Annotated in this window: 101 protein-coding genes and 2 pseudogenes (1 of these 103 only partly in view); 55 read left to right on the top strand and 48 right to left on the bottom strand. The window is 64.8% G+C overall.

Going from position 1 to position 113856, the window contains the following annotated elements; genetic code table 11:
* The 3 genes from EPO55_RS20720 to irrA form a co-directional block, all read right to left on the bottom strand.
* Nucleotides 1-862, bottom strand: partial view of a heterodisulfide reductase-related iron-sulfur binding cluster gene (locus EPO55_RS20720; RefSeq protein WP_296339132.1) — the 5' portion only. It extends 497 nt beyond the left edge of the window; the window shows 862 of its 1359 coding nt (coding positions 1-862); the start codon lies at nt 860-862; the stop codon falls past the left edge of the window.
* Between the two features lie 83 nt (nt 863-945).
* Complete coding sequence (locus tag EPO55_RS20715; RefSeq protein WP_296339131.1) at nt 946-1365, bottom strand: rubrerythrin family protein; 420 nt, start codon at nt 1363-1365, stop codon at nt 946-948.
* Between the two features lie 124 nt (nt 1366-1489).
* Nucleotides 1490-1897 (bottom strand): iron response transcriptional regulator IrrA, encoded by a 408-nt coding sequence (gene irrA / locus EPO55_RS20710; RefSeq protein ID WP_296339129.1) that lies wholly within the window; start codon nt 1895-1897, stop codon nt 1490-1492.
* Nucleotides 1898-2032: 135 nt separating this feature from the next.
* On the opposite strand from irrA, the gene fabA reads away from it, so the two are divergent.
* The 4 genes from fabA to EPO55_RS20690 all read left to right on the top strand — a co-directional run bounded on the left by fabA (nt 2033) and on the right by EPO55_RS20690 (nt 6152).
* A complete protein-coding gene (fabA, locus tag EPO55_RS20705) occupies nt 2033-2563 on the top strand; it encodes a 3-hydroxyacyl-[acyl-carrier-protein] dehydratase FabA (protein ID WP_296339195.1) in 531 nt (176 codons plus the stop codon).
* A gap of 1 nt (nt 2564) precedes the next feature.
* Entirely contained in the window at nt 2565-3803 is a 1239-nt protein-coding gene (gene fabB / locus EPO55_RS20700; protein ID WP_296339128.1) for a beta-ketoacyl-ACP synthase I, read from the top strand.
* A gap of 93 nt (nt 3804-3896) precedes the next feature.
* Complete coding sequence (locus EPO55_RS20695; protein ID WP_296339193.1) at nt 3897-4688, top strand: SDR family oxidoreductase; 792 nt, start codon at nt 3897-3899, stop codon at nt 4686-4688.
* A gap of 570 nt (nt 4689-5258) precedes the next feature.
* Nucleotides 5259-6152 (top strand): alpha/beta hydrolase, encoded by an 894-nt coding sequence (locus EPO55_RS20690; protein WP_296339126.1) that lies wholly within the window; start codon nt 5259-5261, stop codon nt 6150-6152.
* Nucleotides 6153-6281: 129 nt separating this feature from the next.
* Here the strand turns inward: EPO55_RS20690 and EPO55_RS20685 are convergent, their stop codons facing one another.
* The 6 genes from EPO55_RS20685 to truB form a co-directional block, all read right to left on the bottom strand.
* A complete protein-coding gene (locus tag EPO55_RS20685; RefSeq protein WP_296339125.1) occupies nt 6282-6923 on the bottom strand; it encodes a protocatechuate 3,4-dioxygenase in 642 nt (213 codons plus the stop codon).
* A 107-nt stretch (nt 6924-7030) separates the two neighbouring features.
* Nucleotides 7031-7384, bottom strand: coding sequence for a hypothetical protein (locus tag EPO55_RS20680; RefSeq protein WP_296339124.1), 354 nt, complete (start codon nt 7382-7384; stop codon nt 7031-7033).
* The gene (locus tag EPO55_RS20675) at nt 7381-7668 is read right to left on the bottom strand and encodes a DUF6516 family protein (protein WP_296339123.1); all 288 of its coding nucleotides are present in this window, start codon (nt 7666-7668) and stop codon (nt 7381-7383) included. Before EPO55_RS20675 ends, EPO55_RS20680 begins: the two co-directional genes overlap by 4 nt.
* A gap of 129 nt (nt 7669-7797) precedes the next feature.
* On the bottom strand, nt 7798-9933 hold the full coding sequence (gene pnp / locus EPO55_RS20670) for a polyribonucleotide nucleotidyltransferase (protein WP_296339122.1): 2136 nt from the start codon (nt 9931-9933) through the stop codon (nt 7798-7800).
* A 202-nt stretch (nt 9934-10135) separates the two neighbouring features.
* Nucleotides 10136-10405: a 30S ribosomal protein S15 gene (gene rpsO / locus EPO55_RS20665; protein ID WP_296339121.1), complete on the bottom strand. Its 270-nt coding sequence runs from the start codon at nt 10403-10405 to the stop codon at nt 10136-10138.
* Between the two features lie 16 nt (nt 10406-10421).
* Nucleotides 10422-11327: a tRNA pseudouridine(55) synthase TruB gene (gene truB, locus EPO55_RS20660; RefSeq protein WP_296339119.1), complete on the bottom strand. Its 906-nt coding sequence runs from the start codon at nt 11325-11327 to the stop codon at nt 10422-10424.
* A 230-nt stretch (nt 11328-11557) separates the two neighbouring features.
* Here truB and EPO55_RS20655 point away from each other — a divergent pair, with 230 nt between their 5' ends.
* Nucleotides 11558-13777, top strand: coding sequence for a fused MFS/spermidine synthase (locus EPO55_RS20655; protein WP_296339118.1), 2220 nt, complete (start codon nt 11558-11560; stop codon nt 13775-13777).
* Here EPO55_RS20655 and rbfA read toward each other — a convergent pair.
* The 5 genes from rbfA to rimP form a co-directional block, all read right to left on the bottom strand.
* Nucleotides 13764-14171, bottom strand: coding sequence for a 30S ribosome-binding factor RbfA (gene rbfA, locus EPO55_RS20650; protein WP_296339116.1), 408 nt, complete (start codon nt 14169-14171; stop codon nt 13764-13766). The genes EPO55_RS20655 and rbfA overlap by 14 nt on opposite strands.
* Before the next feature lie 139 nt (nt 14172-14310).
* On the bottom strand, nt 14311-17037 hold the full coding sequence (infB, locus tag EPO55_RS20645) for a translation initiation factor IF-2 (RefSeq protein WP_296339114.1): 2727 nt from the start codon (nt 17035-17037) through the stop codon (nt 14311-14313).
* A 32-nt stretch (nt 17038-17069) separates the two neighbouring features.
* The gene (locus EPO55_RS20640) at nt 17070-17681 is read right to left on the bottom strand and encodes an RNA-binding protein (RefSeq protein ID WP_296339113.1); all 612 of its coding nucleotides are present in this window, start codon (nt 17679-17681) and stop codon (nt 17070-17072) included.
* Between the two features lie 34 nt (nt 17682-17715).
* Nucleotides 17716-19254 (bottom strand): transcription termination factor NusA, encoded by a 1539-nt coding sequence (gene nusA / locus EPO55_RS20635; RefSeq protein WP_296339111.1) that lies wholly within the window; start codon nt 19252-19254, stop codon nt 17716-17718.
* 40 nt (nt 19255-19294) lie between these two features.
* Nucleotides 19295-19870: a ribosome maturation factor RimP gene (gene rimP, locus EPO55_RS20630; RefSeq protein ID WP_296339110.1), complete on the bottom strand. Its 576-nt coding sequence runs from the start codon at nt 19868-19870 to the stop codon at nt 19295-19297.
* Nucleotides 19871-19989: 119 nt separating this feature from the next.
* Here rimP and EPO55_RS20625 point away from each other — a divergent pair, with 119 nt between their 5' ends.
* The gene (locus EPO55_RS20625) at nt 19990-21219 is read left to right on the top strand and encodes an MFS transporter (protein WP_296339109.1); all 1230 of its coding nucleotides are present in this window, start codon (nt 19990-19992) and stop codon (nt 21217-21219) included.
* Here EPO55_RS20625 and trmB read toward each other — a convergent pair.
* Both trmB and EPO55_RS20615 read right to left on the bottom strand, forming a co-directional pair.
* Nucleotides 21206-21898: a tRNA (guanosine(46)-N7)-methyltransferase TrmB gene (gene trmB / locus EPO55_RS20620; protein ID WP_296339108.1), complete on the bottom strand. Its 693-nt coding sequence runs from the start codon at nt 21896-21898 to the stop codon at nt 21206-21208. The genes EPO55_RS20625 and trmB overlap by 14 nt on opposite strands.
* Nucleotides 21895-23439, bottom strand: coding sequence for an acetolactate synthase large subunit (locus EPO55_RS20615; RefSeq protein WP_296339107.1), 1545 nt, complete (start codon nt 23437-23439; stop codon nt 21895-21897). The genes trmB and EPO55_RS20615 overlap by 4 nt, the downstream gene beginning before the upstream one ends.
* Nucleotides 23440-23625: 186 nt before the next feature.
* Here EPO55_RS20615 and EPO55_RS20610 point away from each other — a divergent pair, with 186 nt between their 5' ends.
* Together EPO55_RS20610 and EPO55_RS20605 are read left to right on the top strand one after the other, a co-directional pair.
* Nucleotides 23626-24129, top strand: coding sequence for a hypothetical protein (locus tag EPO55_RS20610; RefSeq protein ID WP_296339106.1), 504 nt, complete (start codon nt 23626-23628; stop codon nt 24127-24129).
* Between the two features lie 140 nt (nt 24130-24269).
* Nucleotides 24270-24557 (top strand): hypothetical protein, encoded by a 288-nt coding sequence (locus EPO55_RS20605; protein WP_296339105.1) that lies wholly within the window; start codon nt 24270-24272, stop codon nt 24555-24557.
* A 19-nt stretch (nt 24558-24576) separates the two neighbouring features.
* On the opposite strand, the gene EPO55_RS20600 is transcribed toward EPO55_RS20605, so the two are convergent.
* The gene (locus EPO55_RS20600; protein WP_296339103.1) at nt 24577-25770 is read right to left on the bottom strand and encodes a M20 aminoacylase family protein; all 1194 of its coding nucleotides are present in this window, start codon (nt 25768-25770) and stop codon (nt 24577-24579) included.
* A 546-nt stretch (nt 25771-26316) separates the two neighbouring features.
* On the opposite strand from EPO55_RS20600, the gene hisA reads away from it, so the two are divergent.
* The 7 genes from hisA (at nt 26317) to EPO55_RS20565 (ending at nt 32395) form a co-directional block, all read left to right on the top strand.
* Entirely contained in the window at nt 26317-27045 is a 729-nt protein-coding gene (hisA, locus tag EPO55_RS20595) for a 1-(5-phosphoribosyl)-5-[(5-phosphoribosylamino)methylideneamino]imidazole-4-carboxamide isomerase (RefSeq protein WP_296339101.1), read from the top strand.
* The gene (gene hisF, locus EPO55_RS20590) at nt 27045-27818 is read left to right on the top strand and encodes an imidazole glycerol phosphate synthase subunit HisF (protein ID WP_296339100.1); all 774 of its coding nucleotides are present in this window, start codon (nt 27045-27047) and stop codon (nt 27816-27818) included. Before hisA ends, hisF begins: the two co-directional genes overlap by 1 nt.
* Before the next feature lie 105 nt (nt 27819-27923).
* A complete protein-coding gene (locus tag EPO55_RS20585) occupies nt 27924-28310 on the top strand; it encodes a phosphoribosyl-ATP diphosphatase (RefSeq protein WP_296339099.1) in 387 nt (128 codons plus the stop codon).
* Between the two features lie 97 nt (nt 28311-28407).
* On the top strand, nt 28408-28794 hold the full coding sequence (locus EPO55_RS20580) for a histidine triad nucleotide-binding protein (RefSeq protein WP_296339098.1): 387 nt from the start codon (nt 28408-28410) through the stop codon (nt 28792-28794).
* The gene (locus tag EPO55_RS20575; protein ID WP_296339096.1) at nt 28791-29846 is read left to right on the top strand and encodes an alpha/beta fold hydrolase; all 1056 of its coding nucleotides are present in this window, start codon (nt 28791-28793) and stop codon (nt 29844-29846) included. Before EPO55_RS20580 ends, EPO55_RS20575 begins: the two co-directional genes overlap by 4 nt.
* 50 nt (nt 29847-29896) lie before the next feature.
* A complete protein-coding gene (locus EPO55_RS20570) occupies nt 29897-30763 on the top strand; it encodes a TauD/TfdA family dioxygenase (protein WP_296339093.1) in 867 nt (288 codons plus the stop codon).
* Between the two features lie 39 nt (nt 30764-30802).
* Nucleotides 30803-32395, top strand: coding sequence for an FAD-binding oxidoreductase (locus tag EPO55_RS20565; RefSeq protein ID WP_296339091.1), 1593 nt, complete (start codon nt 30803-30805; stop codon nt 32393-32395).
* 19 nt (nt 32396-32414) lie between these two features.
* On the opposite strand, the gene dctP is transcribed toward EPO55_RS20565, so the two are convergent.
* From dctP to EPO55_RS20550, 3 genes are all read right to left on the bottom strand, one after another.
* Entirely contained in the window at nt 32415-33506 is a 1092-nt protein-coding gene (gene dctP / locus EPO55_RS20560) for a TRAP transporter substrate-binding protein DctP (protein ID WP_296339090.1), read from the bottom strand.
* A gap of 82 nt (nt 33507-33588) precedes the next feature.
* On the bottom strand, nt 33589-34371 hold the full coding sequence (locus EPO55_RS20555) for an SDR family oxidoreductase (RefSeq protein WP_296339089.1): 783 nt from the start codon (nt 34369-34371) through the stop codon (nt 33589-33591).
* Nucleotides 34372-34380: 9 nt separating this feature from the next.
* Nucleotides 34381-35406: a LacI family DNA-binding transcriptional regulator gene (locus tag EPO55_RS20550; protein WP_296339087.1), complete on the bottom strand. Its 1026-nt coding sequence runs from the start codon at nt 35404-35406 to the stop codon at nt 34381-34383.
* Nucleotides 35407-35523: 117 nt separating this feature from the next.
* Between EPO55_RS20550 and EPO55_RS20545 the strand changes: the two genes are divergently transcribed.
* On the top strand, nt 35524-36423 hold the full coding sequence (locus EPO55_RS20545) for an NAD(P)-dependent oxidoreductase (protein ID WP_296339086.1): 900 nt from the start codon (nt 35524-35526) through the stop codon (nt 36421-36423).
* Nucleotides 36424-36454: 31 nt separating this feature from the next.
* Here the strand turns inward: EPO55_RS20545 and EPO55_RS20540 are convergent.
* Nucleotides 36455-37030 (bottom strand): annotated as a pseudogene (locus tag EPO55_RS20540) (ATP-binding protein); the annotation flags it as partial.
* Nucleotides 37031-37044: 14 nt separating this feature from the next.
* Between EPO55_RS20540 and EPO55_RS20535 the strand changes: the two are divergent.
* The 7 genes from EPO55_RS20535 to EPO55_RS20505 all read left to right on the top strand — a co-directional run bounded on the left by EPO55_RS20535 (nt 37045) and on the right by EPO55_RS20505 (nt 49209).
* The gene (locus EPO55_RS20535) at nt 37045-37497 is read left to right on the top strand and encodes a helix-turn-helix transcriptional regulator (protein WP_296339084.1); all 453 of its coding nucleotides are present in this window, start codon (nt 37045-37047) and stop codon (nt 37495-37497) included.
* 84 nt (nt 37498-37581) lie between these two features.
* Entirely contained in the window at nt 37582-38472 is an 891-nt protein-coding gene (locus EPO55_RS20530; RefSeq protein ID WP_296339083.1) for a DNA-processing protein DprA, read from the top strand.
* A complete protein-coding gene (locus EPO55_RS20525; RefSeq protein ID WP_296339082.1) occupies nt 38465-39130 on the top strand; it encodes a hypothetical protein in 666 nt (221 codons plus the stop codon). The genes EPO55_RS20530 and EPO55_RS20525 overlap by 8 nt, the downstream gene beginning before the upstream one ends.
* A 146-nt stretch (nt 39131-39276) precedes the next feature.
* Nucleotides 39277-39837, top strand: coding sequence for a hypothetical protein (locus EPO55_RS20520; RefSeq protein ID WP_296339081.1), 561 nt, complete (start codon nt 39277-39279; stop codon nt 39835-39837).
* Between the two features lie 879 nt (nt 39838-40716).
* The gene (locus EPO55_RS20515) at nt 40717-45894 is read left to right on the top strand and encodes a hypothetical protein (protein ID WP_296339080.1); all 5178 of its coding nucleotides are present in this window, start codon (nt 40717-40719) and stop codon (nt 45892-45894) included.
* 1041 nt (nt 45895-46935) lie between these two features.
* On the top strand, nt 46936-48525 hold the full coding sequence (locus tag EPO55_RS20510; protein ID WP_363719488.1) for a DUF4407 domain-containing protein: 1590 nt from the start codon (nt 46936-46938) through the stop codon (nt 48523-48525).
* A 27-nt stretch (nt 48526-48552) separates the two neighbouring features.
* Nucleotides 48553-49209 (top strand): hypothetical protein, encoded by a 657-nt coding sequence (locus EPO55_RS20505; protein ID WP_296339079.1) that lies wholly within the window; start codon nt 48553-48555, stop codon nt 49207-49209.
* Nucleotides 49210-50665: 1456 nt separating this feature from the next.
* On the opposite strand, the gene EPO55_RS20500 is transcribed toward EPO55_RS20505, so the two are convergent.
* Nucleotides 50666-50947, bottom strand: coding sequence for a helix-turn-helix transcriptional regulator (locus EPO55_RS20500; protein ID WP_296339077.1), 282 nt, complete (start codon nt 50945-50947; stop codon nt 50666-50668).
* Between the two features lie 163 nt (nt 50948-51110).
* On the opposite strand from EPO55_RS20500, the gene EPO55_RS20495 reads away from it, so the two are divergent.
* Genes EPO55_RS20495 through EPO55_RS20485 form a run of 3 tightly spaced genes read left to right on the top strand, consistent with a single transcriptional unit; the run spans nt 51111 to nt 52515 of the window.
* The gene (locus EPO55_RS20495; RefSeq protein WP_296339076.1) at nt 51111-51686 is read left to right on the top strand and encodes a hypothetical protein; all 576 of its coding nucleotides are present in this window, start codon (nt 51111-51113) and stop codon (nt 51684-51686) included.
* 59 nt (nt 51687-51745) lie between these two features.
* Nucleotides 51746-52045, top strand: coding sequence for a hypothetical protein (locus tag EPO55_RS20490; protein WP_296339075.1), 300 nt, complete (start codon nt 51746-51748; stop codon nt 52043-52045).
* An 8-nt stretch (nt 52046-52053) separates the two neighbouring features.
* Nucleotides 52054-52515, top strand: coding sequence for a hypothetical protein (locus EPO55_RS20485; RefSeq protein ID WP_296339074.1), 462 nt, complete (start codon nt 52054-52056; stop codon nt 52513-52515).
* 225 nt (nt 52516-52740) lie between these two features.
* Here the strand turns inward: EPO55_RS20485 and EPO55_RS20480 are convergent, their stop codons facing one another.
* Together EPO55_RS20480 and EPO55_RS20475 are read right to left on the bottom strand one after the other, a co-directional pair.
* Nucleotides 52741-55509 carry a type IV secretory system conjugative DNA transfer family protein gene (locus tag EPO55_RS20480; RefSeq protein ID WP_296339073.1) on the bottom strand — a complete coding sequence of 923 codons (2769 nt, stop codon included), beginning with the start codon at nt 55507-55509 and terminating at the stop codon, nt 52741-52743.
* A gap of 2 nt (nt 55510-55511) precedes the next feature.
* Nucleotides 55512-55892 carry a hypothetical protein gene (locus tag EPO55_RS20475; RefSeq protein ID WP_296339072.1) on the bottom strand — a complete coding sequence of 127 codons (381 nt, stop codon included), beginning with the start codon at nt 55890-55892 and terminating at the stop codon, nt 55512-55514.
* Nucleotides 55893-56090: 198 nt separating this feature from the next.
* On the opposite strand from EPO55_RS20475, the gene EPO55_RS20470 reads away from it, so the two are divergent.
* Entirely contained in the window at nt 56091-56831 is a 741-nt protein-coding gene (locus EPO55_RS20470) for a hypothetical protein (protein WP_296339071.1), read from the top strand.
* Here EPO55_RS20470 and EPO55_RS20465 read toward each other — a convergent pair.
* Together EPO55_RS20465 and EPO55_RS20460 are read right to left on the bottom strand one after the other, a co-directional pair.
* Complete coding sequence (locus tag EPO55_RS20465) at nt 56828-58006, bottom strand: type IV secretion system DNA-binding domain-containing protein (RefSeq protein ID WP_296339069.1); 1179 nt, start codon at nt 58004-58006, stop codon at nt 56828-56830. The genes EPO55_RS20470 and EPO55_RS20465 overlap by 4 nt on opposite strands.
* Nucleotides 58007-58075: 69 nt before the next feature.
* Nucleotides 58076-58513: a hypothetical protein gene (locus EPO55_RS20460; protein ID WP_296339067.1), complete on the bottom strand. Its 438-nt coding sequence runs from the start codon at nt 58511-58513 to the stop codon at nt 58076-58078.
* A 266-nt stretch (nt 58514-58779) separates the two neighbouring features.
* Here EPO55_RS20460 and EPO55_RS20455 point away from each other — a divergent pair, with 266 nt between their 5' ends.
* Nucleotides 58780-60489, top strand: coding sequence for a ParB/RepB/Spo0J family partition protein (locus EPO55_RS20455; protein WP_296339066.1), 1710 nt, complete (start codon nt 58780-58782; stop codon nt 60487-60489).
* A gap of 64 nt (nt 60490-60553) precedes the next feature.
* Here the strand turns inward: EPO55_RS20455 and EPO55_RS20450 are convergent, their stop codons facing one another.
* Nucleotides 60554-61480: a WYL domain-containing protein gene (locus EPO55_RS20450; protein WP_296339065.1), complete on the bottom strand. Its 927-nt coding sequence runs from the start codon at nt 61478-61480 to the stop codon at nt 60554-60556.
* A gap of 130 nt (nt 61481-61610) precedes the next feature.
* On the opposite strand from EPO55_RS20450, the gene EPO55_RS20445 reads away from it, so the two are divergent.
* The 6 genes from EPO55_RS20445 (at nt 61611) to EPO55_RS20420 (ending at nt 68054) form a co-directional block, all read left to right on the top strand.
* Nucleotides 61611-62798: a metallohydrolase gene (locus tag EPO55_RS20445; protein ID WP_296339063.1), complete on the top strand. Its 1188-nt coding sequence runs from the start codon at nt 61611-61613 to the stop codon at nt 62796-62798.
* Nucleotides 62791-64566: a ThiF family adenylyltransferase gene (locus EPO55_RS20440; protein WP_296339062.1), complete on the top strand. Its 1776-nt coding sequence runs from the start codon at nt 62791-62793 to the stop codon at nt 64564-64566. The genes EPO55_RS20445 and EPO55_RS20440 overlap by 8 nt, the downstream gene beginning before the upstream one ends.
* The gene (locus EPO55_RS20435; protein ID WP_296339061.1) at nt 64563-65120 is read left to right on the top strand and encodes a Mov34/MPN/PAD-1 family protein; all 558 of its coding nucleotides are present in this window, start codon (nt 64563-64565) and stop codon (nt 65118-65120) included. Before EPO55_RS20440 ends, EPO55_RS20435 begins: the two co-directional genes overlap by 4 nt.
* A complete protein-coding gene (locus EPO55_RS20430) occupies nt 65117-65827 on the top strand; it encodes a hypothetical protein (RefSeq protein WP_296339060.1) in 711 nt (236 codons plus the stop codon). Before EPO55_RS20435 ends, EPO55_RS20430 begins: the two co-directional genes overlap by 4 nt.
* On the top strand, nt 65824-66639 hold the full coding sequence (locus tag EPO55_RS20425; RefSeq protein WP_296339059.1) for a hypothetical protein: 816 nt from the start codon (nt 65824-65826) through the stop codon (nt 66637-66639). Before EPO55_RS20430 ends, EPO55_RS20425 begins: the two co-directional genes overlap by 4 nt.
* An 842-nt stretch (nt 66640-67481) precedes the next feature.
* Entirely contained in the window at nt 67482-68054 is a 573-nt protein-coding gene (locus tag EPO55_RS20420) for a hypothetical protein (protein WP_296339058.1), read from the top strand.
* 48 nt (nt 68055-68102) lie between these two features.
* Here EPO55_RS20420 and EPO55_RS20415 read toward each other — a convergent pair whose 3' ends face one another.
* Nucleotides 68103-69785, bottom strand: a complete 1683-nt coding sequence (locus EPO55_RS20415) for a recombinase family protein (RefSeq protein ID WP_296339057.1) — start codon at nt 69783-69785, stop codon at nt 68103-68105.
* Nucleotides 69782-70003 (bottom strand): hypothetical protein, encoded by a 222-nt coding sequence (locus tag EPO55_RS20410; RefSeq protein WP_296339056.1) that lies wholly within the window; start codon nt 70001-70003, stop codon nt 69782-69784. Before EPO55_RS20410 ends, EPO55_RS20415 begins: the two co-directional genes overlap by 4 nt.
* Before the next feature lie 109 nt (nt 70004-70112).
* Here EPO55_RS20410 and EPO55_RS20405 point away from each other — a divergent pair, with 109 nt between their 5' ends.
* From EPO55_RS20405 to EPO55_RS20390, 4 genes are all read left to right on the top strand, one after another.
* Entirely contained in the window at nt 70113-71420 is a 1308-nt protein-coding gene (locus tag EPO55_RS20405; protein WP_296339053.1) for a hypothetical protein, read from the top strand.
* Between the two features lie 253 nt (nt 71421-71673).
* On the top strand, nt 71674-72027 hold the full coding sequence (locus EPO55_RS20400; RefSeq protein ID WP_296339051.1) for a hypothetical protein: 354 nt from the start codon (nt 71674-71676) through the stop codon (nt 72025-72027).
* Nucleotides 72024-72545 (top strand): hypothetical protein, encoded by a 522-nt coding sequence (locus EPO55_RS20395; RefSeq protein ID WP_296339050.1) that lies wholly within the window; start codon nt 72024-72026, stop codon nt 72543-72545. Before EPO55_RS20400 ends, EPO55_RS20395 begins: the two co-directional genes overlap by 4 nt.
* A 59-nt stretch (nt 72546-72604) precedes the next feature.
* Nucleotides 72605-73489 carry a zincin-like metallopeptidase domain-containing protein gene (locus EPO55_RS20390; RefSeq protein ID WP_296339049.1) on the top strand — a complete coding sequence of 295 codons (885 nt, stop codon included), beginning with the start codon at nt 72605-72607 and terminating at the stop codon, nt 73487-73489.
* A 38-nt stretch (nt 73490-73527) separates the two neighbouring features.
* Here EPO55_RS20390 and EPO55_RS20385 read toward each other — a convergent pair whose 3' ends face one another.
* A complete protein-coding gene (locus tag EPO55_RS20385) occupies nt 73528-73857 on the bottom strand; it encodes a hypothetical protein (RefSeq protein ID WP_296339048.1) in 330 nt (109 codons plus the stop codon).
* Between the two features lie 94 nt (nt 73858-73951).
* Between EPO55_RS20385 and EPO55_RS20380 the strand changes: the two genes are divergently transcribed.
* On the top strand, nt 73952-75541 hold the full coding sequence (locus EPO55_RS20380) for a recombinase family protein (protein ID WP_363719480.1): 1590 nt from the start codon (nt 73952-73954) through the stop codon (nt 75539-75541).
* On the opposite strand, the pseudogene EPO55_RS20375 reads toward EPO55_RS20380, so the two are convergent.
* Nucleotides 75498-76553, bottom strand: a pseudogene (locus EPO55_RS20375) (YifB family Mg chelatase-like AAA ATPase); the annotation flags it as partial. The gene EPO55_RS20380 and the pseudogene EPO55_RS20375 sit on opposite strands and share 44 nt — an antisense overlap.
* 105 nt (nt 76554-76658) lie before the next feature.
* Between EPO55_RS20375 and EPO55_RS20370 the strand changes: the two are divergent.
* Nucleotides 76659-77627 carry a tripartite tricarboxylate transporter substrate binding protein gene (locus EPO55_RS20370; protein WP_296339046.1) on the top strand — a complete coding sequence of 323 codons (969 nt, stop codon included), beginning with the start codon at nt 76659-76661 and terminating at the stop codon, nt 77625-77627.
* Nucleotides 77624-78874, top strand: coding sequence for a flavin-dependent oxidoreductase (locus tag EPO55_RS20365; RefSeq protein ID WP_296339044.1), 1251 nt, complete (start codon nt 77624-77626; stop codon nt 78872-78874). Before EPO55_RS20370 ends, EPO55_RS20365 begins: the two co-directional genes overlap by 4 nt.
* 3 nt (nt 78875-78877) lie before the next feature.
* Here EPO55_RS20365 and EPO55_RS20360 read toward each other — a convergent pair whose 3' ends face one another.
* From EPO55_RS20360 to EPO55_RS20330, 7 genes are all read right to left on the bottom strand, one after another.
* A complete protein-coding gene (locus tag EPO55_RS20360) occupies nt 78878-79888 on the bottom strand; it encodes an ABC transporter ATP-binding protein (RefSeq protein WP_296339043.1) in 1011 nt (336 codons plus the stop codon).
* Entirely contained in the window at nt 79869-80852 is a 984-nt protein-coding gene (locus EPO55_RS20355; RefSeq protein WP_296339191.1) for an ABC transporter ATP-binding protein, read from the bottom strand. The genes EPO55_RS20360 and EPO55_RS20355 overlap by 20 nt, the downstream gene beginning before the upstream one ends.
* A gap of 31 nt (nt 80853-80883) precedes the next feature.
* A complete protein-coding gene (locus EPO55_RS20350; RefSeq protein ID WP_296339042.1) occupies nt 80884-82584 on the bottom strand; it encodes an ABC transporter substrate-binding protein in 1701 nt (566 codons plus the stop codon).
* 14 nt (nt 82585-82598) lie between these two features.
* Nucleotides 82599-83495 (bottom strand): ABC transporter permease, encoded by an 897-nt coding sequence (locus EPO55_RS20345; RefSeq protein ID WP_296339041.1) that lies wholly within the window; start codon nt 83493-83495, stop codon nt 82599-82601.
* The gene (locus tag EPO55_RS20340; RefSeq protein ID WP_296339040.1) at nt 83495-84451 is read right to left on the bottom strand and encodes an ABC transporter permease; all 957 of its coding nucleotides are present in this window, start codon (nt 84449-84451) and stop codon (nt 83495-83497) included. Before EPO55_RS20340 ends, EPO55_RS20345 begins: the two co-directional genes overlap by 1 nt.
* Nucleotides 84452-84634: 183 nt before the next feature.
* A complete protein-coding gene (locus EPO55_RS20335; protein WP_296339039.1) occupies nt 84635-85867 on the bottom strand; it encodes an LLM class flavin-dependent oxidoreductase in 1233 nt (410 codons plus the stop codon).
* 89 nt (nt 85868-85956) lie between these two features.
* Nucleotides 85957-87114, bottom strand: a complete 1158-nt coding sequence (locus EPO55_RS20330; RefSeq protein WP_296339038.1) for a hypothetical protein — start codon at nt 87112-87114, stop codon at nt 85957-85959.
* A 60-nt stretch (nt 87115-87174) separates the two neighbouring features.
* Between EPO55_RS20330 and EPO55_RS20325 the strand changes: the two genes are divergently transcribed.
* Complete coding sequence (locus EPO55_RS20325; protein WP_296339035.1) at nt 87175-88386, top strand: CoA transferase; 1212 nt, start codon at nt 87175-87177, stop codon at nt 88384-88386.
* 327 nt (nt 88387-88713) lie between these two features.
* On the opposite strand, the gene EPO55_RS20320 is transcribed toward EPO55_RS20325, so the two are convergent.
* From EPO55_RS20320 to argC (EPO55_RS20305), 4 genes are all read right to left on the bottom strand, one after another.
* Nucleotides 88714-88848 carry a hypothetical protein gene (locus tag EPO55_RS20320; RefSeq protein ID WP_296339034.1) on the bottom strand — a complete coding sequence of 45 codons (135 nt, stop codon included), beginning with the start codon at nt 88846-88848 and terminating at the stop codon, nt 88714-88716.
* Between the two features lie 108 nt (nt 88849-88956).
* Complete coding sequence (gene argC, locus EPO55_RS20315; RefSeq protein ID WP_296339033.1) at nt 88957-89934, bottom strand: N-acetyl-gamma-glutamyl-phosphate reductase; 978 nt, start codon at nt 89932-89934, stop codon at nt 88957-88959.
* Between the two features lie 8 nt (nt 89935-89942).
* Nucleotides 89943-90401, bottom strand: coding sequence for a GNAT family N-acetyltransferase (locus EPO55_RS20310; RefSeq protein ID WP_296339032.1), 459 nt, complete (start codon nt 90399-90401; stop codon nt 89943-89945).
* Nucleotides 90402-90403: 2 nt separating this feature from the next.
* The gene (gene argC / locus EPO55_RS20305) at nt 90404-91363 is read right to left on the bottom strand and encodes an N-acetyl-gamma-glutamyl-phosphate reductase (RefSeq protein ID WP_296339031.1); all 960 of its coding nucleotides are present in this window, start codon (nt 91361-91363) and stop codon (nt 90404-90406) included.
* Nucleotides 91364-91665: 302 nt separating this feature from the next.
* On the opposite strand from argC (EPO55_RS20305), the gene EPO55_RS20300 reads away from it, so the two are divergent.
* Nucleotides 91666-92163: an L-2-amino-thiazoline-4-carboxylic acid hydrolase gene (locus EPO55_RS20300; RefSeq protein ID WP_296339030.1), complete on the top strand. Its 498-nt coding sequence runs from the start codon at nt 91666-91668 to the stop codon at nt 92161-92163.
* A 110-nt stretch (nt 92164-92273) separates the two neighbouring features.
* Here EPO55_RS20300 and EPO55_RS20295 read toward each other — a convergent pair whose 3' ends face one another.
* Entirely contained in the window at nt 92274-93659 is a 1386-nt protein-coding gene (locus tag EPO55_RS20295; protein ID WP_296339029.1) for an alpha/beta fold hydrolase, read from the bottom strand.
* Between the two features lie 94 nt (nt 93660-93753).
* Between EPO55_RS20295 and EPO55_RS20290 the strand changes: the two genes are divergently transcribed.
* The 4 genes from EPO55_RS20290 to EPO55_RS20275 all read left to right on the top strand — a co-directional run bounded on the left by EPO55_RS20290 (nt 93754) and on the right by EPO55_RS20275 (nt 98822).
* Complete coding sequence (locus EPO55_RS20290) at nt 93754-94233, top strand: methylated-DNA--[protein]-cysteine S-methyltransferase (RefSeq protein WP_296339028.1); 480 nt, start codon at nt 93754-93756, stop codon at nt 94231-94233.
* 46 nt (nt 94234-94279) lie between these two features.
* Nucleotides 94280-96292, top strand: a complete 2013-nt coding sequence (locus tag EPO55_RS20285; RefSeq protein ID WP_296339027.1) for a uroporphyrinogen-III synthase — start codon at nt 94280-94282, stop codon at nt 96290-96292.
* Nucleotides 96293-96298: 6 nt separating this feature from the next.
* The gene (locus EPO55_RS20280) at nt 96299-97654 is read left to right on the top strand and encodes a heme biosynthesis HemY N-terminal domain-containing protein (protein WP_296339025.1); all 1356 of its coding nucleotides are present in this window, start codon (nt 96299-96301) and stop codon (nt 97652-97654) included.
* Nucleotides 97655-97805: 151 nt separating this feature from the next.
* Entirely contained in the window at nt 97806-98822 is a 1017-nt protein-coding gene (locus EPO55_RS20275; protein ID WP_296339023.1) for a methionine synthase, read from the top strand.
* Here the strand turns inward: EPO55_RS20275 and mutS are convergent.
* Complete coding sequence (gene mutS / locus EPO55_RS20270) at nt 98819-101497, bottom strand: DNA mismatch repair protein MutS (RefSeq protein WP_296339022.1); 2679 nt, start codon at nt 101495-101497, stop codon at nt 98819-98821. The genes EPO55_RS20275 and mutS overlap by 4 nt on opposite strands.
* A 109-nt stretch (nt 101498-101606) precedes the next feature.
* On the opposite strand from mutS, the gene EPO55_RS20265 reads away from it, so the two are divergent.
* From EPO55_RS20265 to EPO55_RS20255, 3 genes are read left to right on the top strand one after another with little or no spacing between them, the layout of a single operon-like run.
* Entirely contained in the window at nt 101607-103910 is a 2304-nt protein-coding gene (locus EPO55_RS20265) for an NADP-dependent malic enzyme (protein ID WP_296339021.1), read from the top strand.
* A complete protein-coding gene (locus EPO55_RS20260) occupies nt 103910-105628 on the top strand; it encodes an amidohydrolase family protein (protein WP_296339020.1) in 1719 nt (572 codons plus the stop codon). The genes EPO55_RS20265 and EPO55_RS20260 overlap by 1 nt, the downstream gene beginning before the upstream one ends.
* 24 nt (nt 105629-105652) lie before the next feature.
* Nucleotides 105653-106531: an amidohydrolase family protein gene (locus EPO55_RS20255; RefSeq protein ID WP_296339018.1), complete on the top strand. Its 879-nt coding sequence runs from the start codon at nt 105653-105655 to the stop codon at nt 106529-106531.
* A gap of 7 nt (nt 106532-106538) precedes the next feature.
* Here EPO55_RS20255 and panE read toward each other — a convergent pair whose 3' ends face one another.
* From panE to EPO55_RS20240, 3 genes are read right to left on the bottom strand one after another with little or no spacing between them, the layout of a single operon-like run.
* Entirely contained in the window at nt 106539-107486 is a 948-nt protein-coding gene (panE, locus tag EPO55_RS20250; protein WP_296339017.1) for a 2-dehydropantoate 2-reductase, read from the bottom strand.
* Nucleotides 107483-108415 (bottom strand): ketopantoate reductase family protein, encoded by a 933-nt coding sequence (locus tag EPO55_RS20245; RefSeq protein ID WP_296339016.1) that lies wholly within the window; start codon nt 108413-108415, stop codon nt 107483-107485. The genes panE and EPO55_RS20245 overlap by 4 nt, the downstream gene beginning before the upstream one ends.
* Nucleotides 108412-109101: a pyrimidine 5'-nucleotidase gene (locus EPO55_RS20240; RefSeq protein ID WP_296339015.1), complete on the bottom strand. Its 690-nt coding sequence runs from the start codon at nt 109099-109101 to the stop codon at nt 108412-108414. The genes EPO55_RS20245 and EPO55_RS20240 overlap by 4 nt, the downstream gene beginning before the upstream one ends.
* 59 nt (nt 109102-109160) lie before the next feature.
* Here EPO55_RS20240 and rmuC point away from each other — a divergent pair, with 59 nt between their 5' ends.
* Both rmuC and EPO55_RS20230 read left to right on the top strand, forming a co-directional pair.
* The gene (gene rmuC, locus EPO55_RS20235) at nt 109161-110210 is read left to right on the top strand and encodes a DNA recombination protein RmuC (protein ID WP_296339014.1); all 1050 of its coding nucleotides are present in this window, start codon (nt 109161-109163) and stop codon (nt 110208-110210) included.
* A 14-nt stretch (nt 110211-110224) separates the two neighbouring features.
* The gene (locus EPO55_RS20230; RefSeq protein WP_296339013.1) at nt 110225-110605 is read left to right on the top strand and encodes a nuclear transport factor 2 family protein; all 381 of its coding nucleotides are present in this window, start codon (nt 110225-110227) and stop codon (nt 110603-110605) included.
* Between the two features lie 4 nt (nt 110606-110609).
* Here the strand turns inward: EPO55_RS20230 and htpX are convergent, their stop codons facing one another.
* Entirely contained in the window at nt 110610-111548 is a 939-nt protein-coding gene (gene htpX / locus EPO55_RS20225; RefSeq protein WP_296339189.1) for a zinc metalloprotease HtpX, read from the bottom strand.
* Nucleotides 111549-111607: 59 nt separating this feature from the next.
* Between htpX and EPO55_RS20220 the strand changes: the two genes are divergently transcribed.
* From EPO55_RS20220 to EPO55_RS20210, 3 genes are all read left to right on the top strand, one after another.
* Entirely contained in the window at nt 111608-111775 is a 168-nt protein-coding gene (locus tag EPO55_RS20220) for a succinate dehydrogenase assembly factor 4 (protein WP_296339011.1), read from the top strand.
* The gene (locus tag EPO55_RS20215) at nt 111775-113103 is read left to right on the top strand and encodes an FAD-binding oxidoreductase (protein WP_296339010.1); all 1329 of its coding nucleotides are present in this window, start codon (nt 111775-111777) and stop codon (nt 113101-113103) included. Before EPO55_RS20220 ends, EPO55_RS20215 begins: the two co-directional genes overlap by 1 nt.
* A partial coding sequence (locus tag EPO55_RS20210) for a pyridoxal-phosphate dependent enzyme (protein WP_296339009.1) occupies nt 113103-113856 on the top strand: 754 nt, incomplete at its 3' end. The genes EPO55_RS20215 and EPO55_RS20210, both read left to right, overlap by 1 nt.

The following is a 113856-nucleotide window of genomic DNA, read 5'->3' as shown; positions in this document are numbered from 1 at the left end:
ACTTCAGCATCAGGGCGCAGGAGGGCGTGAGCGCGATCACGTCGTAGCCCTTGTCGACCCAGGGCAGCAGCGCCGCCGACACCGTCTTCGCCGCCGTCGCCGTGCCTTCGAGATCGCCCAGTTCGAACTTGGGCATGCCGCAGCAGGCGGGATGGACGACTTCGGTCTCGACGCCGTTCCTGGCCAGCACCGCGCGCGCCGCGGCACCGATGGCGGTGTTGTTGAAATTCACGAAGCAGGTGGCGTAGAGCACGGCCTTGCGCTTGCCGAAGGCCGGCGCCGCCTCGTTCAGCACCACGCCCTCGCGCGCCGCCCTGATCTCGAAAGTCTCGCCGGCATAGCGCGGCAGGCGGGCGCCGTGATGGATGCCGGCGATCCGCTCCATCGCCGGGCGCGTGAGCGTGTTGTGCTCATCGGTGGTCCAGTTGGCGAGGCCGGAAACGAAGGTGCCGAGCCGGCCGGTCCTGTCCGTGGCGGCAAGCTGGCGATCGATGAAATCGACGCCCTTCTTGCGCGCCTGCACCGCGCGATGGCGCAGCATGAGATGGGGGAAGTCGAGCGCCCACTCGTGCGGCGGCACATAGGGGCACTTGGTCATGAAGCACATGTCGCAGAGCGTGCAGGCTTCCTCGACCTGGGCGTAGTCTTCCTTCTTCACGCCGTCGAGTTCACCGGTCGGACCGTTGTCGATCAGGTCGAACAGCCGCGGAAAGGAGTCGCAGAGATTGAAGCAGCGACGGCAGCCGTGGCAGATGTCGAAGGTACGCTCCATCTCCTTCTCGAGCGCAGCCTCATCCCAGAACCAGGGGTTCTGCCAATCGAGGGCGTGACGGACCGGGGCTTCGAGGCTGCCTTCGCGCATATCGGATTCGCTTGGTTGCGAGCAAAAGAAGGTGGGAAGCAAAAGGGGACCCTCGCGGGTCCCCTTCCTTGAGCCCGAAGGGCTCAGGCCATCGTGTCGAGCGCTTTCTGGAAGCGGCCGGCGTGGCTCTTCTCTGCCTTCGCCAGCGTCTCGAACCAGTCGGCGATTTCCGCCATGCCCTCTTCGCGCGCGGTGCGGGCCATGCCCGGGTACATGTCGGTGTACTCGTGCGTCTCGCCGGCGATCGCCGCCTTCAGGTTCGACGTGGTGGCGCCGATCGGCAGCCCGGTGGCCGGATCGCCCACTGCCTCGAGGAACTCGAGGTGGCCGTGGGCATGGCCGGTTTCGCCTTCGGCCGTCGAACGGAAGACGGCGGCGACATCGTTGTAGCCTTCGACGTCGGCCTTCTGGGCGAAGTAGAGATACCGGCGGTTGGCCTGGCTCTCACCGGCGAAGGCGGCCTTCAGATTGTCTTCGGTCTTGGATCCCTTGAGATTTGCCATGGTGCTTCTCCCGCTTTGACCGGCCCATCCGCCGATCCACATTCAGGATTTAGGACGCGTCCGCGAGACCGTCAAGAAGTTTAGAACAATTCTAAATACTGCAAGTGATTCGCAGCGAAACGGGTTAGCGGCGCACCCGCACGATGACATCGACCCGCGACAGGCGGGTTCCCTTGGGGGGCGTCGGCAGACCCGCGATCGTCACCTTGTCGGAAGGAAAATCGTGCAGCTCGCCGTCCGGCTCGATGAAGAAATGATGGTGATGGCCGATGTTGGTATCGAAATATGACCGGCCGGGCGCCACCACGACCTCGCGCAGCAGGCCGGCGTCGCGGAACTGGTTGAGCGCGTTGTAGACCGTGGCCAGGGAGACCGGCATCCGGGTCGCCTTGACCTCGACATGCAGACCTTCCGCCGTGACATGGCGATGGCCGCTCTCGAACAACAGGCGCGCCAACGCCACCCGCTGCCGGGTCGGGCGCAGGCCGGCCGCGCGCAGGCGGGCAGGAAAGTCGGGGCTGTTGCCGTTCATGGTCGGACCCATATGTAAGCAGTGAATAGAGACAAGAAAAGGGCCAGATCGCCCAATTCGCCGGGTTTGCACCCGGCGTCGGGCATCCCTATTCTGCGGCTCATTCCTGAATTGGACGGTCGTGGGCGGTGAATGGTGAGCGAGAAGAAGCACAGCTATACGTTTGAGGACCTGATCGAGTGCGCCAAGGGGCACCTGTTCGGGCCCGGAAACGCGCAGCTCCCGCTGCCGCCGATGTTGATGTTGGATCGTATCGTGAGGATCGCCGATACCGGCGGCAATTTCGGCAAGGGCGAGATCGTGGCCGAGTTCGACATCAAGCCCGACCTCTGGTTCTTCGACTGCCATTTCAAGGGCGATCCGGTGATGCCGGGCTGCCTGCCGCTCGATGCCCTATGGCAGATGCTGGGCTTTTTCCTCGGCTGGATGAAGGCGCCGGGCCGCGGCCGGGCCCTGGGTGTCGGCGAGGTCAAGTTCACCGGCATGATCGTGCCGACCGTGAAAAAGCTCACCTACCATGTGCATCTCCGGCGCGTGATCCTGCGCAAGCTCGTGCTGGGTATTGCCGATGGTTTCGTCCAGGCCGACGGCAAGCAGATCTACGAGGTCACCGGCCTGAAGGTCGGCCTCTTCCAGGACGCAGCGCCCGCCGCGGCCGCAGGCTGACATGAAACGTGTCGTCGTCACCGGCCTCGGCATCGTCTCTCCGATCGGCAACAATGCCGCCGAAGTGACGCAATCCCTGAAGGACGGCAAGTCGGGCATCGAATTCGTCCCGCAGTACAAGGAACTCGGCTTCCGCAGCCAGGTCGCCGGCACGCTGAAGCTCAAGGTCGAGGATCTGGTCGATCGCCGCCTCATGCGCTTCATGGGCGACGGCGCGGCCTATGCCTGGCTCGCCATGAAGGAAGCGATCGCCGACGCCGGCCTCTCGGTGAGCGAAATCTCCAATGAACGCACCGGCGTCATTGCCGGCTCGGGCGGTCCGACGACCGGCGCCATCGTGCAGGCCGCCATCACGGCCCGGGAGAAGGGGCCCAAGCGCGTCGGCCCGTTCCAGGTGCCGCGCGCCATGTGCAGCACCGTCTCGGCCAACCTGGCGACCGCCTACAAGATCAAGGGCCTGAGCTACTCCATCAGTTCGGCCTGCTCGACCTCGGCGCACTGCATCGGCAACGCCGTCGAATCCATCCAGCTCGGCAAGGCCGACCGCATGTTCGCCGGCGGCGGTGAGGAACTCGACTGGACCTTGTCCGTTCTGTTCGACGCCATGGGCGCCATGTCGTCCAAGTACAACGACACGCCCACACGGGCGAGCCGGGCCTACGACAAGGACCGCGACGGATTCGTCATCGCCGGCGGCGGCGGCATCGTCGTCCTCGAGGAACTGGAAGTCGCCAGGGCGCGCGGCGCCAAGATCTATGCCGAGGTGATCGGCTATGGCGCCACTTCCGACGGCGCCGACATGGTGGCGCCGTCCGGTGAGGGCGCGATCCGCTGCATGAAGCTCGCCCTGGACGGTTTTCCGGGTGGCGCGCGCGGCAACCGGCCGGTCGACTACATCAACACCCACGGCACCTCGACGCCCGTGGGCGATCTCACCGAACTGGATGCCATCCGCGCCGCCTTCGACGGCAGGAAGCTGCCCACCGTCAGCTCGACCAAGTCGCTGACCGGCCACAGCCAGGGCGCCACGGGGGCGCATGAGGCGATCTATTCGCTGCTGATGTTGAAGAACGACTTCATCTGCGCCTCGGCCAATATCGAGAACGCCGATCCCGGCGTCGGCGACTATCCGATCGCGCGCCAGCGGATCGACAAGGCGGGGCTCGAAATCGTCCTGTCGAACAGTTTCGGCTTCGGCGGCACCAACGCCTGCCTGATGTTCGCGCGCTACGAAAACTGAGGGGGACAGATGCCCGACGACCGTCGTCCCCTCTCCGCGGCGTCCGACCATGCCGTCTCCAAGGCGGTCGCCCTGCCATCCGTGCCCAAGCTGATGGCCGGTAAGCGCGGCCTGGTCATGGGCGTGGCCAACGAACGCTCGATCGCCTGGGGCATCGCCCAGGCGCTGCACCACGCCGGCGCGGAACTGGCCTTCACCTACCAGGGTGGCGCCTTCGGCAAGCGCGTCCTGCCGATGGTCGAGAAGATCGGGGCGAAAATCGTCGAGGAAGCCGATGTCGAAAACGAGGAGAGCCTCGACCGGCTGTTCGCCCGCCTGAAGAAGGACTGGGGCCGGCTCGACTTCGTGGTCCACGCCATTGCCTTCTCCGACAAGGAAGAGCTGAAGGGCCGCTACGTCGACACGAGCAAGGCCAACTTCCAGCGCAGCCTCACCATCTCCTGTTTCTCGTTCACCGACATCGCGCGGCGCGCCCTGCCGCTGATGACCGAAGGCGGCAGCCTGATCACCCTCACCTACGAAGGCGCGGTCCGGGTCATGCCGTCCTACAACGTCATGGGCATCGCCAAGGCCGCCCTCGAGGCCAGTGTCCGCTATCTCGCGGCCGACCTCGGCCCGCAGGGCGTGCGCGTGAACGCCCTCTCGGCCGGGCCGATGCGGACCCTCGCCGGCGCCGTGATCGGCAGCGCCCGCTATGTCTATCGCGTGTCGCGCGAAGCCTCGCCGCTTCGCCGCAACATCGAGCTCACCGACGTGGGCGGCGCCGCGCTCTACTTGCTGTCGGACCTGAGCGCCGGCGTGACCGGCACCGTCCACTACGTCGATGCCGGCTACCACGCCGTCGGCATGCCGCCGCAGGGCTCGGGCGAGCCGAACGGCGAGTAAATTCGCCTCAAGTCGGGCCCAAGTTCCACGACAGAATTTCAGCTCTCCGCGCGCCGGAAAGCCAATAACGGCGGGCTTTCAGCCCGCTTACCGGGCCCACCTGAATTGAGGGAGTGTTGGGCCCGAAGTTGGGCCCGACTCCGGGATAAGCCTTATTCCACGGGCTTTTCTCGCGTTTCGCGAAGTCTTTGGTCGCACTGCCCCGGCGCACCCTGTGCCCAGGATGTCGTTAAGTGTCTGTTCCCACGGCGTTATCTGGCGTGGCGTTGAGACGGGGTCGTTGTTGGGACTGTCCACGGGTCAGGACCCGCGGCGGCTGCACCAGGCCATGAGGCGAACCCGCGGCCCCTCTTGCGGACTCCAGGGGGCGCGGGCAGGTCGTGCCGGAAAGGAAAAAGGCCGGCGCAGTCCAAGCGCCAGCCTATCGAATTTGTTAGCATAAACTTGTTGAACCTGCAATTCACATCGGCGTGATCCAATGCATGCAGTGCATGCATCCGGCGTCGACTCTGGCGCGGCCCCGTGACAGCGTAATCGCCTGCAGGCGTCGAACAGCCAGGGGAGATCAAGATGGATGGAGCGACTTCGGCTCGGCGTGAGGCGTCCGCCGACAATCCCCCCACCTACAATCCCGACGCCCGGTACGATCTCATCGTCAGCGACGTGGAGCTCCGGCGCAATGCCGCCGGCCGCATGCTGATGGCGCGCATCTACCAGCCGCAGGGAACAGGCCCCTTCCCGACCGTTCTCGACCTGCACGGCGGGGCGTGGACCCGGAAGGACCGCCTGGCCGAAGAGCCGATGGATCGCGCGCTGGCATCGAGCGGGCTGCTGGTCGTCGCCGTCGACCTCACGCTTGCCTCCGAAGCGCCCTATCCGGCCTGCGTGCAGGACGCCAACCATGCCGTGCGGTGGCTGAAAGCGAACGCCGCGCGCTGGAACGGCGACGTCTCAAAGCTCGGCGTCTACGGCTCCTCGAGCGGCGGCCATGTCGCCGAGCTCTTGGCCATGCGCCCGCACGATCCGCGCTACAGCGCCCTCCCCGTCGCGGGCGCACCGGACATCGATGCGACTGTTTCGTGGGTCGCGATGCGCTCGCCGCCCAGCAACACCATCGCGCGCTTCGAGAACGCGGAGCGCCGCAAGAACGAGACCATGATCCAGAGCAACAGGACCTTCTTCTCGCCGTGGGAAAGCATCCACGAAGGCAACCCCCAGGAGATCCTCGACCGCGGCGAAAAGGTCGCGCTGGTGCCGTTCCTCATCATGCAGGGCGCCCTCGACGACAACGTCCTGCCGGCGATGCAGGAAAAATTCGCCGAAACTTATAGGGCGGCGGGCGGTGCGTGCGACTATCGCCTGTTCGCCGACTCGACCCACGAATGGGTGGCCGTCCCCGGCCCGCAGACCGACAAGGCGCAGGCAACGGTCAGGGAATTCATCGCGCGGCAGTTGAAGGGCTGATCGGAACTGATCTCCTCCCCCGTCTCGGGGGAGGTGGCCGAAGGCCGGAGGGGGTCATGAACCCCATCGCCCTCGTAAGACGAGGGCACTTCCCCTTTGCGGACTCCGCAAAGGGGAAGAGAGGCCACCTCAGCCGATCACGATATCCATCTCGGTTGCGAGTGCGCCCGCTTCGAGGCCGGGCGCCGGCGCGAGCTTCATCTCGATGCGCTCACGCTGACCGGGCTGACGCACGGCGCTGCGGAACACGCCGTCGCGCTCGTTCTGCGGATCACCCGCGACATAGAACTGGCTGGTGAGCAGGCGGCCGTCGGCAGTCGTCGCCTTGAGATGGATGTGCGGTGTGCGGCCGGGATAGGCGACCGGCTTCAGGGTACGGAAGCTGTAGCGGCCCTCGGCGTCGACGATCATGCGGCCGTAGCCCTGGAACGCCTGATCGCGGCGGTCGCGGCCGGACTGGCGTGGATGGTCGTAGATGCCCCGTGCGTCGCACTGCCAGATCTCGACAAGGGCACCGGACCGCACGCGGCCGTCGATGCCGATCACGCGGCCCTGAAGATGCAGCACCTCACCCATCGCGCGCGCCGCCTGGCCGCGCACCTGCACGAGGTCGTTGTCCGTGTCGGCCGGAAGGCCGGCCGGATAGAAGGGCCCTTCGGTCTGCGCCGGCGTCGGCACGAGGCCGGCGGCGAAGGCGGCAGACAGGGGGATCAGGCCGACGCCGGCACCGGCCAGCATCAGGCGGCGGGAGAGGATGGAGGGCTTCATCATCCTCGGCAGTCTACAAACAAAAACGGCGGCCAGATGGCCGCCGCTTCCGTTATCGTTCGGCAACTTACTCGCCGGCCGGCGCCGACGACGTTACCGCGCCAGCCGTTCTAAGCTGCTGCAGCCAGCTCAAAATCGACGTGAATGCGTGCAAACGGGCAGACGACACCGCCTTCCTCGCGCTCGAAAAGGCCGAGCTCCGTGAGGACGGAGACGTCTTCGTGGACGCGCTTCACGTCCCGCTCCACGCGCCGCGCCAGCTCCCTGATCGACAGGACACCCTTGCCCTGCAGCATGCGAATGAGCGCCCAGCGCCGTTCCGTCAGCTTCCCGAAGAAGACGGCCGGAGTCTCGAAGGCGAGCTCTTCGCCCTGGTAGGACTTCGCCTGCGCCTTGCGGGCCGCCGCCCGGAGACCGCTCCGCCAATCCGGCATCAATCGAATGGTCAGCGTCCTCTTCCTCATCTTCGCCTCCTTATGGCGTCGACCTCGGCGATGAAGTCCTCGATCATCGTCTCCACCGTGGAGAAGGCATAGGCGCTCTCCCGGCCCCTGATGTGCTTGTGGTCGCCCTTGCCGCGCTCGTTGTCGAACCCGACGACCCGCTTACCGTCGACGATGTAGACCGCCCGATACTTGTAGAAGTGCCGGCTCGGATCCACCGGGCTCGGCACCCGCCAGACCACGAACTCGATGATGTCGCCTTCAGCAGTGACTTCCTTGAACCGGGTGACGAGCATCGCGGTCATGCTGATGGCGAGAATGCCAACACCTCCGGGTGTTGTCAATCAGGCCAACGCTCGGCGACGCGCGCGGCCCCGAAGACCCAAACAAAAACGGCGGCCCCGAGGCCGCCGTTTCCGTATCGGATGGGGCGATTACTCGCCGGCCGGCGCGGCCTCGACCTGCTTCGCCGAGATGTCCTCGCCGGTGGCCTGGTCGACCGCCTTCATGCTGAGGCGCACCTTGCCGCGATCGTCGACGCCCAGGACCTTGACCTTGACCTGGTCGCCTTCCTTGACGACGTCGCCCACCTTGGCGACGCGGCGCGGCGCCAGCTCGGAGATGTGCACGAGGCCGTCGCGCGATCCCAGGAAGTTCACGAAGGCGCCGAACTCGACGCACTTCACGACCTTGCCGGTGTAGATCACGCCGATTTCCGGCTCGGCCACGATGCCCTTGATCCAGTCGATGGCCTTCTGGCCGGCAGCGGCGTCGACCGCCGCGACCTTGATGGTGCCGTCGTCCTCGATGTCGATCTTGGTGCCGGTCTGCTCGGTGATCTCGCGGATCACCTTGCCGCCGGTGCCGATCACTTCACGGATCTTGTCCTTGGGGATCGTGAACTGGGTGATGCGCGGCGCGGTCGCGGCAACGCCCTCGCGGGCGCCGACAAGCCCCTTGGACATCTCGCCCAGGATGTGGATGCGGCCGTCCTTCGCCTGGCCGAGGGCCACCTTCATGATCTCCTCGGTGATCGAGGTGATCTTGATGTCCATCTGCAGCGCGGTGATGCCGTTGGTGGTGCCGGCAACCTTGAAGTCCATGTCGCCGAGGTGATCCTCGTCGCCCAGGATGTCGGTGAGCACGGCGAAGCGCTCGCCTTCCTTGATCAGGCCCATGGCGATGCCGGCCACCGGCCGCTCCATCGGCACGCCGCCGTCCATCAGCGCCAGCGAACCGCCGCAGACCGACGCCATCGACGAGGAGCCGTTCGACTCGGTGATCTCCGACACGACACGCACCGTGTAGGGGAACTTGTCCTTGCCCGGCATCATCGGACGCAGCGCGCGCCAGGCGAGCTTGCCGTGGCCGATCTCGCGACGGCCGGGCGAACCCATGCGGCGGACTTCGCCAACGGAGTACGGAGGGAAGTTGTAGTGCAGCATGAAGTGCTCGCGGTACTCGCCCTCGAGCGCGTCGATGATCTGCTCGTCCTGGCCGGTGCCGAGCGTGACCACGACCAGCGCCTGGGTCTCGCCGCGGGTGAACAGCGCCGAACCGTGGGCGCGCGGCAGGATGCCGACCTCGGCGATGATCGGGCGGACCGTCTTGGTGTCGCGGCCGTCGATGCGCTTGCCGGTGTCGAGCACGGCATTGCGAACCACGTCGGCCTCGAGATTGCCGAACTGCTCGCCGAAGGCCGCCAGGGCGGCGTCATCGCCTTCGAACAGCTTCTTGGCTTCGGCCTTGACGGCGCGGACGTTGGTCTGCCGCAGCTGCTTGGCGGTCTCGCCATAGGCCGTGGCGAGCTTGCCGCGGGTCTCGGCCTGGAGCTTGGCGGCCACGGTCTTGGACGCTTCCGACGGATCGGTGAGCGGCAGCGGCTCCTTGGCGCAATGCTCGGCGAGCTGGATGATGGCGTCGATCACCGGCTGGAAGGAGCGATGGCCCTCCATGACGGCGCTCAGCATCACGTCCTCGGACAATTCCTTGGCCTGGGACTCGACCATCAGCACGCCTTCCTTGGTGCCGGCGACCACGAGGTCGAGGGCACTGGCGGCGACCTGGTCGCGGGTCGGATTGACGACGAACTTGCCGTCGAGGTAGCCGACGCGGGCGGCGCCGATCGGGCCCATGAACGGCACGCCCGAGATGGTGAGGGCGGCCGACGTGGCCACCATGGCGACAATGTCGGGATCGTTCTCGAGATCGTGCGCGAGCACGGTGACGACGACCAGCGTCTCGTTGCGATAGGTCTCGTGGAACAGCGGCCGGATCGGACGGTCGATCAGGCGCGAGGTCAGCACTTCCTTCTCGCTCGGCCGGCCTTCACGCTTGAAGAAGCCGCCCGGGATCTTGCCCGCGGCGAAGGTCTTCTCCTGGTAGTTCACGGTCAGCGGGAAGAAGTCGAGGCCGGGCTTCGGCTGCTTCTCGAAGACGACGGCGGCCAGCACCGTGGTGCCGCCGTAGGTGGCCATGACGGCGCCATCAGCCTGGCGCGCGACCTTGCCGGTCTCAAGGATCAGCTTGCGGCCGGCCCAATCGATCTCTTTACGGAAAACTTCAAACATCTCATTCATCCTTTCCATCACGGTCGTCCGCCCCCGTTTGGCGACGACCGCCCACCGGCGCCCTTGCGCCGGCAGGACCGGGTCAGGCGTTTGCTCTCGCCCCTGCCTTCCCGGTTACTGCGATGTCGCGTCAGCCGGCCGAATTCACGGGGACCGGACGACGCGACGCGAAAAGGCCCTGTCTGTCAGACAGGGCCGGAAATTAACGACGCAGACCCAGACGCTCGATCAACGTGTCGTAGCGCTTGCTGTCCTTGGCCTTGAGATAGTCGAGCAGACGGCGGCGCTGGCCGACCATCTTCAGCAGGCCGCGGCGCGAATGGTGGTCCTTCGCGTGGCCCTTGAAATGCTCGGTGAGGTTGGAAATGCGCTCGCTCAGGATGGCGACCTGGACTTCCGGCGAACCGGTGTCCGTATCGGCCTGGGCATACGACTTGATCAGCTCCGCTTTGCGGACGGCTGTAATCGACATCGGTTGTCTCCATGACTTAAAGGTTGAAAACGCGCACCGGCTGGAGCGAGGCGCCGTCCGAACGGACAAGCGCCACCAGCTTTTCACCCGACTCGGCGCGAAGCAGTGCGCCGGAGGGAGGTGCGTCCCGGGTCAAGAAGACCGGCTGGCCGTGGCGCAGCTGGTCGGCTTGGGTTTCCGTCAGGGCCAGCGCCGGGATGTCGTCCAGCGCGGTCACAACGGGAACCAGGGCCCCGAAGAGCGCGGGAATATGCCCGAGGGCCTCCAGCTTGGGAAGCGAAATGGCCTGCTCTTCCCGGAACGGACCGGCGGCCGTCCGACGCAGCGCCGACAGGTGTCCGACGGTCCCCAGGGCGACCGCCAGATCGCGGCCCAGGGACCGGATGTAGGTGCCTTTGCCGCACTCGACCACCAAATCTGCATGGTCCCTGTCCGGCCGGGCCAGGAATTCCAGACGGTCGATGCGGACGCGGCGCCTCTTCATTTCCACGACTTCGCCCGCCCGCGCGAGATCGTAGGCCCGCTGGCCGTCGATCTTGAGCGCCGAATAGGCCGGGGGCACCTGGTCGATCTCGCCCACGAAGGCGCCCAGGGCGCCGCGGATCGCCTCGTCGGTCGGCCGGACCTCGCTCGTGGCCGTGACCTCGCCCTCGGCGTCCTCGGTCGAGCGGGCCTCGCCGAACCGAAGGGTGAATCGATATTCCTTGCGGCCATCCATCACGAACGGGACGGTCTTGGTCGCTTCGCCCAGAGCGATCGGCAGGACGCCGCTGGCCAGCGGATCGAGGGTGCCGCCGTGACCGGCCTTCTGGGCGCCGAACAGGCGGCGCACGCGACTGACTGCCGGCGTCGAGCCCAGCCCGACCGGCTTGTCGAGCACGACCCAGCCGTCGATCTTCTCGCCCTTCTTCCTGCGCGCCATTTCCAAACGACCAACGAGCGTGTTGCCCACCCTTCGAGACGGCTGCTGCGCAGCCTCCTCAGGGTGAGGACTTCGTGTTTCCAAACCGGAACCTCATCCTGAGGAGCGGCCGCAGGCCGCGTCTCGATCGGGCGGGGTAACCCCCGCCCTTTGATGGGCAACCCGATGAGGGCTCCGTTTAGGCCGACAAATCGTTGGGCGCCAGCCGTGGCTTCAGGCAGGCTGCCATCATGATATCGGGGCTGCAGTCGGATCGCGTCCGGCAATCCGCACTTTTCGGGCTGTTCTTCCTCTCGGGCGCCGCCGCCCTGATCTACCAGACCGCTTGGCATCGCCTGCTCGGCCTGTTCGCCGGCGCCGACACGATCGCCGCCGCCCTGGTGGTCGGTGCGTTCCTTCTGGGACTCGGCATCGGCAGCCTGGCCGCCGGTCTCTACGCCGACCGGCTGTCGCGACGGACGTCGCTGATCGCCTTCGCGCTCTGCGAGGTCGGCATCGCCGTCTTCGCGGTACTCAGTCCCTGGCTCTATTACGACGTCATCTATCTAAAATTCCTGCCGCTTGCTTCCTCGCGCGGCGTCATCTTCGCCGTCGTCTTCGCCGGGCTGCTGTGGCCGACCTTCCTGATGGGCTGCTCGCTGCCCTTCCTCTCCAAGGCGGTGGTGAGCCAGATCGCGGGCTCGGCAAAGCTGATCGGCTGGCTCTACGGCCTCAATACGCTGGGCGCCGGCATCGGCGCCTTCACAGGCGGCTGGTACCTGATCGGCACGTTCGGATTCGACAAGGCGATCTACGTCGGCGCGGCCCTCAACCTCGTCGTTGCGGCCGGCGGCCTGCTGCTGGCGCGCGGCCTCGACATGGCTGACGCCACGCCAAGGCCGAAAGCGGTGGCTCCCCCCGATTCGACCGATGGGGTCGTCTGGCGCTGGTCGCTGCTGGTGTTCATCAGCGGCTTTCTCATCGTGGCGTTGCAGATCGTCTGGTATCGCCTGATCGGCGTCCTGCTGCAGTCCAACGGCTACAGTTTTTCGCTGGTCCTGGCCGTTTTCCTCCTGGGCGATGCGGCGGGGCTCCTGGTCGGCGCGCGGATGATCGATCGCATCGCCGATCCAAGGCGGTTCTTCTTCCTGATGCAGGGCGTGGCGACGACGCTGGCGCTCTGCGGCGCCTGGTTCGTCTATCTCGCCATCGGCGCCGACATCCTGCCCTCGACCTTCGTCGACCGCGATATCGTGACCGACGAAGCCGCCGACATCGCGTTGATCGCCCTGCTGTTGGCCGTCGTCGTTCTGCCGGCCTCGTTCATCATGGGGTTCTCCTTTCCGGTGGTGCAGAAGGCGGTGCAACGCGACATCGACCGGCTGGGCAGCCGCGTCGGGCTGGTGCAGCTCGCCAACATCGTCGGCAACAGCATGGGCAGCCTGGTCGCCGGCCTGCTGCTGCTCGACCTCGTGGGCACGGCCGGCACGCTGAAGCTGCTGGTGGCGATCGGACTCGCCTTCGCGGTGCTGCAACTCTTCGGCGCGCGATCGACACGCTGGGCCTACGTCCCCGCCGCGCTGCTGACGGCGGGCCTGGTGCTGTTTCCCGGCGGCGAATCGTTCTGGCGCCGCCTGCACGGGCTCACGGTCGAAAAGGCCATCGTCGCCGAAGACAAGACCGGCCTCAGCCTGCTGAAACTGGACGACGCCCAGAGCGGCAAGCTCTACATCCAGGGCCACTCGCAGAGCCGCCTGCCCTTCGACACCGTGCACACTTTCCTCGGCGCCATCGGACCGCTGGTACATGGGGCGCCGAAGCGCGTGCTGGTGATCGGCTCGGGCACCGGCGGCACACCCTACGCCGCCGGCCTGCACCCGGGCACGGAGCGCGTGCGGGTGATCGAGATCGTGGCCCCGGTGATCGCCACCTTGCGCGACTATGTCGGCCAGGGCGGGAAATCAGGTGTCGAAAGCCTCTTCGCCAATCCCAAGTTCGAGGTCGTCATCGCCGACGGACGTCACGCGCTCGCCCTCGATACGACGCGCTACGACGTGATCGAGGCCGATGCCATTTTGCCGAAGTCGGCGCTTTCGGGCCTGCTCAATTCCCAGGAATTCTTCCGCCAGGTGCGGGCGAAGCTGGCGCCGGGCGGCCTCTACGTCCAATGGGCGCCGACGCAGCGTTCGATCGAGACGTTCCGCTCGGTCTTCCCCTACGTCACGATGGTGCACCCGGCGCTGATCGGCAGCGACCGGCCGATCCCCTACGACCGCGCCAAGATCCTGGAACTGCTGCAGCGTCCCGACATCGACCTGCACCTGGCGGTAGCGCGGGTCGACCGCGGCGATCTCCGGAAATGGTTCGAGGAGAAGAAGATCGAAGTGCTGAACAAGGGCAAGGCCGTGCCGGCGGCATCGCCCAACACCGATTTCTTCCCGCGCGACGAGTACTACCTCAATCGTCCTTAAGGTCGCGGGCGACGTCGGGCCGGCGCAGCAGGGCATCGATGCGCTCGGCTTCGTCGAAGGTACGGTCGAGTTCGAAGCGGATTTCCGGCGCACTGCGCAGGCCCGCGCTCTCGCTCACCCGGGCGCGAAACCAGGGGGCTGCCCGGCGAAGCGCGGCCAGCAACCGTTCCTCGTCCTTGCCGCCCAGCGGCACGACGAAGGCGGTGGCGTTGCGCAGGTCGGGACTGACATTGACCGACGTCACCGTGATCGAGGCATCGCGCAGGTCGTGGTCGTGCATGTTGCCGCGCTCGAGCAGCTGGGCGATCAGATGGCGCAGTTCCTCGCCCACCCGGAGCTGACGCTGCCCGGGGGCACGGTTCTTTTCACGTTCGGATGAGCGACGCCGCGGCATGGCGTGTTCCTTTCCACTGCTCTCCTCCCCCGTCTCGGGGGAGGTGGCCCGCAGGGCCGGAGGGGGTCATGACCCCTCCGTCACCGTAAGACGGTGACACCTCCCCTTCGCGGAGTCCGCGAAGGGGAGGAAAGCATCGTTACAGCGACGGCTTAACTTCCTCGATGTCGAAGCATTCGATCACGTCGCCGACCTTCATGTCTTCGTAGTTCTCGAACGCCATGCCGCACTCGAAGCCGTGCTGGACCTCGCGGACCTCGTCCTTGAAGCGGCGCAGTGTCTTCAGCGTGCCCTCGTGGATGACCACGTTGTCGCGCAGCAGACGGACCTTGGCGCCACGCTTGACCATGCCGTCGGTGACCATGCAGCCGGCGACGTTGCCGGCCTTGGTGATCTTGAATACTTCGCGGATCTGCGCGTTGCCGATCAGGGTTTCCTTGTAGGTCGGGTCGAGCAGGCCGAGCATCAGGGCCTGCATGTCCTCGGTCACCTTGTAGATGATCGAGTAGTATCGGATGTCGATCTTGTCGCGCTTGGCGATCTCGCGCGCCTGCGGATTGGCACGCACGTTGAAGCCGATGAGCAACGCGCCCGACGCCTTGGCGAGCGTGATGTCGGCCTCGCTGATGCCGCCGACGCCGCTGTAGACGACGCGGGCCGCCACCTTCTCCGTGGAAAGCCGCGAGATCGCGCCCGCCAGTGCCTCGGCAGAACCCTGCACGTCGGCCTTGATCAGGACCGGCAGGTCCTTGGCGGTACCCTCGCGGATGCCCTTCATCATTTCTTCCAGCGTGCCGCGGCCGCCCGCGACCTTGGCAAGCTGGTTCTGGCGATCGCGCCGCACGCGGAAGTCGGCGATCTCGCGCGCGCGCGCCTCGCTCTCGACCACGTGGAACTCGTCGCCCGCCTGCGGCGTGCCGTCGAGACCCAGGATCTCGACCGGAACCGAGGGCGCGGCGCTCTGCACGCCGACGCCGTGATCGTCGACCAGGCGGCGCACGCGGCCCCACACGGCGCCGGCGACGAGAACGTCGCCGACCTTGAGCGTGCCGCGCTGGACCAGCACCGTCGCCACCGAGCCGCGGCCCGGATCGAGCTTGGCTTCGACCACGACACCGTCGGCCATCCGGCTGGGATTGGCCTTGAGCTCGAGGACTTCGGCCTGCAGGAGGATCGCTTCCTCGAGCTTGTCGAGGTTCATCTTCTTGGTCGCCGAGACCTCGATCGCCTGGACGTCGCCGCCCAGCGCCTCGACCTGGATTTCCTCACGCAGCAGTTCGTTCTGAACGCGGGTCGCATCCGCACCCTGCTTGTCCATCTTGTTGATGGCAACGATGAGCGGCACACCCGCCGCCTTGGCGTGAGCGATCGCTTCCTTGGTCTGCGGCATGACGCCGTCGTCGCCGGCCACCACCAGCACGACGATATCCGTCACCTTGGCGCCGCGGGCACGCATGGCGGTGAACGCCTCGTGGCCCGGCGTGTCGAGGAAGGTGATCTTCTGGCCCGAGGCCAGGGTCACCTGGTAGGCGCCGATGTGCTGGGTGATGCCGCCGGCCTCGTGCGCCGCCACGTCAGTGGCGCGCAAGGCGTCGAGCAGCGAGGTCTTGCCGTGATCGACGTGGCCCATGATCGTGACCACGGGCGGGCGCGGCTCGAGCGTCTCGTCGGCGTCGACGGTCTCGGCGAGGCCGGTCTCGACGTCGCCTTCGGCCACGCGCTTGAACTTGTGGCCCATCTCCGTCACCACCAGCTCGGCGGTGTCGGCGTCGATCGCCTGGTTGATGGTGGCCATCACGCCCATGCGCATCAGCGTCTTGATGACGTCGGCGCCGCGTTCGGTCATGCGGGCGGCGAGATCCTGCACCGTGATGGTCTCGGGAATCGTGACCTCGCGGTAGACCTTCTGCTGGCCGTCGTCGGCATTCTGCTGGCGGCGCTCGCGCTCCAGCCGGCGCCGCATCTGCGCCGCCGAGCGGCTGCGGAAGTCGTTCTCGCCCTCGACCGCGCGGCCGACGTCGATCTTGTCGGAGCGGCGCTTCGGCGCTTCACGGCGGGCACCCGGCGGCTGCGGCAGGCGCTTGTTGATGACGGGCCGCAGCGGCGGACGGCGCAGCAACGTCGATTCGGTCGCCTGCGTCGTTCCCGGCGCGCCGGGAGGGCGGCGGATGGCGGGAGCGGCGGGTGCGGCCGCACTTTGGGCGCCCGACTCGATCTCCTGGGCCTGGCGCGCGATCGTCGCCTGCGGCGAGGCGGTGGCCGCCTGGTCGAGGCGCTTCTGCACCAGGGCATCGGCCTTGCGCTTGATCTCGTCCTCGGTCTTCTTGCGCACTTCTTCTTCGGCCAGGCGCTTGCGGTGCTCCTCGTCCGACTTCTTGCGCGCCTCGTCCTCGATGGCGCGGCGGGCGGCGTCGACGGCCGCACGCTGGCGGGCGATCTCGGCATCCTTGTTGGCGTCGACCAGGGCGCGCGTGCGCGCTTCCTTTTCTTCCTCGGTGAGGGTCTTCAGCACGATGCCGCGGCCGCCGGGGCCTTGGCCGGCCGGGCGCGGCGCCGAGGCCGGGCGCGCCGGGGCGGCGGGCGCCGCGGCAGCGCTGCCACCCAGCTTCAGGGTGCGGCCGGTCGGCGCCGCAGGCTTGGGCGCTTCGGGCGCGGGCGCGGGCGCCGCGGCGACCGCGGCCGGAGCCGCAGCACCCGGGGGCCGTTTGACCGCCTTCTTGACCTCGACCGTCACCGCGCGCGTCCGCCCGTGCGAGAATTTCTGCCGCACCTGGGTCGCGTCCGCCTTGGCCGCGGCGCCGCTACGCGCCGTGGTCGAGAGGGTCAGTGGCTTGGTGGCCTTGGTCTCTTCTTTTTGTTCCGTCATGTCGCGTGTTGTCCTTGGTCCGCTCCGGCCCGTCAACCGGCGCTATTCAGTCGATAGCCGCGCCACCGCGCGGCACCGACCGCAATTCGTTGAATGAACTCGCCGCCCGCATCATCACGGGCAACCGCCACATAGACCGCCTGCTCGCGGCCAAAGAGGCCGCCCAGCGACGTCGCATCGCCCAACCGTGCCAGCGGCAGGCCGGTGGCAACGAGCTTGCCCAGCCCGTCGCCGTCGGCCTCGTCGGCCACGACCAGCAGCCCGACGCGGCGCTGGGCGATCATCTGTTCCACCTTCACGAAGCCTGCCACGGCCCGGCCGGCCCGACGCGCCCGGCCGAGATCGGCCAGCGGCCTCTCCAGCAGGAGCCGTTCGACCCGCTCCGCCAGATCGGCCGGCGCCTTCACGGCGGCCCGCGCGGCCTTGGAGAACAGGCTCTTTTCCACGGCGCGTTCGAGCGCCGCCCGCTCCGCCCGGACCCACAGGCCGCGACCCGGCAGCCGCCGCGCCAGATCGGGCACGACCTCGCCATCCGGCCCGACGACGAAGCGGATCATCCGCTCCGGCGTTCCTTCCGTGCCGGTCGCGATGCAGGTGCGCATCGGTCCCGGCGCGGCAGGCACCGTGAGGTCAGATTGGGTCATGGTGACGGCAGGCATCAAGGTCGGCAGTCTCCGTTCAGGCCTTGGCCGCTTCGGCGGCCGGGGCGGCCTCGTCGGCGAACCAGTGCTCGCGCGCCTTCATGATGATGGCGTTGGCAGTATCGTTGTCCATGGCGCTCTCGCCCACGATCTCGCGCAGCTCGTCGGAGGCGAGGTCGGCGAGATCGTCGAGCGTCTTCACGCCCTTGTCGCCCAGCGCCACGATCATCGCGAGGTTCAGGCCCTCGACCGCCTGCACTTCTTCGCTCACGCCCAGCTCGGCGAGGCGCGAAGCGAGCTCGGCATCGCGCTTCTCGATGAACTCGCGGGCGCGGCGCTGCAGCTCGGTGGCGATCTCCTCGTCGAAGCCCTCGACGGTGGCGAGATCCTCGACGGCGGTCTCGGACACGTCCTCGACCGAACCATAGCCCTCGGCGACCAGCAGGTGGGCGATCACGTCGTCGACATCGAGCGCCAGCTTGAACAGCTCGGTGCGCTCGCGGGTTTCCTTCTGGCGGCGCTCGCTCTCCTCGGTCTCCGTCATGATGTCGATTTCCCAGCCGGTGAGCTGGGAGGCGAGCTTGACGTTCTGGCCGCGGCGGCCGATCGCGAGGCTGAGCTGGTCGTCGGGCACGACGACCTCGGTCTTGTTCTTTTCCTCGTCCATCAGCACCTTGCTGACCTCGGCCGGCGCCAGTGCGTTGACGATGAAATTCGCGGTGTCCTGCGACCACGGAATGATGTCGACCTTCTCGCCCTGCAGTTCCTGCACCACCGCCTGGACGCGGCTGCCGCGCATGCCGACGCAGGCGCCGATCGGGTCGATCGAGCTGTCGTGGCTCAGCACCGCGATCTTGGCGCGGCTGCCGGGATCGCGGGCCACGGCCTTGATCTCGATGATGTTGTCGTAGATTTCCGGCACTTCCTGCATGAACAGCTTGGCCATGAACTGCGGATGGCTGCGCGACAGGAAGATCTGCGGGCCGCGCGGCTCCTCGCGCACGTCGAAGATGTAGGCACGGACGCGGTCGTTTACGCGCAAGGATTCGCGCGGGATCGTCTCGTCGCGGCGGATCACGCCTTCGGCGCGCTGCAGATCGATGGTGATGTTGCCGTAGTCGACGCGCTTGACCACGCCCGACACGATCTCGCCGATGCGGTCCTTGAATTCCTCGTACTGGCGCTTGCGCTCGCTCTCGCGCATCCGCTGGGTGATGACCTGCTTGGCGGTCTGGGCGGCGACGCGACCGAAGTCGATCGGCGGCAGTTCGTCGGTCAGGAAATCACCGACCTGTGCTTCCGGATTGCGGCGCTGCGCCTCGACGAGCGGGACCTGGGTGTTCTCGTTCTCGATCGGGTCGGCAACCTGCATGTAGCGCAGCAGCTTGATCTCGCCGGTCTTGCGGTCGATCTCGGCACGGATGTCGTGCTCCAGCCCGTACTTGGCGCGACCGGACTTCTGGATGGCCTGCTCCATCGCCTCGAGCACTTCCTCGCGCTCGATGCCCTTTTCGCGGGCGACCATGTCAGCCACCTGCAGCATCTCCAGGCGCGGGATATCGGCGGTCGTTGCCATGTCTCAGTTCCTCTTGTTCTACCGTGTTCGTTCGTATCGTTCAGTGAGCCTGCCCGGTGCCCTGATGGGCCAGGCGGTGTTCCTCGATCAGCGCGTCGGTCATCTCGAGCTTGGCCCGCGAGACCGCCGACAGCGGCACGCCGGTCTCCTGGCCATCCTCGAGACGGAGCTTCACGATGCCGTCCTCCAGGCCCAGCAGCGTGCCCTTGAAGCGGCGACGGCCCTCGACCGGCTCGGCGGTCTCGAGGCGGGCCATGTGGCCCGTCCAGCGCGCATAGTCCTTGGCCCGGGTGAGCGGTCGGTCGATGCCGGGCGAACTCACCTCCAGCGTGTAGGCGCTGGTGATCGGGTCCTCGACGTCCAGCACCGCAGATAGGGCGCGTGAGACGTTGGCGCAATCCTCGACATCCATCGGCCGCCCATCGGCCGGCTCGATCATGACCTGCAGTGTGCCGCCACGACTCAAGTGGACGCGAACCAGCTCGTAGCCCATGCCGACGATGGTCGGGGCGACGATGTCTTCGATTCGACGCAGCAGGTCGGTCACGAGGGCGATGCTTCTCGACGTTAGGGTGGCGGGGTTTCGGCAAATGAAAAGAGCGGGTTTTTGGCCCACTCTTTTTGTTTGGCTCGTCCCGCGAACCCGATGAGGATGGCGCGGATATAGGCGCAGTACCGCCAACTGGCAAGCTTTTCCGGCAGTTTCGCTGGTCTTTCGGCCCGCAGGAGGGTGAATTGGGGGCTGAAGACGAGAGGCGGCGCGGTCTCTACCACGGCTGGTGGGTGGTCTTTTGCACCTTTGCCGTGGCCCTCTACGGGTGGGGGCTCGGCTTCTATGGCCTCAGCCTATATCTGGCGGCTCTGACCAAGACCCACGGCTGGTCGCCGGCCACCATCTCCGCCGGCATCACCTTCTATTATATCGTCGGCGCCTTCCTGGTGATGCAGGTGGGCGACGTCATCCAGAAAAGAGGCGCGCGGATCGTCGTCCTGGCCGGCGTCGGGCTGATGGGCCTGGGCGTGCTGGGCCTCACGATCATCGACCGGCCCTGGCAGCTCTACCTCGCCTTCCTGGTGATGATCCCGGGCTGGGCCGCCATGGGGGGTGCCGCGATCAACACCATCGTCGCCCAATGGTTCCACCGCCGCCGCGGCCTGGCCGCCAGCCTGGCGCTAAACGGCGCGACCTGCGGCGGGCTGCTGTTCGCGCCGGCCTTCGCCTGGGCGATCGACACGCTGGGCTTCACCAGGGCCTGTATCGCCGCGGTCGCCGTCGTGCTGGCCACTCTGTGGCCGCTGGCGGCTTTCGCGCTCCGCCCGCGCCGGCCCGACGAGCACGATGCCGGCGACGAGCCCACGACGTCGGTCGAGCCGGCCGGTACACTGATGAGCCGCGCCCAGCTTCTCCGCCAGCCGCGCTATCTCACGATGGTCGGCGCCTTTTCGCTGGGTCTCCTGGCGCAGATCAGCTTCATCGCCCACCAGGCGGCGTTCCTCGTGCCCACGCTCGGCCTGAAGGAGGCCGGCTGGGTCGTCAGCGTCACCGCTCTATCGGCCCTGATCGGGCGCTTCTCGGTCGGCCTGGTGATCGACCACGTCGACCGACGCGGCGCCACCTCGGCCAATCTCGCCATCCAGATCGCGGGCATGATCGTGCTGCTTCAGACCTCGTCGGTATCCGGCCTTTACCTCGGCTGCATCCTGTTCGGCTTCGGGGTCGGCAATCTGATCACGCTCCCCGGCCTGATCGTGCAGCAGGAATTCCCGCGCCGCGATTTCGCCCGCGCCGTCAGCCTGAACGTCGCCATCACCCAGCTCGTCGCCGCTACGGGACCGTCGATCCTGGGCGTGCTGCACGAACTGTCCGGCGACTACCGCACCTCGCTGATCGCCTGCCTGGTGCTGCAGGTCGCCGCCGCCCTGCTGGTGCTGATCCGACCCGGCCGCAAGCCTATCGACGCCTGAAGCGCAGGAACGCCGGTTTGTGACCGGCCAGCATCTTCTGTTCGTAGCGCGTCGGCGGCCAGTCGTCGGGCCGGCCACGCCAGTCGGCCGGCCGCTCGGCCAGCCAATCGAAGGCCGGATGGGTGCAGGCATGCTCCACCATCCAGGCCAGGTAGCCCGGATCGTCGGTGGCGAGGCGCAGCTCCGCGCCCGGGATCATCAGGCGGGCCAGCACGTCGAGATTGGCGCGCTGCACGAAGCGCCGCTTGTGGTGGCGCGACTTCGGCCAGGGATCGGGAAAGAGCACGAAGGCGCGCGACAGCGAAGCGTCGGGCAGCGCCTTCATCACCAGCATCGCGTCGTCGGTGAACAGGCGAATGTTGTGCACGCCCTCGCGCTCGACATGAGCGAGGCATTTGGCGACGCCGTTGATATAGGGCTCGCAGCCGATCAAGCCGACCTTCGGATGTTCCTTCGCCTGCCAGACGAGATGCTCGCCCGCGCCGAAACCGACCTCGAGCCACACGCCATCGGCCGGCAGCGCGCCGCCAAAAAGTCCCGCCAGATCGATCTTTTCCGGCTCCGGTGGCACGACGATCGTAAGGCGCGGCAACAGCGTCGCGAGCAGCGATTGCTGCCCGTCGCGCAGTTTCTTGCCGCGGCGCCGACCGTAGAGGGTGCGCTCGCGGAGTTCGCTCACATGATCACGTCGATGAGGTACGGACCCTTTTGCGACATGGCGTAGGTGAGCTGCTTGGTGAGCTCTTCCAGGTTGGTCGCCTTGCCGGCAGGCACGCCCATGCCCTTCGCGAGATCGGTGAACTGAAGCGTCGGCCGATCGAGTGTCAGCATGTCGATGGCGCGCGGGCCGGGATTGGCCGCGCCGACATCGGCGAGCTGGCTGTAGAGGATGTTGTAGGAGCGATTCGAGAAGATCATCACGCAGACGTCGAGATTCTCGCGTGCCATCGTCCACAACGACTGGATCGTGTACATCGCCGAGCCGTCGCCGATCATGCAGATGACCTTGCGGTCGGGACAGGCGACCGCTGCACCGACGGCGACCGGTCCGCCGAAGCCGATCGAGCCACCCATGTTGTTCAGCCAGTCGTGCGGCGGCGCGCCGGCGCTGAAGGGAAAGAAGCCGCGGCCCGTCGTCACCGATTCGTCGACCACGATGGCGCCTTCCGGCATGGTGGCGCCCAGCGCCTGGCCGAGACCGTCGAGCGTGAACTTGCCGGTCGGACGATCGGGACGGCTGGGCTGGGCGATGCCTGCCGCCTTTTCATTGAGCGCGCCCAATTCGGCGGCCAGCGCCTCGAGCGAGGCGATGGGATCGCCTTCGACCGGGCAGAGCGTGCTGATCGTGCAATCGTCCGGCGAGAGCACGGACGGCTTGCCGGGATAGGCGAAGAAGGCGAACGGCGCCTTGGCGCCGCACAGCACCATCTGCTTGGTGCCCTTGAGCTGGGCCTGGGCGTTCTCGATCACGAAATGCAGCCGCAGCACCGGCACGCGGCCGACGCCGCGCTCGATGCGCGCCGTGCCGCCAGCACCCTGGACCTTGCAGCCGGTCTTGGCGGCGATCTTGCCCGCGAGTTCCAGTCCGCGCGCACGGAGGGCGCGCCCGCCGATGAACAGCATCGCGCCCGGCATCTTGAGCGCCTTGGCGGCGGCCACCACGGTATCGCTGGTGGGCTTGTCTGGTGCCGGCGTCGCCGGCGTCTCGGCCATGCCGTCGGCTTCGCCCCAGGCGGTGTCGGCCGGAAGAATGAGCGTGGCGATCTGGCCCGGCGCCACGCGCGCCGCCTGGATCGCGAGCGCGCCGTCGCCCGCCACCGTCTTCGACGTGGGCGAGGTCTTCACCCAATGCGAAAACGGCCGGGCGATGCCTTCGATGTCGGCGGTGAGTGGCGTGTCGTACTTGATGTGATAGAGCGCGTGCTCGCCCACGATATTGACGACGCCCGACCCTGCCTTCTTGGCGTTGTGCAGGTTGGCCGCCGCGTTGGCGAGACCGGGCCCGAGATGGAGAAGCGTCGAGGCCGGCTTGTCGGTCATGCGGTAGTAGCCGTCGGCGGCACCGCTGCACACGCCCTCGAACAGGCCGAGCACGCAGCGCATGCCTTCCACTCGGTCCAAGGCGCCGACGAAATGCATCTCGGATGTGCCGGGATTGGCGAAACAGACCTCCACGCCACCCTTCACCAGGGTCCGTACCAGACTCTCCGCACCGTTCATCGACCGCCCCCGAATACTGGAATGTGGGCCGCACCGTAGGCTGTTGACCGGAGCCAAGCCATTGCGATTCCTTGCGAATTCCAGGATGCGGGCGCGCCGGAAGCATACTGGGCAACGTTCTCTCTTTATTCTCAATGATTTATTCAGTATACTTAAACTAATATTTCAGAACGAAAGACATTTCCCATGAGCCCTTCGGTCCCCTCCGATAGCTCGACCATCGATACGACGTTCCTCGTCGGGCCTGATCTGGTCGAGTTCGATCGCCACGACCTTCCCATCTACGCCACGCTCGACTCGCGCTGGGCCGATGCCGGCCTCGACGCCCCTTCGTATGGCGCCGCGCTCGACCGGCTGTTCGGCGAACCCGGCGCTGTCTTCATGAGCGGCCCGATCGGCGCCGCGGAACGGGCCGCCGCCCTCGCCGCGACGGCGATGCCGGCCGAGGATCCGCTGGTCGCCCTGGGCGGCCTGTCCGACGGGCTGATCCTGCCCGCCGCCGAACCGTCGGCCTGGGCCGGCTCGCTCGAGGACGGCCACGTCCTCGCCATGCCGTCGGGTGCCCAGCAGGCACCGGAGATCGTGACGATCTTCGACCTCGGCATCGACTGCTTCGCCGCGGTGCATCTGAATGACGGCGGCACTTGGGATACCGCCGGCGACGCCTGGGCCTTCGACTACACCGCCTGAGTGAACCCCAACCGCTGAAGCGGCAATCCGGTTGATGCCGCTCTGCGCGCTCCTGCGGCGGCGGGTGCGTATCGACCGCCGGCCAAAAGGCGTAAGGGTATTCTCCGGTCCACAGTGGGTCGCAGACACAGGGAGGTCGCATGACCTACAGGCTTTGGTGGACCGTGGGTTACGTCTGCACCTCCGAAAAGGAGTTTCTGGCCGCCAAGCACCGCCTGCTGCCCGCGTCCTACGAGATGCTGGACGATGCGCTCCGCCGGGCCCGCCAGGTCGGCCAGGCTGGCGGCGTCGCCTGGTTGATCGAAGGCGACGACCGGACCCGGCTCAGCCGGGCCGCGATCGAGAAGACGATCGAAAAGCGCGGCAGCGAACTCGCGGTTGAGCCGGCCGGCCGCTCGAGCGAGCGGCCGTTCGACCATCGCGCCTGAGAACGAGCGCGCCTGAGACTTAGGCCGCGTCGCCCAGCTCGAGCTGGACCAGGTTCATCCAGTAGGCCGCGCCCGTCGTCAGGATCTTGTCGTTGAAGTCGTAGAGCGGCGAATGGACGTTGTGGCAGCCGCCCTCCACCGTGCCGCCGTTGCCGATCATGATGTAGGCGCCCGGCTTCTTCTCCAGCATGAAGGCAAAATCCTCGGCGCCGGCGATCGGCTGCGTGTTGGGCTCGACATTCTCGCGCCCGACCGTTGCCGCCGCGGCCTCGACCGCAATCGAGGTCTGCTCCACCGCGTTGATCAGCGCCGGATAGCGACGATGATACTTGCTCACCGCTTCGCAGCCGCCGGCCTGCGCAATGCCCGCCGCGACCTCGGCCAGACGGCGCTCCAGCAACGAACGTACGGCCGGAGAGAAGCTGCGCGCCGTGCCGCGGATCAGCACCTCCGACGGGATGACGTTGGGCGAGCCCGCCGTGCCCGCCGCGATGTGGCCGACGCTCAGCACCGCGGCCTGGCTGGATGAGACGTTGCGGCCGATGATGCCCTGCACCGCCACGATGAACTGTGCCGCGACGAAGGTCGGATCGGTGCCGCGATCGGGCATGGCGCCATGGCCGCCGGTGCCCTTGAAGGTGACCTCCCAGCTGTCGGACGACGCGAGCATCGCGCCGGGGCGGATGGCGAAGTGGCCGACCGGAAAGCCCGGCATGTTGTGCATGCCGTAGACGACGTCGCAGGGGAACTTGTCGAACAGGCCTTCCTCGATCATCACCCGGGCGCCGCCCAGCCCCTCTTCGGCGGGCTGGAAGATGAAGTGCACCGTGCCGGCGAAGTCGGGTGACGCCGCGAGCCGCCTGGCCGCGCCCAGCAGCATCGTGGTGTGACCGTCATGGCCGCAGGCATGCATCTTGTTGGGCACCGACGAGGCGTAGTCGAAATCGTTCTTCTCCTGCAGGTGCAGCGCGTCCATGTCGGCGCGCAGCCCGATCGTCTTCTGCCCCGGCCGGTTGCCCTTGAGCGTGCCGACAACGCCGGTGGTGGCGAGCCCGCGATGGATTTTTATGCCCCAGGACGTGAGCTTGTCGGCCACGATCTGCGAGGTCCGCTCCTCCTCGAAGGCCGTCTCGGGATGGCGATGGATGTCGCGGCGGATGGCGGTGAGGTCGGCCAGATCGGCGGCCAGGAGATCGGGGGTGTAGCGGGTCATGGCCGGAGACTAGCGGCGGGCGATCCAAAAAGAAAACGGGCCAAAAAGAAAACGGCGAAGCCGGTTGCCCGACTTCGCCGCTTCATACGTCCCTGAAAGAACGCTCGTCACGTTCCTCCGCGGGGCGCGGTCCGCCGTGGCCCCGGAGGGACCGCGACGGGCTAGTGAAATTGCGAGATTCCCGCTCGCCACCACCATCCTCGGGTGCAGACCGTCCATGCGCATGGACTTCCCACAACGAATCCCCGGCTGCTTTTTCCTGCCAGCGCTCTCCCTCGCGAAGGGCGCGCATCGTCCCGTCGGACGAGTTCGCAGGGCACTCCGAGAACCCTTCAGCGGCTTTCGCCACCGCGAGGAACCTCTCGGCTCCTCTCCGCGTGATGCGACCACCACGCTTCGTGAGAAGAACTTTCCGCCTTGGCGCGCAAGCCCGCAAGCGCGGTTTAATTGGCTTTCCGGTGGATTGGCTGGAAAACGAGGATTGAATCGCCGGCACCACAAGGGAGAGTAGCGCAAGACCCGTCGACGCGCTAAACCCCCGCCGCGATGATTCTTTTTCCCGCCATCGATCTGAAGGACGGCAAGTGCGTTCGCCTGCTGCGCGGCGACATGGCACGGGCCACGGTGTTCAACGACAGCCCGGCCGCCCAGGCCAAGGCCTTCGCCCAGGCCGGCTGCGAATGGCTGCATCTCGTCGATCTCAACGGCGCCGTGGAAGGCCATCCGGTGAACCGCGCGGCGGTGGTCGAGATCCTGAAGGAGATCAAGGTACCGGCCCAGCTCGGCGGCGGCATCCGCACCATCGAGAGCATCGCCCAGTGGTTCGACGCCGGCGTCAGCCGCGTCATCCTGGGCACCGTCGCGGTCAAGGAACCGGGCCTGGTGAAGGCCGCCTGCAAGCAGTGGCCGGGCAAGGTCGCGGTCGGCATCGATGCCCGCGAGGGCATGGTCGCGGTCGATGGCTGGACCAAGCAGAGCACGGTGCGCGCCCTCGACCTGGCGCTGCGCTTCGAGGACGCCGGGGTCGCTGCCATCATCTACACCGACATCGACCGCGACGGCGCCATGGGCGGCGTCAATGTCGATGCCACGGTGACGCTCGCCCAGCATCTCACCACGCCGGTGATCGCCTCGGGCGGCGTCAGCTCGCTCGACGACCTGCGCGAACTGAGGCCCGCCGAGGAACACGGCATCGTGGGCGCCATCGTCGGCCGCGCGCTCTACGACGGGCGCGTGACCGTGCCCGACGCCATCCGCGTGCTCAGGGGCGAGTGATGCTGAAGGTCCGCATCATTCCCTGCCTCGACGTGAAGGATGGGCGAGTCGTGAAGGGCGTGCAGTTCGAGTCCCTGCGCGATGCCGGTGATCCGGTCGAGCAGGCGAGAATCTACGACGCCGCCGGCGCCGACGAGCTCACCTTCCTCGATATCACGGCCAGCCACGAGAACCGCGACACCATCCTCGACGTCGTCGGCCGCACGGCGGAACAGTGCTTCATGCCGCTCACCGTGGGTGGCGGTGTGCGTACCATCGAGGACATCCGCCGCCTGCTGCTGGCCGGCGCCGACAAGGTGGGGATCAACTCCGCTGCCGTGACGCGGCCGGAGTTCGTCAAGGAAGCCGCCGAGAAGTACGGCGACCAGTGCATCGTGGTGTCGATCGACTCCCGGCAGAGCGCTCCCGGCAAATGGGAAGTCTTCACCCATGGCGGGCGCAAGGGCACGGGCCTCGACACGCTGGACTGGGCGCGTCGCATGGCACAGTCGGGCGCGGGCGAGCTGCTGATCACCTCGATGGACCGCGACGGCACCAAGTCGGGTTTCGACCTGGAACTGACGCGCGCGGTGTCCGATGCCGTGCCGGTGCCGGTGGTGGCCTCGGGCGGCGTCGGCACGCTCGACCACCTGGTCGATGGCGTGACCCGCGGCGGCGCCTCGGCGGTGCTGGCCGCCTCGATCTTCCATTTCGGCGAGTTCACCATCGCCCAGGCCAAGGAACATCTCGCCCGCGCCGGCGTGCCGGTACGACAAATCTCGCGCGCGGCGTGAAATTGGCGTAAAATAGCCATCGACAATAGATAAAGGGGCGCCCGCACAAGAGGCGCCAGGATCGCGTGTTCCGCCCTTCCCCGGGCGGCGGAGTTTCCCCCCTCGATGGCCAAAGACAAAAAAGCCAAGAAGAAGGCGTCGAAGAAAAGACGCCAGGATGATGTCGCGAGTGTCGACGAGCATGTGCTCGATCGGCTCTATGTCGTGATCGACAGCCGCAAGGGCGCCGACCCCGACACCTCCTACACCGCCCGCCTGTTCAGCCGCGGCCGCGCCCAGATTGCCAAGAAGCTGGGCGAGGAGGCCGTCGAAGCGCTGATCGAGGGCATCAAGGGCGACCGGCCGAAGCTGGTCGCCGAAAGCGCCGACCTGCTCTATCACCTGCTGACCCTGTGGGCCGCGACCAGCGTGAAACCCAAGGCGGTGTGGACCGAGCTCGCCCGCCGCGAAGGCCTGTCGGGCATCGCCGAGAAGGCAAGCCGCAAGAGATAGCGACGGCAACGGCCGCCCTCTTGATCCCCTCCCCCGCTTAGGCGGGGGAGGAGAAGACATCTTCGGCTATGCTTCGTACGCATTCTCGGAGTCCGTCATGCCTGCCTACGATCGCAACAACATCTTCGCGCGCATCCTGCGCGGCGAGCTGCCGTGCAAGAAGGTCCACGAGGACGCGTTCGCGCTGGCCTTCCACGACATCAACCCGCTGGCGCCAGTGCACGTGCTGGTGATCCCCAAGGGCGAGTATGTCAGCCAAGCGGATTTTTGCGCCGAAGCGCCTCCGGAGTTACTCGTCGGCTTCTGGCGGGCCGTGGCGAAAGTCGCCAGGGATCTCGGTCTCGAACCCGACGGCTATCGCATCGTCGCCAACCACGGTCCCAATGGCGGTCAGCTCGTCTTCCACTTTCATGTCCATCTTTTCGGCGGCCGGCAGATGAGCCATCGCATGGGCAACATGCCGAGGCCGGAAAGCCGCGAATGATCGGCCGCCGCGCGCTGCTCGCGGCAGGCGCGCTGACGCCGCTGGTTGCCGGCACCCAAAGTTCCTGGGCCCAAAGCCCATGGAAGGGCTATTACGCCACCGGCATGAAGCACCGCGCGGTGCGGTTCGCCGGCGCGGGTGGCGCCATGCTCGCGGGCACGTTGCTGCTGCCACGCTGGAGCGAACTGCAGAAAGTCCCCGGCGTCGTGCTGATTGCCGGCAGCGGGCCGACCGATCGCGACGGCAACAACCCGCTGATCGCGGAACGTCCCGATCTCCTGAAGCAGATCGCCGAGCTGCTGGCGGCGGCCGGAATCGCCAGCCTGCGCTACGACAAGCGCGGCATCGGTGCTTCGACGCCCAGGCCCACCGGCGCGCTGGAGGAGCAGGAGCGGTTCTTCGTCTGGGACAATTTCGTGGGCGACGTTGCCGCCGCGCACGGCGAGCTTCTCAGGCACGACGAGATCAAACCCTACGCCACCGCGCTGCTGGGACACAGCGAGGGCGGCCTGCTGGCCCTTGCCGCCGCCGGGGCGCTGGCGGCCAGGACGATGGGGCCGCGCAGGCTGCACGGGCTGGTGCTGGCCGCCACACCCGGACGGCCGCTTGCCGACATCGTGCGCGCCCAGATCGCGCGCGGGGCGCCGCCGCTGGTCGAGCCCGTCGAACGGACGATAAGCGCGATCATGACCGCCGGCCGCGTGCCCGCCGGCCTGCCGCGCGAGCAGCAGTTGCTGTTTCCACCCTATGCCGGGCCGTTCCTGCAGAGCGCGCTGGCGTTCGATCCGGCCAAGGCGCTGGCCGGGCTCGATCTCGCCTGCCTGATCCTGCAGGGCGGCGCCGACCGCCAGGTGGTGCCGATGGCCGATATCCAACCGCTGATCGATGCGCTCGGCCAGCGCACCGCGCCGGGCGAGGCCCTGATCGCCGCGGGAGTCAGTCACAATCTGAAGCTCATCACCTGGCCCACCAGTCCCGGCTTTGCCGGGCCCGTCGCGCCCGTCATCGCCGACAAGCTCACGAGCTGGCTGCGTCCGCTGCTCGGCGCTTGATCGGCCGTCGAAGCGGGCCGATCATCGTCAACAAAATTGGAGGAAGCGACATGAGCGTTACGGTGCGTCCCGTGACCACGGCGGTCGGCGCCGAGATTTCCGGCGTCGATCTCAGGACCCTCGGCGACCAGGACTTCGCCGCCATCGAGCGCGCCTGGTACGAACATTCGATGATCCTGCTGCGCGGGCAGAAGCTCAGCGACGACGACCTGCTCTCATTCAGCCGCCGCTTCGGCGAACTCGATCCGCCGCCCAACCAGGAGCGCGGCCGCATCAGCCCGCCGGGCTATCCCGACATCTATGTCGTCTCCAACGTGCTCGACAAGAAGGGCGACCCGATCGGCGCGCTGGGCGCCGGCGAAGCGGTCTGGCACACCGACATGAGCTATCTCGACACGCCGCCCGATGCCTCGATGCTCTATTCGCTGGAAATCCCGCCGTCCGGCGGCAACACCTGGTTCTGCGGCATGCAGGCGGCCTGCGACGCGCTGCCGGCCGGGCTGCGCAAGAAGATCGAGGGCCGGCGGGTCAAGCACGACGGCACCTACAATTCCGGCGGCTACCTGCGCAAGGGCGTGACACCGACCGACGATCCGATGGCCGCCCCCGGCGCCTGGCATCCGGCGATCCTGAAGCATCCCGCCAACGGCCGGGCGACGCTCTATCTCGGGCGGCGGCGCAATTCCTACGTCGAAGGCTATTCGCGCCAAGAGTCAGACGCGGTGCTCGAGGAATTGTGGACGCACGTCACGCAGCCGCAGTTCGTCTACGAGCATGTCTGGAAGCTGGGCGACCTGGTGATGTGGGACAACCGCTCGACCATGCACCGCCGCGATCCGTTCGACGGCGAGGCACGCCGCGTCATGCACCGGACCCAGATCAAGGGCACGCATAAACCCATGGCCTTCGCGGCCTGACCAACAACAAGAACGAACCTAGAGCAGCGGGAGGGGACCATGCGGCGGCAGAAGAAATTCTATGCCTGGGGCTATGCCGACGAGGATCTCTCACCCGAGGAGATCAAGCCCTGGGAGGCCGAGATCGCCCAGCGCTATGGTCTTTCCGGCTTCGACGTGACGCCGCCACCCAAGGCCGACGAGATCACGCTGCGCAAGCCCCGGGTCGATGTGCCAGCGGCGCTGCAGTCGATGGTCCGCACCGATCACCTGACACGGCTGGAACACAGCTACGGCAAGGCGGGCTTCGATGCCACGCGCATGTTCATGCGTTCCGTGCCCAACCCGCCCGATGCCGTGGCCTTTCCGGAGACCGAGCAGGACGTGGTCGCGGTCCTCGACTGGTGCGACCGGATCGGCGCCAAGGCGATCCCCTACGGCGGCGGCTCGTCGGTGGTGAAGGGCATCGAGCCGGCGGCCACCTTCGACAAGGTGGTGACGATCTCGATGCGCCACATGGACAAGGTGCTGGAGGTCGATGCGGTGAGCCACGCCGCGCGCATCCAGGGCGGCATCTACGGGCCCGCCATCGAGGATGCGCTACGCGACACGCCGTTCACCATGCGCCACTACATGCAGGCCTATCGCTGTTCGACCCTGGGCGGCTGGATCGCCACGCGCTCGGGCGGCCACTACGCCACGCTCTACACCCACATCGACGATTTCGTGGAGAGCACGCGCGTCGTGACGCCTCAAGGCACGCTCGAGTCGCGGCGCCTGCCGGGCTCCGGCGCCGGCCCCTCCCCCGACCGGATGTTCATCGGCTCCGAGGGCATCCTGGGCATCATCACCGAGGCCTGGGTGCGCCTGCGCAAGAAGCCGACGTTCCGCGCCTCGGCCAGCGTGCGCTTCAAGGACTTCTTTGCCGGCGCCGACGCGGTGCGCGAGATCACCCAGGCGGGACTCTATCCCGCCAACTGCCGCCTGCTCGAAGCCCGCGAGGCGCTGCCCGGCATCCCGTGGAGCAACGAGGAGGCGGTTCTGGTGCTGGCCTTCGAATCGGCCGACCATCCGCTCGACGCCTGGATGGCGCGGGCGCTCGAAATCTGCCGCGACCATGGCGGCGTGGCCGATGCGAGCGGTGGTGACGACGAGAACGCGCATCGTTCGGGCGCGGCAGGCGCCTGGCGCAACAAGTTCATCCGCGCCCCGCACTACAGCGAGCACGCCGTGGCGCGCGGGATCCTATCCTCGACCTTCGAGACCTCGATGACCTGGGAGCGTGTGCGCGACTTCCACGGCAAGATCACGAAGATCGCCAAGGACACGATCAAGCGTGTGACCGGCCGCGAGGGCACCGTCACCTGCCGCTTCACCCACGTTTATCCCGACGGGCCCTGCCTCTACTTCACCTTCGGCGGCATCCTCGACAAGAAGAAGTCGCTGGAGCAATTCATGGAGGTGCTGTCGACCTGCACCGCGGCAACCGTGGAGCATGGCGGCACGACCACCCACCACCACGCCGTCGGCCGCTTCCACCGGCCGTTCTACGACAAGCAGCGACCCGAACTGTTCGCCCGGGCGCTGCGCGGCGCCAAGCGCGAACTCGACCCCAAGGGCATGATGAACCCGGGCGTGCTGATCGATCCGTAGTGCCGCCGCCGGACCCGCCTTAAGTCCGGTCGCTTCGATAGACCGCGTTCTCCGCCCGCGTGTCAGCGATCGAGAACCAGCGGTGCTGGCTGGCACGGAACTGGCGCCAGTTCGCCAGGACCTTCTTGAACTGTTCGTTCTGCGCCGCCTCCTCGTCGAGCACGGCTTCGAGCGCCACCCGCAGCGCCTTGATGATCTCGTCGTTCAACACCGACAGCTGCGTGCCGGCCGCCACCAGGCGGGCGATGGCCACGGCGTTCTTGGCGTCGTAGGATGCCAGCATCTCCGTCATCGCGTAGTTGCAGGCGAATTTCAGGACCGCCTGGTAGCGCGGCGGCAGGGCGGCCCACGCCGCCTTGCCGATGAAGAGCTGGTTGACCGCCTCGAGCTCCATCACGCCCGGCGTGTAGTAATACTTGGCGACCTTGTTGAAGCCGAGCTTCTCGTCGTCGTAGGGGCCGACCCATTCGCAGGCGTCGATCGTGCCGCGTTCCATCGACGGATAGATCTCGCCGCCGGCGATCTGCTGCGGCACCACGCCGAGCTTGGCCATCACCTTGCCGCCGAAACCGGCGGTGCGCATTTTCAGGCCGACGAGATCGGCCGGCGTCTTGAGCTCCTTGCGGAACCAGCCGAACATCTGGCCGCCGGTCTGGCCGCAGGGCAGGGCAACGACCTTGAAGCTGTCGTAGACCTCGTCCATCAACTTGCGCCCATCGCCGAACATCATCCAGGCATTGTGCATGCGCGGGGTGAAGCCGAACGGCACCGAGCCGTCGAAGATGAACGTCGGATTCTTGCCGATGTAATAGCCGGTGTAGGTCTGGCCGCACTCGACCGTGCCGTTCGAGACGGCGTCGAGCACCTGCAGGCTGGGCACGATCTCGCCGGCGCCGAACGGCTGCAGCGCGAACTTGCCGTCGGTCATCTCGCCGGTAACGCGGCAGATGGTCTGAGCGGCGCCATAGAGCGTGTCGAGACTCTTGGGGAAGCTCGAGGTCAGGCGCCACTTCACGTTCTCGCTAGTCGGCTGGCCGAAGGCAGGCGAGGTGGCGGCGAGGGCGGCGAGCGAGGCCGCGGCCGGGGCGAATTGTCGACGGGTGACGGACATTAGGCTTCCTCCGGTTTTGAATTGTTGAGGAAATACTAGGCTGGCGTTTCTGGTATCGCTACCAGAAAATGGCCGAGTCCGGTCAACTGGCGCTCCAGCCACCGTCAATCGGAATGGCCGCGCCGGTGATGTCGCGGCCGGCGGGGCCGCACAGGAAGGCGGCGAGAGCGGCCACGCCCTCCATCGCCACGAACCGGCCCGAGGGCTGGCGCGAGGCCATGAAGGCGCGAACCGCGTCGTCGCGTGTCAGGCCCTCCCGGGCCATGAAATCGGCCAGCCGCTGCTCGATGGCAGGGGTCGGCGACGAGCCGGGACAGATGGCGTTGCAGGTGATGTTCTGGCCGGCGACCTCGAGGGCCACGGCGCGGGTGAAGCCGATCAACGCCGTTTTGGTGGTGACGTAGTCGATCCGGTTCACGGTACCGAACAGGCCATAGACCGAGGAGATGTTGACGATCCGGCCGAAATCGCGCCGGCGCATGCCGGGCAGAGCGAGCCGCGTGACATGGAACGCCGATGAGAGATTGACCGCGAGCGCCCGGTCCCACTCCTCGACCTTGAAGGTCTCGAGCGGCGAGAAGTGTCGGACGACGGCATTGTTGACCACGATGTCGACCGCCCCGAAGGCGCGCTCGGCCGTCTCGACCAGGTCGGCGATCTCGCCTGGCATGCCCAGGTCGGCGCCATGATGGAGGGCGCGCACGCCATGGCAGTCTTCGAGTTGCCGGCGCTTGGCCTCGATCTCAACCGGATCGCCGAAGCCGTTCAGCACGACATGGCAGCCTTCGGCCGCGAGCCGCTCCGCCATGGCGTAGCCCAGCCCCTGCGTCGAGCCGGTGATGAGCGCGCATTTTCCCTTCAACATGCTGTCCCTTCAGGTGCTCTCGCGCTGGACGATCTCGAAGCCGACATCGATCCGCAGACGCTCGGGCGGCGCGCCCAGCAGGCGGTTGACGAGGAGTTCGGCGCTGCGGCGGCCGATCTCGTGTCGCGGGATGCGCAGCGTCGTCACCGTGGGAACCGCGTGGCGCAGCAGATCGAGGTCGTCGAAACTGGCGATGGCGACACGGCCGGGCACCGCCCAGCCGCGGCGCTGGCATTCGAACAGCGCTCCCACGGCGAGCACGTCGCCGGCAAAGAACCCGGCATCGAGGCCGGGATGTGTCTGCATCAGCCGCACCAGGGCATCGGCGCCCTCGCTGAAGCCGCCGGGCGCCTCGAGGACGAGGCTGGGGTCGGCCGGCAGGCCAAGCTCCTTCAGTGCGGCGAAGTAGCCGCGGCGACGCTCTTTCGAGCGGTCGTTGTCGCGCAGCGGCAGGGTCACGAAGCCGATCTTGCGATAGCCGAGGCGGCCGAGGTGCGCCGTCATTGCCCGCGCGGCCTCGAAGTTGGAATAGCTCACGGCCATGTCGAGCGGCTCGGCGGGAAGGTTGCCGGTCTCGATCACCGGCACGCCGGTCTTGGCGACGAGGTCTCGGACCCGCTTGTTGTGCGTCGTATTGTGCAGCACGAGGCCGCAGACGCGCTGGGCCAGCAACGCCGCGACGAGGGCCTCCTCGTCGTCGAGGCGGTGCCCGCTGTTGGCGATCATCAGATGAAAGCCGTTGGCGCGCAGGACGTCGGAGATCGCCTGGATCATGTTGGCATAGAGCGAGTTGCGGATGCTGGGCACGATCAGGCCGACGACGTTCGAGCGCTTGGACGACAGGCTGCCGGCGATGCGGTTGGGCAGATAGCCGAATTCGCGCACCGCGGCATCGACCTTGCGCCGCATCTTCTCCGACACCGTCGAGGGCTCGCGCAGCGCTCGCGACACCGTCATGGGCGAAACGCCGGCATGGCGGGCGATGTCGCTCATCTTGATGTCGTCGCCGCCGCTTCGCTTCGCCTTGCCACTCATCTTGGATCGCTCATCCTGTCTGTGCTCCGCATTGACGCTTTCGAGGCCACCAGACTATAGGATGGTAGCGATACCAAGAGAATGGCAGACTGCGGGTGCAGGGGACGGAGGAGAGACATGGCCGGTGACATACTGGGATTCGTCGGTGTCGGGCGGATGGGTGGGCCGATGGCCTCGCGCCTGCTCGATGCGGGCCACCGCCTTTGCGTCTATGACCTGTCCGAGGCCGCGACCGCGCCCCTGGTCGCCCGCGGCGCCCAGCTTGCGGCCTCGCCGGCCGAGGTCGCCTCGATAGCCGACGTCGTCCTGATCAGCCTGCCGACGCCCGACGTGGTGCGGCAGGTGGTGCTGGGCGGCAACGGCGGCATCATCAACGGCTCGAGCGTGCGGCTGGTGATCGACCTGTCGACCACCGGGCCGGGCGTGGCCACCGAAGTGGCCGCCCAGCTCGCCGAGCGGCGGATCGGCTGGGTCGACGCGCCGGTGAGCGGCGGCGTGACTGGCGCCAAGGCCGGCACGCTCGCGATCATGGTGTCGTGCCCGACGCCGACCCTGCAGAAGGTCGAGCCGGTCCTGAAAGTATTCGGCCGGCCGTTCCATGCCGGCGAGAAGCCCGGCCTCGCCCAGACGGCGAAGCTCGCCAACAACCTGCTCGCAGCGACCGCGCTCGTGGCGACCTCCGAAGTCATGGCGATGGGCGTCAAGGCCGGGCTCGACGCCAAGGTCCTGATCGACATCATCAATGCTTCGAGCGGGCGCAACAGCGCCACCCAGGACAAGTTCCCGCGCGCGGTGTTGCCGGGCACCTTCGATTTCGGCTTCACCACCGGCCTCTCCTACAAGGACGTCCGGCTTTGCATCGACGAGGCCGAGGCGCTGGGCGTGCCCATGGTCGTGGGCGCCGCGGTCCGCCAGATGCTCGCCGTCACCAAGGCGCGGTTCGGCGCCGACTCCGACTTCACCTTCATCGCCAAGGTCCTGGAGGAATGGGCGGGGGTCGAGATCCGGGGAAAATGACCTGGGCCGCCGCCTGTCACGCCGCCCCTCATCACGCCGCGAGGGCGGCGCGCGGCTGTGGGCGGCGGTAGGAGAGCGCCTCGGCGATGTGCAGACGGCGCACCGAATCAGAGCCGTCGAGATCGGCCAGGGTGCGGGCGACCCGCAAGGTGCGATGCCAGGCGCGGGCCGAGAGGCCGAGGCGTTCCGCCGCCCGCGTGAGCAGGGCGCGGCCCTCCGAATCGGGCTCGGCGATGGCGGCCAGCAGGGCGCCGTCGGTGTCGGCGTTGCAGCGCGCCTTGGACCAGCCGCGCGCCCGATCCGACAGCAGCCCGGCCGCGGGGTCGGCCTCGACCGCCAGAAGCCTGCCCTTGCGGTCGAGTTCGGCCAGCCGGTCACGCTGCACGGCGCGCGCCGCCGCCACCCGAGCGGCGACATCGGCCGAGCTTTCGGCCGGCGGCGGCAGCGCCAGATCGGCGGCGCCGACCGCCGGCACGTCGATGCAGAGATCAATGCGGTCGAGCAACGGCCCCGAGAGCTTGCCCTGGTAGTCGACACCGCAGCGCGGGGCGCGGCCGCAGGACCGCGTCGGCTCCATCAGATGGCCACACCGGCATTTGTGCGGTGCCTTTTTGCCGGGACGTGCCGCTCACCCTTAAGGCCCAGAAACCAAAGGATTATTCAGAAACTCCCCTCACCCTCGGCGAACACCTCAAGAAGCGCCGGCGGGAGCTCGGCCTCCTCCAGCGGGAAGCCGGTGAGCGGATGGGGGTGTCTGCTGAAACCGTAGCCAACTGGGAGAAAGGCAACACAATGCCACCACCGTCCCAGTTCAAGCCGGTGATCGACTTCCTCGGCTACGACCCTATGCCGGCTCCCCAGACCTTGGCTGAGCGCCTGAAAGCCAAGCGACGCGCCTTGGGCGTCACCTTTTCACAAGTCGCCCGGTATTTAGGCTGGGACGCGGGGACCCTCACGCGGTATCTCGACGGCACTTGGCGGATACCCGCTGCCCGTGCCCGTGCTCTTGAAGAATTCCTCGGCACTGATGCCACAGCGACCCTCCCGCAGCCACTTCAGGATCCCGGGCGTTAAATGTGCGCCGCCTCCCAGAGGCCATACCCGGGCCTTTCATCGCGCGCGCTAATCGGTAGAATCGTCATCCCTCGGAGTGTCCTCATGCAGTTAGCCCTCCGCCGCGACCCCGGCCCGATCTCAACCCCCATCTCGCCACGACTGGAGATGGGCGCATACGAGGCCATGTGGCTCCGCGATGGGGCTTGGTTTACCAACATCGCTGAGACGTTCGCCGCGCAAGCCGACGCGCTGCCATCGGATTTCGTGCCCCGCGCCGAGGCGGCCCGGTGCGCGGGTGAAGTACTGCGAATCTTCAAGGAAGCAGGGATCGATCGATTTGGCGTGCGGATCAACCACGCTGGCGACTACCCCTCGAAACTGCGGCACGCAAAGCACCCCGTCGAATTCCTCTACTATCGCGGCGTCTGGGAACTGATCGAGACGCGCTCGGTGGCGGTTGTGGGGGCCCGGAAGCCATCGCCAGAGGGCATCGCCCGCGCCACGAAGCTTGCCCGGGCGCTCGCCGAGCGCGGCTTTACCGTTGTCTCGGGCCTGGCCTCAGGCATCGACACCGCCGCCCATGGGGCGGCTCTGGCCGCTGGTGCTCCAACGATCGCGGTCATCGGCACGCCCCTAAGCGACTGCTATCCGCGTGAGAACCGCGAGCTGCAGGAACGCATTGCCCGAGAATATCTGCTCATCTCGCAGGTGCCGGTCTTGCGGTACCGCCAGCAGAAGCCGCCCCAGAACCGCTACTTCTTCCCCGAGCGCAACATCACGATGAGCGCGCTTACCGAGGCGACGGTGATCGTCGAGGCGAGCGATACCTCCGGGACCTTGACCCAAGCACGTGCGGCACTTCACCAGGGGCGGAAGCTTTTCATCCTCAATTCGTGCTTCGAGCGGTCCGGGCTCACCTGGCCCGCACGCTTCGAGCAGCAGGGCGCCATCCGCGTGCGCGACTTCGACGATCTGTGGCGCGCGCTTGGCTGACCAGCCCCGCTTCCGGCGCATCGATTCGACCAATATCGGCGATCACTACCACCTGACGCCTGACGACGTCTGCTACTTCCTCTTCGAGTACACGGCGCAGAAGAAGTATGACTACAGCGCGACCAACAATCTGATCTCGAACCTCAAGAAGAAGCCCGGCTCGTCAAGCTTTGCCGAACTCCGGTACAAGGCCGGCGCGATCCAGAAGTGTGCGGAATACATTTCCTCTGCCGTCAACAGGGACAACCTTCTGGCCTGGACGATTGTGCCGATACCGCCTTCGAAACAGAAAAGCGACCCCGCCTACGACGACCGGCTGTTGCGCGTCTGCAAGCTCATCAGCGCCCCGGCGCCGCTCGACATCCGGGAACTCGTGATCCAGGCCCAATCAACGGTGGCGGCCCACGAGGCTGCTGCAGGTCAGCGTCCGACAGTCGACGAGCTCCTCGCCATCTACAGCATCGACGAACCGATCGCGCAGCCGCCGCCCAAGAGCATCCTGCTTATCGATGACGTGCTGACGGCTGGCACCCACTACCGGGCGATACATACGGTGCTCTCGCGGCGCTTCCCCGGCGTGCCGATACACGCGATGTTCATCGCGCGGCGCGTGTTTCCGCCCGACGCAGCCACGACAGGCTTCCCGGTTAGCCTGTGACCGAAAGAGGCCTTCAGATGCCAAAATTTAATGCGGTCGCCGTCCATGTGGGAGTGGAGATAGAGAGAGCGACCGCAACCCCGTCTTGATGCTTGAGGCAGCCAGTGTCACCATGCTGCATATGAAATGAAGCGGGAGATCACTTCATGGCTAAGCTGCCCTTGAATCGATTTATGGCGGAATCGGCGGGAGCCGCGCTCCTCGATCACCTCCACAAGGAAGGCGTGTTGCTGGCAAAACTATTCGCCATCCCGCGCTTCCGAGACTACACAAAGGAAGAGATGCTGGCCGCTCGAGACTACTTCCAGCCCGAAGCTCGCCAGTTCCTCGAAACACACGGCTTCTTTGGCGATGACGCATCGGCTACGCCTTCTCAGTCCCAAGGCGGGACCGCCCCTAAGCACATGTCGTATGAGGAGGCCAAGGTCCTCGCGGTTGAGATGATGCGAGGCACCGACCTCAACACCATTTCCCAGGAGCGGCGGCTCATTGCCCAAGCGTTAATCAATTCGAATTCCGAACGTGAATGCTTCCTCGCAATCCGCAAGGGCTTTTATACTCTGTCCAAAGGGTCTCGCTTCCTAATCGTCAAAGAAGCTTTCGAAGAAGAGTCCGCGGTATCCGGCCTGATACGCCAACTCATCTCCGAGCTTCCAGAAGAAGACCAATCCGCCATCCTTGGAACGGGACAACTACCCAGCCTCTAGCGCCCGGTTCCAGTGTCGCCCTTCGATGCCTTCAACTCCAAATATGTGTCCGGTAGGCACTTCTACTAGGCATTTCGCGCTCCCACGCGCCTCTCCCGTGCAGCCACCATACGTTCGCGACGGTCTCCGGCCGTGACTTCCTACCTTTGTTCATGCTCTTCGCTTAACGTCGCGCCCTGTTCCATGATCTTCGCTCGGACACGCCGCCGCACGTTGCCCAACGCCTCTGTCTCTAATCTCTCTTGGCATCTCCGCTTCTTTAGAGAGCTCAACTACTACATTTTCGCCTGGTTCGAGCGACGAGCTCTGCTCGCGACCGCAGCCATCTCCATGGCACACACACAAACTCCACCGGGTCTGCCAAGACAGTTGGCGAGTGGGCCCATTCTCGTTTCCCAATTCGTGGCTCAACTACAATGCTAAATGGATCAGACCGCATCAAAAGATGCCCACAACCTTGACAAGAATAGACGCTAGTGTAATACTATCAAAGGTTCAGTAGGCAAGGCCTACGACGCGACCCTTGGTGGTCCGTCCGGCCGCCAAGTATTCCGAAACTTCTCGATGGCAGTTTCGCAGAGCCTTCTCACAAATCAGATGAGCAGGCTACATAGAGAATTGGGGGAGAGCATCGGCTCTAGGGACTTACCGGACCGTCCGACAACGCCCCCAAAGTAACGCTCGCTCTATATTTTTGGAGCGAGCGTTTGTTGTTCAACATTGAACATGCACAACGTGTAGTGGTTGCTGCGATGGTTGCTTCTCGCCTATCGTTCGATGCTTAGAATTGAGTTGTTAGGCACGCTCACGTAATCCCATCGTCGGTTCCAATTACCCATTCGCGGACGCCAACGATCTACCATTTGAAGAGGTTGGCTGATGCTGAATCTCCACTTTGATCGACAGATTGGCCACGTCCTCCAGACCGCCAGCAAACGAAATTTTCTCGAAGTTCGGCGTCTCGCAGAAAAGCACCGCAAGTCCTCAGCGCCCAATGACCAAAAGGTACTGCAAGGTGCGCTGCCGCTAATACGAGACAATCCAGAACCATCGTCATGGGATGCGCCCGCCATAGAGTCGTTTGTTGGACTTGCTAGTTTCGTACTCGAGCAGGAGTTCACGCAAATTGGTGTGAGCGACCCTACAGATGAGCTCGTCGTTAGCGATATTCAGAACAAAGTAGACTGGCTTTGCAACCTTGCAGCGGCGGGCGCGAATAGTCTTCCTCGAGAAACTCGAGAGGAAGTCTTTTGCCTTTGGGCTCGGACTCGATTCGTGGGGGGCGAACTTCGCCCATCCCTTGAGGCACTTCGTCCTTGTGCGACAGATGTGCTCGGCGCATTGGGCCTCGCTCAAGAATCAGTCGTAGATGCATTGAAACTAAGTGCTGTTAAATACTTAGCTTCCCGTGCGGCCAACAAGGCTCTCAATTCTGAGGAGTCGGCTGTCGCACTCGAATGGTGCGCCACCCTGGCTCTTTTGCCGGACGTTCGCGATCGGCTGCGCTCATCCCTAAGCGCCCTAGGAATAGGGCCCGAGAGTCTGGGCTTTGAACCTTTGGCGACCAACAATGCGCCACAGGCTGAGAGTGCACTGGCGCCCGTCACCCAGACAGACGGCGCTTCAATAGGATCGAAAGAATCCCGTTCTGATGCACCGCAGTTGAGAATTTGGCAGATGCCGGCAATCCTCCCGCCAGATGCGCTTGATGCGGAGCGGCAGGATCTCGTCTTTGAGTTCTTGGATCAGACCATTCAAAAGGCTCTATCGCCAAGGACTGCAGCAGAAATCGACCAAATAAGCAAAGATCCAAACGTCGATCCTCAGGATGTGTTCTTCTTCGCAACACGTGATCTTTGGCGCGCGTTCGTTAGATCAGGTCATCGGCCATTCCTGCCACTTATCAAGAGGATTTCGCTCTTCAGATACTCCGAGCACCTGCGTCGCGGTACTCCAGATTCTAGAAAGATGGCCAGCGCAATTCAGTATTGGATGCACGCGCAGATCCCAGAGAAAATGCTGGCGTGTGAGCCCGATATGCTGCTTACCGAAGCGGTTCAGGTTTATAGGGCGCTTGGCCTGACACTCGACATGAATGTTCTGCGGCCGGCGATAGTTGAAGCGTTTGCAGGTGAGGCGAGAGCGCGCCAAGCTGAACAGGACGAGCGGGGCTGCAATGAACTCATCGCTGACAATCGCACCGCGATCGTGTCTCTTCACGACACGTATCTTCAACGTATGCGTCAGACCCGCGGCAGTGGCAAACCTAGTGAAGAAGAGTTGAATGCATTCAACTATTTGACAAGTCTTTCAGGAAAAGGCGATCACGCCCTTCCTCATCTTGCCACCGGAGCGGTATCGAAAATCATCGATGATGCGAATTTCCAAACAGTGATCAACAAAGCGTCTAATAGAGAGACATATGAATATGCCTCATCTCAGCACGACTATATTCGCTCGTTACTCCAGCAACGCCTAAAGGTAACTTTTGAGGCCGACGCGCTGATGCGGCCGACGGGTGCAATCTATAACCAGCGCGCACGCACTAAGGGACAACACGACACTCGGTTCGCTGAGGCTCGAGAGGCCCTGAAGTCCAATGATTTCGCCCGGGCGGTCGACCAGCTCACGTCGTTGAGCGAACGACTGGAGGGCAGGCCGAAGGAAATTGTAGATAACTACCGAGCCTATGCGTTGGCTCGTGCAAGCAAGGCTGTTCAAGCGCGGCTGATACTTACCGATTTGGCAAACGTGTCCAGCTTTCCATCGGTGTTTTGGAATCTAGCGTGCTGCCTGCCCGAAGACCAAGCGGACCAGCGGCTGGACATATTGGAGAGAGGGCTCGATCGCGCCCCGCATCCACTCCTGCTTCGCGGAGTCGTCTACCTCGCACTGCTTATAAACGACACCGACGTCCTACGTCACTGGCTGCCCTACCTGATGGTCGCGGAAGCGCTTCTCCTGCACTATCAACTCGAGCACGAAGCACTCTCAGAAGCCGACAAAGAGCGGCATGTCCTCAGGCTCGCGCGATATGCAATCGAAGGAGAGCCAAACCTTCCGGACCCCCTTCAAGACGACGTCGACACCCGCGTCGTGCAGGATCAGTTCGACAAACTGCTTGAACGGAATCAGCGCGAGCCGATTGAGTTTTGGCTGAGGTGCCGGCAACCGGACAATCAAAAGAGTTTCCTCTTTTGGGGACTGAGAACTTACTATTCAGAAAGGAGTGGGGATTTTCTGGGCGCTGCAAAGGCCTATCGAGAGGAGCTGCGGTTTCGGCTTGTCCGCCTGGAACAGCTTCTTCAGCAGGCTGGCAACCCCGGCCCTCCAGGGCGGGCGGGAAATCCGGCCGACGCTCTAAGGCGCAACTTGGGATACGTGAGCATCAGAACTGCCGAGATGCTGAATCGATTGATGACACCCGAGCTGGCGGATGAAGGTCGTCATATTTATTACACGTTTACGCTCTTCGCAAACGGCCGGGCTGACGCATTGAAAGCGCTGGGCCTGGAGGCGCGTCTCAGAGGACCCAAGCTGGAGTCATATTTTGCGCGAGCGCCGCAGGCGCAACTTGATACGCCGCTCGCTCAGCAGCGCGGCCCGGGCGAAGCCCGCCAAAGGGCTGCCTCGTTGAGCGAGGTGATTATTCGGGTGGCTGCAGCTTGTCAGCGGGATTTGCACGACATAGCTCACGTGGCGATTGTGAAGCGTGATCTTGACGAACTAGGGAACGCTTATCGAGAGCAAGGGTACTCGAAATCGGCTGAGAGCTTACGTGAGGTCATACGGCAGCTGGACCAATATCGACAGCAGCGATCTCAAGAAGGCAAAGAGGAAATTTGGCGGTCTGCCGATGTTGCACTTCGTGAACACGAAGCGTCGCTCAAGCGTGAACTGCCCGATCAGTCGCTTACGCTTTCTCAGCCAATCTGCAAGGCGCTAGCACGAACGATTAACCGTTTGCCGCGCGATGCAAAAATCTTTCCGAAGATTGTTATGGAACCGGCCGTCCCGGGCTCGCTCACCGTAGATCAGAGTGCCTTGCCGTTTGTGATTTCACTAAGACTCCGAAACACATCCGAGACGGCCACAGTACGCCTGATTAGTGCCAGTGCGACTTTAGACTCCGGGGGACGCTCCGCCCCACTAATGTGCCGCAACGATTTTGGCGCCGTTCCTGTGACGTTGGATCCAAAAGGAACCGCCGTCGTAACCTTTGCGGCGGCCAAGACTGAGGCTTTTGCATTACCTGGCAGCATCCGCGCGTCGGTCATTTGTGATTTCAGCGGCGCTCACTTTGAGGCGGAGTCCGTAGCGCTCGAAGTTATCCATGAAGAAATGACCGCCCTTCCGAAGTTGGGCCCGTACATTTCTGGTCGGATGATCGAGCCCACCGAGATCGAAGGACATTTCTTCGGACGCGCTGACGAGCAAGCGACAATCTTAGAGTCAGTGCGGGAAGGTCAGCAGCAGTTCCAATATGTCGAGGGTTTGCGACGCACTGGCAAATCATCTCTGCTCCAAAGCGTCGTCTACGAAATCGACAAACAGCAGCTCTCAATTATTCCCGTTTACCACGGAATGGGAGACGTCAAGGGAGCAAGTTCTGCAGGAACGATTCTCTTCAACATTTTGACTCAGGTGGCGGCTCACCCTGAAGTAGCAGCTTGTGGAGTTTCGGCACCGGACGAACGACGCTGTGTCGAGAACATGTCAAACGCGTATCAAACCTTTACTTCGCAGCTTGCCGCTCAACTTCCTAGCAAGCGCGTCCTTGTCATGGTCGATGATATGCAGGCGCTTGTTGAATTGGGAGAAAGCGCGCGCAATCGTGATCCGTCACTTTCTGATGGAATTGCGGGATTGCTAAATCTGATCCGGCAACACGGTCGACCTACGGCTAGGCTTCTTTGGGTATTTGCCGGGCACCTAGGACGATCCCAGTTTCGACGCATGATACCTGGTGTCCTGCTGTGGCCCGACCTCAGAGGGCTGCCAATTGATTTTCTCTCAAGAGAGTCAGTCGCTAGCATTCTAAGAGAACCGATTAAGACGCTTGGTATCCGCGTTCCTGACGAAACTGTTGCCCGGCTACATCAACATAGCGCCGGCCATCCGGAAGTGGTCCAGCAAACGGCGAGCATCATGTATCGCAGCTTGACGCAGGAGCGGCGCAGTATGATGACGCCTGCGGATGCAGACGCTGCTGTGGTCGTTCTATCGTCCAGCAGTGACGATCTTTTTGCCGATACATGGTATCCGGCCCATATTCTAACAAAGGAGCAACGAGATCTTGTCGCTGATCTGGTTCGAGCAGTTGAACCGGGAGGGCGCATTGAACTCTTCAAGCTTGCGAAGCGGAATGAAATGACCGAAGCATTGAAGAACGCTGCCGACGATTTAATCGCTCGTAAGATACTTCAACCCAACGATGATGGAACAGTCAGTGTCCGGGCATACGTGCTCGACCTATGGCTTAGACGATGGGTTGGAAAGTCGATCGGCATTCACCAACATGGCGCTCCGGTTGTATTCCTCGATATCCCAAATCTCACTGGCCCAGAGGGCAATCCGTATGTCTCCGGTTTGGACACTCAGAAGGGAGAGGGAACACCTGGGCGATTCGATTTGGGAACTGTTCTCGATCGAATTGACAGGTACATCCGAACGATAACGCCCGCTGAGCGCACGGTGGCATGGGCAGTTAATTATCCGCCCTTTGCACCTGCTGTTTCTGTTGTCAGTGGTAGAAATTATCTCGTCCAGAACATTCCGGAGGAACTTCATGGAAAAGGTTCGGACGACCTCGTTCTCATGGATAAGATCACGGAAGTAGACGAGCAATACCCGACCGCGAGTCACTTCGTACTCATCCTTGGTGACAAGGATTATCAACTAAGAGCCCAAGCCTTGGTGAAGAAAGGAAAGTTTGTTCACATCATCAGCCGGCGCAAAGCTCTTGCCCCTCATTTCGTGAGATATGCCCAGCAACTTCCGGATCAGGTCACCGTGGCCTCTATTGAGGAGATCATGGAGGACCCGAAGCTCGACTAGGATTTTCTCACTGGCGTTCAAAGTTGGACGCCTTGACAGAATCTAGCGGACTGCCTATTTGAGAGACGATGGCGCAATAGTTCTTTCAGTTGTTCCTTCCGCGCCGTCATCACTTCCTCGGGGTTAGAGTACGTTCTTCACCCCCGTTTCATTGCTCAGTCGCCCTTCGGGGCAACCAGAATGGCACTCTTGAAGATCCGCCCGAATGGTTTGGGGGACAGGTGTGCAAGCAATGAAGGAGGAAGCTAACCGACTTTTTAAGAGATACCTAATCTGAAGCAATTTGCCGTGTAGCACGCGCAAGCTGCTTCGATGCCTAGGGATACGGCCAGCCGATCGATGCGCAGCACGCAAATCGATCAGGGTGGAGTGCGCCCTCCGCTCATCGCGAAGTGGGCTAAAGCGCCAACTCTAGGGCAATGCCGAAGGACTCAGGAGAGTCCCGTTTATCGACGCTTACGTCTCTCGGAGCGATCCATATTTGGACCTCCATCACACAGATCGTCTTGGCAGTTGCAGATTTTGGAATCGAAGGTTTCTGCGATGAGAATTCACTAGTCGCCGTTTCCTTCACCAACGCGTCTGCAACTTTCGTAACGACCTTGACGTCAGCGTTGTTTGTGCATTGCCCACTCTTCCGCTTTACCCACTTGGCAGGAGGTCCTCATGGTCGACAGGTCATTCGCGTCCAGGAGCTTGCGTACACGCCACGTGTTGTCCGCACTTCTTGCTGGCGCAATCGTAGCGGGAAGTCACGGCGCCGCCAGCGCGGACCTTGAGACCTCCTTCGCGGTGATCTCCATCGGCGCGTCCAGGGAAATGGTGGTCTTGCTCCTCGGCCAGCCGACGACGCAAACTGAAACGACGACACTTGGCATCTCCCATACCAAGTTGCGCTGGCAACCATCGTCACGCAGTCCCGCTTTCGTAGTGACCTTCGTCTTGGGTCGTGTCGTGTCAAAGACACAATGCGGCAATCCCAGCGAATGCTGAACGCAGATTTACTGCGTCGCGGTCAACTCAAAATTTGATTGGGAGGGAATGATGACGCCACCTGATGGACTGGGACCTAACGACACAACATCTTCGTCTCGTGAGAGCCACGCCGAGCCCACCTGGGATCCCGGGCCGGAACTGGGTCTGCTCGGGCATGCGCTAATCACGCTCTCTGGCGTCGACTATAAGCTCGCTCGGAAGCAACCGAGGAACGAGCAGCGAACGATGGCGCTGGTCGGAGCGGCCCTCATCTTCGGGGCAGCCTTCCAAGCCGTCTGCATTTTCATCGCGCTCCACGTAATGCTAGGCGACGGTCCCTGGCAGCTTACGATCAGCATCGTGGTGACCACGATCGCGACGGGGATCTTACTCGTCTACGATTGCAAGTTCGTCGCTCATCTTTGGAATTCGCAGGGACTCGCCTTCTGCCAGTCCCGCGGCATTGTCCAGGCTGCTTCGCCAATGGATCGGGCGGTTCGGCCCCTCGGTATCCTCGTCCGGTGGGCGGTTTCACTGGCAGTTGCCTCTTTCGTCGCCTGGTTTGTGCTGCTTGAGGTGTTCGATGCCGACGTGCGGCGCGAACTGGCGCGCGAAAACCGGGCAGCCAACGCTCCAGTCTTTGCGTTGGTCGAGGCTCGCTACGCTGCGCTGCTGGCGGACGCCGACCAGCAGATTGTGCGTCATGATGCGACGATAACTGGTCTAACTCACGAGCACACCGACTTGCTCAGCCGCGGCCTGGTTGGACCGGCGGTCGACCGTCAAATCGCGGTCCTCGAGGATCAGGTGGCCAAACTCCGGGCCGCCTTCGCCGAAGCCGATGGGGTTTCTTCGATCCATCAGACTGCAGCGAACGCAGAAGAGCATGGCGTTCGGGCACAGCCGAGCAGCACGGGAGTTCGAGGCACCGGGCCCGTTTGGGCCTTTCACGACCGCGAGGCGCAGAAGTACCGTGCCAAGGCCGGCTCGATCCGATCCGAACTTGAGCCCGCCGCCATAGCACTCAAGGAGGCACAGGACCGGGCGGTAGGAGCCGCTGCCGCCAACAAGGCCGAAGCTAGAGACCGAGTGGCGAACATTGAACAGCGCCTCGCCAGTGAGCAACGCGCCCGCGCCACCGCCGCAACTGAGCTCCGGGAGATGGAGAACGGGCGGGAGGCCTGGATCCAGTCTCATGTTCAGCAAGCCTCCAGCCATATCCCGATGCCGACTGGCCTGAGCGACCGTCTGCGGGCGCTTTGGACGCTAGTGCTCTCATCGGAGCTCATTGGCACCGTCGCAATCGGCTTGAAGCTTTTCATTATGGCACTTGAATCAGCCGGACCTGTCTCAAAGACGCTCTTTGGTGCCGCGGGCATCTACGGCATGCGCGCTGCCATGCGCATTGAGGAGGTCGCGGATGCGGAAGCTGAACGGCGCGAAGTGAACAGCTATGCCGCCTTCCTCCGGCGTTCCCGGCGGGAGGAACAGGTCGATGCCGCTCTCAGGGCGCAACGACAACGCGACATGGGACGGCGGGGCTTCGAAGAACTCAGCGAATCAATTGAGCGCGCAAGCGCCGGCGGGCGGATGAACGGATCAGCTACGGATCGCCCCGAAGCCGGCCTGTCCGAAGATCCAACTTTTACGTCGTGATGGAGCAACAACGCAGAGGAGATCGACATGAATAGTAAGGCAACTAAGGTGCATTTCACCCTCTTGGCCAACGGCTCCCGGGCTGGAAAGGCCACCACGTTTAGCAAGTCAGCACTTCCCGTTGCAGCCACGCCCATGAGCCGGCTCGTACCTGGATCTGTCGGCGGCGAACTGGCGGCTATCAAGGCGCAATTGAACGTCATCGATAAGTTCGTCTTGAATCGCGGTGTCCGCCAGGAGCTAGGGCGGGTTCTGCATGACGCCTACATGCAACTCGCGGAGGCGAAGCGCCAGGAGCTTCTCTACCGCATCACGCTCGACCTCGATTCGACCAAGAAGCAGCTCTTCGTGGCCAATCTCGAGGCTAGCCGCGTCATCGACAAGGAGATCGCGGAGGGCTCGGCCGAGTTCACCAAAGACATGCTCGATGGCGCCTTGGCGGTCGCCATCCACGCCGCGACGGAGAAGCATCATAAGCTCGGCGAAATCGACGAGCTCTTGGCGAGCGCCAAGATCGATGAAGAGAGCCACGCGGAGCTCCGCGAGGCCACGATCGAAGCCATGCGGCATCTTTCGGACACCGTGAAGGACTGCGTTAGCCGCATCCTGGTGTCCCACATGGCAAAGGTACAGCAGACACTGGAACTCTTTCGTGAAAGGGGGCTCACCGCAAAAGACTTCTGACCGCACCCTGGATTGTAGCGCGGACGAGCGGCCTCGTCCGCGCTGGAACCCACTGAAGCAGCAACGCCCGGCCGCGTGGGCTGATGGCGCGTCGACGCACAACCTAACGCGAACAGCGTTCCTACGATCCGAGGTTCTACTGAAGCTATTCAAGAAGAGACATCTCAACCGGATCAGGGTGGTTTGCCATGCTGCAGGATTGTCTTCGCGCGCACCACATTATCCAGCGCCTTCTCAGTCGCGATATGCGGCGGCAGAAGCTCAGCTTGCGCCAAGCCGCACGACAGGGCCGGATTGCCCTCGGCACTCTGTCGTTCATCCTCGATAGAAGCCGCGTGCATGATCCCGACAAACGGCCAAAGCGCGGGCTTCGCCGCGGCACGCTATTGGTATTGCGAGAAATGCCATGGGTTGGAGGCCTCTCGGCGACCACTCTTGAGCGGCTCATCGTGGCCAAGGCGCAACGCTCCTCAGGTTTATAGGAGCTCGTCGGAGGACGTCGCCGTCCATGCTAGCGGCCTTCCATCGGGCCTCGGCTTGCCGCGAACAGTTGCCGGGAGCAATTCTTTTCTATCGCTGTTTCCAACGGCCGAGTAAGTGGCTTGAAATGGAGACCCTGCCCCCTCATGGGCATCAATTTCGCCGCCAATCGCCTCATGTAGCGGCTGATCAACGACTCTTCGCATCCAAGCAAGGGGCTCTGCACCACGCCACGCGGCGGCAAATAGTTGATAACCCAGCACGACCCCTTGGCGATCGCGTCAGGGAACCTTGCTGCAAGGCATGCGGCCTTGGCTATCGAATTGGAGGAGGCGCTCAAGTGTTCCGGCAGTAAGGCCACCGACCCAGACCACGCCACGCAAGTGGAGGATCGTCCCACGATGGACACCGCGCTTCGGCTGCTTCTTTGGGTCTTCGATGCGTCTGCCATTGACGAGCGATCTTGGCGTCCCGATCGAGATGTGCCCCTCGACCGCGGCGCGCCACAAGCTCAAGCCCTTCCGCTCTATATCTCGCCTCAGGAGTGAGCGAATGACGCGCAGAATGCGCACGCATTCAAGGACATGGTTGGCTGTGCCTGCTCGCGTCGTTTCGCAGCCTTGGGTGCCCGTCCCGATCAGCTCCGCATATCGGATGGTCCGCTGTCATCGTTTGAACGTGAAGGCATGGCACTCGTGGCGCAGTTCGCGCGAGCGCGAATGCAACATTGGTGAATAGCTGAGCATCGGCACCATGCCACGGTGGACAAACCGCTTAATTCTGAACAGGCCCCGCGTGCTTCCAGGTCATCATACAAATCATGCCAGTGAGGGATGCGGTGCCTAATGCATCAGCGGTCGCTGGAGCACGGCACATCGCTTGACGTCTGCAGCGTTCGGAATTGAACGTTTGCGCCGATGCAAGAGTATCGCGATCTTCGCGCGCGATGATTGCCCTGCCAATTGCCGAGAGAACACTACCGTCGAGCAGACTTCGACTGTCTTGGCCGCCGCCCTGGCGGCAGGGGCCGCGGCGGCTTCTCGCCGGGCGCTGGCTCGACGAACAACTCGGTGAGCCTCACGCCAAGTGCTCGCCTCAGGCGGTCCAGGATCACGACGCCGACGTTTACCTGTCCTCGCTCAAGGCGCGCCAGAAACGAGCCGTCGACGCCGGCCTTCTCCGCCAGCTCCTCAATCGTGTACGGCTCGGCAACGCGCAAGCGCCGCACATTCCACCCAACAAGCTTTCTTGCCTCCATAGGCTGAGGCCAACAGCTTGCCTATGCTTAATACAGGGCATATATTCCCTATATCGAGAGTTGACCAACCGCCTGTGCGCGCGGGCAGCACCGCGCAGCCAGGCCAAATCACCGCTTTCGCGTACGCGTTTGATCAGTGGGCTCATTTCTTGGGGAGACAATAATGCGTGCAGTATCAGCGGCGCTCATCCTGGGCGCCCTTTTTTGCGGCCCCGCAATGGCACAAACGGCAGAATTCAAGTGCCCGAAGCCAGGCACGGTCGTGGAGTGGGCCAATGGCGCGCGCACCACGTGGGTAGGGCAAGAGGGCAACTTCTGCCGGCGACAAATCAAGGACCAGAGGGGCGAGGAGTATCTTCAGAACTGGTACGCGCCGACGTTTACGGCACGCGCCAATCAGAGCCAGGCTTTCGTAGAACAGGTCAAGGCTTGGACCCTATGGCCACTGTCCGTCGGCAAGAAGCTCACGGGCCGCTTCGACGGCGTAGGCTCCAATCCTGGTTTCGGCGCGGGTTCCTGGCACGAGACGGTCGTCGTCGAGGCGTATGAGAAGCTCGACACAAAGATCGGCCAAGTCGACGTCTTCCGCATCACCCGCAACGAGGAAGCACTCTCCCACCGCTACAAGAGCACCTACCGCGAATGGTACGCACCGGCGCTCGGCGTATCCGTGAAGGTAACCTTTACGGACAATCAGAGCATGAACCTCACCTTCGACGTGGTGCGGGTGACGCCGTGATTGAGGGGCGGCGGCGGCGCTTTCTTCTTGCTGTGGCGGCGCTTGCTGCGTGTGTGGCGGTGGCTTTGCCGTCCGCCGCCAGCGCAGCCTGCAACGAGAGCGGCGGCCCCAATACCGTCATCGAGACCCAGCTTGATCAAGGCCTGGGCGCAACAACGATCCTCCTGCGGCTGCTTCCTGGCGGCACCGCCGAGTACATCGCAGGTGGCACCTGCACACTGCTTGCCTTCACGGCCTTCCGGGAAGGAAGCGCCATCTACACGGACGACGGCCTCGGCCGCGGGCTCACCGTCTCGGTGGCGCCGGATCGCACGCTCACCGTGAGCCACGCATCAGGCTGGACTGCCAGGAGCCGATAGGAGCGCTCATGCTTAAGATCGAAATGCTTTCCAGAATCGTTGTCTTGTTTGCGGCAGTTAGCTGTCTCAATGCCTGTGCTACGGTTGCGTATCAGCAGTCTCAGCCTGTGATTGAAGCGTCCGACGTAAGCAAGATTCAGAAGGGTGTAACCACGCGCCCTGAAGTCGAGGCAATCTTTGGCAGACCAGCGCAAACTGTAGTTGGCGATAAAGGTGAGAGACATTCTTTCTATTCTGCCTATCAAGCATCGGTAAGCGGCAAGGCTCATGCTTCAGCGTACATCCCGTTCGTTGGACCACTTGTTGGCACTGGGGAAGGTAGCTCCACTCATAGACAGCAGACGCTGCAAGTCATTTATACTGCCGCTGGCGTCGTGAAGGACTTTGAGTTCTCAGAGACCGGATCGAATTCAAAGACCCAAGTGAAGGGTCTGACTCAAAGCAAAACCGAAACGACACCAATGAAATAGGAGTGGTTCTCACCGCGCTGCGGTAGCAGTTGTACGTCGTCAATCTTCCGGGTGCGAAATTCCTTGCTCATAGCCACGCAAAAGATCGCAACCGATTCCTCTTTGCCAGCCACTACTCAGACAAGCTCCTAGGTTTCCGCGAGAACACACCGGCGGCCTCCAGCGGCTGCGGTGTCGAACTGATCTTCGAAGTAACCGGCGTCCGCGTCGGCCGCTTTCCGGAGGCTACTCCGGTCGGTTCTCCCGCAGGGACCGCGCTATTACGCTAGCCACTGTCTCCCGCCTGCGGGCAGCCTCCTCCGGCGCAACAACCACTTGCCGCGTCTTCACTCGGTAGCCTCGAACGGTGCTTTGCGTCTCGGTAGGCCCCGCGATCTCTCCGAGGATCGCCAGCGCTTCCTCTGGGGACGCAAAGTGGAGCTTGGCGAGTTCGTCTTCCTCGAAGCGCCCCGTTGCTAGCTTCTGCATCGCCTTAAGATGCCGCGCGTCCGAAGAGACGAACAGGACGCGGGAGTAATCCGCCGCCAGGCACTTCTCAATATTGCCCAGCTCGTAATCTCGGCCAGTGGTAACGGAGATCTCGCAGGCCACCTCGAGGCTGTCCTTGCTGAGAGACACATCCACGCGGCCGGCGCCATCTAGGATGGTCTCCTCAACCGTCGCCAGGAATCCCTTGGACTGCGCGAACTCCCGCAGCAGGTTCTGGAGGTACCGGTGTTCCTTGCCGCCGCGGCCAAGCGGCGGCGGTACCGCAACAGGCTCGGCGCGTCGTGACTTGAGCTTGGCGGCGACAGGCGCTTTGCTTGCGATTGGCTGCGGCGTTGCCACTTCCCGCTTCTCAATAGCCGGTTCCTCGACAGCGATCTCGGCTGGCGGTGCCGGTGCGGCCATCGGTACGGGCGTGGCCCCCTGGGCCTCTGTGGACACCTTAGCTCTCGCTGGCACTCGCCGTTGCAGCGCTGGTATCCCCTGCGGCTCCGGCACTTCGGCAAGCGGGACGCAGTAGCGCTTTCGGTTGGCTACCCTGAGTGCTTCCTGATCTGCCGCGGTCATCGTTGGCAGCTGCTCCACCGTGCCAAGGGGGACGGTGATGCCGAGTGCCTGCGGCGTCACATTGCGAACGTAGCAAGCAAAGGAGGTCTCCGCCTTCCGCTTGCGCTGGGCGCGGATGAAATCGGCGTCCGTGTGCATCTCGCTTGCGAACGCCGCTGCGTCCTTAGTCGAGACGCCGCCAACGAGCTTGATGCTGGTGCTCGAAGCGAAGGACGCGCGCAGCGTCGCGGAAAGCTGGTCCAGGTTCTGATGTGCGAGCGTCATGCCCACTTTGTATTTGCGAGCCTGGTTGAGAAGGCTGCCAATCCGTTCGTCTACATAGTCTGCCGCTTCGTCCACATAGAAGAAGCAGGGCCGCCGCTCATGCGCGGGGATGGTGGCCCGCCGCATCGCGGCCTGGGCAATAAGAGCAATGAAGAAGCGGCCGAGGATCGCCGCGCCCTCGTCCTTCAAGAGATCCTTCGCCGTGTTGATGAAGACGATCCGGCCCTCTTGGAGCGCCGAGAACATATCCACCTTGGAGCGCGGATGGGAGAACATGCGGTCAAAGGTGGCGTTGGAGAGCACGCCCCACAGGCGGGTGAGCACCTGCTTCTTGGTCTCGTTGAAGGAACGGTCAAAGAAGCGGGTCTCGAAGAAGGCGCGCGCCGTGGTTGGCAGCTTCTCCATGTACGGCCGAAACGCCTCGCCCTCTTCCATGAGCTGCCGGAAGGTGTGCACCGTGGCGTCCGGTATCTCGAGCATTAGGCGCGCGAGGTACTTGAAGACAATGCCTTGGCGGGCCGTGAGCTCGGCACCCAACAGCGCGCCGAAGAAATATTCGAAAAGCTCAATCGTGCCGTTAAGGATTCGCTCGCGCTCCACCAGCGGGAGCTTCGCGATCTCCTCGTGCTTGAAATCGAACATGTTAAGCGCCACGGGATACTCAACATCTGTGGGGTCTATGACCATCAGCCGCTCTGAGAGGCCGGACGGATGGCCTGGCGCGAAGACTGCCAAGCTTCCTAAGGTACGCAGCAGGTCTCCCTGAGAGTCCATAACCACGACGGAGCGGCCATCGTTGGCGCTCTCCAAGATGTCCCGAACGATCTGGATTTGAAGTAGCTGCGTTTTGCCATGCCCTGAGCCGCCCACGATGTGCGTATGCTCGAAGCGCGCGGCGACGGGAATGCTGAGAGGGAGCGGCGTGAGGGCGAAGGCATGCCAAGGCGTGCCCTCAAGGAACAGGTCTGCGAGCCGAGTGGCGGGCGTCCCGGGCATGTCCGACGGGCCGACGATTGGCCGTCGCGAGGTATGCCGTTCTTCCCATGGAATACCGGAGGCTACGCAGAACCTTCGCTCGAAGTGCCGCCTTTGGATTGAGAACAGGTCTGCCTTGACGGGGCCCTCAGCAAAGAAGGTGCTTACCAAGTCATCGACCGCCCAGGCCGGATCTTCAAGCAGCGCCACGAGCGGTACAGACACGCCGGGGATGCCGGCGTCCGGGTCTTGCTCATCGGGATCGTCTTTGAAGGCTGTCGCGGGCATAGCGCGTAGGAGGCGGTCGAGCGCCTTTATAACTGTGGCGCGCCACTGGGCTAACAGGTGGGGTGGATCCAGGAGAAAACGCTCCCTGCGGCGAAGCCGTTCGCGAAGGGCGACGCTTTCTTCAATGGTGAGAGCCATGAAGTTGGAAACACCCGGCACGTCGGCGATCGAGGGATCCTGTGCAGCGATGCTCCGGACGGCGCGCGTTAGCGCGGCACGCAGCGGCTCGATTGGCACAAGATCGGCCGTCACAAGCGCCTCACGCACGAGTTCGGCTGCGAAGAGATCCAGATTGCCTGCGATCGGTGAAGCGGCAGCCAACGCCTCCACACGTCGATAGAGGGCGCGGGTATCGGCCAGCTCTCCTTTGCGCGTGCCGCCCGCGATGAAGTTGAGGAGGTTGTTCCAGGCCATCGCTATTCCAGCGCCACCACGTCTTCGCCGCCGAAGGACGCTGCGGCCTCGAGCACGGCTTTGAATGTCCTTGATGCTTCCTTGAGCTGCTCCTCGACGGCCAGCATCTCGACGATGTCCCGGCACTCGATGCGCTTGCCGTCCACGAGGTCGTCCACTGTCACCGAGATATTGAGAGCTTTGAAGGCAAGACGTGACGCAAGGCCCACCAAGCCTGATCCGGGATCGGTTAGCTCGTCTCGGGTGTAGAGGATCGTCTTGCCGAGCCGATACTTGTCTATGTTGTCATGCTCTTCGTCTGTGAGCTCGGCGCGAACCGTGAGCACGAACGCAGCCGCCCCAAGCAGGGCGGTCTTCTGATCCCGGCGCAGCAAGAGCTTCATGCGCGTTGCCTCTGGTAGTCCCCTGCAATGGGACTACAACCAGGCAGATTGGTCGAGCCTTTTATTGCGCGCCGAAGTGACCGGCGTCGCCGGAATACAGACACAAATTGCAGTAACCCTAGACTGGAATTCGTTCCCAGCTAGGACCGTATTTGGCACCATGCGCCGAGGTTTGCGACAATGGCTTCGAACTCAAGATTGCTGAATTTTCGCTTCGCCATCGGCCTGCCTGGCACCCGACAGTCGAGCGTGTGGCAAGCTTGGAGCCATAACAGCGACGTGTATGTGACCCAAGACAAGATGGGTAAGGTGCACAAGTTATCTGTTCACGCGTCGGCGCCATACTACTTCTACGGTCTCACGAGCGAATTTGCCGCGGAGCATACCGATGGTCAGCGGGACCTCTTGAAGTGGCGCCGCGGGACCGTGCCCGCCGCGGGTGAAAAGCTCGCGGCGCGCGTCGTTTGGGCCGTTTTCCCAACAGACTATTTGGGACCAGACAGCGGCCGCTATCACGGCGTCCACTGGATTCCAGCGGCTCCGAAAGGCACTGCCGTTCAGATCGACATGATCGTTACGCGTGAATCTCGGGCAGCAATCGAAGTGTCGTTTGTCAGCAATGGTCGTCGTCTCGAGGAGTACGCGCTACTGCCGAATGGGGACGCGTTTGCGGTCGTGAGCTCGGTGATGCCGGACTGGGAGAACGAAGACGTGCTCCTCCGTGGAGGACCAGATTTTGCCAATGTCGCCTTCCGGGCTGCAGACGAGAAGGGCGCCGATCGCTCGGAAATCTTGTGCATGTCACCGCCGCCGAAGGATGGCGACGCGATGCAATTTCTGGAGCTGTGGGGAAATCACGTTCCGCTCGATTTCCCCGTGCCCCCAAACATGAAAATCCTCACTGGCGGACCAGGGGCAGTTCGGAGCAGCAAGAGTTAAGCAACTGGCGGGATTGGGCCTGTTGTCGTCGCACTGAACGCTTTGCTCGGCTGCCCGTCTATCATGAGCTTCACGTACATATGCAGGTTCTCCAGGTTGAGGAGGTCCCTAGCCTCGAAGCGGCCTCCGAACTCGCGCTCGATATAGGCGGCATCTTCCGCTCCAAGCCGGAAAGAGATAAGCGTGCCGGCATTGCCAAGCACGGCATGCCGTATCTCCGGCTCAAGCTGGTGGAGGTATTGGTGTGCCATCACCATGCCGAGGCGGTACTTTCTGAGTTCTGCCAGCATGTTGGCCACGGCGAGCGTCGTGAACGTCTGGAACTCGTCTATGTAAAGTGCGAAGTCTCTGCGCGTTTCTGGAGGACTGTCCGCGCGGCTGTACGCAGCTAGGCCAATGGTGGTCACCAGCAGGCCGCCGAGTATTGCGGCACTGTCTTCGCCAATACGACCCTTCCCGAGATTCACGAGCAACACACCGCCTTGGTCCATGATGCGGCGCATGGAGATCATCTCCCGAGGCTCGGTGAGGATCCGGCGCATCACGGGGTCTGAGAGGAATGCGCCGAGCTTGTTCTGAATGGAAGCCACGCCATCGGCCCGGTACGAAAAGGAGTAGCGGTCGAACTCCTTCTCCCAGAAAAGCCGGACCGGCTCGTTCGAGAGGGACGCTGCAACGTGTCTCCGGAACTTTCGGTCCGAGAACAAGCGCGGGATATCGAGGAGCGTCGCCTCCTTCTGCTCCAGAAGCGCATACAGCGCGTTGCGCAGAATGTGCTCCATGCGTACGCCCCAGGCGTCGCTCCACATCTTCTTAAAGACTTCAAGGAGGCCTGAGGCGGCAAGGGGGATGCGGTCCGGCCGCACCCGGCGCAGCGGATTGTATCCATAGGGCTGGCGTGGATCGGCTGCGTTGAGATAGACGATGTCGCTTCGGCCGGCAGAGATGGCCTCCTGATGCAGCCGATCGACGAGGTCGCCGTGGGGGTCTACGAGCGCAAAGCCGCCGCCTGCCAGAAGATCCTGTTTCGCCATGTTGCCGAGTAGCGTCGACTTGCCTGTGCCGGTCTTGCCGATGACGTAGGTATGCAGAAGGCGATCCTCCCGCTTGATACCGAAGCGACGGCGATCGTTTCGGAAGTCTACCTGCCCGATGAAAGTGATGCGCTCTTGCATCCAGCATAGCGTACGCAAGCGCTCAGTGCCGCACACGATGGGACTTTCCACTCTTTGAGACAGCTCACCTTACCGGCGGCCGCGTTCGTGTGGCGGTTTGCGGCGCAGGCGCATCCAGTCTGTCGGCCGTGCCATGTATCGATCCCGAGCGAGCTTTGGATCGGGCCGCAACGCAGGCTCCTTGCTGCTTCGTCGCCCAGTGATCCAGGCCAATACAAACCACATGGCTCTTCCAGACCCGGAGAGTACCCACCAGGTGCTCCATAGCAGCCGTCGCCAGAGATAGCGTGTCCAGGCGAAGCGCAGGCTCAGTGCTAAGGCCAAAGTAAGAGAGACGATCCACGCCTCGATGTCATCTGTGGTTCGGCCGTTGCTGATTTCGAGCACCTCGAACCGAAACCACGTCGTGTACGCGCCGAAGGCAACGCCCATGAGAAGCGTCACATTGATCAGATGTGCGCTGAGCTCTTTGCGCTCTTGCTTAGAGAGTATGTACTCACGCGGCATTTGCTAACGACTCCTGCGGCGTAGTCGGCAAAGCTTGCAGTACATCCGGTGGTTGTCAATTGGGCGAGGCATGCCCCTTCCGAAGCATTGTCCGTTCGCGTGCGTTCGCCCTCCTTTGGAGGTCTGCCTCCTGGCCGCACGCTACAGAGCGGTCCCAGCTCTTTGAGACCTCCCGCACAACGCGGGGTTCACCCAACGCACCGATACAAACCGCCGCCACTGTTGTGGCGCGCGCTTTGCCGCGTGCACAGCCAAGGAGTCTCTCCATGACTACCAGCGTACCCTTCTCGGCGCTCGTCGCGCCAAAGGACAATCCCCGCCACTCCTACGACAAGAAAGCCATCGAAGGACTCGCCCAGAGCATCAAGAAGGACGGTCTCATCCATAACCTCACGGTGAGGCTGGTGAGCGGTGGCAAGTATCAGGTCGTTGCCGGCAAACGGCGCTTCCTCGCACTGCAGCATCTCAATCGCAAAGGTGAGATCGAGCGTTCGTACAAAGTGCCGGTCCGCCTCAACAAGAATGTGTCTGCCGGCGACCTCGACCGGGTTGCCACCGTCGAGAATGTCCAGCGCGAGCCGCTCGATTCGATCGACGAGGCCGAGGCCTTCGCCAAGCTCCTCGGCAGAGGCGAGAAGATCGAGGACGTCTCGGCCGAGACCGGCGTCTCGGTGCAGACCATCAAGCGCCGCGTGGCGCTTGCGGACCTCGCGCCGGAGGCAAAGGCCGCGGTCCGGGAGAAGAAGATCTCCCTTTCGGTGGCCGAAGCCCTGACGCTTGCCTCCGCTGCCCAACAGAAGACGTGGCTGAAGGATCTGAAGCATGGGGTCGGGCTCGATGCCCGCTACCTGCGCTCAATGCTCCTTGAAGAGAAGCCGTCCGCCGCGACCGCGATCTTCCCGCTCGAGAAGTATCAGGGCACGTACACCCGGGACCTCTTCGCCGAGAAGGACGCGACGTACTTCGACGACCGAGAGCAGTTCATGACACTCCAGAAGGAGGCCGTGGACAAGATCGCGGAAGAGCACCGCAAGACCGGTGTTTGGGTCGAAGTCGTCACCGAGCACCACGTATCCTGGTGGCAGTACCGGGAACCCAAGAAGAAGGAAGCATCAGGCGTGGTGATCCACTTCGCCCCGACCGGCCGTGTCGAGGTTCGCAAGAGCCTGGTCCGCCAGCAGGTCGACCCGAAGGCAACAAACGGCAAAGGCCGGGACAAAAAGCCGAAGGAGCGGCCTGCGGTCTCCAAAGCTACGTACCGCTATGCCAACGCCCACAAGACGCTGGCGATGCAGATGGCGCTTATGGAGAACCCTCGCAAAGCGAAGGAAGCCGCGGCCGTTTTGCTTCTCAATGGCTGTCCGGGTGCAGCGATCAACCTCAAGGCGCATGAAGCGCTCCGGGAGCTGGCAAGGCATCCCGGCTCGTCTAACGCCTATGAGCTGATCGACACCTGCGCCCGGAAGCTTCTCGGCAAGCTGGGGCTTCGCAGCCAGATTGGCGAGGAGGCGCCCTCCTGGGTTCGCTTGCACCATGCCGGTGCCGACTGGACCCAGGTGATCTCGGGTATTCGCTCGCTCAACGGGGTCGAACTCGATGCGCTGATCGCGCTTCTGGTGATTTTGTGCTTCGGGACCCAGCGAATGGAGGGGGTGGAGCCGGAGGACACGTTCTTCTCCGGCCTCACCAAGGACTTCACGCTCGACATGCGTAAGGTCTGGACGCCCGATGAGGTCTTCCTCAAGGGGCTTCGCCGAGACGAGCTGGTCCAGGTCGCGACAAACAGCGGCGCACTGCGCAAGCAGCCCAAACTCGGCACGGCTTCCAAGAAGGAGCTGGTCTCGGGGTTGGCCGGCTACTTCAAGCGCACGGCGGAGCCGAAGGCATCGCTCGACGAAGACGAACAGAAGGGCCGCGCGTGGCTGCCTGCGTGCATGCAGCTCTGCGTCCCTTCCGTGGAAGCGAAACCAACGTAACTATCAAGCCGCCCACCGATCCGGTGGGCGGCTTTCCTTTGTTATCGGCAGTTCGTCTAACGACTTACTCGGTGGCTTTACCTGCGGAACCACTCACCTTGCGAAGCAGCTCCTGCTGCTCCTGGCGCGTTACCTCCACCATCTTCTCCAGCTCTACCCGATTGACGAGAGAAAGCTGTACGCGGGTGGGAGTGAGTGCAGAGGCGTCCTCATCAAGAAGCATGTTCTTTTCGAAGTAATAGACCATGCTCAACCGGATCGGGATCTCCAGTGCACCGCCTTCCATGCCGTAGTCGAGTTCAATCACGCGGCGCTGCTTCTCGCCTAGCTTTGGATGCGGTCCAATACGCAGCGATACATGCTTGTTCCAAGCGAGATCATGGGTCGGATCAATCGGGTGATGTCGGCTCTCGCTGATCTCGAGTATTCGCGCCAGAACAAAATCACGGAAGTCATTGTGCTCATGGCACCAGGCCCGCAGGTGCCACCGAGACCCGTCGAAGCCAAGCGCGTGCGGCGTAACCCAGCGAGAGAGTGGCTCGACGCGAGAAAAGGATTGGTACAGGACGCATAGGGACTGCTTCGCACGGATGGCTTCGACCACCCACCGCAGCTTCCCGGCATCCAAGCGCCGACGCGGCGCTGGGACGGCAGCGAACTCCGGCACAAAGCCCAGCCACGTCTCTTTCTGCTCTCGCGCGTGGTCGGCGATCGAGCGGAGGTCGCCGAGGTATTGCCGCGCGGACGGTTCATACAGCAGTGGCTGGAAGGCGTGGGTGGCGGCGTAGGTCTTGAGGTAGGGGTCGTAGCGCAGGTTGTCGGGCGCCATCTGCAGGTACCGTGCGATATCGGCCGACGCCTGGGGCGGCGAAACATCGAATTTTCCGATCAGGTCTCCGCGATTTATCTGGCCGTCCCAAAACAACCGAAACTCAATGAATTCAATGCGTTGGCCTATGCCCCAACGCAATCGGTCGTGTCCACCGGCCATTTTGTGCTCCCTTCCCACCCTTTTAGACCCTTGAAGGTTCAAGTTACAATAACCATTAGGTTACTTTAAGGTTCGCTGGGGGCTGTGGGGCAACGAGGTCACCGCGGACGTTAGGATTAAGGAGATACATATGACCGCCAAACTGTTGCTTTTCCCCGTCGATTGCGGGGACATGACCCTGGTCGAATTCGACAGCGGCAAGATGCTGCTCGTCGACGTGAACATCCGCGGCGCCGCTGACGACCCGGACGATGATACCCCGGACGTGGTGGCGATGCTCAAAGCGCGGCTGCCGAAGGACGAGAAGGACCGCCACTACGTCGATGCCTTCATGATCAGCCACCCCGACGAAGACCACTGTCGTGGGTTCAAGAAACACTTCTACACGGGCGACCCCGCCGACTACCCGGAGGGCAGCAAGAAGATCCTGGTCCGGGAACTGTGGTCCTCGCCGATCGCCTTCCGGCGCGCGTCAGCGGACCACACGCTGTGCGAGGATGCCCAGGCGCTTAACGCCGAAGCCCGCAGGCGGGTTGCGCGCTTCCGGGCGGTCGGGACGGCCGTCGGCGATGGCGATCGCATCCTGATCCTCGGCGAAGACCAGGATGGCAAGACCGACGATCTCGGGCCGATCTTGATCAAGGTCGAGGACACCTTCTCGCGCATCAACGGCACCTACGACTCGACCCTCACGATGCGCCTCCTTGCCCCGCTGCCCAAGGAGGACGAAGACGAGGAGACCTGCAAGAACGATGCGAGCGTCATCATGCAGATGATGCTCGCCAGCGGTGGCGTCGCGGCGGCCTGCCGCTTCCTCACAGGCGGCGATGCGGGCGTCGAGGTCTGGGAGAGTGTCTGGAAGCGGTACGAAGCCCGCGCCGCCTGGCTCCAGTACGACGTCCTGCAGACGCCGCATCACTGCTCCTGGCATTCGCTCAGTCACGATAGCTGGTCCGAGTACGGCGAAGACGCCGAAGTGTCGCCCGAGGCTCGCAAGGCGCTCAGCCAGGCCCGCAGCGGCGCCCATCTCATCGCCAGCAGCAAGGAGATCACCGACGACGACAGCGATCCGCCGTGCATCCGCGCCAAGCGCGAGTACGTCGACATCGCCGATGACGCCGGTGGCAACTTCCTGTGCGTGATGGAGGAGATCGACGCCGACGACCCGCAGCCGTTGGAGTTCCACGTGACGGCAAGTGGTACGGCTCGCGTCGAAGAGAGCGCACAGGCGAAGTCGGTCAGCCCGCAGGTGTTCGCGCCGGCGGTTTCGAGCACGCCGCGCGAGGTCAACAAGCAGGGTGGCGGCCGCTATGCCTGATGGCTGGTCTTCCCGGGTGGCCGATCCCGCCCGGGAGGTCCAGGCGTGGCTTCGCGCTCAGTGCGGCGATGCTGTCCGTCCGCTCGGCAAAGGCGAATGCGCCCGCTTCGCGGCGCACTCGATCGAGCGGGGCTGGGAGATTTCCGTCGACCTCGCCGGCGCGACCCGGGTGCTGCTGGTGCTCTTGCCATCGGGGTTCCCGTACGCACGGCCGCGTATCGCCTTGGCGTCCGAGGAAACGCTACTGCGATGGCCACATTTCGAGGAGCTCGGGCTTGCCTGCCTGCCGGCACGGCCGATCATTGCCGAAGAGCCTGTCGAGGCGGTGCGCGCAGCACTCGAGGATGCCTGCGAGCTCATCAGGCAGTGCGCTGGAGGAGATAACGCCGCTGAATTCCGCCGGGAGTTCATTTCCTACTGGGGTCGCAGCCTCCGCGGCGACAAGCGTCCCATCCGGTCGCTGCTGACGCCAGGCGGACCGACTCGGCGTATCGCCGTCTGGCGCGGGGCTTCGTGGCACGTGGTCGGCGAAGATCGCGAGGCGGTAGCCAGGTGGCTTGCTTATGCCGGCGTCGATAAGCCTGCGGCCGGCTATGCGATCCAAGACGGCCTCCTCATCTCGCTACCTCAGCCTCCGATCCCCGCAGACTACCCCAACACCATCTCGGCGCTGCGCGCTTGGCTCGAGCGCGACGCGCCTGCAAGCCTGCCGCTCCTCAACGAGCTCACCGACGCGCAGGCGCACATCATGGCCGTGCTCGAAGCACCGACTGAGAGTGGCCCTGGCTTCGTGGCGGTGTGCCTCGCCGGCACTGCCGAGCCCAAGGTCAACGGATTCCGGCCCGGTCACGCCCCGGCGCGCCTGAGGCGCGACGCGTGGCTCGCCAAGGCGGCTCTGTCGCGTCTGAAGGTCGAGCGGGTTGACGCTGCCTGGATCCACGGTCGCGGCCACGACCCTGCGCAACCCATCCTCTACGGCAAGACGGTCGCGATCTTGGGATGCGGGGCCGTCGGGTCACTGTCTGCGATCCGGCTTGCTCAATCTGGCCTAGGCGGCCTGATCCTCGTCGATCCGCAGTCACTTGAAGGGCCCAATGCGGGACGGCACGCGCTCGGCGTGCGGTCCGTGGGCTTCGGCAAGGCGACCTCGCTGGCTCAGGAGATCGGACGGCGCTTTCCCCACATGCAGACGATCGATGCTTTGCCGCGATCCTGGGCAACGTTGTCCGATGCCGAGCGCGAGAGAATCGCGCAGTGCGACCTCATTGTCTGCGCCATCGGTGATTGGGCTGCCGAAGGTCCGATCAACGAGTGGCATCAGGCGCGCGGCGCCGTTCCACCGATCGTATACGGCTGGATGGAGGAGCGCGGGGCTGCGGGTCACGCTCTCGCCTTGCTTCGCCCCGGTGGCTGCATCGCCTGCCTGCTCAATCCCAATGGTTCGATGCGCGATCCCGAGACCCACTGGCAGGAGGGAAACATGTTGAGAGCGGAGCCGGCATGTGGGGTCTTGTACCAGCCCTTTGGCCCAGTGGAGCTGGGCTACGTCGAAATGCTCGTTGCAGACCTCGCTCTCGACGTACTGCTGGGTGCCGTGACGGACAATACGCATCGCATCTGCGCCACGTCCTCGGCCCGGCTGGCCCAGCTGGGCGGGGCTTGGACGGCCTCGCACACGTTGCTCCGGCCCCTTGGATTGAAAGGCCATTTCACGACTGATCGGCCCTTTTCAGCGCGTGCCGATTGTCCGGTATGCTCGGGGGAATGAGTGATGATTTGCTGGAATATGCGCTACCGGGAAATCGCGTGCTGTGCTTCGCGCCTGAAGTGGTGGCACGGTTCCGGATGCACCGCCAGCACCGGCTGTGGCGCAAGGAGGCGGGCGGCCAGCTGTTCGCCACCATGACCGGGAAGGTGGTCGACATTCGCGAGGCGACCGGGCCCCGTCCCTCAGACCGGCGTTCGCTGTTTGGCTACGTCCCGCATCGCGCCGCTGAACAGGCCGAGATCAAGGCGCGGTATGCTCGCGGCCTGCATTTCATCGGCGATTGGCACACCCATCGGCAGGCGATGCCGGAGCCCTCCTCTACCGATTTGCACAGCATGCAGGACATGTTCAAGCGCAGTGATCACGATACGCCTGGCTTCATCCTCGTCGTGGTGGGCACCGAGCTGTTTCCCGAGGGTCTGCATGTTTCGTACCACCAGGCTGGAGGGTGGCATGAGCTCAAACTCAAGGAGGCGCCGGTCGTGGTGGAAGGCGGCGCCAATGGCCGCGGTGCTAAGATGAGGCAGAGCCCCAACGGCAAGGCCAGCACATGAAGCAGTGGTTTCCTTTCAGCGACTACGATTTCTATGCCTATCTCACAGCGGGCGTCTTCCTGCTGCTCGGGCTCGATCTCGCCATAACCGGCGGGAGCTTGATGCTCCGACCGGAGTGGACGGTCGTCGAAGTCGTCATTGTAATTGCCGCCGCCTACGTGGTCGGCCAGATCGCCGCCGGACCCGCCTCGACGCTGCTTGAACATGTCGTCGCCAGGCGCGTACTTCATCCGCCGACGTCGTTGCTCCTGGGCTTGGCGAAGCCTCGGTTCATCGAGCGATTCTTCGCAGCATTGTTCATAGGACGAGGCTTCGGGCCGCTGCCCACGGCCATGCGCGAGACAATCCTCACGAACGCCGCGAATGCCCACGGCGTCGAGAAGATCACCGACCCGGAGGAAGTCTTTCAGGTTGCCTTCCCAGCAGCTCGCGCTGTCGCTGACACCGTGGCGCGCATCGACCAATTCCGAAATCTGTACGGCTTCTCCCGAAACGTGTCTTTCGTTGCTGTTGTGAGCACCATCGCGCTTGCTATCCGCTGGTGGATGGACCCGCTGCCGTACTCGGCATGGATGACCATTATCGCGGCGGTCATTGCCTTTGGCATGTTTGGGCGCTTTCTCAAGTTCTACGCCGAGTTCGCGACCGAGGTCCTGCGCGCCTATCACAACAGGCTCGTCGCCGACGGCGCGGGCAAGAAGCCATGAAGGTCCAGATCTTCGATGTCGAGCACGGCGGCTGCGCGCTTGTGACGGCGGATACCGGAGCCCGCATGCTGATCGATTGTGGTCACAACGCGTCAACGGGCTTCCGGCCATCGACGTACCTGCCGCGGATCGGCGTGACGTATCTCGATGAGCTGGTGATCACCAACTACGACGAGGATCACGTTAGTGACCTGCCAAACCTAATCCGGTCCGTGGGTATCGGTATCCTTACCCGCAATCCGACGGTTTCGGGGCCTCAATTGCTGGACTTGAAATCTGAGACCGGCGCCGGGCCTGGAATTACGAGTCTCGCTAGAATGACTGGTAACTACACCGGTTCGGTGACTTCTCGACCCAACTACGGCGCGATGACTTACAACGCATTCTGGAATCGGTATCCCTTCGACTTTGACGACGAGAACAACTTAAGCTTCGTGTTGTTTCTGCACTGCTATGGGCTGCATATGGTGTTCCCCGGCGATCTGGAAACGGCGGGATGGCGCGCCTTGCTGCGGAATCCCAGCTTCGTCCGACAGTTGCAGCAGGTGAATGTCTTCGTCGCGTCCCACCATGGACGGGTGTCCGGCTGCTGCGAAGAGGTTTTCAGGGAGGCCGGCTGTTCGCCACAGATCGTGGTGTTCTCCGATGCCGGCATCCAATACAGCACGCAGACGACGGCAGGCTGGTACGGTTCTCGGTGCAGCGGCATGGTCTACAGTGGCGCTAATCGATATGTATTCTCGACGCGTCAAGACGGTCGGATATTGCTGGAAGCCACGGCGACGACAACGACCATTCAAACCAACTTCTAGTTGCCGCATGGTCCCAGCCAAGAGGCTTCAAGTAGAATATTGGAAGTGAAACTCATGAAGAGCGGCGCTGCGAAGATGCCGTTCTCGCTGGGTTGTGGTAGTGGTTGGCGGCGACACCAAGCTTCTGATTTCTAACCAGGAGAAGACAGCATGCGTCGTAGGATTTTCATAGATGGACGGCCCGCTGAGATTGCTCAGGACTCTTTGACAATGGCCAATCTGCCGACGTCTTTAGAGCGTCGCAGCCTCACCTCAGCCAATCTGCCTAAACCTGCGAGCAATGGCGGCGCGCAACAACAGCAACCTTCTACGCCGGCTCAAAGTGGCGATTCGGGGCCAGGCGGGAGTTCCAAGAAGACGTCCCAGTGAATGCCTTTGAATGGGCCGCAATATCGGCGGTGGCATCCGCCTTGGCGGCAATTATTTCCCTGTTTAGCGCCCGGACCCAGCTGCGATCGGCTGATGCGAGAGACTGTCTGGAACTCGTAAAGCAACTTGGGGATGCCCAACGCCGTGCAAATGCTGCGCTTGGCGACCAAGTGGAGCGCGAGCTACTCGAACTTCTAAACCTGTTCGAAACGGCGGCACTTCTCTTCAATCATAGGCGTCTAGGTCGATCTTCGGCCTATGTAGTTAAGCACGCTCTGTTGGAGGGGTGGGTTTGGCTCGATACCACGGAGGGGCTAGCTCCGATCTTGAACAAGGCCATTACCGGCCCGACAACGTTTCAGCAGCTACTCATTTTCAAGCGGCGGTTTTCTGCCGAGATCGCTCACCTAACAGAAACGCGGAAGCAACTAGATCTTCAGGATTGCTCGGCGCCCATAGCTTAGAATACGAGCATGGCGCGCCCAGAAATTGTCGACAAACTAGATGCGTTCCTGACAGCGCAGATGCCGCCGGCCGAGGAGCGAGACATCGTCTATCTCCTGGTTGAGATCAGGAAGATCATCGACCACGACAATGCGGTAGTGACCTATCCCATTCTCAAGTTCTATGCGGACTGGTGCGTACACACGAGGAAGGATCGCCTGACGAAGGAGATGATCGCTATACTCGGCGACATCTACAACGCAGCTGCAGCGGCTATTTTACAACCGCACTCTCCGCTTGGGGCGGCTGATCCAGCTAGAGATTTTATCTATATGTCCCGGTTGCGGAACGACCTGCGCAGATTCCTCAGCACATATGGCCTGCCTGGCTCATTGGTGGATAGCGATGACAACTGGGTGTCATTTGTGGCCTTGCTCGTGAAGGTGTTGGAGAACCAACCCATCATCGACTCATCAAACAAGCTCGGCAACGTGAGCCAATTCACCTTCCTTCCGGCAAACGCCCGATGCGTTATCGGTCGGATGGATTTCAAGACACCTGTTGCAGGCAACCCGTTCTATCAGATCGGCAATTTCTACTAGGAGAAATCAGTATTAGAGCTTCGGGAAGTGAATGCTGTTCTCGGCGACCTACGCCGCCTCACGCAGCTCGTCCTCCGGTCGCTGATGCATCAGGTTCTTCCGCCACTGTTGAGGTCCCGTTCGGGAGTTCGAGGTGGTCTCTGACAACGTGAAGTCTGGCGGTGGTTTCCACCCTCTGAGGTGCTTGAGGAGCACTTCGGCACGCTCCGTTGCCAGAGTTCTCCCCACTTCGCGGTGGGCGTTCGTATCACCGTCTGTGTTTTGTGCCTCCGAATTTCGAGAATCGCCTCGCGCTGGGGAGCAACGTAGAACGGCAAGGCCTGAACTCAGTTCTTGGAAGGGCGATTGCAGTGTTACACAAAGCTTTTTGCCGACCAGCGTCCGGTTCGAGGTGAGGATATTGACGGCATCTCTAAATGTCCTCACGCGCCCACTCACTTTGGTCACATCAAGTGACTGAACAAACCCAAAGAACGCGTCAATCCTGGCGCTCATCGTATCTTTGGCGTCCGGGAGATATGACCTTGCCTCTCTGGCCCTGGCAATCTCGAGGAAGAGTAACGCTTTTCTACGTTCATAGGTCTCGCGATCGATGAGCTGATCCACGTAGGCGTCTGTGAGGCGCGCCTCTCGCTCCTTGAGAGCCGCAATCTTTAGGTCAGCAGATCGAAGTCTCTCACTCCTTTGTGCACTCCAGGCCTTGTCCTCCTCACTGATGATGGGAATCAGTTCTTCCACATCCTCGCGAGCCAGCAGCATGCCCTCCACGTGATAGCTGAGCTCGGTCGAGACGTGGTCCTCTCTGATTCCTGTCGTCGGACAGCTGGTCGTATGGCAGCGATAGTACACGTGGCCCTTCTGGCGCTCGCCGATCAGCGTTGTTCCGCACAAGCCGCACTTAAGAAGGCGGCGATAGAGGAACTCATGCTTGCTGACACTGATAGTGAGCTTACCGTCGAGCACGTTCTGGACCTCTTGGAATAGGTCAGCACTGATTAGTGGCTCATGGATGCCTGGAAAGTGCTCTCCCGTAGACTTCAGACGAATGACGCCGGCATAGAACGGATTGCGCAGCATTGCCGTGATACTGCAGAGGTTGAGTGGGCTACCATTTTTTGTCGTAAGACCTTCCCGGTGAAGCTCCTTCCGTAGCGTTTTGAAGGAATGCTGCCGTGATGCGTACAGCTCGAAGGCGAGTCGAACGAGCGGGCCTACAATTGGATCAATCGTCTTGGCCTTGCCCTTGCCGTTGTTCTGGTATCCAAGCGGCGCGGCACGCGGAAGCAGCCCCTGCTTGAGGCGCCCTCTCAGTCCTTTGCGAGTTTCCTCTCGCAAGTTCCGAACGTAATCTGCAGCGACCACTGCCTGGATATCTGCTGCAAGCCGGCCACCTCGGGATTTCATATCGAGATTGTCGTGGGCGAAATGCACTTCGATTCCGATGTCGAGCAAGCTCTGGATCCTCGCCCAATCCCACAGATTGCGAGCGCCTCGATCGATTTTGTGAAGAATGATGCCGGCGGCGCCACCCCGTTCGAGGCGACCCATCATGCGCAGAAACGCAGCACGGCCGATCTTCGCCGCGGTCTGCTGCTCTTCGTACCACTCAGAAATAGCGAGGTCATTTCTGCGCGCGAACGCCTCGATCGCATCCCTCTGTGCGCTAAGAGAAGAACCTTCCTTACCCTGTTTCGTCGTGGAAACCCGGATGTAGGCAAAATAGGTCTTCATTGCGAAGGTGGGTTATCGCCACCTGACTGGAATCTATCATCGAGCATCGGCCGGTGCGAATCGGCCCTAGCCTGCTCGACTTCGAGTTCACGGAAGAGCCGGTACATCACACTGAGGTAGCGGCGCAAATTATTGGTTGCCCGAAGGAGATCCTGTTCAGAAGCGCTCGGCATCAGCCGCCGGATGAACGGAGGGATGTAGGGCTCATCGATCTGCATTGAGCCCATCCTATGATCCGCCGTTGGCCAACTGCAGGAGGTCTTTCACACCGCTTCGGTGATTTGTGCCACCTGCGGCCACAAGTCTTCCGCAGGTACCGTGACTCGAATGAAGGACAAGCAGGTACGGAAGCCAATACGCGTTGTGTCGATGGCCTGCCTAGACGGCACGCTTGTTGAGATCATCCAAGAAGCGCCAGACCAGCCAACCGCGTTGGTGGTCGCGCGGGACGGTTCCTTCGACGTAGGAGCGGACTGGACCTACGATGGGGTCCGCCACGTGCCTGTACCGGCAGCGCACAATCTCCTCAAGCACCGAGCGGTCCGCCTTCCCGGCGTGCCCCAAGAGTACGGCTCCGTCGAAGAATTGTTCACTGAGATCGAGCAATACGCAGACCGCTACCTCGCACTCTCGCCAGCGTTTCTCAAGATCGCTGTCTCATACACCCTGCTCTCCTGGGTCTATGACGCCTTCAACGAGTTGCCATACCTCCGTTTCCGCGGGGACTACGGCTCCGGCAAGACCCGTGCGCTCATCGTGTTTGGTAGCATCGCATACAAGGGCTTCTTTGCGAGCGGTGCTTCCACCGTCTCGCCGATCTTCCACACCTTGGACACCTTCAAAGGCACCCTCATCTTCGACGAAGCAGACTTCCGCTTCACAGATGAGAAAGCCGAGCTCGTGAAGATTCTCAATAACGGCAACGTGAAGGGCTTCTCCGTCCTAAGGACGCAGGTAACCGCGAGCAAGGAGTTCGAGCCGCGGGCGTTCTCCGTGTACGGCCCGAAGATCGTAGGTATGCGCGGCTCGTATGAAGACCGCGCTCTTGAGAGCCGCTTCCTCACGGAGGAGATGTCCGGGCAAACCCTGCGCGCGGATATTCCCATCAGCCTGCCGGAGGACCAGGAAGCCGAAGCGCACGCACTACGCTGCAAGCTCCTGATGTTTCGTCTCAGAGAACGCGGAAGGGTCTGCATAGACCCGTCTTTGGTAGATCCGGCGCTCGAACCTCGGATGAATCAGATACTGCTGCCCCTCCTGTCCGTGGCACCAACCGAGGAGGCCCGGACCGCCATCCGCAGCTACGCCGCTTACGTCCAGGAGGGCGTGGTATCGGATCGTACCGGTTCCACTGAAGGCCAGTTGCTCGCGATTATCGCTGCAGCGACCGGCTCCGCCGATCGGCCGTCTCTGCCGCTTCAGGAAATCGTGTCCGCCTTCGGCGAGCGCTTCGGTGGCGAGTACGAGCGTACCATCACCAACCGCTTTCTTGGCGGCGTGCTGCGCAATCGGCTTGGCTTGCCACTCTATAAGACCGGCGGCGTGATTGCCGTCTCGCTCAAAGATCAAACGAGACTGGCCGCGCTCTTCGCGAGATACGGCATTGGGGATAGCGAGGGGAAAAACTCTGCATAAATCGATGTCGAGGGAGTTAGGGAGAAAGGGAGAAACACAACGGGCGCCCACAAGGGACGCCCGTTGTGCGTTCGAGCCCAATTGCTCCAAGCGTTGCGAGACACGAGATACCCGTACGTTCCTCCCTAAGTCCCTAACTCCCCGGGACCTGCCACAAGGTGTGGATTGTGCCTCCTTAGCGATACGCTTGCGCAGCGTCATGATGTTTGCATGCGGCGAGGGCCTCTTAACTCCTCTCGCCAGCAAGAACATCATGAACAAGGTCAGTTGTTTGCTGCGTGCTCATCGTTTGAAGTGGGGACTTCATCAGAAGGATTTCCGGGCGCTCATCCCGCACACCGGGCACAACCGGGTCTCGCGCGTTGAGCGCAGCTTGCGCCAGCCCAACGCACGGGAAATCCTAGCCTATGGGCTCATCTTCGGCCTCTTGCCGGAGGAGCTTTTCCCTGGCCTGGTTGCCGAGGTCGAAGAGGCGGTGCTGCGTAACGCTTATAAGCTGCATCAAAAGGCCGAGAAGGACACCTCCGAGGCGGGAGTTCGCCGCCAAGCCTTCTTTGAAGCTATCCTCGCCCGCGCGGCTGATCGCGTGCGCACCCGCGGAAAATGAGCCGCCAATACGATGAGTTGGTGCTCGCGATCTACCCCACGGCAAAAGGTATCGCATACACGCTCTTCCAGGCGCCGCTGTCCCCGGTTGACTGGGGCATCAAGCGCGTCCGTGGCCAAAGCAAGAATGCGAATGCACGATGCCTTGAGATCGTGGCGCAGCTCTGCAAATCATTACGTCCGGATACGATCGTGCTTGAGGCGTTCGATCCGAACACATCCAACAAGTCCGAGCGACTCAAGCGTCTCCACGCGCTGATCGTGGCGCATTGCGAAGCGGAAAATCTCACGCTCGCGCGGTACTCGCGCCAGCGCGTGCAGGACACCTTCCGGGAAGCTGGTGCCATCACCCGCTACGAGATCGCGCACGCGATAGCCACCTACATCCCGGCCCTTGCACACCGCAAGCCGCCCATCCGCAAGCTCTGGCAGACTGAGGATCAGCGGCTCTCATTGTTTGATGCCGCTGCACTTGCGCTCACGCACTACGCATTCGTGCCTGCGGAGGAGCCTCCGTAGCGGCAGCTCGTGTCTCCGAGAGTTGGTGCCCAAGCGGCCCCAACCTTCGGAGATCCACCATGACAGATGTTCTTTCCGAGGCGACACGCCTCGACCTCTACCAGCGCGTGACGGACGAGATCGTCCGGGCAATCGAAGCCGGCGCGGGCAAATTCATAATGCCTTGGCACGGCATGGCCTCCGGCCGGCCGCGCAACGCCTATACCGGCGATGCTTATCGCGGCATCAATACCTTGGTGCTGTGGGCTGCGGCTCGAAACCGGAGGTTCGTCTCGTACCACTGGGCAACCTACCGGCAGTGGAACGACCTTGGCGCCCAGGTACGCAAGGGCGAGAAGGCGACGATGATCGTCTACTACAAAAAGGTTCCGGTGAAAGCCGAGGACGCCAACTCCGGCGAGCCGATCGAAGACTACCGGCTGCTTGCCAGAGCGTACTTCGTCTTCAATGCGGCCCAGGTGGATGGATGGGAGGAGCCAGGCGTCTCGCTGCAGAGTGCGGTTGCTCCGCATGAAGTGATCGAGAATTTCATCGCTGCTACCGGCGCGGACATACGATTCGGCGAAAGCGCCGCTTACTGGCCGGCGCGGGACTGCATAACGGTCCCGCACAAAGGCTGGTTTAAGGGCTCAGACACTAGTACGGCCACCGAGACGTATTACTCCACGATGTTCCATGAGCTCATTCATTGGACCGGCCACTGGTGCAGACTGGCCCGCAACCTCACGACTCGCTTCGGTACTCATGACTACGCCATGGAGGAGCTCATCGCGGAGCTTGGCGCGGCCTATCTATGTGCGGAGTTCTTCGTCCTGCACATACCCAGGAAGGACCACGCCGCGTACATCGGCGAATGGCTGGAAGTGCTCAAAGGAGACAAGCGAGCGATCTTCACGGCCGCTACGAAGGCTAATGAAGCAGTGGGTTGGCTTCTCGCCAACTAACCAGAACTCCAAGCCGCCCACACGTGAGTGGGCGGCTTCTACTTTTTGGTCACTGTTCCCGTCCGGGCGCGTTTATGGAAGAACTCCTTTGTCATGTATTCATAGCGGAGGTGCTTGGGCATTTTCCCCGTGCTCTTGAAGTGGTCTCTCGTTTCCATGAAACCTCGCCGGCATCCCCGCCGGTACCAGCGTTCACACAGGAGCGCGATCTCATCCCAGAGCTCGCTGCGCAACAGACGCACCGGCGTCCGCGGCGGCGGATTACTCCCCAGGAACGTCCGAATGTCTTTCCGGACAAGCTTGTACACCTTGCTAGCGGCCACTTTTTTGACCGTGCTGGAGCCGAAGCTCCCCGCGCCCTTGGCCATGTAATCCCTCCATTCGCGTTGGGCTGAACCGCCTAGTCATCCCTACGAATCGGGATTGCCACGTTCTCCCCCTTGTCCGCATACTTTGCAACCGGTGGTTATTGGCGCGTGTAGCGCAAGGCGCCTATTTCGGAGCGTCCAAATCCGCGGGAGAAAGACCGTGCAGCAGTCAACCAAGACCGTAGGCATCTGGATTCGCGTCTCCACGGAGATGCAGGTGCAGTCGGATAGTCCCGAGCACCATGAGCGTCGAGCCCGCCTCTATGCTGAGGCGAAAGGCTGGACCGTCTGCGAGGTGTACCGGCTCGACGCTGTAAGCGGAAAGTCCGTCATCGAGCATCCCGAGGCCAAGCGGATGCTCGCGGACGTAAAGCGCGGCAAGATCACCGGCCTCGTCTTTTCAAAGCTCGCTCGCCTGGCTCGCAATACGAAGGAGCTTCTTGAGTTTGCGGACTACTTCAAGAAGCACGATGCGGACCTTATCTCCCTGGACGAGAGCCTGGACACCAGCTCGCCCGCAGGTCGCTTCCTCTTTGTCATGATAGGCGCCCTTGCCGAGTTTGAGCGAGCGGAGATCGCCTCCCGCGTCCAAGCGTCCGTTCCGATCCGCGCCAAGCTCGGGAAGCCCCTCGGCGGGTCCTCTCCGTTCGGCTACGTCTGGCGGGACGGCAAGCTCGTCCCAGACGAGAAGGAGGCGCCCGTCCGCCGCCTTCTGTATGAGCTGTACCAGGAGCACGGCCGCAAGAAGACGGTAGCCCGCATCCTGAACGACCGCGGGTACCGCACCCGGGGCGGCGGCACTTTTTCCATGACCACCGTCACCCGCCTGCTTAGGGACCCCACGGCCAAGGGTATCCGGATCGCCAACTCCACCAGGAACGTGGGCAAGAGCAAGCCGATAGTCCGCAAACCTGAAAGCGAGTGGGTGTACCACCAAGTTGAGCCGATCGTGTCTGAGGAGCTCTGGGACACCTGCCAAGCCCTCCTGGATGGCTCCCGCAGCAAGTACAAGAAGCCGGCCAAGAAAACTGTCCATCTGTTCGCCGGATACGCCTTCTGCGGCTGCGGCGGGAAGATGTACGTCACCTCAAGCAACAAGAGCCGGTACGTCTGCTATGGGTGCAAGAAGACCAAGATCCCCATCGTTGACCTTGAAGGCGTCTACCACGAGCAGCTACGGGCCTTGGCTGTGGCACCTGGGGAGGTCGAGAAGCATCTCGCAGCTGCGAATGAAACCCTTGGGGAGAAGCAGCGGCTTCTCGAAGTCCTCTCGGCCGAACGGGAGAAAGTCTCGGCCGATCGCGAGCGTGCCTACGAACTCTACATGTCGAAGGAAATTGAGAAGGAAGATTTCGGGACGAGATACCGTCCGCTGACCCAGCGCCTTGAGCAGATTGATCAGGAGCTTCCCGCCCTTCAGGCATCCATAGACGTCCTGAAAATCAGTCAGCTATCTGAGGCTGAAGTACGCAGTGCCGCCACCAACCTCTACGACCGATGGCCGCTTCTCCCCTTCGGGGAGAAGCGGAGCATTGTGGAAGCGATAACGGAAAAAATCGTTATCGCTCAAGAAGATATAGATATCTCGTTTCTATACGAACCTTCGATTGAAACCGCGGCAAATAGGCTCCGCAGTATCAGGGATTCATCGCCGCCACCAGCTGGAAGCGCGCCGGATAGGTGACGTGCGCCGACGCCCGCGCCACGGTCACGCGGCCCGACTCCAGCGGCTGACGCAGCGCCTCCAAAGTGGCGCGGCTGAACTCCGGCAATTCATCCAGGAACAGCACGCCGTGATGAGCCAATGACACCTCGCCGGGGCGCACGCGCTGGCCGCCGCCGATCAGCGCCTGCAAGGTCGCGGAATGATGAGGATCGCGGAAAGTGCGGCGACGGCTCAGCTTGCCCTCGGCCAGGTCGCCCGCCAGCGACCGCACCATCGACGCCTCCAGCGCTTCATCCGGTTCGAGCGGCGGCAGCAGGCCCGGCAGACGCGCCGCCAGCATCGACTTGCCCGAGCCCGGCGGGCCGATCATCAAGAGGTTGTGGCCGCCAGCCGCCGCGACTTCCAGCACCCGCTTGGCGCTTTCCTGGCCCTTGATCTCGGCGAGGTCGGGATAGACGACCCGATCGTCGGCGACCAGCGCCTCCGGCGCCGGCAGGGTCTGTTGGCCCCGCAGGTGATTGATCAAGGCGAGCAGCGAGGGCGCCGCCACGATGGTGGGCCGGTCGGAGTCGTCGGATTCGAAACCACCCCACGCCGCCTCTCCACCACACACCGCGGGGCAGATCAGGCCACGCCCGGACGAGGCGGCGGCGATCGCCGCCGGCAGCACGCCGGGCACGCGGCTCAGCGATCCGTCGAGCGCCAGTTCGCCCAGCACGACGAAATCTTCCAGGCACTCGCGGGTGAGCACGCCCATGGCAGCGAGCAGCGCCAGCGCAATCGGCAGGTCGTAATGGCTGCCCTCCTTGGCAAGGTCGGCCGGTGACAGATTGACCGAGATGCGCTGCGGCGGGAGCGCCAGACCCAGGGCCCGGAGCGCCGCCCGCACCCGCTCGCGGCTTTCGCCCACCGCCTTGTCGGCAAGGCCCACCATGGCGAAGGCGACGGTCCCCGGCGCGATCATCACCTGCACATCGACCGGCAGGACGTCGACGCCCTGGAAAGCCACTGTCCGCACCTTTGCCTGCATTGCATTCTCCCGATTCCGGAGAACAATTATAGAACGAACATCCAGAAAGTAAAACCCGTAGGAGTTGTATCGACGGCGACGGAAGAGGCTGATTGAATGGTGGTCATGCGTCGCCGCCAAACCCTGCCCCTCCTCGCCGGCCTGCTGGCCGGCCCCGCCCTCGTCAGGGCGGCCTTTGCCTGGCCCGACCAGCCGGTGAAGATCATCGTGCCCTTCACCCCGGGCACCGGCCCCGACATCATCGCCCGCTTCGTGGCGGAGCGGTTGACCGCCAAGCTCGGTCAGCCGGTGGTGGTCGAGAACGTCGCCGGCGCCAGCGGCAATATCGGCAGCCAGCAGGTCGCGCGCGCCAAGCCCGACGGCCACACGCTGATGTCGTCGGTCAACACGCTGGTCATGAACCCCAGCCTCTACAAGAACCTGCCCTACGATCCGGTGACCGACTTCGTGCCGCTCGGCCTCACCGCCTGGGGTTCGTTGGTGTTGGTGGCAAACCCCAATCAAAAGCCCACCACCCTGGCCGAGCTGATCGCGGCAGCAAAGGCGGCCCCCAAGACCCTGACCTACGGCAGCCCCGGCGTGGGCACGCCGCATCATCTGTCGATGGCGCTGGTCGAAACCTCCGCCGGCATCGAGCTGCTGCATGTGCCGTACAAGGGCACGGCCGGCGCGGTGCAGGATCTGCTGGGTGGCCAGATCGGCTACATGTTCCTGCCGGTCCATGTCTCGGCCCAGCACATTCGCGCCGGAAAGCTGAAGGCAATCGCCGTTGGCAGTCCCCAGCGCCTGCCGCAGCTGCCCGACGTGCCGACCCTGGCCGAAAGCGGCCTGAATGGCGTCGACGTCGACATGTGGTACGGCTTCTTCCTGCCCAAAGGCACGCCGCCCGAGATCGTCGCGCGCCTGAACCGCGAAGTCGCCGCCATCCTGAACGCGCCGGAGGCCAAGGCGGCGTTCGAAGCTCAGGGCCTGATCCCCGCAACCTCGACGTCGGCCGAACTCGGTGCGATCGTGGCGCGCGACCGTACCCGCTGGGCCGATGTCGTGGCCAAGCGCGGGATCGCGGCCGAGTGAGCGCTTCGAAGCCGGACGTCCTGATCGTGGGCGGGGGCATCGGCGGCCTCGCGCTGGCGCTCAGCCTGCACCAGGCCGGCATCTCCTGCCGAATCTTCGAGGCGGTGCCGGAGATCCTGCCGCTGGGCGTCGGCATCAACCTGTTGCCGCACGCCATGCGCGAGCTCAGCGAACTCGGCCTGCAGGAAGCGCTGGCCGCGCGCGCCATCGAAACGCGCGAACTCGCCTTCTACAGCCGCCACGGCCAGTTCATCTACAAGGAGCCGCGCGGCCGCTTTGCCGGTTACGACTGGCCGCAGCTCTCGATCCATCGCGCCGATCTGCACGAGATCCTGCTTACCGCCGTAAAACAGCGGCTGGGCGGGGATGCCGTGCGGATCGGCCATCGCTGCGTCAGGGTCGATCAGGACGCAAATGGCGTCGTCCTCCATTTCGACAAGGCGTCCCCCCAGGCGGGCAAGCTCGCCGTCGGCTGCGACGGCATCCATTCGGCGCTGCGCCGCCAGCTCATTCCCAACGAGGGCCCGCCGAAATATTCCGGCGTCAACATGTGGCGCGGCACGGTGCGCTGGCCGGCCTACCTCGGCGGCGACACGATGGCGGTTACCGGCTGGATGACGGTCGGCAAGACGGTGATCTACCCGGTGCGGCCCGGCACGCCCGAAACAGGCGGCCTGCCCCTGATCAACTGGGTGGCCGAGATCGACCGGCCCGCGGCGGTGCGCCAGGACTGGACCGGCCGCGGCCGCCTCGCCGACATGATGCCGGCCTTTGCCGGCCTGAAGTTCGACTGGCTCGACGTCAGTGCCATGATCGAGAGCACCGAAGAGATCCTCGAATATCCCATGGTCGACCGCGACCCGCTGCCGCGCTGGAGCTTCGGCCGCCTCACCTTGCTGGGCGATGCCGCGCACCCGATGTATCCCCGCGGCTCCAATGGCGCGGGCCAGGCGATCATCGACGCCCGCTTTCTCACCGGCCAGATCAGAAAGCACGGCGCCACGGAAGCGGCGCTCCTCGCCTACGAGGCGGTGCGCAATCCGGCGACGGCCAAGGTTGTGCTGACCAACCGCACCGATCCCCCCGATGCCATTCTGCGCGAGGTTTGGCAGCGCTCCGGCGGCAGACGCTTCGAACGCATCGAAGATGTGATTTCGGCCGCCGAACTCGAGACGATCTCCGAGCGCTACAAGAAGGTGGCGGGCTTCGACCGCGAGACGCTGAAGGCGCGCGCCAGCTTCGTCTAAAAATCAGGCGCCATGGAGATGGCAGGCGACGGCCCGGCCGTCGCCCATGTCGCGCATCGGCGGGTCGACGCTCCTGCACACGTCCATCACCCGGGGGCAGCGGGTATGGAAGCGGCAGCCCGGCGGCGGACGCATGGCCGAGGGCACCTCGCCGGTGATGATCTGCTGCGGCCTGCTCGCCTCGACCTCGGGATCGGGGATCGGGATCGCCGCCAGTAGCGCCACGGTATAGGGATGCAGCGGGCGGGCGTAGAGATCGCCACGCGAGGCGATCTCGACGATGCGGCCGAGATACATCACCGCGATGCGGTGGCTGATGTGGCGGACCACGGCAAGATCGTGGGCGATGAAGATATAGGTCAGGCCCAGCCGCTCCTGCAGTTCCTGGAACAGGTTCACGACCTGCGCCTGGATCGACACGTCGAGTGCCGACACCGGCTCGTCGCAGATGATCAGCGACGGTTCGAGCGCCAGCGCACGGGCGATGCCGATCCTCTGGCGCTGGCCACCGGAGAATTCGTGCGGGTAGCGGTCGGCCATGTCGGGCAGCAGCCCGACCATGTCGAGCAGGCTGGCGACACGCTCGCGATAGACAGCGCGGTCGGTCGCCATGCCGTGCACCTCAAGCGGCTCGCCCACGATCTCGGCCACCTTCATGCGCGGGTTCAGCGAGCCGAACGGGTCCTGGTAGACCATCTGCATGCGGCGGCGGATCGGCCGCATGCGGGCGCGGTCGTAGCCGGAAATGTCCTCGCCTTCGAAGACGACCTGGCCCGAGGTAATGTCGAGCATCTTTAGTACGGCGAGCCCGGTGGTGCTCTTGCCGCAGCCCGACTCGCCCACCAGGCCCAGTGTCTCGCCCCTTCGGACATTGAACGACACACCGTCGACGGCTTTCACGCTGCCGACCTGCTTGCGCACGACGGCGCCCGCCATCACCGGAAAGTGGACCTTGAGGTCGCGGACCTCGAGGACCGCCTCGGGGAGGATGGCGTCAGGCGCTGAGCTGGTCATGGAAATGACATGCCGAAAGATGTTCGGGACCGCTCCTGACCAGCGCCGGCCGTTCGACCCGGCAACGATCGACGGCATTGCGGCAACGCGGGGCGAAGGCGCAGCCCGGCGGCAGGTTGGCGAGATTGGGCGGCTGGCCGTCGATCGGCACGAGGCGCGTGCCTGTGGCCTGGTCGAGCCGCGGCACCGAGGCCATCAGGCCGATCGTATAGGGATGGCGCGGCCGGGCGTAGATCTCGCGGGCCGGGCCGGCCTCGATGATGCGGCCGCCGTACATGACGCAGACCCGGTCGGCATAGCGCGCCACGACTCCGAGATCGTGGGTGATCAGAATCAAGGCCGAGTTGGCCGCCCGCGTCACTTCCTTCAGCAGCGCCAGGATCTGCGCTTGCACCGTGACGTCGAGCGCCGTGGTCGGTTCGTCGGCGATGATGAGCTGTGGCTGGCAGGCCAGCGCCATGGCGATCATGGCGCGCTGGCGCATGCCGCCGGAGAACTGATGCGGGTAGGATTTTACGCGGCTCCTGGCGTCGGGCAGACGGACCCGCGACAGCAGCTCGACCGCCATGTCCATTGCCGCCGCCCATGGCGTCTTGCGGTGCAGGTTGATCGGCTCGGCGATCTGCAGGCCGATCGTGAGCGAGGGATTGAGCGAGCTCATCGGCTCCTGGAAGATCATGGCGATGCGGTTGCCGCGGATGGCGCGGATCTCGTGATCCTCCAGCTTCAGGAGATCGCGGCCGTCGAACACCACCTCGCCGGCGGAAATGCGGCCCGGCGGATCGGGGATCAGGCGCAGGATCGACATGGCGGTCACGCTCTTGCCCGAGCCCGACTCGCCCACGATCGCCAGCGTCTCGCCGGCCGCCAGATCGAAGGAGACGTCGTCGACCGCCTTGACGGTGCCGCGCTCGGTGCGGAATTCGGTCGACAGGTTCCTGACGCTGAGCAGGGGCGCGCCCATCAGGCGCGCCCCGGTACGCAACAGGCCATACTCAGTGGCCCATCTTCTTCTTCATCTCCTGATCGACCCAGATGCGGGCATAGATCGGGCCCGGCCGCACCGCGCCGACGCGCAGCTCGCCACCGTAGTTTTTCACCCATGGCCACCAAGCGGTGTAGATGTAGGGAATCGGCAGCCAGACATAGGGCGCCGCGTCGAGGATCTCGACCGTCAGCTCGCGCAGCATCTTGATGCGGGTGGCTTCATCCTTGGTGCGGAAGACCTCTTCCATCTTGGCGTCGTACTTGGGATCGCTGTAGCCCGCCGGATTCCACAGTTCACCGGTGATGAAGCTCTTGTGGATGGTGCGCGTCGGATTGACGTGGCCGGAGTTCATGAAATAGCCCGGCGCGTGGGTGCGCGAGCTCATGGCGCTCAGGAACGCACCATACTCCATCGGCTGAATCTCCAGCTTCACGCCGACCTGTTCGTAGTAGGCCGCGATCAATGGCAGCAGATCCATGTGGTCTGGGTTGCACGAGCAGACCTGGACCTTGGTGGTGAAGCCCTTGGGGAAGCCCGCCTCGGCCAGCAGCTTCTTGGCCTTGGCGGGATCGTAGGTAAACAGTTCCTTCACCGAAGCCGGCATGTCGGCAAGCGGCTGGAAATACGGGCCGTAGTCGGGGTGCTGCGGATAGGCGAACAGTTCGGCGTTGCCGTTGTAGTAAGCCTTGACGATCTCGTCCTTGTTGACCGCCATGTTGAGCGCGCGGCGGACGCGAACATCCTTGAACGGCCCGTCGACATCCATGCGCATCGCCATGAAGGTGCCGCTCATGTTCAGCCAGCGGTTCCACTTCAGCTGCGGCGAACTCTTCTTCAGCGAATCGACGTTCTGCCAGCGGATCGACTCAAGGATGTCGAGCTTACCGGTGCGCAGCGCGGTGATCCAGGTCGCCTCGTCCTTGATGGTGCGATAGACGATCTTGTCGACGAACGGCAGCTTGTACTCTTGGCCACCGATCTTCTCGCTGTCCCAGTAGAGCGGGTTCCTGCTGTAGGTGTTGGAGTTGCCGGAAACGTAGTCGGTGAGCTGGAAGGGGCCGGTGCCGACCGCGTTCTTCCAGTTGGTGGCGCCGGCGTCGACCATTTCCTTGGCGTAGATTGGCGAGTAGTAGCCCCAGCCGAAGCGGTAGTCCCACTCGGAGTGGAAGTACTTCATGTAGAAGACGATCGTGTGCTTGTCGGGCGTCTCGACCTTGGCGACGTGGTTGAAGTAGCCCTTCTGCTGCTTGGGGCTCGTGATCAGACGGTTGAAGCTGAAGGCCACGTCTTCCGACGTGAATTCGCGGCTCTTCATCACGCCCGCCTTCTCGGGGAACATCACGCCCTTGCGCAGCTTGATCTCGACCCGGAGCGGATTTTCTTTCCACTCCCAGCTCTCGGCCAGTTCGCCCTTGATCGCGTCCTGCGGCAGGTACCCGTCGGCCACGAAGGCGTGCGGGCCGCCTCGGCTCTTGGCCTTCGAGAGGTCGCCCTGGAAGAGCTGTTCGAGATACTGGCCGGTGTCGTGGTTCAGCTTCCAGTTCCAGTCGTTGGGATCGAACGACAGCGCCGACAGCGTCACGTAGACGGTGCCGATCTCGAGGGTGCCGCCGTATTGCGGCTTGTCGCTGGACTGGGCGGCGGCGGGCGCCACGCCAAGCGCGAGAGACAACGCGGTACCGAGCAGAACGCCACGCATGAATTTCATCGAACCCTCCCTATTCAACGGCTGCCGCGCATGCGCGGATCGAGAAGATCGCGCAGCGCGTCGCCGAAGACGTTGATGGCGTAAACCACGATGGTGATGCAGAGGCCGGGCGCCAGAGCCAGCCAGGGCGCCAGGTACATGAAGGAGCGGCCCGAGCCCGACAGCATACCGCCCCAGGTCGGCGCCGGCGGCGGCACGCCTAACCCCAGGAAGGCGAGTCCCGATTCGGCCAGGATCACCGCGCCGACGCGGGTCGTGAACAGCACGATCACCGGCGCCATGACGTTGGGCAGGATATGCCGCCACAGGATCCGCGGCAGCGATGCGCCGGTCGATTGCGCGGCGTGGACATAGGCGTTCTCGCGCACCGACAGTACGGCGCCACGGATGATGCGGCTGCCGCCTATGCCGTAGAGCAGACCTAGGATGACGATCACCGGCCCCATGCCCGGCCCGACCACCGAGACGACCACGATCAGGATGATGAGGTCGGGGAAACTCATCCAGGCGTCGACGAAGCGCTGCATCACCATGTCGAACTTGCCGCCGAGATAGCCCGACACGATGCCGATGAAGACCGAGACCACGGTAGCGAGTGCTGCCGCCGACAGGCCGATGATGACCGAGAGCTGGGCGCCGTAGAGACAGCGCGAGAGCATGTCGCGGCCGAGATTGTCGGTACCCAGCCAGAACTTTTCGCTCGGCGGCTTCAACCGGTTGATCGGGCTGATCTGGTTGTAGCCGTAGGGCGCCAGCACGTCGGCGAAGAGGCCACAGAACAGGAAGAGGATGCAGATCACGAAGCCGAATGCGCCCAGCGGCTTGTCCTGAAACAGCCGAACCAGGAAGCGCCAAGCTCCGGACGGCGGGGCCGGCCGTGGCGCGCTCGCGGTCTCGATGATCGCGACCATCAGCGGTACCTCACCTTCGGATCGAGCAGCCCGTAGCTGAGATCGACCAGCAGGTTGATGAACACGACGGCGACGCCCACGATCAGGAACACGCCGGTGATGATGGGATAGTCGCGCTGACTGACGGCTTCCAGGAGCAGCAGCCCCATGCCGGGAATGACGAAAATCTGCTCCAGGATGACGGCGCCGCCGAACAGCACCGGCGCCTGCAGGCCGACCAGGGTGACCACCGGGATCAGCGCGTTACGCAACGCATGGCGCAGGATGGTGGTGCGTGTCGCCAGCCCCTTGGCGAGCGCGGTGCGGATGTAGTCCTGGCGCATCACCTCCAGCATCATGGTGCGCGTGAGCCGCATGACGACAGCGGAGAACGCCTTGCCCAGGATCAGCGCCGGGATGGCCATCTGGCCCATGTGGCGCAGCGGATTCTCGGTGAAAGGTGTCAGCTTCACGTCCGGCGACCAGCCCCACCAGATCGCGGGAAAGACCATGACCAGCGTGCCGACCCAGAAGCCGGGCAGCGCCAGCGCCAGGATGGCGAAGGAACGGGTGACATAATCGCCGATCGTGTCCTGGGAGACGGCTGAATAGACGCCGATCGGGATGCCGACGATCAGCGCCACGATCAGCGCCATCAGGCCGAGCTCGAAAGTGAGCGGCAGGCGGTGGAGGATGTCCTCCATCACAGAGGTGTTCTGCCACAGCGACTTGCCCAGGCTGCCGTCGAGCAGGATCGCACCCAGCCAGCGGAAATACTGGATGTAAACCGGCTGATCGAGGCCGAGTGCCGCCTCGAGCTGCTCGCGGCTCTTCTTGTCGGCACCGATGTCGTTGGTCGACAGCATGAGGTCGATGACGTCACCGGGGATCAGCCGCACGGTGATGAACACGATCAGGCTGGCGAAGATCAGGGTCGGCACCAGCGCCAGCACGCGGCGGATGACGTAGGCCTGCATCAGCCGCTTCCTCGCGCGACGGAAACCACCGGCTTCGGCCGATCAGGCGCGCGCAGCGGGGCCACATGGCTCACTCGGTCCATCCCTCCTGAAACGTTCCCTCGTCGCCCGCTTTTGCCGACGTTCTTATTGGTCGCAAGCTGCCGGGATTGCAGGCGGACTGTCAATCGGCGTCAGCGCGCGCTACTTCGCCGCCTGCTTGCCCAGGCCCTTCGGCACCTGCGCCCCGGCGGCGGTGACGCGCGGGTTGCTGGTGACCTTGAGCGCTTCGGCGGCGTCCTTGTTCTCCATGATCTTGGCCATGATGGCTTGGCCCGCGCGGTCGAAGACGGCGCGGTTTTCCTGGAGGTACTTCTGCGATTCGCGCAGCTTGGTCACGTAGCCGTTGATCTCGGGGATGACGTAGCGCGCGACCATGTCCCAGCTGCGGAAGGTGTTCTCCGGGTTGGCCCAGTCGTGCACGAAGCCGACGCAGGTGCCGAAGCCGCCGCTCTGGTCGACCACGGCCTTGATCATCTTCACCAGGTCGTCCGGCGTGCCGATGACGGCGGCCGAGCCTTCGCCCGAGATCTGCGCGACGGCTTCGTCCGGCGACTTGTAGGCGACCGAGCCCGGCCGCTGCAGCGTGCCGTGGATATACTCGTTGTGCCAGCGCATCAGCCCGTGACGCGCCTCCTCGCGCGCCTTCTCGCGGGTCTCGGCAATGTGCCAGTTGAGCAGCACGCGCCAGTTCTTGCGGTCGACGACCGTGCCGGCCTTCTTGGCGGCCGACTCGGCGAAGCCCCACTGCGTCGGCAGCGCGGTCAGGCCCTCGCTCGACATCGAACCCAGCGAGATGATGCCGATGCCGTACTTGCCGGCCAGCGTCATGCCCGACGGACTGATCTGCGAGGCGACGGCGAACGGCATGTCCTCCTGCAGCGGCAGGAGCTGAAGGGCCGCGTCCTGCATCGTGAACCACTCGGACTTGTGGGTGACGCGCTCGCCCCGGAACAGGCGGCGGATGACGCCGATCGCCTCGTCCTGACGGTCGCGCTGGGTCATCGGATCGATGCCGAGCGTATGGGCGTCCGACGGCAGCGCGCCGGGACCCGAACCGAAGATGGCGCGGCCGCCGGTCATGTGGTCGAGCTGCACCATGCGCTGGGCCACGTTGTAGGGATGGTGATAGGGCAACGAGATCACGCCGGTGGCGAGCTTGATGCGCTTGGTGTGCTCACCCGCCGCGGCGAGGAACATCTCGGGCGAGGCGATCATCTCCCAGCCGCTGGAATGATGCTCGCCGCACCAGAACTCGTCGTAGCCCAGCTCGTCGAGATGCTTCACGAAGGCGATATCGCGCCGGAACTGCAGCATCGGATTCTCGCCGATGGGATGATGGGGAGCGAGAAAGGCGCCAAATCCTAGCCGTGCCATTCGGGATACTCCTCGGTGGAAACAGTGGTCAGATGCCAGACTTGTGCCTGCCCCACCGCCTGTCCAGAGGGATCGACCGCACCGCGAATTCAGGGCGCTGCCAGACGCCGCTTCAGCTCGCCCGCGATCAATTCGTAGGTGTAGGCAGTGGGGTGGCCGTCGTGGGGAATGAGGAGCAAGGACATGTCGATCTTGCTGGTCAGGTTGTCGACCGACAGCAGTGCAATGCCGGCCTGGCGCAGACGGTTCAGCACGGCAATCAGGAATTCTGCGTCGCCATAGCCCTTCCTGTGCACTTCGTCCGGCCATGAATAGACGACGATCAGGGGCGCGCCGAATTTCTCGCGCGACAGCTGCTGCAGGCGCACCATCAGGGCGACGAACAGATCGGCCTGCTCCTCCTGGCGCTGGCGCATGCCGATGGCGTCGACGAACTGGAACTGCTCGCCCAGAAGGTACTTCAGCCCGGCAAGGGGATGGGTCCAGCGATATTCGTTGAAGGTCCCGGTGTGCCGCGGCACGCCCTTGTCGAGAACGTAGCGCGGCGAGGATCCGAGCCAACTGCCGTTACCGGTCACGCGCGCGAGATGGGCCGGGATGATCCAGCTCACCACCGCCTTGACCGACTGGTCGGCATAGCGGTCGAGCAGCCCCGCCTCGAGGGCGCGCACGAGATGGTTGGGCCCGTAGCCCGGCACGCCGAGGTTGACGGTGCGCACCGTGTAGTCGTTCGCCTTGGCAAACTGCGCGGCAAGGCTCTGATCGTCGGCGAGCCCCTGGCCGAAGACAAAGGAGTCGCCCAGGAACAGATAGGTATCGCCCCCGGCCGGGCCGGCCGGCGTGACGCGCGCGGCGTTGCCGTCAAAATGATAGGTCTGGCGATAGACCAGCTCCGGCCCGAAGGTCGCCGTGGCGATGACCTTGGTGCTCGGCAGGGGCCGGAAGCCCAGGGTAGGATCGGGTGGCGGCCACCATTTCGGATCGGTCGTCTGCACCAGGCCGCGTCCCATGGGCGCGGGCGACAGGAACCCGGCGACGGCATCGAGCAGCGCCAGGCTGACGGCAAGCGCGGTGGCGAGCAATGCGCCCGTGCGCCAGCGGTTGCCGCGCAACAGCACGACGCCCGCCAGGCCGAGCAGCACCGCCAGGCCGCAGGCCCACAGCGCCGAGGGCAACAGCTGCGCACCGATCGCCAGCAGGACCACCAGCCCCGCCGCGATCGCGTAGTTCCGACGATGGCCGGCCATTGACCTAAACGTGTCTCCCCGGAGTAGGGTGCGATGTACGTGTTCGAAAGGAAAACATCAATGAGCGGGCACTTGCCGCTGGAAGGCCTGCGGGTGCTCGATCTCGCGAGTTTCATCGCCGGTCCCGTGGCGACCACGGTGATGGGCGACTATGGCGCCGAGGTCATCAAGATCGAGCCGCCCGGCGAGGGCGACCCGCAGCGCAAGCTCGGCCAGGCCCATTCGATCCCGCAGCATCCCGTCAACTTCTGCTGGCACCTGACCAACCGCAACAAGCGGGCGATCGTGCTCGACCTCAAGAGCGAGGGCGGCCGCGCCGCCTTCGACCGGCTGGTCGCGACCGCCGACGTGATGGTGGTGAACTTCCCGCTGAAAGTCCGCGAGCGCCTGCGCATGCGCTACACCGACGTGGCGCCGCTCAATCCCAGGCTGATCTATGCCTCGATGACCGGCTACGGCGAGCAGGGCCCCGACGCCGACCAGCCGGGCTTCGATTCGACGGCCTTCTTCGCCCGTTCCGGCCTGCTCGACGCCCTCACCTACGAGGGCGGGCCGCCGGCCTTCTCGCTGCCGGCGCAGGGCGACCAGATGGCCGGCATGAACCTGTTCGCCGCCGTCCTCATGGCGCTGCTGCATCGCGAGCGCACCGGCGAGGGCAGCGAAGTCGGCACCTCGCTGCATGCGAGCGGCCTGTGGTCGAACGCCATGCTGGCGCAGGGCGCCCTGCTCGGCGCCTACGTGGCGCCGCGGCCGCCGCGCACCCAGCCGAGGAGCGCGCTCGCCAACCAGTACCGCACCGCCGACCATCGCTGGATCCAGCTCACCATCGTGCGCGAGGACAAATTGTGGCCCGAGCTCTGCCAGGCGATCGAGCGGCCCGAGCTGCTGGACGATCCACGCTTCAAGACGACCGAAGAGCGCCGCGCCCATGCCTCCGAACTGGCGGCGATCCTCGATCCGGTGTTCGCGGCCCACCCCTGGCTGCACTGGCGCCTCAGGCTCCGCCATCACGGCATCACCTTCGGTCTGCTGGGTGTCATGCGCGACGTGCCGCACGACGAACAGGCGGTGGCCAACGGCGCGGTGGTGCCAAGCACGCTCGCGGAGATGCCGCGCACCATTTCGGCGCCGATCCGCCTCTCCTTCGCGCCTACGCCGGTGACGCCCGGCGCCGGTCCCGGTCACGGCCAGCACACCGACGAGGTGCTGGGCGAACTGGGTTTTAGCACCGCCGAAATCGCCGCCCTGCGCGACACGGGGGCGCTCGGTTGAGACCGGTCCGGGGCACACGAAACGTGCCGTAAAACAACCCCAGCCGTGCCGGAGCCTGTACCGCGGCGCCGGGATTCCGGCGATGTCTCAAGGGGTTGCGCCGACCCTCCGGGACAACGCCGACGGCTCTCGCCGACAGGTCCGAATCGCGGTGCTGTGCCGCTGGCGGAGGCGTTGCCGTGGCCTGCTCCTGACGATCGGTGCCCGTCGCAGACGCAAACGCCCTGCGGCAGGACGGGCCGGACACGAAAATGGCCGGCGCAATCCACGCGCCAGCCTGTCGAAATTGTTAGCATAAACCTGCTGAACTTGCAACTCTTTCCTCGCCTAGGGCGGCGTGGCTTTGCTCATGTAGATCGTGACGCCGAGCGCGGACTCTTCCTCGCGGTCGATGCGATAGCCGAGCGCGAGATAGAGCCGAATGTTCCCGGCGAAGCGCTGGTTGGTGTGGAGGCGGATCATGCTGATGTTGAATCAGATCATGACGCATTCAGAAAGCCGCGTGTCGGCTCCCGGCTTCTAGAGGACCTGCGAAGCGGATTGAATGGCTGCCCGGAGGCCCCGCCTTCATCATGGCCAAACAGGCACGCCCTCGAGCCCCGCGGTTTCCGGCAGGCCGCAGATCAGGTTCGCATTCTGCACCGCTTGGCCCGCGGCTCCCTTGCCGAGATTATCGACCACGCCCATCGCGATCACCAGGTTGCGCTCCGGATCGGCCGCGTAGCCGACGAACGCGAGGTTCGAGCCGGTAGCCCATTTGGTCTGCGGCGGCTTGTCAGTCACGCGGACGAACGCCCGCCCGGCATAGAAGCGCCGGGCCGCGTCGAGGCACTGGTCCGTGGTGGCGCTGCCGCGGCAGTAGATGGTGGCGAGCACGCCGCGGGTCATCGGCACCAGGTGCGGCGTGAACACGAGCCCTGATGCGCTGCCGCCGCTCAGCCGCTCGATCGTCCTGGCGATCTCGGGCATGTGGGTGTGCTTGAGCAGACTGTAGGGCACCAGGTTCTCGTTGCTCTCGGCGTAGCCGAACCTGCTGTCGGCACCGCCCCGGCCGGCACCGGAGATGCCGGTCTTGACGTCGATCACGATGTTGCCGGGCTCGATCAGCCTGTCGGCCAGCAGCGGCGCCAGCGCGGTCAGCGTCGCTGCGGGATAACAGCCGGGGTTGGCAACACGGGTCCGGCCCTCGATCCGGGTTGGCCAGACGTCGGCCAGGCCATACGCCCAACCCTCGACGTAGCGGTGGTCGCCGCCGATGTCGACGATCTTCACGTCCGGAGGCACGTGCGCCAGCGCCTCGGCCGAGGCGCCCGTGGGCAGCGACGCGAACAGCACGTCGAGCTTAGGCAAGCTCTCGGGATCCCACTTCTCGATCACCAGCTCGGCCAGCTTGGCCGGCACACCGGGGAAGCGGTCCACCAACCGGCTGCCGGCGCTGCCCTCGCCCGCGGCGTAGACCAGCTCGAAGGAAGGGTGGCTCGCGACCAGGCGCATCGCCTCGCCGCCGCCAAAACCGCTGATGCCGACAATACCGACGCGAATGCTCATGGGGGTGCTCATAGCGGCTTGCTCATATAGACCGTGACGCCGAGCGCGGACTCCTCCTCGCGGTCGATGCGGTAGCCGAGAGCGAGATAGAGCCGGATGTTCTCGGCGAAGCGCTGGTTGGTGTAGAGGCGCATCTCGGCATGGCCCTGCTCGACCGCGAGACGCTCGGCATGGGCCATCAGGAACCGGCCGAGGCCCTGCCCCTGGAAGGCGGGCGCCACGGCGACGTTCTCGACCAGCAGATGATCGGTGCCGTCGATGGTCTCGATCAGCGCCGCGAGCTCGTCACCGAGATAGGCGAGGTCGACCCGATGGCGCACGACCGCCTTCTCGTAGTCCGCGCCCATCGGCTTAGGTTCGCGACCGATCACCGGCACCCACTTGGCATAGGCGGCGCGCACGAGCGCCCGCACGGCGGCGGCATCCGACGCCGCGGCCTGCCGCAGCGTCGGCGTCCCGGGGTTCACGATCAGGCGACGGCGAGGCCCGTCGCCTCGTCGACTCCGGTCTTGAGGTTGATGCACTGCACCGCGGCACCCGACGCGCCCTTGCCGAGATTGTCGAGAGAGGCCACGGCCAGCACGTTGCCTTCGGCATCGTTGCCGTAGACCGCGAGTTCCATCGTGTTGGTGTCGATCAGCCGGTCGGCGCGCAGGAACCGGTCGCGCTCCAGCCACGCGCGGTCGGCGAGCGGCCGCACCGGCACGAACTGCTCGCCGGCATAGTAGTCGGCCAGGATGCCGTGCACGTCCTTGGCCGTGACCTGCCTGGTGGTGATGTCGCGCGTGATCGGCACGGTGATCAGCATGCCCTGGGCATAGTGACCGACCGACGGCACGAACAGCGGGGAGTGCGTGAGGCCGGAATATTTCTTCATCTCCGGCACGTGCTTGTGCGTGAGCTCGAGCCCGTAGAGCCCGAACGGCTCGACGCCCGCCTTCTCATGGACGGCGATCAGCTCCTTGCCGCCGCCGGTGTAGCCCGAGACGCCGAACACCGCGGGCGTCGAATCGGCACGCACGACGCCGGCCTCGACCAGCGGCCGCAGCAGCGCGATGGCGCCGGTCGGGTAGCAGCCCGGGTTGGTGATGCGGTTCGACTCCTTGAGCTTCTGGCGGTGCTGCTTGGTCATCTCCGGGAAGCCGTAGGTCCAGCCGTCGGCGACGCGATGGGCCGTCGAGGCGTCGATGACGACCGTGTCGGCGTTGCCCAGCGCCGCCACCAGCTCCTTGGCCGCGGCGTCGGGCAGGCAGAGCACGGCGATGTCGGCGGCCTTGGCGATCTCGGCGCGCTTGCCCAGATCCTTACGGTCGGCCATCGGCAGCTCGAGCAGCTCGATGTCGGGCCGGTTCTTCAGCCGGTCGTGGATCTGCAGCCCGGTGGTGCCGTGCTGGCCGTCGATGAATACCTTGGTCTTGTTCGTGGTCATGGTCTTCTCTCTCGCAAATTCAGGGCCTTGGGGAGTTGGCCGACTGGAGAAGAAGGAAAGTGGGAAGCCGCCTGATCCTCTCCAGCGGCTTCACGATACGGCGCGTTTGTTACGCGCGCGCGATCTCGCACCGCTTTTCAAAGCGGCGGCGTCGCGACCGGAGGAGGGCGAACGGCTTCATGGTGGGGCGGATATTTCATCGCGAGGCCCCGATGTCAAGATGCTCCTCCTTTCTTCTCCTCCCCCGTTTCCGGGGGAGGAGAAGAAAGAGTAGGTTCGAAAATCCAATCTGGAGGCAGCCCATGAGCCAATCTCCCGTCAAGATGGCCCCCCATCCCGACGGCCTGTCGATGCTCGACAAGCGCAAGATCGAGGCCGAGATCCTGAAGGAGGTCTACGAGACCCTGAAGGCGAGCCACGGCGAGGCCGTTGCCCGCCGGACCATCTCCGAATCGGTGCGGCGCTCGGCCATCGAGCAGGCCCGCCAGTTCGCAGCCGCCGCGCCCGGCGGCACATCACTAAAGGCCTTCCAGGACGTGATGCCGCTCTGGACCAAGGGCGGGGCGCTCGAGATCGAGGTCAAGGAACAGACCGCCACGACCTTCACCTTCAATGTCACCCGCTGCCGCTACGCCGAGACTTATAAGGCGATGGGCCTGGGCGAGATCGGCGCCCTGCTGTCGTGCAACCGCGATGGCGCCTTCTGCGAAGGCTACGACCCCAAGCTCAAGCTCGAGCGCAGCCAGACCATCATGGGCGGCGCCAGCCACTGCGATTTCAAGTACCGATACGAGAAGTAAGCCCCCTCCGGCGCTACGCGCCACCTCCCCCGATTACGGGGGAGGAGTCTGATCTCCTTCTCCTCCCTCGCGAAGCGGGGGAGGTGCCCGAAGGGCGGAGGGGGTCAGACTCAGTTCAGGAACTCCGCGATCACCAGGTGATTGTCCTTGGCCGGCCAGGTCCGGGTCGGGATCGTCTCGTTGTTCAGCACCGCCACCACCGTGCGCGGCTGGGTGTCGAAGGCGAGCTTGCCGGTCGAGGCGCCGGGCACGCCGTCGTTGATGCCGGGCGGCACCTTGCCGTCGAGCGAGAACTTGTCGCGGCCGACGCCGAAATAGCCGCGCGGCCGGCTCATGCCCACGACCGCGCCCGCACCTTCGTCGCCCTTGGCGAACTGGGCGGGGCGCAGGTGGATGAGGTCGCTGGAGCGCAGGAACGGCGAGCGGTAGGTGTGGGTCACCGGCTGCGCCGACATGCGCAACACGAACTCGTAGTTCATGTCTGAGCGCGCGATGAAGGGGCCCCAGATGCCATCCTCGCCCGTCGTCTTGCGATGCACCGCCACGGCGCTCTTGCGTTCGCCGGTCTTTGTGTCGATTTCGTAGATCTCGACCTCGGCGCCGGCCACGGCGATGTTGGTGTAGAGGCCGTCGGCGATGCCGGTGACCCTGCCGTTCAGCACCGGCAGCGGCTCCTGGGCAATGAACATGCTGCCCGGCGGCTTGCCCGCGATGTGTTCGTACATGGCGGCGAAGGCGAGCTTGTGGAACGCCACCTCGCGATGATCGAGCCCGTCGAGGGTGACGTTCCTGGCGCCGCGCAGCTCGGTGGCATCGAAGCCGACGCCGGTCGGTTTGCCCGGCGCGCCGACGAAGCGGCCGTCGGGCTGGGCGTACTTGTCGAACCTGTCGGAGCGGATCGCCATCATATCGACGCCGGCAATCAGGTCGTCGGCGCCGGCGTTGAGACCTTTCAGGAATGGAAAGGCGCCGTTGAACTCGCTGCCGGGCAGCAACGTCTCGGAGATCACGATGCCCTTGTTCGGCGTGCCGCACAGCACGGCATGGCTCACGAACTCCGCACCGCCGCCGTTCCTGAGATAGTTGCGCACCGCGTTGCCGCCGCGCGACGAGGCGATCAGTGCCACCCGGCGGCGGCGCGTGGCGGCGCGCACCTGGGTCACGAACACCGCCAGTTCCTTCATCTGGTCCTCCGTCGAGGACCGGAACGGTTCGGGCTTGGCATCGTTGCGGCGGGCATTGGGATAGGAGAAGTCGATGGCGAAGAGCTGGTTGCGGCGATAGCCATTGGCCTCGAAGCGCCAGATATTGTTGATCCAGAGCGCGCTCGAATCGCCGTTGCCGTGCACGAACACCACCGGCGGCAGCCCCGTCTCGGCCGGCGGCTGGCGCCGCGGTCCGGTCGGTGCGGGCGGCGCCTGCCGCGGCGCCGGCTGCTGGGCGTGGGCGAGCATGGGCGCCAGCGCCGGCAGCAATGCAGCGGCACCGCCCAGCAAGGCGCGTCTTCCGGGGCCGGAGCCCCTGATTTTCTCTCCCCCGGACATCGGGGCCATGTTGGCAAATGCCGGGCGGCGCCGCTACGCTTCCCGCATGTCGATTTGTTACATAGACAGTGCAGTCGGCCGTCTGGCGCTCGAAGCCGATGACGATTGCGTGACCGGCGTGCGCTGGGCGAGTGCGGGCGAGCGGGCCGCCTCTTCGGTGACAGGGGCCGCCAAGCCCAGCCCGGTGCTCAAGGAAGCGGTCCGCCAGCTCGACCGCTACTTCAACCGCAAACTCCGCCGCTTCGAATTGCCGCTCGCCGCCCGCGGCACTGATTATCAGAAGCGGGTGTGGGCGATGATGCGCGAGATCCCGTTCGGCGAGACCGCGACCTATGGCGGCATGGCGATGGCGCTGGGCTCGGGGCCGCGTGCCGTTGGCATGGCGTGCGGACGCAATCCCATTCCGATCATCGTGCCGTGCCACCGCGTGCTGGGCGCGGGCGGCAAGGAAGGCGGCTTCTCCGGCGGGCGCGGCTTGCCGACCAAGCGCCAGCTCCTGGCGATCGAGGGCGTGATCCTCCTCTAGCCTGTCTGCCGTTGCGCCAGCACGGAGCCCCGGCTACGGAGAGCGCATGCGCGTCCTGATCACCCGGCCCGAACGCGAGGCGACGGCGCTGGCGACGGCGTTGATCGAACGCGGCCATGTGCCGGTCATCGCGCCGCTGTTCAGGCTGGAAATCCTGCGGCCGCCACCCGACTTCGCCGACGCCCTTGCGGCCTGCCAGACCGTGCTGCTGACCAGCGCCAACGGCGCGCGGGCGCTGGCCGAAGCGAGCGAGCAGCGTGGCAAGCCGATCCTCGCGGTCGGCGACACGACGGCCTCGACGGCCGAGGGCCTGGGCTTCGCCGCCGTCGTCTCGGCGGCGGGCGACGGCACGGCACTGGCTGCGTTGGTCCGGCGCGGCCTCGATCCAAAAAAGGGATCGCTGGTCCACGTCTCCGGCGTCGATGTGGCACTCGATCTCGCCGAAACGCTGGCGCCCGACGGTTTCGAGGTCCATCGCTTCGCGCTGTACGACGCCCGCGAGGAAAGCGTGCTGCCGGAATCGGCGCGCGCTGCGCTGGCCGCCCGTGCGCTGGATGCCGCAACGTTCTTTTCGTCGCGCGCGGCTTCGGCCTTTGCCAAGCTGGTCGGCGACGCGGGCCTGGCCGACTCGCTGCGGGACGTCACCGCCATTGCCATCAGCCCCGCCGCCCTCGACCCCCTGGCGGCGTTGCCCTTCAAGGCGACCGTCGCGGCGGTGCGACCCACCCGCCAGGCGGTGCTGGATGAGATCGACCGGCTGGCCGAAGCCGGCGTACAAGGAGCGCGGACCATGAGCGACACACCTTCTCCTGCGCCCGATTCATCGACGCCCTCAGCGCCGCCCCCCGTCACGCCAACATCCGTCACGGGCCGGCGCGGCCTCGGCGTGTTCGGCGCCTTCATCACCGGCTTGATCGCCGCCGTCCTGGTGCTGGTGGGCGCGATGATCACGTTGCCGTTCTGGCCCGAGGAGATCCGCGCGATGTGGCGCGGACAGGGGGAGGCAGCCGCCCCGACACCGGCAATCGACCTGCAGGCCGTGCGCGCCGATGCCACCGCAATTGCCAATGCCGCGGTCGAGGCTTCCCGGCGCGACCTGGGCGCGCGCATCGACGATCTCGAGAAGCGCGTGCGCGCGCTCTCGGCTACCGCCGCCGAGCCGCCACGCCCGAGTGCGACGGCCGACGCGGAAAAAGGCCGCATCGAACAGCAAACGCGCATGCTCGCCGAAGCCGAGGCTGCACGCAGACGCGCCGAGGAGGAATTGAAGGCCATTGCCGAAGCGAGAAAGGCGGTCCAGGCCGCCACGCCGCCGGCGCCGGCATCGCCCGACTCCGACAAGGATCTCGCGGCGCTTCGCCTCGAGATCGCGACCCTACGCTCAGCCCTGCAGACGCTCGACCAGGCGATGGCCGGTCAGAAGGACGAGACGGCCCGCCAGCGCGAGCAAGCCAAGGCCCTGGCTGACACCGTCGACAGGGCGCGCGCCGAGGCGAGCGCCGTCGGCGCCGGCGAGAAAAAAGCACTGGGTGCCGCGCGCGCCTCGGCGGTGATCGGCGTCGCGGCCCGCCTCAGCTCGGCGCTGGAATCCGGCCTGCCCTTCGCCCCCGAACTCGGTCTGCTCGCGCCGCTGGCGCAAGGTGACTCCAGGCTGAGCGAGATCATCGCTGCCCTGCAGCCCTACGCCCAGGCCGGCGTCGCCTCGCGCGTGGCGCTCATGGCCGCTTTCCCCGCCGTCGCCAAGGCAGCCCTTGCCGACGATCTCGCCGACGATTCTTTCGGCGAGCGGCTGCTGGGCAAGATCAAGGGCCTGGTGTCGCTGCGCCGGGTCGGCGCCGACGTCCCGGGCGATGCGGTCGAGGCCAAGCTGGCGCGCGCCGAAGCGGCGCTGGAAGCCGGCGATCTCGCCAAGGCGGTCGATCTCGTGAAGTCGCTGCCGCCGCAGACCGCCAAGGCGACGTCGGCGTGGCTGGCGCGCGCCGAGGCCCATCTGGCGGCCAAGCGCGCGGTCGACCAGCTCTCTTCCCATGCCGTCACCCTGCTCGGCGCGGCGCGGTAGATGTCCATGACGACAGTCCGCATCCTGATCTGGTTCGCGATCGCGGCTGCGGCGATGCTGGGCGCGGTGTGGCTGGCCGAGCGGCCGGGCACGCTCACCGCCGAATGGCAGGGCTGGCGGCTCGACACCAATGTCGGCGTGGTGCTGGTCGCCATCGTGGGGCTGGTTCTGCTGAGCGTCGCGGCGTGGCTGCTCTATCGCTGGATCGTGGGCGCCCCCGGCGCCCTGCTCGAAGGCTGGGGCGAAAGCCGCCGCCAGCGCGGCTACCGCGCGCTGACCCAGGGATTGGCCGCGGTCGCCGCCGGCGACGGCGCCGAGGCGCAGAAGCACGCCCGCAAGGCCGAGCAGCTTCTGGCCGAGCCCGCGCTCACGCTGCTGCTGTCGGCCCAGGCCGCCCAGCTCACCGGCGATCGCGACGGCGCCAAGCGGGCGTTCGACGCCATGCTGAAGGACGACCAGATGGCCTTCCTCGGCCTGCGCGGCCTGATCGGCCAGGCACTGCGCGATGGCGACCAGACCAAGGCGCTGGGCTACGCCGAACGCGCCTTCACGCTCAGGCCGCAGACGCCGTGGGTCGTGCACTCGCTGTTCGACATGCAGGCCCAGGCCGGCCAGTGGAAGGCGGCCCAGGAAACGCTGGACCAGGGCATTCGCCGCAAGGTCGTGGCCGCCGACAAGGGCCGCGGGCTGAAAGCGTTGCTGCTGGTCGAGCGCAGCCGAGAGGCCGAGCGCGACGGTCGCGAGGCCGACGCGCTCGCGCTGGCGCGAGAAGCCTTTGGCCTGGCGCCGGAGCGAATCGCGGCGACCGAACGGTTGGCCGAGCTGCAGCTCAAGGCGGGCGACGCCAAGCGCGCGCTGAAGACACTGGAGCGCGGCTGGTCGGTGGCGCCGCATCCCGATCTGGTCGAGATCTATCTCAAGGCGTCGGGCGAGTCCGAACCGTTGAAGCGCATCGGCGTCGTGCGCCGGCTGGTGACGCGCAATGCCGACGACATCGAAAGCCATCTCGCCCTGGCCAAGGCCTCGCTCGACGCGGGCCTGTGGGGCGAGGCGCGACGCCAGCTCGAGACGGCGGGCGGCACCTCGCCCCCGGTCCGCGTCTGCCGCCTGATGGCCGAAGTCGAGGAACGCGCCAACGCCGAACAGGCCAAGGTGCACGACTGGCTGGCGCGCGCCGCCGAGGCGCCGGCCGACCGTTCATGGTCCTGCACCGCCTGCGGCGCCCATCACGAGACCTGGCGCTCCGTCTGCGAGAGCTGCGGCGCCTTCGGCACCCTGCAGTGGCGCGCGCCGGGGACCTATGGCCAGATCCTGCCGCCCGAGGCGCAACCGGCGATGGCCGCAGCACTTACTCCTCCCTAGCGCGGAACCCGCGCTGGGGAGGTGCCCGCGAAGCGGGCGGAGGGGTCATCGGCCTCGACATGTGGCCTATGACCCCTCCGCCTCGTAAGACGAGGCACCTCCCCTTTGCGGAGTCCGCAAAGGGGAGGACAATGAATCTGGAGGAGACGACATGTTCGAGACCACTCTTGCCGGCAGCCTGCCCAAGCCGTCGTGGCTGGCCACGCCCAACGTACTGTGGGCGCCATGGACGCTGTCGGGCGCGCCGCTGTTCGAGGCCAAGGACGACGCCACCCTGCTCGCCATCCGCCGCCAGGAAGAGGCCGGCCTCGACATCGTGAGCGACGGCGAGCAGGCGCGGCAGCATTTCGTGCATGGCTTCCTGGCCGAGGTCGACGGCGTCGACTTCGACAAGAAGGTCCGCATGGGCATCCGCAACAACCGCTACGACGCCGACTGCCCGACCGTCACGGGCGCGCTCAAGCGCCGCAAGTTCGTGCACGAGCGCGAGGCCCGCGTCGCCCGCGCCGCCACCTCGCGCAAGCTCAAGTTCACCCTGCCCGGCCCGATGACGCTGATCGACACCCTGGCCGACGGCTTCTATGGCGATCGCGTAAAAATGGCCTTCGCCTTTGCCGAGTTGCTGAACCAGGAAGCCAAGGACCTCGAGAAGCTCGGCGTCGATGTCGTGCAGTTCGACGAACCGGCCTTCAACGTTTACCTCAACGAGACCGTCGAGTGGGGCGTGCCGGCGCTGGAGAAGGCGGCCGAAGGCCTCAAATGCACGACGGCCGTGCACATCTGTTACGGCTACGGCATCGAAGCCAACAACAAATGGAAGGAGACGCTGGGCGAGAGCTGGCGTCAGTACGAGCAGACCTTCCCGGCGCTCGACCGCAGCAAGATCCAGCAGGTCTCGCTGGAATGCCGGGAGAGCCATGTGCCGCCCGAGCTGATGAAGCTCTTGAAGACCAAGACCGTCCTGGTCGGCGCCATCGACGTGGCGTCCGACAAGATCGAAACGCCCGAGCAAGTGGCGGAAACCCTGAAGCTCGCGACCAAATTCGTCGATCCCGAGCGCATCCAGGCCTGCACCAACTGCGGCATGGCGCCGATGACGCTGGGCGTCGCCTACGGCAAGCTGCGCGCCTTGGCCGAAGGCGCCGCGCTGGCCCGGAAGGCGATCTAGGGCAACTTGCGCCGAAGCTCGTAGAGCATCTCCAGCGCCTGCTTGGGCGAGAGTTCGTCGGGATTGACCGATGCCAGCGCCTTCTCGACGTCGGACTCGGTGGTCTTGGCCGTGCCGCTCGCCGGGCGCGCGGGGGCTGCCGCAAACAGCGGCAGGTCGTCGGCGAGGCGGCTCACAGCGCCCGACTGCTCGCCCTTTTCCAATGCCGCCAGCACCTGCTCGGCGCGCGCCACGACGGCGGCCGGCAGGCCGGCGAGCTGGGCGACATGAATGCCGTAGGAACGGTCGGCGGCGCCCGGCGCCACCTCGTGCAGGAACACGACCTCGTTCTGCCATTCCTTGACGCGCATCGTGTGCGGCGCAAGTGCCGCCAGACGCTCTTTCAGCGCGCCCAGCTCGTGGAAGTGGGTGGCGAACAGCGCCCGGCACTTGTTGACGTCATGCAGATGCTCGAGCGTCGCCCAGGCGATGGAAAGACCATCGAAGGTGGCGGTGCCGCGGCCGATCTCGTCGAGAATGACGAGGCTGCGTCCCGTTGCCTGGTTGAGGATGGCGGCCGTCTCGACCATCTCGACCATGAAGGTCGAGCGCCCACGCGCCAGATCGTCGGCGGCGCCGACGCGGCTGAACAGGCGATCGACGATGCCGATGGTGGCGGCCTCGGCCGGCACGAAGGAGCCCGCCTGCGCCATCACCGCGATCAGCGCGTTCTGGCGCAGGAAGGTCGACTTGCCGGCCATGTTGGGGCCGGTCAGCAGCCACAGCCGGCGCTCCGAGCCGAGGTCGCAATCGTTGGGCACGAAGCCCGAACCGCCCTGCCGGAGCAACGCCGCCTCGACCACGGGATGGCGGCCGCCTTTTAGGACAAAGGCCGGATCGTCGGTGAGCACCGGCCTTGTGTAGTGGCCGCTAGTCGCGAGTTCGGCGAGTGCGGCGGCCACGTCGAGATTGGCGAGCGCGCGGCCGGCGGCGGCCACGGCGGTCGATACGGCCAGCACGCCTGCCGCCAGCTGCTCGAACATCGCCAGTTCCAGGGCCAGCGCCTGGTCGGCGGCGCGGCCGATGCGGGTTTCGAGATCGGCCAGTTCGGGCGTGTTGAAGCGCGTGGCGTTCGACATCGATTGCCGGCGCGCAAACCCCAGCGCCGCCAGATCGAGCTTGTCGGCATGCGTGGCCGTCACCTCGATGTGATAGCCGATCATGTTGTTGTGCCGGATTTTCAGCGTCGCGACGCCGGTCGAAGCACGATACTTCGCCTCCAGCGCCGCCACGGTCTTGCGGCTGTCGTCGCGGAGCGTGCGCTGCTCGTCGAGTTCGGCGCGATAGCCGGTGCGGATGAAACCGCCGTCGCGCGCGAACAGCGGCGGCTCGTCGGCCAGCGCCGCCGCCAGCGCGTCGATCAACGGCCGGTGGTTCGAGCAGGCCGCCACGATCTCGCCCAAGGGTGCGGGCGGCGGCGCCAGCGCCTCGGGCTCGGCGCCGAGCATGGCCGCCAGCGCTTCGCCCGAATCGAGTCCGTCGCGGAGTGCCGCGAGATCGCGCGGGCCGCCGCGGCCGACGCTGAGGCGGGTCAGCGCGCGCTCGATGTCGGGCGTGCGCTTGAGCGCCTCGCGCACCCGCTCGCGCACGGCGGGCCGTTCGACGAAGAGCTGCACCAGGTCGAGCCGCCGCTCGATCCCGGCGCGGTCGGTGAGCGGGGCAGCAATGCGCTCGGCCAACAGGCGCGCGCCGGGACCGGTCAGCGTGCGGTCGATGGTGGCGAGCAGGGTGCCGTCGCGCCTTCCGTCGAGGCTCTTCACCAGCTCCAGGTTGCGCCGCGTCGCGGGATCGATCTCCATCGTGCCGTCGGCGCGTTCGCGGCGCGGCGGCGCCAGCGCCGGCCGCTTGCCGGCCTGCGTGAGTTCGACGTAGTCGAGCAGCGCACCACAGGCCGCGACCTCGGCCCGCGAGAACGCGCCGAAGCTCTCCAGTGCCGCGACATTGAACGCGGACTGCAGGCGCTTGCGCGCGTTGTCGCTGTCGAAGCGCGCCGAGGGCAGCGGCGTCAGCACCGAGGACCAGTCCTCGAGCGCCGCCTTCAACGGCTCACGCGCCAGCAGCCGGTCGGGCAGCAGCAACTCGCCCGGCGCCAGCCGCGCCAGCGCCGCGGCCAATTGGGACGGCAGAACCGGCTGGGTGGCGAAATCGGCGGTCGAGAGGTCGAGCCAGGCCAAGGCCAGCTCGCCCTGGGCCTCGGCGATGGCGGCCAGATAGTTGTGGCTGCGCGCATCGAGCAGCGAATCCTCGGTCAAGGTGCCGGGCGTGATGACCCGCACCACAGCACGCTCGACCACGGATTTCGCACCGCGCTTCTTGGCCTCGGCCGGATCCTCGACCTGCTCGCAGACCGCGACCTTGAAGCCCTGGCGGATCAGGCGCGACAGGTAGGCCTCGTGGCTGTGCACCGGCACGCCGCACATCTTGATGTCTTCGCCGAGATGCTGGCCGCGCTTGGTGAGCGCAATGTCGAGCGCCGCCGACGCTTTAACGGCATCGTCGAAGAACAATTCGTAGAAATCGCCCATCCGGTAGAACACCAGATGGTCCGGATGCTGCGCCTTGATCGCCAGGTACTGGCGCATCATCGGCGTCGCGTCGGCCGGGATTGTCGAGACTGCGGAACTGCTGTCGGGCATCACCCCTCAGTATAGCCCGCCATGCGGGCCGGCGTATTGCCGCCAGGAGCATTGGCTGGCACAGGCCTGTGAATCTCGCCAATATGTCCCCTCAACCGGGAGTGAAACGATGGCGAGCAAAAGCTCGGAAGCGATGGTCAGCAACGAAATGGGCGATCTCGACGGAGATTCGCTGCGCATGCACGCGTCCGGCCGGCCCGGCAAGATCGAGATCGTGGCCACCAAGCCGCTGGTGACCCAGCGCGACCTGGCGCTGGCCTATTCGCCCGGCGTCGCCGCGCCCTGCCTCGCGATCGAAAAGGACCCCTCGCTCGCCTACGACTACACCATCAAGGGCAACCTGGTGGCCGTGATCTCCAACGGCACCGCCGTGCTCGGCCTGGGCGACATCGGGGCGCTGGCCGGCAAGCCGGTGATGGAAGGCAAGGCCGTGCTCTTCAAGCGCTTCGCCGACGTCGACTGCATCGACCTCGAGGTCGACACCAAGGACGTCGACCAGTTCGTCAATGCCGTGCGCTATCTCGGGCCGACCTTCGGTGGCATCAACCTCGAGGACATCAAGGCACCGGAGTGCTTCATCATCGAGCAGCGCCTGCGCGAGCTGATGGACATCCCGATCTTCCACGACGACCAGCACGGCACCGCCATCGTCTCGGCGGCCGGCCTGATCAACGCGCTGCACCTCACCGGCCGCAATATCAAGGACATCAAGATGGTGGTGAACGGCGCCGGCGCCGCCTCCATTGCCTGCATCGAGCTCGTGAAGGCGATGGGCTTGCCGCACGAGAATGCCATCCTCTGCGACACCAAGGGCGTCATCTACCAGGGCCGCACCGAGGGCATGAACCAGTGGAAGAGCGCCCACGCCGTGCGCACCAAGGCGCGCACGCTGCAGGAGGCCATGAAGGGCGCCGACGTCTTCTTCGGCCTGTCGGTCAAGGGCGCGGTGAGCAAGGAGATGGTCCAGTCGATGGCGGCCAAGCCGATCATCTTCGCCATGGCCAACCCGGACCCGGAGATCTCGCCCGACGACGTGAAATCCGTGCGCGCCGACGCCATCATCGCCACGGGCCGCAGCGACTACGCCAACCAGATCAACAACGTGCTGGGCTTTCCCTATATCTTCCGCGGTGCGCTGGACGTGCGCGCCAGCACGATCAACGAGGAGATGAAGGTGGCCGCGGCCGAAGCGCTGGCCAAGCTCGCGCGCGAGGACGTGCCCGACGAGGTCGACCGCGCCTACTCCGGCCGCCGGCTGCGCTACGGCCCCGACTATGTCGTGCCGGTGCCGTTCGACCCGCGCCTGATCTCGGCGGTGTCGTCCGCCGTGGCCCAGGCCGCCATGGACTCCGGCGTGGCGCGCAAGCCGATAGCCGACATGGCGGAGTATCGCCGCGACCTCTCCGGCCGCCTCGACCCGACCAGCCACTGGCTGCAGAGCCTGTTCGACCAGGTGAAGGCCAATCCGCAGCGCATCGTCTTCGCCGAGGGCGAGGAGGAGCGCACCATCCGCGCCGCCGTGGTGTTCCGCGACAACGGCTACGGCACGCCGATCCTGATCGGCCGCGAGGAGCAGGTCCGCGAGACCATGAAGACGCTCGGCATCAACGATGCATCGGGCATGGAGATCCACAACGCCCGGCTCTCGACGCGCAACGCGCCCTACACGAATCTGGTCTACGGCCGGCTGCAGCGCGACGGCTACCTGCACCGCGACGTGCAGCGCATGGTCAACCAGGGCCGCAACGTGTTCGGCGCCTGCATGGTGGCAATGGGCGACGCCGACGGCATGGTGACCGGCATCACGCGCCGATTCCCCGAGTGCTATACCGACGTGAAGCGCGTCATCGACATCGAGCCCGACAAGGTGCCGATGGGCTACTCCATCGTGGTGGCGCGCCACGGCACGGTATTCCTGGCCGACACCGCGATCAACGAGACGCCATCGGCCGAGCAACTCGCCATCATCGCCCGCCAGATGGCGCGCAACGCGCGGCAGATGGGCCACGAGCCACGAGTCGCGTTCCTGTCGTTCTCGAACTTCGGCAGCCGCGAGATCGAGCGCATCGACCGCATCCGCAAGGCGATCCGCATCCTGCAGGCCGAGAATGTCGATTTCGAGTTCGACGGCGAGATGCAGGCAGACATGGCGCTGGACTACGAGCTGCTTCGCGAGACCTATCCCTTCTGCCGCCTCACCGGCCCGGCCAACGTGCTGGTGATGCCAGGACTGCACTCGGCGCACATTTCCTCGCGCCTGATGCAGCGGCTGGGCGGCGTGACGGTCATCGGCCCGGTGATCGACGGCCTGCAGAAGCCGGTCCAGATCGTCCAGATGGGCGCCACGGTCAGCGACTTGGTCAATCACGCGGCGCTGGCGGCCTACGGGGCCCTCAGCGGACGGAGGCAGTGATGTACGATCTCGTCATTCGCGGCGCTACCATCGTCGACGGCCTCGGTCATGAACCCAAGTGCGCCGACCTCGCGGTCAAGGACGGCCGCATCGCCGCGATTGACGATATCAAAGACAGTGGCGCCGAGACGATCGATGCCGGCGGTCTCACCCTGGCGCCCGGCATCGTCGACGTGCACACGCACTACGATGCACAGGTCACCTGGGACACGACGCTCTCGCCTTCGCCGTCGCTCGGCGTCACCACCGCGGTGATCGGCAATTGCGGCTTCGGCATCGTGCCGGCGCCGCCTGCCGTGCGCGACCTGGTGATCCGCAACCTCTCGGTCGTCGAGGGCATGGATCTCGATGCGCTGCGCCAGGGCATCGCCTGGGATTTCGAAAGCTTTGGCGACTACATAGCGATGCTGCGCCGCCGCGGCGCCTACGCAAACCTCGCCGTGCTGTCCGGCCATTCGACCATCCGCACCGCCGTGATGGGCGAGGCGGCCTCGCAGCGCGCCGAGGCGACACCGGAAGAAATCGCGAAGATGAAGGCGATGGTGGCCGACGCCATGGCCCACGGCGCGATCGGCCTCGGCGCCTCCTATTCGCTCAACCATTCGGGCTATGGCGGCGTGCCGATGCCGTCCACCATCGCACCCCTGTCGGAGCTCGACGCGCTTGTCGGAGCGATGGGACCGCGCGGCAAGGGCGTCATCGCTATCGCCTCGGGCGTCAAGACGCCGGCGGAGCTGGAGCCGATGGCGGCAAAATATGGCCGGCCGTTTTTCCAGGGCACCGGCATGGCGATGTACAACGAGCAGGAGCCGGCGCGCGCGCTCGGCATCTTCGACGCCTGCGCCGCCGCCATCCGCCGCGGCAACGGCCTCTACGTCCAGATCCCCTGCCAGCCGCTGTCGTTCGACTTCACGATGGCCAACGCCTATCCGTTTTATAGCCACTCCGCCTTCGACCCGATCAAGGCGTTTACGCCCGAGCAGCTCGCGGCCGTCTATCGCGATCCGTCGTGGCGCGACAAATTCCGCGAGAATGCGAAGAACCCGCGGCCTGGCATGATCTTCCAGGGCAACTGGGACCGCGTCATGGTGGCCGTGGCGCAGAAGCCCGCCAACGCCAGATACGTGAACCGCTACCTCCACGAGATCGCCAAGGCCGAGGGCCGCGATCCGCTCGATGTCATGCTCGACCTCAGCCTCGACGAGGGGCTGGAAACCGCCTTCCTCGGCCGCTTCCTCAATGTCGGTGACGAGGGCGTGGCGCGCCTTTTGAAGCACGAGGCGGGCGTGGTGGCGCTCTCCGATGCCGGCGCACACCTTATCTACATGTGCGATGCCGGTTTCGGCCTGCATTTCCTCAGCCATTGGGTGCGTGAGCGCGGCGATTTCGACATCGTCGAAGGCATCCGGCGCCTGACCAGCCATCCGGCCGATCTCTACGGCATCCGGAACCGCGGCCGCATCGCGCTCGGCGCCCAGGCCGACCTGCTGCTGTTCGATCCCGCCACCGTCGGCGTCACCCCGGCCGAGCGGGTTGCCGACCTGCCGGGCGGCGGCCGGCGTACCATCCGCCGGCCGACCGGCGTGCACGGCGTCTTCTGCAATGGCATCCGCACCTTCGATGGCAAAGACTACGCCACGCTCGCCAAGGGCCCCGGCCACGTGCTCGACAAATTCAACGATTCGCTCGGCCGTCACAGCGCGCTCGCCGCACAATGAGGGCCGCGCAATGATGCCCCGTTCATGACCGGGGTGCCGCAGAAGCCCTGCCCTCCCGCCGATCCGGCGCCACGCAAGCCCAAGTTTGCGATGCCGGCCAACGCCTGCGACAGCCATGCCCACATCTTCGGGCCGGACGAGAAATATCCATGGTCGCCGGCGCGCGGCTACACGCCGCCCGACGCGCTGCCGGCCGCCTACGAGCATCTGCACAAGATGCTGGGCGTCACGCGCGGCGTCATCACCCAGCCCAGCGTCTACGGCACCGACAACAGAGCGACCCTCGACTACGTGGCGGCGCATCCCGGCCGCCTGCGCGCCGTGGTCTCGGTGGACGCGAGCATCACCGATCGCGCGCTCGAGGCAATGCACGCCAGGGGCGCGCGCGGCATTCGCGTCAATCTCGCCGACCCCGGCGGCAATCCCTTTAAGTCGTTCTCCGAGCTGCGCCGCGTCGCCGAGCGGCTGAAACCGCTCGGCTGGCACATCGAGTTCCTGCTCCATGTGCATGATGCCGACATGGCCGAGCTCGGCACGCTGCCGGTGCCGATCTCGATCGGGCACTTCGGCTACATGCCGACGAGCCTCGGGATCGACCATCCGCGCTATCGCGGCTTTCTCGACCGCGTGGCCGACGGCAATTGCTGGGTGAAGTTGACGGGTCCCTACCGCATCACGGCGGGCCGCCATCTGCCCTACGACGATACCGTGCCGTTCGCCCACGCCCTGGTCGCGCGGCAGCCGGACCGCATCCTGTGGGGCACCGACTGGCCGCACCCGATGTGCCCGATCCCGATGCCCAACGACGGAACGCTGGCCGACATGCTGCTCGACTGGGTGCCGGACAAGGCCGTGCGCCAGCGTATCCTGGTCGACAACCCGGCCGAACTCTACGGCTTCTAGGCGGCGGTCACAGCGCCGGCTTGCCGATGCCGCCGCGGGCGCGCTGCGCCAGATAGACCTGGAGATGGGCATAGGCCAGGCGCAGGTTGGGCGTGGCGATGCCGGCCTTCTTCGCCCGCGCGATCATGTCGCCCACCACATGGTCGGCCTCGACCATCGCGCCCTTCTCGAGATCGTGCAGCATGGAGGCCGTGAACTTCGAGCCCTTCACGGTCAGGAACGAGCGGATGGTCGCGATGCCCTTCTCGCCGGGATCGTGGCCGGCGGCGGCCGCCACCTTGCGGCCCTCGTCGACCGTTTCCAGCACGATCGCACGGCCTTCATCGGCTTCCAGGATGTCACCCGAGGCGCCGCGCATCAGGCAGCATGTCGCGGCCAGTGTGCAGAGCATGATCCATTTGTCCCAGAGATCCTGGACGATGTTGGCGTTCAGCCCTCCATCGACACCCGACTTCTTGATCGACGCATCGAGGTCGACCAGTGTCGGACGCGCAGGCTTCCCGTCGCGTTCGCCGAAGGAGATGGCGGCGAACGGGCTGGTATGCACGATTTCACCCTTGTCGTTCATGGCGACACCGACACGGGCAAGTCCGCCCACCACCTTGTCGGCACCGAAGCGGGCGTCGAGCGTATCGAGATGGCGGATGCCGTTCAGCAGCGGCACGATCGTGGTGTTCGCGCTGATCGCCGGAGCGATGGCGTCGATCGCCGAGTCGAGATCGTAGGCCTTGCAGGTCAGGATCACGACATCGTAAGGGCCGCCTTCACTGCCCTTGAGAACCGTCTTTACCTTCTGGGTGATGTCGCCTTTGGTGCTCTTGATCACCAGGCCGTCGCGCGTCAGCGCCTCGCGCCGCTTCTCGCGCACGAGGAACGTCACGTCGGCCCCGCTCTGGTGGAGACGGCCGCCGACATAGCCGCCGATCGCGCCGGCGCCCAGGATGAGAATTTTCACTTGAGACCGCCCCGCGCGCGGCGCGCCTCATAGGCCTGGAGATGGGCATAGGCAAAGCGCAGGTTGGGAGCGGCGATGCCCGCCTTGCGGGCGCGGGCCAGCATGTCGCCCACGATCTGCTTGCCCTCGGCCGGACCGCCTTTCTCCATGTCGCCCAGGATCGACGCCACCGCCTTCGAGCCTTTGCTCGTCAGCATGGTTTTTAGGCCGGCCAGAACCGTGTCGCTGGGCGCGTGGCCCTCAGCCGTGGCCACCTTGCGGCTCTCCTCCAGGGTCTCGGCCACGATGGCGGCGCCATCCTCGGCCTCCATGATGTCGCCGACGGTGCCGCGCATGGAGGCGCACATGCCGGCGATGGTGGCCAGCATGATCCATTTGTCCCAGAGATCCTGGTTGATATTGGGGTTGATGCCGCCCTCGATACCGGCCTTCTTGCAGGCGGCGTCGAGTTCCTTGAGGGCGGCGCGCGTGGGCTTGCCGTCGCGCTCGCCGAAGGACACGCCGGAAGCACCCGAATGCAGGATTTCGCCGTTGGGGCCCAGCATGCCCGAGATGCGGGCGAGGCCGCCTGCGACCCTGGCCGCACCGAACGTCTGGTCGAGCGTGGCGAAATGGGCGTGGCCGTTCAGCATCGGCACGATGGTAGTGTCCTTGCCGACCGCCGGCGCGATCGAATCGATCGCCGAGCCGAGATCGTAGGCCTTGCAGGCCAGCACGACGATGTCATAGGGCCCGCCTTCGCTCCCCTTGGTCACGACTTTGACCGGCAGAACGGCGTCACCCTTCGGGCTTTTCACCACCAGGCCTTCCTTGCGCACCTTCTCGGCGCGCTTCTCGCGCAGCAGGAAAGTGACGTCGGCGCCGGACTGATGCAGGCGCGCGCCCCAATAACCACCGACCGCGCCGGCGCCGAGAATGAGGATTTTCACGCTTTTCTCTCCGCCTTGTTCCGTTCCGCCACCCACTCGGCGAGCCACGTCGCGAGGTCGTCGGTCTGATGGTGGATATGGTCGAGATTGATGTCGGCCGCGCGCTTCACGCTCTCGTCGGTGCGGATCCACACCGTGCGCATGCCCATGTCGGCCGCCGGCTTGAGATTGACTGCGATGTCGTCGGCAAACGCGGCCCGCGTCGGGTCGACGTTGTGCTGCTTCACGAGCTTCTCGTAGATCTGCTTGTGCGGCTTGGGCCAGTATTCGCCGGCCACGATGTCGAAGATGGCCTCGAAATGATGGGCCACGCCCAGCCGCTCCATGACGCGCTCGGCATGCGGCACGTCGCCGGCGGTGAAGATGATCTTGCGGCCCGGCAGGGCTTTCAGCGAGGCTTCCAGCGCGGGATTGGCTTCGACCGGCGAGTAGTCGATGTCGTGGACGTAGTCGAGGTAGTGCGTCGGGTCGACGCCGTGCAGGCTCATCATGCCGCGCATCGAGGTGCCGTGGTCGCGCCAGTATTGCTTCTGCACGACCCGCGCCTCTTCCGGCGTCACCTTCAGCCAGTCCGAGATGTAGCGGCCGATACGCACGTCGATCTGGGCGAACAGATTGCAGCGCGCCGGATAGAGCGTGTTGTCGAGGTCGAACAGCCAGACGTCGGGATCGTGTTTGGGAACCATCGGACGCTGGATTACCGGCCGGCCGTGCGCTTGTCGAGGCGGCGGATTATAAAGGGGCAATGGATACCCTGACGATCGTCCTTCTCGCCGCCGTGATCCTGCTGGTCGTGGTCCTGGCCATCCTGCTGGTACGCCAGGGCGGTGGCAGCCGCGACGCCGAACAGATGCGCCAGCATCTCGCCCTGGCGCTCAGCCAGCAGGCCGAAACCGTCCAGCGGGTCGAGCGTTCGCTGCGCGAGCAGGAACAGGCCCTCAGCAAGGTCGTCGACGAGCGGCTCGACCGCACCGAGAAGGCGACCGGCCAGATCGTCACCGACCTGCGCGAGCGGCTGGTCCGCATCGACGAGGCGCAGAAGAAGATCGGCGAGCTCTCGACCCAGGTCGTGAGCCTCCAGGAGGTCCTGTCCAACAAGCAGGCGCGCGGCGCCTTCGGCGAGGTCCAGCTGAACGACCTGGTGCAGAGCGCGCTCCCGCCCTCGGCCTACGAATTCCAGGCAACGCTGTCTTCGGGCGTGCGCGTGGATTGTCTTCTGCACCTGCCCAATCCGCCAGGCTCGATCGCCATCGACGCCAAGTTCCCGCTGGAAAGTTATAGCGCGCTGCGCGCCGTCGCGGCGGGCGACACGGCGGCGATCGCCGTCGCCCAGCGCGGCTTCCAGCTGGCGATCCGCAAGCACATCGGCGACATCCGCGACAAATACATCGTGTCCGGCGAAACTGCCGAATCGGCCCTGATGTTCCTGCCCTCGGAAGCGGTCTATGCCGAGCTGCACGCCAACTTCACCGGCCTGGTCGAAGAATCCTACCGCGCCCGCGTCTGGATCGTCTCGCCCACCACCATGATGGCGACACTGAACACCGTACGCGCCGTCCTGAAGGACGTGCGCATGCGCGAGCAGGCGGGCGAGATCCAGAAGACGGTCGGGCTGCTGCTGGAGGACGTCCGGCGGCTCGACGACCGGGTCGAGAAGCTGAAAGCGCACTTCGCCATGACCGAGAAGGACCTGCGCGAGGTCGATACGTCGGCCGACCGCATCACCAAGCGCGGCCAGCGCATCTTGGACGTCGATCTTGGCGAGGAGCCCGCGGCGCTGCCGCCCAAGATCTGAAAAGGGAGGTCGTCATGAGCTCGTCCGGCGCCAGCCTTTCCGTCTTGAAGGCCCTGGCTCAAGCATTCAACGACCACGATCTCGACCGCATCATGAGCTTCTTCGCCGACGATGCCGTCCTGGAAATGCCGCGCGGGCCCGATCCCTGGGGCCGGCGCTATGTCGGCCTCGCTGCCATCCGTGAAGGCCTGCGCGCCCGCTTCACCGGCCTGCCGGACGTCCACTACGGCAACGACAGTCACTACGTCGACGGTGACATGGGCATTTCGCAATGGACCGTGACCGGAACGACGCCGGCGGGAGAGCGCGTCGAAGCACGCGGTTGCGACTTCTACAGCTTCCGGGACGGCAAGGTCACCAAGAAGGACTCGTTCTGGAAGATCGTCGAGAAGTAGGCCCTTAGCCCCAGGGGCCGCGACGCGGCGCCTGCGGGACGGCAGTCGTCCACGGGTTGGTATTCGGCCGGGGTGCCGAGCGATAACCGCCGCCCATCTGGCCGGCCATCGCCTCAAGACGCGCGATGCGCTCTTCCATCGGCGGATGGGTCGAGAACAGGCTGGCCATGCCGCCGGCAGAAAGCGGGTTGGCGATATACATGTGCGCCGTCGCCGGGTTGGCTTCGGCCGCCCGGTTGGGGATCTGCTGCGTGCCGGCGTGGAGCTTGGCCAGCGCCGAGGCGAGCCACAGCGGCTGGCCGGAGATCTCCGCGCCCATGCGGTCGGCTTCGTATTCGCGGCCGCGGCTGATCGCCATCTGCACCAGCGCCGCGGCGAGCGGCGCCAGGATCATGGCGGCAATGGCCACGATCGGATTGACCAGAGGCCGGCCTTCGGAATCGCGGCCGCCGCCCATCAGGCCGCCGAAGCTCGCCAACATGCCGATGGCACCCGACAGCGTGGCGGCGATGGTCATGATCAGCGTGTCGCGGTGGCGGACGTGGCTCAGCTCGTGCGCCATCACACCCGCAATCTCCTCGCGGCTGAGATAGCGCAGCAGGCCGGTGGTGGCGGCAACAGCGGCGTTCTCGGGATTGCGCCCGGTGGCAAAAGCGTTGGGCTGCTCCTCGTCGATCACGTAGACGCGCGGCATCGGCAGGCCGGCGCGATCGGCCAAGCCCTGGACGATGCCGTAGAGCTCGGGTGCCTCGTTGGGTCCGACTTCCTGCGCGTTGCTCATGCGCAACACCATCTTGTCGCTGTTCCAGTAGGCGAACAGGTTCATGCCGAGCGCCGCGACCAGAGCGATGACGAGGCCGGATTGGCCGCCCAGCAAATAGCCTGCGACCAGGACGAAGCCGGTGAGGGCCGCGAGAAGGAGGGCAGTCTTGAAGTAGTTCATGGCGGGAAAGATGGTTGCCAACTGTGGCGAATCAAGGCGGTCCGAGGCATCATGCCGGCATGACCGACGACAAGCCCAAAGCCTCGCCCGAGGCGTCAAAAGCCGAGCCCGAAAAGCCCGTGCCATCCGAAAAGCCCAAGAAGGTCGAGGAAATCGGCGGCCCGCCCGGCCCCGAACCGACGCGCTACGGCGACTGGCAATTCAACGGCAAAGTGACGGATTTCTGATGCGTACCGACATCTTCCATCCCGACTTCAGGGCCCAGCCCTGGTGGTGGGAGGCGTGGACGCCCAACAACGCGCTGAGCGTCGACCCGCCGGCCAAAACCGACGTGGTGATCGTGGGCGCAGGTTACGGCGGCCTATCGACGGCACTCGAGCTCAGACGCAACAATATCGATTGCGTGGTGCTGGAACGCGGCGTGTTCGGCATCGGTGCCTCGACGCGCAACGGCGGCATGATCTCGGGCGGCACCAACATCTCCAAGGGACTGGGCGGCAAGAACCCCAAGGTCGACGCGGAGTTCGCCGCGAACAAGGCGGCCTTCCTGGGCAGCGGCATCGATTCGCTCAACACGCTGATCGACATCATCGGGCGCGAGAAGATCGATTGCGGCCTGATCACCAACGGCCGATTCACCGGCGCCTGGACGCCCAAGCATTACGACGACCAGGCGTCCAAGGTCGAGATGTTCAACCGGTACGCCGATGTCGGCGCCGAGATGATCCCGCGCGAGCGCGTGCGAGAGATGATGGCGTCGGACTATTACTACGGCGGCATGTACGTGAAGCGCGGGGGCCATCTCCATCCCGCGCGCTACTACAAGGGGCTGCTCGAAGCGGCCCACGGGCAGGGCGCGATCCTGTGCGGCAACCTCGAGGCCGAGCGTATCGAGAAAACCGGCGGCGGCTGGCGCGTACTGACGGCCACGGGGCCGATCGCCTGCCGCGAGGTCGTGATCGCGACCAACGGCTATACCGGCGACCTGACGCCGAAGCTGAAGATGCGCGTCGTGCCGGTGGCGAGCCACATCATTGCGACCGAAGAGCTGCCGATGCCGGCAACCGAGCTGATCCCGCACATGCGCTCGATCGGCGACACCAAGCGGGTGCTGACCTATTACCGGCCCTCGCCCGACGGCAGGCACCTGATCTTCGGCGGCCGCGCCCGTTTCACCGCGGCGGCACCCGAGGTGAGTGCGCCGATCCTGTACCAGTACATGATCGACCGCTTCCCGCAGCTCGAGGGTATCCGAATCACGCATGTGTGGACGGGCAACGTGGCCTTCGCGCTCGATTCGATGTCGCACATGGGCACCGACGACGGCATGCATTACCTGCTCGCCTGCAACGGCAACGGTGTCGCCATGATGACCTATCTCGGCACGCAGACGGCGCGGAAGATCGCGGGCGGCTCCAACGCATCGGTCAATGCCTTCGACGGCCGCGAGTTCCCCGAGCATCCGCTCTACAACGGCGATCCGTCGCTTTATCTCCCTTTGATCGGCGCCTGGTACCGCACCCGCGACTGGATCGACCGCCGTCTGGCGGCGTGATGGCTTCTCCCCTTCCCGTCACGCTGGACGATGTCCGCGCGGCTGCGGCGCGTATCGCCGGCGCCGTGGTCCATACGCCCTGCCTGCACAGCAAGACCCTGTCGCGCATCGCCAGTGCCGACATCTGGATAAAATTCGAGAATCTGCAGTTCACCGCCTCGTTCAAGGAGCGCGGCGCGCTCAACACCCTGCTGCAGCTCAGCGACGAGGAGCGCAAGCGTGGCGTCATCGCCATGTCGGCCGGCAACCATGCCCAGGGCGTCGCCTATCACGCCGGGCGCCTCGGCATTCCCGCCACCATCGTCATGCCGTCCTTCACGCCCAATACGAAGGTGAAGCACACGCGCGATCATGGCGCGCGGGTCGTGCTGCTGGGCGACACGCTGGCCGAGGCCGCCGCCGAGGCCCATCGCGTGGCCGCCGCCGAAAAGCTGGTGTTCGTGCATCCCTACGACGATCCGCGAGTCATCGCGGGCCAGGGCACGATCGCACTCGAAATGCTTCAGGACGTGCCCGAGCTCGACACTTTGGTGGTCCCGGTCGGGGGCGGCGGCATGATCGCCGGCTGCGCCGTGGCGGCGCGCGGCCTGAAGCCCGACCTGAAAGTGATCGGCGTCGAGTCGGCCGGCTACTCGGCGATGCGCCAGCTTCTGGCCGGCGAGAGCGTCACGGCGGGCGGCGACACCATCGCCGAGGGCATCGCGGTGCGCGACATCGGGCAGACGCCACTGGCCATCGCCCGCGCCCTGGTCG

This window comes from Reyranella sp. (assembly GCF_004296935.1).
Classification (GTDB): Bacteria; Pseudomonadota; Alphaproteobacteria; order Reyranellales; family Reyranellaceae; genus Reyranella.
The sequence above is the reverse complement of the archived record's forward strand: the minus strand, read 5'-3'. Positions and strand labels throughout refer to the sequence as shown.

Coding starts and splice junctions, on each gene's coding strand:
- EPO55_RS20485 (WP_296339074.1), top strand. CDS start 52,054: ATGCTTAAGATCGAAATGCTTTCCAGAATCGTTGTCTTGTTTGCGGCA.
- EPO55_RS20420 (WP_296339058.1), top strand. CDS start 67,482: ATGGCGCGCCCAGAAATTGTCGACAAACTAGATGCGTTCCTGACAGCG.
- EPO55_RS20585 (WP_296339099.1), top strand. CDS start 27,924: ATGGCCAAAGACAAAAAAGCCAAGAAGAAGGCGTCGAAGAAAAGACGC.
- EPO55_RS20570 (WP_296339093.1), top strand. CDS start 29,897: ATGAGCGTTACGGTGCGTCCCGTGACCACGGCGGTCGGCGCCGAGATT.
- EPO55_RS20345 (WP_296339041.1), bottom strand. CDS start 83,495: ATGGTCGCGATCATCGAGACCGCGAGCGCGCCACGGCCGGCCCCGCCG.
- EPO55_RS20370 (WP_296339046.1), top strand. CDS start 76,659: ATGCGTCGCCGCCAAACCCTGCCCCTCCTCGCCGGCCTGCTGGCCGGC.
- irrA (WP_296339129.1), bottom strand. CDS start 1,897: ATGAACGGCAACAGCCCCGACTTTCCTGCCCGCCTGCGCGCGGCCGGC.
- EPO55_RS20390 (WP_296339049.1), top strand. CDS start 72,605: ATGACAGATGTTCTTTCCGAGGCGACACGCCTCGACCTCTACCAGCGC.
- EPO55_RS20450 (WP_296339065.1), bottom strand. CDS start 61,480: ATGGCCGGTGGACACGACCGATTGCGTTGGGGCATAGGCCAACGCATT.
- EPO55_RS20280 (WP_296339025.1), top strand. CDS start 96,299: ATGACGACAGTCCGCATCCTGATCTGGTTCGCGATCGCGGCTGCGGCG.
- EPO55_RS20545 (WP_296339086.1), top strand. CDS start 35,524: ATGGCCGGTGACATACTGGGATTCGTCGGTGTCGGGCGGATGGGTGGG.
- EPO55_RS20240 (WP_296339015.1), bottom strand. CDS start 109,101: ATGGTTCCCAAACACGATCCCGACGTCTGGCTGTTCGACCTCGACAAC.
- htpX (WP_296339189.1), bottom strand. CDS start 111,548: ATGAACTACTTCAAGACTGCCCTCCTTCTCGCGGCCCTCACCGGCTTC.
- EPO55_RS20685 (WP_296339125.1), bottom strand. CDS start 6,923: ATGATGAAGCCCTCCATCCTCTCCCGCCGCCTGATGCTGGCCGGTGCC.
- EPO55_RS20615 (WP_296339107.1), bottom strand. CDS start 23,439: ATGAACGGTGCGGAGAGTCTGGTACGGACCCTGGTGAAGGGTGGCGTG.
- EPO55_RS20215 (WP_296339010.1), top strand. CDS start 111,775: ATGCGTACCGACATCTTCCATCCCGACTTCAGGGCCCAGCCCTGGTGG.
- hisF (WP_296339100.1), top strand. CDS start 27,045: ATGCTGAAGGTCCGCATCATTCCCTGCCTCGACGTGAAGGATGGGCGA.
- infB (WP_296339114.1), bottom strand. CDS start 17,037: ATGACGGAACAAAAAGAAGAGACCAAGGCCACCAAGCCACTGACCCTC.
- EPO55_RS20640 (WP_296339113.1), bottom strand. CDS start 17,681: ATGACCCAATCTGACCTCACGGTGCCTGCCGCGCCGGGACCGATGCGC.
- EPO55_RS20515 (WP_296339080.1), top strand. CDS start 40,717: ATGCTGAATCTCCACTTTGATCGACAGATTGGCCACGTCCTCCAGACC.
- pnp (WP_296339122.1), bottom strand. CDS start 9,933: ATGTTTGAAGTTTTCCGTAAAGAGATCGATTGGGCCGGCCGCAAGCTG.
- EPO55_RS20495 (WP_296339076.1), top strand. CDS start 51,111: ATGCGTGCAGTATCAGCGGCGCTCATCCTGGGCGCCCTTTTTTGCGGC.
- EPO55_RS20360 (WP_296339043.1), bottom strand. CDS start 79,888: ATGACCAGCTCAGCGCCTGACGCCATCCTCCCCGAGGCGGTCCTCGAG.
- EPO55_RS20430 (WP_296339060.1), top strand. CDS start 65,117: ATGAAGCAGTGGTTTCCTTTCAGCGACTACGATTTCTATGCCTATCTC.
- EPO55_RS20385 (WP_296339048.1), bottom strand. CDS start 73,857: ATGGCCAAGGGCGCGGGGAGCTTCGGCTCCAGCACGGTCAAAAAAGTG.
- EPO55_RS20400 (WP_296339051.1), top strand. CDS start 71,674: ATGAACAAGGTCAGTTGTTTGCTGCGTGCTCATCGTTTGAAGTGGGGA.
- EPO55_RS20285 (WP_296339027.1), top strand. CDS start 94,280: ATGCGCGTCCTGATCACCCGGCCCGAACGCGAGGCGACGGCGCTGGCG.
- EPO55_RS20320 (WP_296339034.1), bottom strand. CDS start 88,848: ATGATCCGCCTCCACACCAACCAGCGCTTCGCCGGGAACATTCGGCTC.
- nusA (WP_296339111.1), bottom strand. CDS start 19,254: ATGGCAACGACCGCCGATATCCCGCGCCTGGAGATGCTGCAGGTGGCT.
- fabB (WP_296339128.1), top strand. CDS start 2,565: ATGAAACGTGTCGTCGTCACCGGCCTCGGCATCGTCTCTCCGATCGGC.
- EPO55_RS20605 (WP_296339105.1), top strand. CDS start 24,270: ATGACCTACAGGCTTTGGTGGACCGTGGGTTACGTCTGCACCTCCGAA.
- EPO55_RS20335 (WP_296339039.1), bottom strand. CDS start 85,867: ATGGCACGGCTAGGATTTGGCGCCTTTCTCGCTCCCCATCATCCCATC.
- EPO55_RS20500 (WP_296339077.1), bottom strand. CDS start 50,947: ATGGAGGCAAGAAAGCTTGTTGGGTGGAATGTGCGGCGCTTGCGCGTT.
- EPO55_RS20405 (WP_296339053.1), top strand. CDS start 70,113: ATGAAGGACAAGCAGGTACGGAAGCCAATACGCGTTGTGTCGATGGCC.
- EPO55_RS20680 (WP_296339124.1), bottom strand. CDS start 7,384: ATGAGGAAGAGGACGCTGACCATTCGATTGATGCCGGATTGGCGGAGC.
- EPO55_RS20465 (WP_296339069.1), bottom strand. CDS start 58,006: ATGCAAGAGCGCATCACTTTCATCGGGCAGGTAGACTTCCGAAACGAT.
- EPO55_RS20230 (WP_296339013.1), top strand. CDS start 110,225: ATGAGCTCGTCCGGCGCCAGCCTTTCCGTCTTGAAGGCCCTGGCTCAA.
- EPO55_RS20610 (WP_296339106.1), top strand. CDS start 23,626: ATGAGCCCTTCGGTCCCCTCCGATAGCTCGACCATCGATACGACGTTC.
- argC (WP_296339033.1), bottom strand. CDS start 89,934: ATGAGCATTCGCGTCGGTATTGTCGGCATCAGCGGTTTTGGCGGCGGC.
- argC (WP_296339031.1), bottom strand. CDS start 91,363: ATGACCACGAACAAGACCAAGGTATTCATCGACGGCCAGCACGGCACC.
- EPO55_RS20330 (WP_296339038.1), bottom strand. CDS start 87,114: ATGGCCGGCCATCGTCGGAACTACGCGATCGCGGCGGGGCTGGTGGTC.
- EPO55_RS20355 (WP_296339191.1), bottom strand. CDS start 80,852: ATGGGCGCGCCCCTGCTCAGCGTCAGGAACCTGTCGACCGAATTCCGC.
- rbfA (WP_296339116.1), bottom strand. CDS start 14,171: ATGCCGCGGCGTCGCTCATCCGAACGTGAAAAGAACCGTGCCCCCGGG.
- EPO55_RS20445 (WP_296339063.1), top strand. CDS start 61,611: ATGACCGCCAAACTGTTGCTTTTCCCCGTCGATTGCGGGGACATGACC.
- EPO55_RS20475 (WP_296339072.1), bottom strand. CDS start 55,892: ATGAAGCTCTTGCTGCGCCGGGATCAGAAGACCGCCCTGCTTGGGGCG.
- EPO55_RS20220 (WP_296339011.1), top strand. CDS start 111,608: ATGACCGACGACAAGCCCAAAGCCTCGCCCGAGGCGTCAAAAGCCGAG.
- EPO55_RS20460 (WP_296339067.1), bottom strand. CDS start 58,513: ATGCCGCGTGAGTACATACTCTCTAAGCAAGAGCGCAAAGAGCTCAGC.
- EPO55_RS20435 (WP_296339061.1), top strand. CDS start 64,563: ATGAGTGATGATTTGCTGGAATATGCGCTACCGGGAAATCGCGTGCTG.
- EPO55_RS20440 (WP_296339062.1), top strand. CDS start 62,791: ATGCCTGATGGCTGGTCTTCCCGGGTGGCCGATCCCGCCCGGGAGGTC.
- EPO55_RS20395 (WP_296339050.1), top strand. CDS start 72,024: ATGAGCCGCCAATACGATGAGTTGGTGCTCGCGATCTACCCCACGGCA.
- EPO55_RS20455 (WP_296339066.1), top strand. CDS start 58,780: ATGACTACCAGCGTACCCTTCTCGGCGCTCGTCGCGCCAAAGGACAAT.
- EPO55_RS20575 (WP_296339096.1), top strand. CDS start 28,791: ATGATCGGCCGCCGCGCGCTGCTCGCGGCAGGCGCGCTGACGCCGCTG.
- EPO55_RS20675 (WP_296339123.1), bottom strand. CDS start 7,668: ATGACCGCGATGCTCGTCACCCGGTTCAAGGAAGTCACTGCTGAAGGC.
- EPO55_RS20695 (WP_296339193.1), top strand. CDS start 3,897: ATGGCCGGTAAGCGCGGCCTGGTCATGGGCGTGGCCAACGAACGCTCG.
- EPO55_RS20690 (WP_296339126.1), top strand. CDS start 5,259: ATGGATGGAGCGACTTCGGCTCGGCGTGAGGCGTCCGCCGACAATCCC.
- EPO55_RS20275 (WP_296339023.1), top strand. CDS start 97,806: ATGTTCGAGACCACTCTTGCCGGCAGCCTGCCCAAGCCGTCGTGGCTG.
- EPO55_RS20410 (WP_296339056.1), bottom strand. CDS start 70,003: ATGCAGATCGATGAGCCCTACATCCCTCCGTTCATCCGGCGGCTGATG.
- rpsO (WP_296339121.1), bottom strand. CDS start 10,405: ATGTCGATTACAGCCGTCCGCAAAGCGGAGCTGATCAAGTCGTATGCC.
- rmuC (WP_296339014.1), top strand. CDS start 109,161: ATGGATACCCTGACGATCGTCCTTCTCGCCGCCGTGATCCTGCTGGTC.
- EPO55_RS20555 (WP_296339089.1), bottom strand. CDS start 34,371: ATGTTGAAGGGAAAATGCGCGCTCATCACCGGCTCGACGCAGGGGCTG.
- truB (WP_296339119.1), bottom strand. CDS start 11,327: ATGGCGCGCAGGAAGAAGGGCGAGAAGATCGACGGCTGGGTCGTGCTC.
- EPO55_RS20550 (WP_296339087.1), bottom strand. CDS start 35,406: ATGAGTGGCAAGGCGAAGCGAAGCGGCGGCGACGACATCAAGATGAGC.
- EPO55_RS20350 (WP_296339042.1), bottom strand. CDS start 82,584: ATGAAATTCATGCGTGGCGTTCTGCTCGGTACCGCGTTGTCTCTCGCG.
- EPO55_RS20300 (WP_296339030.1), top strand. CDS start 91,666: ATGAGCCAATCTCCCGTCAAGATGGCCCCCCATCCCGACGGCCTGTCG.
- EPO55_RS20425 (WP_296339059.1), top strand. CDS start 65,824: ATGAAGGTCCAGATCTTCGATGTCGAGCACGGCGGCTGCGCGCTTGTG.
- EPO55_RS20600 (WP_296339103.1), bottom strand. CDS start 25,770: ATGACCCGCTACACCCCCGATCTCCTGGCCGCCGATCTGGCCGACCTC.
- EPO55_RS20265 (WP_296339021.1), top strand. CDS start 101,607: ATGGCGAGCAAAAGCTCGGAAGCGATGGTCAGCAACGAAATGGGCGAT.
- EPO55_RS20505 (WP_296339079.1), top strand. CDS start 48,553: ATGAATAGTAAGGCAACTAAGGTGCATTTCACCCTCTTGGCCAACGGC.
- dctP (WP_296339090.1), bottom strand. CDS start 33,506: ATGTCCGTCACCCGTCGACAATTCGCCCCGGCCGCGGCCTCGCTCGCC.
- EPO55_RS20325 (WP_296339035.1), top strand. CDS start 87,175: ATGAGCGGGCACTTGCCGCTGGAAGGCCTGCGGGTGCTCGATCTCGCG.
- EPO55_RS20415 (WP_296339057.1), bottom strand. CDS start 69,785: ATGAAGACCTATTTTGCCTACATCCGGGTTTCCACGACGAAACAGGGT.
- EPO55_RS20715 (WP_296339131.1), bottom strand. CDS start 1,365: ATGGCAAATCTCAAGGGATCCAAGACCGAAGACAATCTGAAGGCCGCC.
- EPO55_RS20520 (WP_296339081.1), top strand. CDS start 39,277: ATGGCTAAGCTGCCCTTGAATCGATTTATGGCGGAATCGGCGGGAGCC.
- EPO55_RS20340 (WP_296339040.1), bottom strand. CDS start 84,451: ATGCAGGCCTACGTCATCCGCCGCGTGCTGGCGCTGGTGCCGACCCTG.
- EPO55_RS20565 (WP_296339091.1), top strand. CDS start 30,803: ATGCGGCGGCAGAAGAAATTCTATGCCTGGGGCTATGCCGACGAGGAT.
- EPO55_RS20530 (WP_296339083.1), top strand. CDS start 37,582: ATGCAGTTAGCCCTCCGCCGCGACCCCGGCCCGATCTCAACCCCCATC.
- EPO55_RS20255 (WP_296339018.1), top strand. CDS start 105,653: ATGACCGGGGTGCCGCAGAAGCCCTGCCCTCCCGCCGATCCGGCGCCA.
- EPO55_RS20655 (WP_296339118.1), top strand. CDS start 11,558: ATGATATCGGGGCTGCAGTCGGATCGCGTCCGGCAATCCGCACTTTTC.
- EPO55_RS20480 (WP_296339073.1), bottom strand. CDS start 55,509: ATGGCCTGGAACAACCTCCTCAACTTCATCGCGGGCGGCACGCGCAAA.
- EPO55_RS20580 (WP_296339098.1), top strand. CDS start 28,408: ATGCCTGCCTACGATCGCAACAACATCTTCGCGCGCATCCTGCGCGGC.
- mutS (WP_296339022.1), bottom strand. CDS start 101,497: ATGCCCGACAGCAGTTCCGCAGTCTCGACAATCCCGGCCGACGCGACG.
- EPO55_RS20290 (WP_296339028.1), top strand. CDS start 93,754: ATGTCGATTTGTTACATAGACAGTGCAGTCGGCCGTCTGGCGCTCGAA.
- EPO55_RS20510 (WP_363719488.1), top strand. CDS start 46,936: ATGATGACGCCACCTGATGGACTGGGACCTAACGACACAACATCTTCG.
- EPO55_RS20260 (WP_296339020.1), top strand. CDS start 103,910: ATGTACGATCTCGTCATTCGCGGCGCTACCATCGTCGACGGCCTCGGT.
- hisA (WP_296339101.1), top strand. CDS start 26,317: ATGATTCTTTTTCCCGCCATCGATCTGAAGGACGGCAAGTGCGTTCGC.